This is a genomic window from Brevundimonas sp. NIBR10, from assembly GCF_027912515.1.
Lineage (GTDB): Bacteria > Pseudomonadota > Alphaproteobacteria > Caulobacterales > Caulobacteraceae > Brevundimonas.
Genome location: NZ_CP115464.1, coordinates 3,530,961 through 3,641,368, shown reverse-complemented (window position 1 = coordinate 3,641,368; position 110,408 = coordinate 3,530,961). Strand labels below are relative to the sequence as shown.

At 67.3% G+C, this 110,408-nt stretch carries 114 protein-coding genes and 2 tRNA genes (2 of these 116 cut by a window edge); 58 read left to right on the top strand and 58 right to left on the bottom strand.

Annotated features, from left to right (window positions below):
- Positions 1-1,260, bottom strand: the 5' portion of a protein-coding gene (locus O5K39_RS17780) for a serine hydrolase (protein ID WP_271144933.1). Its footprint begins 240 nt before the window's first position; the window shows 1,260 of its 1,500 coding nt (coding positions 1-1,260); it begins with the start codon at positions 1,258-1,260; its stop codon lies off the left edge, out of view.
- A 316-nt stretch (positions 1,261-1,576) separates the two neighbouring features.
- Here O5K39_RS17780 and phaP point away from each other — a divergent pair, with 316 nt between their 5' ends.
- The 7 genes from phaP to O5K39_RS17745 all read left to right on the top strand — a co-directional run bounded on the left by phaP (position 1,577) and on the right by O5K39_RS17745 (position 8,513).
- Entirely contained in the window at positions 1,577-2,068 is a 492-nt protein-coding gene (gene phaP / locus O5K39_RS17775; RefSeq protein ID WP_271144932.1) for a TIGR01841 family phasin, read from the top strand.
- 163 nt (positions 2,069-2,231) lie between these two features.
- The gene (gene clpS / locus O5K39_RS17770) at positions 2,232-2,564 is read left to right on the top strand and encodes an ATP-dependent Clp protease adapter ClpS (RefSeq protein WP_271144931.1); all 333 of its coding nucleotides are present in this window, start codon (positions 2,232-2,234) and stop codon (positions 2,562-2,564) included.
- A gap of 13 nt (positions 2,565-2,577) precedes the next feature.
- The gene (gene clpA, locus O5K39_RS17765) at positions 2,578-4,893 is read left to right on the top strand and encodes an ATP-dependent Clp protease ATP-binding subunit ClpA (RefSeq protein ID WP_271144930.1); all 2,316 of its coding nucleotides are present in this window, start codon (positions 2,578-2,580) and stop codon (positions 4,891-4,893) included.
- 1,326 nt (positions 4,894-6,219) lie between these two features.
- Positions 6,220-7,107: a MotA/TolQ/ExbB proton channel family protein gene (locus O5K39_RS17760; RefSeq protein ID WP_271144929.1), complete on the top strand. Its 888-nt coding sequence runs from the start codon at positions 6,220-6,222 to the stop codon at positions 7,105-7,107.
- A gap of 5 nt (positions 7,108-7,112) precedes the next feature.
- Positions 7,113-7,547, top strand: a complete 435-nt coding sequence (locus tag O5K39_RS17755) for a biopolymer transporter ExbD (protein WP_271144928.1) — start codon at positions 7,113-7,115, stop codon at positions 7,545-7,547.
- Between the two features lie 15 nt (positions 7,548-7,562).
- A complete protein-coding gene (locus tag O5K39_RS17750; protein ID WP_271144927.1) occupies positions 7,563-8,279 on the top strand; it encodes an energy transducer TonB in 717 nt (238 codons plus the stop codon).
- Positions 8,280-8,436: 157 nt separating this feature from the next.
- Positions 8,437-8,513, top strand: a tRNA-His gene (locus O5K39_RS17745).
- A gap of 83 nt (positions 8,514-8,596) precedes the next feature.
- On the opposite strand, the gene O5K39_RS17740 is transcribed toward O5K39_RS17745, so the two are convergent.
- The 3 genes from O5K39_RS17740 to O5K39_RS17730 form a co-directional block, all read right to left on the bottom strand.
- Positions 8,597-8,851, bottom strand: a complete 255-nt coding sequence (locus O5K39_RS17740) for a hypothetical protein (protein ID WP_271144926.1) — start codon at positions 8,849-8,851, stop codon at positions 8,597-8,599.
- 50 nt (positions 8,852-8,901) lie between these two features.
- A complete protein-coding gene (locus tag O5K39_RS17735) occupies positions 8,902-9,516 on the bottom strand; it encodes a hypothetical protein (protein WP_271144925.1) in 615 nt (204 codons plus the stop codon).
- A 98-nt stretch (positions 9,517-9,614) separates the two neighbouring features.
- Positions 9,615-9,962 (bottom strand): hypothetical protein, encoded by a 348-nt coding sequence (locus O5K39_RS17730; protein ID WP_271144924.1) that lies wholly within the window; start codon positions 9,960-9,962, stop codon positions 9,615-9,617.
- 528 nt (positions 9,963-10,490) lie between these two features.
- Here O5K39_RS17730 and O5K39_RS17725 point away from each other — a divergent pair.
- Positions 10,491-10,832: a hypothetical protein gene (locus O5K39_RS17725; protein ID WP_271144923.1), complete on the top strand. Its 342-nt coding sequence runs from the start codon at positions 10,491-10,493 to the stop codon at positions 10,830-10,832.
- 238 nt (positions 10,833-11,070) lie between these two features.
- Here O5K39_RS17725 and O5K39_RS17720 read toward each other — a convergent pair whose 3' ends face one another.
- Positions 11,071-11,943: a hypothetical protein gene (locus O5K39_RS17720; RefSeq protein ID WP_271144922.1), complete on the bottom strand. Its 873-nt coding sequence runs from the start codon at positions 11,941-11,943 to the stop codon at positions 11,071-11,073.
- A 109-nt stretch (positions 11,944-12,052) separates the two neighbouring features.
- Positions 12,053-12,319 (bottom strand): hypothetical protein, encoded by a 267-nt coding sequence (locus tag O5K39_RS17715; RefSeq protein WP_271144921.1) that lies wholly within the window; start codon positions 12,317-12,319, stop codon positions 12,053-12,055.
- Positions 12,320-12,459: 140 nt separating this feature from the next.
- On the opposite strand from O5K39_RS17715, the gene O5K39_RS17710 reads away from it, so the two are divergent.
- The 3 genes from O5K39_RS17710 (at position 12,460) to O5K39_RS17700 (ending at position 16,342) form a co-directional block, all read left to right on the top strand.
- The gene (locus O5K39_RS17710; protein WP_271144920.1) at positions 12,460-12,948 is read left to right on the top strand and encodes a hypothetical protein; all 489 of its coding nucleotides are present in this window, start codon (positions 12,460-12,462) and stop codon (positions 12,946-12,948) included.
- A 53-nt stretch (positions 12,949-13,001) separates the two neighbouring features.
- Positions 13,002-15,554 carry a glycosyl hydrolase 108 family protein gene (locus O5K39_RS17705; protein ID WP_271144919.1) on the top strand — a complete coding sequence of 851 codons (2,553 nt, stop codon included), beginning with the start codon at positions 13,002-13,004 and terminating at the stop codon, positions 15,552-15,554.
- A 149-nt stretch (positions 15,555-15,703) separates the two neighbouring features.
- Positions 15,704-16,342: a hypothetical protein gene (locus tag O5K39_RS17700; RefSeq protein WP_271144918.1), complete on the top strand. Its 639-nt coding sequence runs from the start codon at positions 15,704-15,706 to the stop codon at positions 16,340-16,342.
- A gap of 832 nt (positions 16,343-17,174) precedes the next feature.
- Here O5K39_RS17700 and O5K39_RS17695 read toward each other — a convergent pair.
- Both O5K39_RS17695 and O5K39_RS17690 read right to left on the bottom strand, forming a co-directional pair.
- On the bottom strand, positions 17,175-18,518 hold the full coding sequence (locus O5K39_RS17695) for a site-specific integrase (RefSeq protein WP_271144917.1): 1,344 nt from the start codon (positions 18,516-18,518) through the stop codon (positions 17,175-17,177).
- 348 nt (positions 18,519-18,866) lie between these two features.
- On the bottom strand, positions 18,867-21,068 hold the full coding sequence (locus O5K39_RS17690; RefSeq protein WP_271144916.1) for a DEAD/DEAH box helicase: 2,202 nt from the start codon (positions 21,066-21,068) through the stop codon (positions 18,867-18,869).
- Positions 21,069-21,286: 218 nt separating this feature from the next.
- On the opposite strand from O5K39_RS17690, the gene O5K39_RS17685 reads away from it, so the two are divergent.
- On the top strand, positions 21,287-23,698 hold the full coding sequence (locus O5K39_RS17685) for a pre-peptidase C-terminal domain-containing protein (protein ID WP_271144915.1): 2,412 nt from the start codon (positions 21,287-21,289) through the stop codon (positions 23,696-23,698).
- Between the two features lie 86 nt (positions 23,699-23,784).
- Here the strand turns inward: O5K39_RS17685 and O5K39_RS17680 are convergent, their stop codons facing one another.
- The 7 genes from O5K39_RS17680 to O5K39_RS17650 all read right to left on the bottom strand — a co-directional run bounded on the left by O5K39_RS17680 (position 23,785) and on the right by O5K39_RS17650 (position 31,103).
- Positions 23,785-25,101 (bottom strand): hypothetical protein, encoded by a 1,317-nt coding sequence (locus tag O5K39_RS17680; RefSeq protein ID WP_271144914.1) that lies wholly within the window; start codon positions 25,099-25,101, stop codon positions 23,785-23,787.
- Positions 25,102-25,404: 303 nt separating this feature from the next.
- A complete protein-coding gene (locus tag O5K39_RS17675) occupies positions 25,405-25,602 on the bottom strand; it encodes a hypothetical protein (protein WP_271144913.1) in 198 nt (65 codons plus the stop codon).
- A complete protein-coding gene (locus tag O5K39_RS17670; RefSeq protein WP_271144912.1) occupies positions 25,602-26,573 on the bottom strand; it encodes an NAD-dependent epimerase/dehydratase family protein in 972 nt (323 codons plus the stop codon). Before O5K39_RS17670 ends, O5K39_RS17675 begins: the two co-directional genes overlap by 1 nt.
- Before the next feature lie 7 nt (positions 26,574-26,580).
- The gene (locus O5K39_RS17665; RefSeq protein WP_271144911.1) at positions 26,581-27,885 is read right to left on the bottom strand and encodes a UDP-glucose/GDP-mannose dehydrogenase family protein; all 1,305 of its coding nucleotides are present in this window, start codon (positions 27,883-27,885) and stop codon (positions 26,581-26,583) included.
- Between the two features lie 98 nt (positions 27,886-27,983).
- Positions 27,984-28,058: transfer RNA gene (locus O5K39_RS17660), tRNA-Val, on the bottom strand.
- A gap of 61 nt (positions 28,059-28,119) precedes the next feature.
- Complete coding sequence (gene alr, locus O5K39_RS17655) at positions 28,120-29,172, bottom strand: alanine racemase (RefSeq protein ID WP_271144910.1); 1,053 nt, start codon at positions 29,170-29,172, stop codon at positions 28,120-28,122.
- Between the two features lie 119 nt (positions 29,173-29,291).
- Positions 29,292-31,103, bottom strand: a complete 1,812-nt coding sequence (locus O5K39_RS17650; protein WP_271144909.1) for a tetratricopeptide repeat protein — start codon at positions 31,101-31,103, stop codon at positions 29,292-29,294.
- A gap of 136 nt (positions 31,104-31,239) precedes the next feature.
- Here O5K39_RS17650 and flbT point away from each other — a divergent pair, with 136 nt between their 5' ends.
- The 4 genes from flbT to O5K39_RS17630 all read left to right on the top strand — a co-directional run bounded on the left by flbT (position 31,240) and on the right by O5K39_RS17630 (position 33,728).
- Positions 31,240-31,662 (top strand): flagellar biosynthesis repressor FlbT, encoded by a 423-nt coding sequence (flbT, locus tag O5K39_RS17645; protein WP_271144908.1) that lies wholly within the window; start codon positions 31,240-31,242, stop codon positions 31,660-31,662.
- Positions 31,663-31,675: 13 nt separating this feature from the next.
- Positions 31,676-31,993, top strand: a complete 318-nt coding sequence (flaF, locus tag O5K39_RS17640) for a flagellar biosynthesis regulator FlaF (RefSeq protein ID WP_271144907.1) — start codon at positions 31,676-31,678, stop codon at positions 31,991-31,993.
- Positions 31,994-32,306: 313 nt separating this feature from the next.
- Positions 32,307-33,134, top strand: a complete 828-nt coding sequence (locus tag O5K39_RS17635) for a flagellin (RefSeq protein ID WP_271144906.1) — start codon at positions 32,307-32,309, stop codon at positions 33,132-33,134.
- Between the two features lie 195 nt (positions 33,135-33,329).
- On the top strand, positions 33,330-33,728 hold the full coding sequence (locus O5K39_RS17630; protein ID WP_271144905.1) for a hypothetical protein: 399 nt from the start codon (positions 33,330-33,332) through the stop codon (positions 33,726-33,728).
- A 218-nt stretch (positions 33,729-33,946) separates the two neighbouring features.
- Here O5K39_RS17630 and O5K39_RS17625 read toward each other — a convergent pair whose 3' ends face one another.
- The 4 genes from O5K39_RS17625 to O5K39_RS17610 all read right to left on the bottom strand — a co-directional run bounded on the left by O5K39_RS17625 (position 33,947) and on the right by O5K39_RS17610 (position 39,382).
- The gene (locus O5K39_RS17625) at positions 33,947-34,915 is read right to left on the bottom strand and encodes a hypothetical protein (RefSeq protein WP_271144904.1); all 969 of its coding nucleotides are present in this window, start codon (positions 34,913-34,915) and stop codon (positions 33,947-33,949) included.
- 807 nt (positions 34,916-35,722) lie between these two features.
- The gene (locus O5K39_RS17620; RefSeq protein ID WP_271144903.1) at positions 35,723-36,508 is read right to left on the bottom strand and encodes a hypothetical protein; all 786 of its coding nucleotides are present in this window, start codon (positions 36,506-36,508) and stop codon (positions 35,723-35,725) included.
- Positions 36,509-36,590: 82 nt separating this feature from the next.
- Positions 36,591-37,160, bottom strand: coding sequence for a GNAT family N-acetyltransferase (locus O5K39_RS17615; RefSeq protein ID WP_271144902.1), 570 nt, complete (start codon positions 37,158-37,160; stop codon positions 36,591-36,593).
- Positions 37,157-39,382, bottom strand: a complete 2,226-nt coding sequence (locus tag O5K39_RS17610; RefSeq protein ID WP_271144901.1) for a S9 family peptidase — start codon at positions 39,380-39,382, stop codon at positions 37,157-37,159. The genes O5K39_RS17615 and O5K39_RS17610 overlap by 4 nt, the downstream gene beginning before the upstream one ends.
- Before the next feature lie 243 nt (positions 39,383-39,625).
- Between O5K39_RS17610 and ykgO the strand changes: the two genes are divergently transcribed.
- The 4 genes from ykgO to O5K39_RS17590 all read left to right on the top strand — a co-directional run bounded on the left by ykgO (position 39,626) and on the right by O5K39_RS17590 (position 41,967).
- A complete protein-coding gene (gene ykgO / locus O5K39_RS17605) occupies positions 39,626-39,751 on the top strand; it encodes a type B 50S ribosomal protein L36 (protein ID WP_008263184.1) in 126 nt (41 codons plus the stop codon).
- 137 nt (positions 39,752-39,888) lie between these two features.
- Entirely contained in the window at positions 39,889-40,164 is a 276-nt protein-coding gene (locus O5K39_RS17600) for a DUF2312 domain-containing protein (RefSeq protein WP_271144900.1), read from the top strand.
- 224 nt (positions 40,165-40,388) lie between these two features.
- On the top strand, positions 40,389-40,661 hold the full coding sequence (locus O5K39_RS17595; RefSeq protein WP_271147186.1) for a hypothetical protein: 273 nt from the start codon (positions 40,389-40,391) through the stop codon (positions 40,659-40,661).
- 952 nt (positions 40,662-41,613) lie between these two features.
- Positions 41,614-41,967, top strand: coding sequence for a DUF2200 domain-containing protein (locus tag O5K39_RS17590; protein ID WP_271144899.1), 354 nt, complete (start codon positions 41,614-41,616; stop codon positions 41,965-41,967).
- 224 nt (positions 41,968-42,191) lie between these two features.
- Here O5K39_RS17590 and O5K39_RS17585 read toward each other — a convergent pair whose 3' ends face one another.
- The 3 genes from O5K39_RS17585 to O5K39_RS17575 all read right to left on the bottom strand — a co-directional run bounded on the left by O5K39_RS17585 (position 42,192) and on the right by O5K39_RS17575 (position 48,522).
- Positions 42,192-44,972 (bottom strand): TonB-dependent receptor, encoded by a 2,781-nt coding sequence (locus tag O5K39_RS17585; protein ID WP_271144898.1) that lies wholly within the window; start codon positions 44,970-44,972, stop codon positions 42,192-42,194.
- Positions 44,973-45,153: 181 nt separating this feature from the next.
- Positions 45,154-46,602, bottom strand: coding sequence for a sigma-54 dependent transcriptional regulator (locus O5K39_RS17580; protein ID WP_271144897.1), 1,449 nt, complete (start codon positions 46,600-46,602; stop codon positions 45,154-45,156).
- A gap of 120 nt (positions 46,603-46,722) precedes the next feature.
- Positions 46,723-48,522: a DUF4153 domain-containing protein gene (locus tag O5K39_RS17575; RefSeq protein ID WP_271144896.1), complete on the bottom strand. Its 1,800-nt coding sequence runs from the start codon at positions 48,520-48,522 to the stop codon at positions 46,723-46,725.
- A 192-nt stretch (positions 48,523-48,714) separates the two neighbouring features.
- On the opposite strand from O5K39_RS17575, the gene O5K39_RS17570 reads away from it, so the two are divergent.
- Positions 48,715-50,793, top strand: coding sequence for a catalase (locus tag O5K39_RS17570; protein ID WP_271144895.1), 2,079 nt, complete (start codon positions 48,715-48,717; stop codon positions 50,791-50,793).
- A gap of 54 nt (positions 50,794-50,847) precedes the next feature.
- Here O5K39_RS17570 and O5K39_RS17565 read toward each other — a convergent pair whose 3' ends face one another.
- Positions 50,848-51,318, bottom strand: coding sequence for a DUF1203 domain-containing protein (locus O5K39_RS17565; RefSeq protein WP_271144894.1), 471 nt, complete (start codon positions 51,316-51,318; stop codon positions 50,848-50,850).
- 129 nt (positions 51,319-51,447) lie between these two features.
- Here O5K39_RS17565 and O5K39_RS17560 point away from each other — a divergent pair, with 129 nt between their 5' ends.
- The 10 genes from O5K39_RS17560 (at position 51,448) to O5K39_RS17515 (ending at position 60,023) form a co-directional block, all read left to right on the top strand.
- Complete coding sequence (locus tag O5K39_RS17560; RefSeq protein ID WP_271144893.1) at positions 51,448-53,259, top strand: M3 family oligoendopeptidase; 1,812 nt, start codon at positions 51,448-51,450, stop codon at positions 53,257-53,259.
- Between the two features lie 57 nt (positions 53,260-53,316).
- Complete coding sequence (locus tag O5K39_RS17555) at positions 53,317-54,678, top strand: serine hydrolase (RefSeq protein ID WP_271144892.1); 1,362 nt, start codon at positions 53,317-53,319, stop codon at positions 54,676-54,678.
- An 81-nt stretch (positions 54,679-54,759) separates the two neighbouring features.
- Positions 54,760-55,026 (top strand): aa3-type cytochrome c oxidase subunit IV, encoded by a 267-nt coding sequence (locus O5K39_RS17550; protein ID WP_271144891.1) that lies wholly within the window; start codon positions 54,760-54,762, stop codon positions 55,024-55,026.
- Between the two features lie 137 nt (positions 55,027-55,163).
- Entirely contained in the window at positions 55,164-56,297 is a 1,134-nt protein-coding gene (locus tag O5K39_RS17545) for a Re/Si-specific NAD(P)(+) transhydrogenase subunit alpha (RefSeq protein WP_271144890.1), read from the top strand.
- Positions 56,294-56,536 (top strand): hypothetical protein, encoded by a 243-nt coding sequence (locus O5K39_RS17540; protein ID WP_271144889.1) that lies wholly within the window; start codon positions 56,294-56,296, stop codon positions 56,534-56,536. The genes O5K39_RS17545 and O5K39_RS17540 overlap by 4 nt, the downstream gene beginning before the upstream one ends.
- Before the next feature lie 2 nt (positions 56,537-56,538).
- The gene (locus O5K39_RS17535) at positions 56,539-56,877 is read left to right on the top strand and encodes an NAD(P) transhydrogenase subunit alpha (RefSeq protein WP_271144888.1); all 339 of its coding nucleotides are present in this window, start codon (positions 56,539-56,541) and stop codon (positions 56,875-56,877) included.
- Positions 56,874-57,179: a hypothetical protein gene (locus O5K39_RS17530; RefSeq protein WP_271144887.1), complete on the top strand. Its 306-nt coding sequence runs from the start codon at positions 56,874-56,876 to the stop codon at positions 57,177-57,179. Before O5K39_RS17535 ends, O5K39_RS17530 begins: the two co-directional genes overlap by 4 nt.
- Positions 57,179-57,472 (top strand): hypothetical protein, encoded by a 294-nt coding sequence (locus O5K39_RS17525; protein ID WP_271144886.1) that lies wholly within the window; start codon positions 57,179-57,181, stop codon positions 57,470-57,472. The genes O5K39_RS17530 and O5K39_RS17525 overlap by 1 nt, the downstream gene beginning before the upstream one ends.
- A 49-nt stretch (positions 57,473-57,521) precedes the next feature.
- Positions 57,522-58,940: an NAD(P)(+) transhydrogenase (Re/Si-specific) subunit beta gene (locus O5K39_RS17520; protein ID WP_271144885.1), complete on the top strand. Its 1,419-nt coding sequence runs from the start codon at positions 57,522-57,524 to the stop codon at positions 58,938-58,940.
- A 27-nt stretch (positions 58,941-58,967) separates the two neighbouring features.
- Positions 58,968-60,023 carry an alpha/beta hydrolase gene (locus O5K39_RS17515; protein WP_271144884.1) on the top strand — a complete coding sequence of 352 codons (1,056 nt, stop codon included), beginning with the start codon at positions 58,968-58,970 and terminating at the stop codon, positions 60,021-60,023.
- A 28-nt stretch (positions 60,024-60,051) separates the two neighbouring features.
- Here O5K39_RS17515 and O5K39_RS17510 read toward each other — a convergent pair whose 3' ends face one another.
- The 11 genes from O5K39_RS17510 to rpsU all read right to left on the bottom strand — a co-directional run bounded on the left by O5K39_RS17510 (position 60,052) and on the right by rpsU (position 68,097).
- Entirely contained in the window at positions 60,052-60,543 is a 492-nt protein-coding gene (locus O5K39_RS17510; protein WP_271144883.1) for a hypothetical protein, read from the bottom strand.
- A 50-nt stretch (positions 60,544-60,593) separates the two neighbouring features.
- A complete protein-coding gene (locus tag O5K39_RS17505; RefSeq protein WP_271144882.1) occupies positions 60,594-61,325 on the bottom strand; it encodes an RluA family pseudouridine synthase in 732 nt (243 codons plus the stop codon).
- A 10-nt stretch (positions 61,326-61,335) separates the two neighbouring features.
- A complete protein-coding gene (locus O5K39_RS17500; protein ID WP_271144881.1) occupies positions 61,336-61,773 on the bottom strand; it encodes a hypothetical protein in 438 nt (145 codons plus the stop codon).
- Positions 61,774-61,800: 27 nt separating this feature from the next.
- Complete coding sequence (locus O5K39_RS17495; RefSeq protein ID WP_271144880.1) at positions 61,801-62,241, bottom strand: hypothetical protein; 441 nt, start codon at positions 62,239-62,241, stop codon at positions 61,801-61,803.
- A gap of 77 nt (positions 62,242-62,318) precedes the next feature.
- Entirely contained in the window at positions 62,319-62,579 is a 261-nt protein-coding gene (locus tag O5K39_RS17490) for a hypothetical protein (protein WP_271144879.1), read from the bottom strand.
- Between the two features lie 59 nt (positions 62,580-62,638).
- A complete protein-coding gene (locus O5K39_RS17485) occupies positions 62,639-63,031 on the bottom strand; it encodes a VOC family protein (RefSeq protein ID WP_271144878.1) in 393 nt (130 codons plus the stop codon).
- A complete protein-coding gene (locus O5K39_RS17480; RefSeq protein WP_271144877.1) occupies positions 63,028-64,338 on the bottom strand; it encodes a replication-associated recombination protein A in 1,311 nt (436 codons plus the stop codon). The genes O5K39_RS17485 and O5K39_RS17480 overlap by 4 nt, the downstream gene beginning before the upstream one ends.
- A 52-nt stretch (positions 64,339-64,390) precedes the next feature.
- Complete coding sequence (locus tag O5K39_RS17475) at positions 64,391-65,782, bottom strand: Do family serine endopeptidase (protein WP_271144876.1); 1,392 nt, start codon at positions 65,780-65,782, stop codon at positions 64,391-64,393.
- A gap of 123 nt (positions 65,783-65,905) precedes the next feature.
- Complete coding sequence (locus O5K39_RS17470) at positions 65,906-66,328, bottom strand: cupin domain-containing protein (protein WP_271144875.1); 423 nt, start codon at positions 66,326-66,328, stop codon at positions 65,906-65,908.
- Positions 66,329-66,387: 59 nt separating this feature from the next.
- Positions 66,388-67,566: a hypothetical protein gene (locus O5K39_RS17465; protein ID WP_271144874.1), complete on the bottom strand. Its 1,179-nt coding sequence runs from the start codon at positions 67,564-67,566 to the stop codon at positions 66,388-66,390.
- Between the two features lie 264 nt (positions 67,567-67,830).
- Positions 67,831-68,097, bottom strand: a complete 267-nt coding sequence (gene rpsU / locus O5K39_RS17460; protein WP_201104539.1) for a 30S ribosomal protein S21 — start codon at positions 68,095-68,097, stop codon at positions 67,831-67,833.
- Positions 68,098-68,309: 212 nt separating this feature from the next.
- On the opposite strand from rpsU, the gene O5K39_RS17455 reads away from it, so the two are divergent.
- The gene (locus tag O5K39_RS17455; protein ID WP_271144873.1) at positions 68,310-68,975 is read left to right on the top strand and encodes a COQ9 family protein; all 666 of its coding nucleotides are present in this window, start codon (positions 68,310-68,312) and stop codon (positions 68,973-68,975) included.
- A 4-nt stretch (positions 68,976-68,979) separates the two neighbouring features.
- Here the strand turns inward: O5K39_RS17455 and O5K39_RS17450 are convergent, their stop codons facing one another.
- From O5K39_RS17450 to purE, 3 genes are read right to left on the bottom strand one after another with little or no spacing between them, the layout of a single operon-like run.
- Positions 68,980-69,207, bottom strand: coding sequence for a hypothetical protein (locus O5K39_RS17450; RefSeq protein WP_271144872.1), 228 nt, complete (start codon positions 69,205-69,207; stop codon positions 68,980-68,982).
- A 44-nt stretch (positions 69,208-69,251) separates the two neighbouring features.
- Positions 69,252-70,340, bottom strand: coding sequence for a 5-(carboxyamino)imidazole ribonucleotide synthase (locus O5K39_RS17445; protein WP_271144871.1), 1,089 nt, complete (start codon positions 70,338-70,340; stop codon positions 69,252-69,254).
- The gene (gene purE, locus O5K39_RS17440) at positions 70,341-70,832 is read right to left on the bottom strand and encodes a 5-(carboxyamino)imidazole ribonucleotide mutase (RefSeq protein WP_271144870.1); all 492 of its coding nucleotides are present in this window, start codon (positions 70,830-70,832) and stop codon (positions 70,341-70,343) included.
- Positions 70,833-70,960: 128 nt separating this feature from the next.
- Between purE and O5K39_RS17435 the strand changes: the two genes are divergently transcribed.
- The 5 genes from O5K39_RS17435 to O5K39_RS17415 all read left to right on the top strand — a co-directional run bounded on the left by O5K39_RS17435 (position 70,961) and on the right by O5K39_RS17415 (position 75,840).
- Positions 70,961-71,524: a GGDEF domain-containing protein gene (locus O5K39_RS17435; protein WP_271144869.1), complete on the top strand. Its 564-nt coding sequence runs from the start codon at positions 70,961-70,963 to the stop codon at positions 71,522-71,524.
- A 278-nt stretch (positions 71,525-71,802) separates the two neighbouring features.
- Complete coding sequence (locus O5K39_RS17430) at positions 71,803-73,206, top strand: cystathionine beta-synthase (protein ID WP_271144868.1); 1,404 nt, start codon at positions 71,803-71,805, stop codon at positions 73,204-73,206.
- Between the two features lie 4 nt (positions 73,207-73,210).
- Positions 73,211-73,945: a dienelactone hydrolase family protein gene (locus O5K39_RS17425; protein WP_271144867.1), complete on the top strand. Its 735-nt coding sequence runs from the start codon at positions 73,211-73,213 to the stop codon at positions 73,943-73,945.
- Positions 73,942-74,652 carry a dienelactone hydrolase family protein gene (locus O5K39_RS17420; RefSeq protein WP_271144866.1) on the top strand — a complete coding sequence of 237 codons (711 nt, stop codon included), beginning with the start codon at positions 73,942-73,944 and terminating at the stop codon, positions 74,650-74,652. Before O5K39_RS17425 ends, O5K39_RS17420 begins: the two co-directional genes overlap by 4 nt.
- A gap of 12 nt (positions 74,653-74,664) precedes the next feature.
- Positions 74,665-75,840 carry a cystathionine gamma-synthase gene (locus O5K39_RS17415; protein WP_271144865.1) on the top strand — a complete coding sequence of 392 codons (1,176 nt, stop codon included), beginning with the start codon at positions 74,665-74,667 and terminating at the stop codon, positions 75,838-75,840.
- Here O5K39_RS17415 and O5K39_RS17410 read toward each other — a convergent pair.
- The 4 genes from O5K39_RS17410 to O5K39_RS17395 all read right to left on the bottom strand — a co-directional run bounded on the left by O5K39_RS17410 (position 75,837) and on the right by O5K39_RS17395 (position 78,965).
- Positions 75,837-76,535: a hypothetical protein gene (locus O5K39_RS17410; protein WP_271144864.1), complete on the bottom strand. Its 699-nt coding sequence runs from the start codon at positions 76,533-76,535 to the stop codon at positions 75,837-75,839. The genes O5K39_RS17415 and O5K39_RS17410 overlap by 4 nt on opposite strands.
- Before the next feature lie 108 nt (positions 76,536-76,643).
- Complete coding sequence (locus O5K39_RS17405) at positions 76,644-77,237, bottom strand: fasciclin domain-containing protein (protein ID WP_271144863.1); 594 nt, start codon at positions 77,235-77,237, stop codon at positions 76,644-76,646.
- A 106-nt stretch (positions 77,238-77,343) separates the two neighbouring features.
- Entirely contained in the window at positions 77,344-78,021 is a 678-nt protein-coding gene (locus O5K39_RS17400; protein WP_271144862.1) for a TorF family putative porin, read from the bottom strand.
- Positions 78,022-78,032: 11 nt separating this feature from the next.
- A complete protein-coding gene (locus O5K39_RS17395; RefSeq protein WP_271144861.1) occupies positions 78,033-78,965 on the bottom strand; it encodes a nitronate monooxygenase in 933 nt (310 codons plus the stop codon).
- Positions 78,966-79,118: 153 nt separating this feature from the next.
- On the opposite strand from O5K39_RS17395, the gene O5K39_RS17390 reads away from it, so the two are divergent.
- From O5K39_RS17390 to O5K39_RS17375, 4 genes are read left to right on the top strand one after another with little or no spacing between them, the layout of a single operon-like run.
- Positions 79,119-79,817: a DUF805 domain-containing protein gene (locus O5K39_RS17390; RefSeq protein WP_271144860.1), complete on the top strand. Its 699-nt coding sequence runs from the start codon at positions 79,119-79,121 to the stop codon at positions 79,815-79,817.
- A 46-nt stretch (positions 79,818-79,863) separates the two neighbouring features.
- Entirely contained in the window at positions 79,864-80,325 is a 462-nt protein-coding gene (gene queF / locus O5K39_RS17385; RefSeq protein ID WP_271144859.1) for a preQ(1) synthase, read from the top strand.
- The gene (locus O5K39_RS17380) at positions 80,322-81,173 is read left to right on the top strand and encodes a DUF817 domain-containing protein (protein WP_271144858.1); all 852 of its coding nucleotides are present in this window, start codon (positions 80,322-80,324) and stop codon (positions 81,171-81,173) included. Before queF ends, O5K39_RS17380 begins: the two co-directional genes overlap by 4 nt.
- On the top strand, positions 81,170-81,910 hold the full coding sequence (locus O5K39_RS17375) for a class I SAM-dependent methyltransferase (RefSeq protein ID WP_271144857.1): 741 nt from the start codon (positions 81,170-81,172) through the stop codon (positions 81,908-81,910). Before O5K39_RS17380 ends, O5K39_RS17375 begins: the two co-directional genes overlap by 4 nt.
- Positions 81,911-81,912: 2 nt before the next feature.
- Here O5K39_RS17375 and O5K39_RS17370 read toward each other — a convergent pair whose 3' ends face one another.
- Together O5K39_RS17370 and O5K39_RS17365 are read right to left on the bottom strand one after the other, a co-directional pair.
- Positions 81,913-82,293, bottom strand: coding sequence for a VOC family protein (locus tag O5K39_RS17370; protein WP_271144856.1), 381 nt, complete (start codon positions 82,291-82,293; stop codon positions 81,913-81,915).
- Between the two features lie 41 nt (positions 82,294-82,334).
- Entirely contained in the window at positions 82,335-82,937 is a 603-nt protein-coding gene (locus tag O5K39_RS17365; RefSeq protein ID WP_348637117.1) for a nitroreductase, read from the bottom strand.
- Between the two features lie 110 nt (positions 82,938-83,047).
- Between O5K39_RS17365 and O5K39_RS17360 the strand changes: the two genes are divergently transcribed.
- The 3 genes from O5K39_RS17360 to O5K39_RS17350 all read left to right on the top strand — a co-directional run bounded on the left by O5K39_RS17360 (position 83,048) and on the right by O5K39_RS17350 (position 84,980).
- Positions 83,048-83,638, top strand: coding sequence for an NUDIX hydrolase (locus O5K39_RS17360; protein WP_271144854.1), 591 nt, complete (start codon positions 83,048-83,050; stop codon positions 83,636-83,638).
- Positions 83,639-83,660: 22 nt separating this feature from the next.
- Positions 83,661-84,497 carry a serine O-acetyltransferase gene (gene cysE, locus O5K39_RS17355; protein WP_271144853.1) on the top strand — a complete coding sequence of 279 codons (837 nt, stop codon included), beginning with the start codon at positions 83,661-83,663 and terminating at the stop codon, positions 84,495-84,497.
- Positions 84,498-84,767: 270 nt separating this feature from the next.
- Positions 84,768-84,980, top strand: a complete 213-nt coding sequence (locus tag O5K39_RS17350) for a DUF3126 family protein (RefSeq protein WP_271144852.1) — start codon at positions 84,768-84,770, stop codon at positions 84,978-84,980.
- Positions 84,981-85,066: 86 nt separating this feature from the next.
- Here the strand turns inward: O5K39_RS17350 and O5K39_RS17345 are convergent, their stop codons facing one another.
- Complete coding sequence (locus O5K39_RS17345) at positions 85,067-85,735, bottom strand: hypothetical protein (protein ID WP_271144851.1); 669 nt, start codon at positions 85,733-85,735, stop codon at positions 85,067-85,069.
- Between the two features lie 175 nt (positions 85,736-85,910).
- Here O5K39_RS17345 and O5K39_RS17340 point away from each other — a divergent pair, with 175 nt between their 5' ends.
- From O5K39_RS17340 to O5K39_RS17330, 3 genes are all read left to right on the top strand, one after another.
- Positions 85,911-86,780 (top strand): 50S ribosomal protein L11 methyltransferase, encoded by an 870-nt coding sequence (locus O5K39_RS17340; RefSeq protein ID WP_271144850.1) that lies wholly within the window; start codon positions 85,911-85,913, stop codon positions 86,778-86,780.
- Between the two features lie 64 nt (positions 86,781-86,844).
- Positions 86,845-87,324 carry a hypothetical protein gene (locus O5K39_RS17335; protein ID WP_271144849.1) on the top strand — a complete coding sequence of 160 codons (480 nt, stop codon included), beginning with the start codon at positions 86,845-86,847 and terminating at the stop codon, positions 87,322-87,324.
- 56 nt (positions 87,325-87,380) lie between these two features.
- Positions 87,381-87,779 (top strand): DUF1489 domain-containing protein, encoded by a 399-nt coding sequence (locus O5K39_RS17330; RefSeq protein ID WP_271144848.1) that lies wholly within the window; start codon positions 87,381-87,383, stop codon positions 87,777-87,779.
- A 3-nt stretch (positions 87,780-87,782) separates the two neighbouring features.
- On the opposite strand, the gene purQ is transcribed toward O5K39_RS17330, so the two are convergent.
- On the bottom strand, positions 87,783-88,445 hold the full coding sequence (purQ, locus tag O5K39_RS17325; protein WP_271144847.1) for a phosphoribosylformylglycinamidine synthase subunit PurQ: 663 nt from the start codon (positions 88,443-88,445) through the stop codon (positions 87,783-87,785).
- Between the two features lie 59 nt (positions 88,446-88,504).
- A complete protein-coding gene (locus O5K39_RS17320) occupies positions 88,505-90,313 on the bottom strand; it encodes a methyl-accepting chemotaxis protein (protein ID WP_271144846.1) in 1,809 nt (602 codons plus the stop codon).
- Positions 90,314-90,537: 224 nt separating this feature from the next.
- Between O5K39_RS17320 and O5K39_RS17315 the strand changes: the two genes are divergently transcribed.
- Complete coding sequence (locus tag O5K39_RS17315; protein WP_271144845.1) at positions 90,538-91,692, top strand: carbohydrate porin; 1,155 nt, start codon at positions 90,538-90,540, stop codon at positions 91,690-91,692.
- A 4-nt stretch (positions 91,693-91,696) separates the two neighbouring features.
- On the opposite strand, the gene O5K39_RS17310 is transcribed toward O5K39_RS17315, so the two are convergent.
- From O5K39_RS17310 to purC, 3 genes are read right to left on the bottom strand one after another with little or no spacing between them, the layout of a single operon-like run.
- Positions 91,697-92,161: a YbhB/YbcL family Raf kinase inhibitor-like protein gene (locus O5K39_RS17310; RefSeq protein WP_271144844.1), complete on the bottom strand. Its 465-nt coding sequence runs from the start codon at positions 92,159-92,161 to the stop codon at positions 91,697-91,699.
- Between the two features lie 51 nt (positions 92,162-92,212).
- Complete coding sequence (gene purS, locus O5K39_RS17305) at positions 92,213-92,449, bottom strand: phosphoribosylformylglycinamidine synthase subunit PurS (RefSeq protein ID WP_271144843.1); 237 nt, start codon at positions 92,447-92,449, stop codon at positions 92,213-92,215.
- Positions 92,449-93,207 carry a phosphoribosylaminoimidazolesuccinocarboxamide synthase gene (gene purC / locus O5K39_RS17300; RefSeq protein WP_271144842.1) on the bottom strand — a complete coding sequence of 253 codons (759 nt, stop codon included), beginning with the start codon at positions 93,205-93,207 and terminating at the stop codon, positions 92,449-92,451. The genes purS and purC overlap by 1 nt, the downstream gene beginning before the upstream one ends.
- 313 nt (positions 93,208-93,520) lie before the next feature.
- Between purC and O5K39_RS17295 the strand changes: the two genes are divergently transcribed.
- Positions 93,521-93,844 (top strand): DUF1476 domain-containing protein, encoded by a 324-nt coding sequence (locus tag O5K39_RS17295; RefSeq protein WP_271144841.1) that lies wholly within the window; start codon positions 93,521-93,523, stop codon positions 93,842-93,844.
- A gap of 52 nt (positions 93,845-93,896) precedes the next feature.
- Here O5K39_RS17295 and O5K39_RS17290 read toward each other — a convergent pair whose 3' ends face one another.
- The 7 genes from O5K39_RS17290 to O5K39_RS17260 form a co-directional block, all read right to left on the bottom strand.
- A complete protein-coding gene (locus tag O5K39_RS17290; RefSeq protein WP_271144840.1) occupies positions 93,897-94,466 on the bottom strand; it encodes a fasciclin domain-containing protein in 570 nt (189 codons plus the stop codon).
- 252 nt (positions 94,467-94,718) lie between these two features.
- The gene (locus tag O5K39_RS17285) at positions 94,719-95,342 is read right to left on the bottom strand and encodes a fasciclin domain-containing protein (RefSeq protein ID WP_271144839.1); all 624 of its coding nucleotides are present in this window, start codon (positions 95,340-95,342) and stop codon (positions 94,719-94,721) included.
- A 113-nt stretch (positions 95,343-95,455) separates the two neighbouring features.
- The gene (purU, locus tag O5K39_RS17280) at positions 95,456-96,313 is read right to left on the bottom strand and encodes a formyltetrahydrofolate deformylase (RefSeq protein WP_271144838.1); all 858 of its coding nucleotides are present in this window, start codon (positions 96,311-96,313) and stop codon (positions 95,456-95,458) included.
- 15 nt (positions 96,314-96,328) lie between these two features.
- Complete coding sequence (locus O5K39_RS17275; RefSeq protein WP_271144837.1) at positions 96,329-96,832, bottom strand: DNA-deoxyinosine glycosylase; 504 nt, start codon at positions 96,830-96,832, stop codon at positions 96,329-96,331.
- Positions 96,829-98,130 carry an adenylosuccinate lyase gene (gene purB, locus O5K39_RS17270; protein WP_271144836.1) on the bottom strand — a complete coding sequence of 434 codons (1,302 nt, stop codon included), beginning with the start codon at positions 98,128-98,130 and terminating at the stop codon, positions 96,829-96,831. The genes O5K39_RS17275 and purB overlap by 4 nt, the downstream gene beginning before the upstream one ends.
- A gap of 44 nt (positions 98,131-98,174) precedes the next feature.
- Positions 98,175-98,549: a helix-turn-helix domain-containing protein gene (locus O5K39_RS17265; protein ID WP_271144835.1), complete on the bottom strand. Its 375-nt coding sequence runs from the start codon at positions 98,547-98,549 to the stop codon at positions 98,175-98,177.
- Entirely contained in the window at positions 98,539-98,862 is a 324-nt protein-coding gene (locus O5K39_RS17260; protein ID WP_271144834.1) for a type II toxin-antitoxin system HigB family toxin, read from the bottom strand. Before O5K39_RS17260 ends, O5K39_RS17265 begins: the two co-directional genes overlap by 11 nt.
- A 50-nt stretch (positions 98,863-98,912) precedes the next feature.
- On the opposite strand from O5K39_RS17260, the gene O5K39_RS17255 reads away from it, so the two are divergent.
- Complete coding sequence (locus O5K39_RS17255; RefSeq protein ID WP_271144833.1) at positions 98,913-99,563, top strand: glutathione S-transferase; 651 nt, start codon at positions 98,913-98,915, stop codon at positions 99,561-99,563.
- 69 nt (positions 99,564-99,632) lie between these two features.
- Complete coding sequence (locus O5K39_RS17250) at positions 99,633-99,755, top strand: hypothetical protein (RefSeq protein WP_271144832.1); 123 nt, start codon at positions 99,633-99,635, stop codon at positions 99,753-99,755.
- Between the two features lie 4 nt (positions 99,756-99,759).
- Here the strand turns inward: O5K39_RS17250 and O5K39_RS17245 are convergent, their stop codons facing one another.
- Both O5K39_RS17245 and O5K39_RS17240 read right to left on the bottom strand, forming a co-directional pair.
- On the bottom strand, positions 99,760-101,508 hold the full coding sequence (locus tag O5K39_RS17245; RefSeq protein ID WP_271144831.1) for a lytic transglycosylase domain-containing protein: 1,749 nt from the start codon (positions 101,506-101,508) through the stop codon (positions 99,760-99,762).
- 142 nt (positions 101,509-101,650) lie between these two features.
- Positions 101,651-102,457: a uracil-DNA glycosylase gene (locus O5K39_RS17240; RefSeq protein WP_271144830.1), complete on the bottom strand. Its 807-nt coding sequence runs from the start codon at positions 102,455-102,457 to the stop codon at positions 101,651-101,653.
- A gap of 94 nt (positions 102,458-102,551) precedes the next feature.
- Here O5K39_RS17240 and O5K39_RS17235 point away from each other — a divergent pair, with 94 nt between their 5' ends.
- From O5K39_RS17235 to glyS, 7 genes are all read left to right on the top strand, one after another.
- Entirely contained in the window at positions 102,552-104,309 is a 1,758-nt protein-coding gene (locus tag O5K39_RS17235; protein ID WP_271144829.1) for an electron transfer flavoprotein-ubiquinone oxidoreductase, read from the top strand.
- Between the two features lie 11 nt (positions 104,310-104,320).
- Complete coding sequence (locus O5K39_RS17230) at positions 104,321-104,962, top strand: dihydrofolate reductase family protein (protein ID WP_271144828.1); 642 nt, start codon at positions 104,321-104,323, stop codon at positions 104,960-104,962.
- Between the two features lie 60 nt (positions 104,963-105,022).
- Positions 105,023-106,933, top strand: a complete 1,911-nt coding sequence (locus tag O5K39_RS17225; protein WP_271144827.1) for a tetratricopeptide repeat protein — start codon at positions 105,023-105,025, stop codon at positions 106,931-106,933.
- Between the two features lie 8 nt (positions 106,934-106,941).
- Positions 106,942-107,814 carry a 4-(cytidine 5'-diphospho)-2-C-methyl-D-erythritol kinase gene (locus O5K39_RS17220; protein ID WP_271144826.1) on the top strand — a complete coding sequence of 291 codons (873 nt, stop codon included), beginning with the start codon at positions 106,942-106,944 and terminating at the stop codon, positions 107,812-107,814.
- Positions 107,815-108,025: 211 nt separating this feature from the next.
- The gene (locus O5K39_RS17215) at positions 108,026-109,033 is read left to right on the top strand and encodes a fasciclin domain-containing protein (RefSeq protein ID WP_271144825.1); all 1,008 of its coding nucleotides are present in this window, start codon (positions 108,026-108,028) and stop codon (positions 109,031-109,033) included.
- 154 nt (positions 109,034-109,187) lie between these two features.
- Positions 109,188-110,087: a glycine--tRNA ligase subunit alpha gene (locus tag O5K39_RS17210; protein WP_271144824.1), complete on the top strand. Its 900-nt coding sequence runs from the start codon at positions 109,188-109,190 to the stop codon at positions 110,085-110,087.
- Positions 110,087-110,408: the beginning of a glycine--tRNA ligase subunit beta gene (glyS, locus tag O5K39_RS17205; protein WP_271144823.1), read on the top strand. Its footprint extends 1,910 nt past the window's final position; the window shows 322 of its 2,232 coding nt (coding positions 1-322); its start codon is at positions 110,087-110,089; its stop codon lies off the right edge, out of view. The genes O5K39_RS17210 and glyS overlap by 1 nt, the downstream gene beginning before the upstream one ends.

The following is a 110,408-nucleotide window of genomic DNA, read 5'->3' as shown; positions in this document are numbered from 1 at the left end:
AGGCGCAGGGGCCGGGCGGGCAGGGGCGGGGCGCGCGGCCGGCGGCGGCGCGCTGCGGGTCGTCGCCGTCGTCGCCCCGTTCAGGGACGCGGTCAGGTTGGCCGGTGGGCGGCTGTCGGGGCGCGCCACGGGTGGCGAGGCGACCGGGGCCGGGGTGCTGACCACCGACGCATAGGAGCGGGTCCCCGGCGGCAAGGCCTGTCCGGGCGTGCCTGCCACATGGATCGGGGACTGCACGGGGGTCTGGGGCCGATACGGCTGGGTCCCGTAGGGCATACCCCCGGCGGCCGGCCCGCGCTCCCCCTCCATCGCGGCATAGGCCACCGGCCCGCCGCCCGGCGTCGAATCCGGGCTGCCGACACCGAAACCGCGCTGCTCGAAGAAGGTCTGGGCGACCTGGATGTTCTCGCCCCGGGCCCGGCGGCTCTCGACCTCGAAACCGGTGTTCATCAGCTCGGCGACATGGTCGTTGCGCGTCGCGGCCGATCGCCCGCCCAGCACGATGGTGATGATCCGACGCCCGTCGCGTACCGCCGAGGCCGCCAGATTGTAGCCCGAGGCGTTGGTGAAGCCGGTCTTGATCCCGTCATAGCCGTTGCCGCCCAGCAGCAGGCCGTTGGTGTTACGGTATTCCCGCCCCTGGTAGTTCCAGTCGTGCAGGCCGAAATAGCTGTAATACTGAGGATAATCCCGCATCAGCGCCCGCGACAGGATGGCCAGGTCCCGCGCCGAGGTGATCTGGCGGCTGTCGGGCAGTCCGTTGGGGTTGACGTAGCGCGTCTGGGTCATGCCCAGGGCCTGGGCCTTCAGCGTGGCCATGGCCGCGAACCGGGCCTGGGACCCGCCGACATGCTCGGCCAGGACCATGGCCATGTCGTTGGCCGATCGCACGGTGGTCGCCCGCATGGCGTCGTCCAGCCGGATCGTCTGTCCCGCCGCGAGCCCCAGCTTGGACGGCGGCTGGGATGCGGCCAGGGGTGATACGGTCACGATGTCGTCGGGGCTGACCTTGCCCGCCTCGATGGCCTCGAACACCAGATACAGGGTCATCATCTTGGTGACCGACGCCGGATAGCGTGCGTCGTCGGCGCGGCGCGCGAACAGCACCTCACCGGTCGTCGCATCGACCACGATGGCGGCATAGCGGGCGTTGTCCGACGACTGCGCCACGACCGGCGACAGGAAGGGCACCCCAAGCGCCACGGCCAGGCTGATCGCCAGCAGAACCGCGCCGATACGACGAATATACCCTGTCATCATCAACCCGCAGGCCTCGCGATTGGGACCGGCCGCCATGGACGGAAGGACACTGGTGTGGTGCGGCCCCCCGGCGCGACGTCTTTCGCATCTAGCATGAAAGCGTCGAGTTTCGCGGTGGTTAACACAGTCTCAACGCAGATTTGAACGGCGCATCTCTCATGCCGCTGTCATGCGAAGGTCTCGAAAATGTTGCACTGCACAAAATCCCTTGACGGGCGTTCGCACTTGCACCATATGGAGGCCGTCGCACCGATCCCCCGGTCGCGAGAAAATCACGCGGGCCACCCCGCTTCACCGACTTCAGGAGATTTTGCTCATGGCCGACGCCGCAGAAACCATCAAGCCCACCGTCGAAACCGTCACCAAGGCCGTCAAGGCCCAGGGCGAGCAGTTCAAGGCCCAGTCCGAAAAGGTCCAGGCGGCCGGTACGCAAGCCCTCAAGGAAGGCCTCGAAAAGTCCACCGCCGCCTTCGGTGAACTGAGCGCCCAGTCCAAGCAGAACCTCGAAGCCCTGACCGCTTCGGCCACCGCCGCCCAGAAGGGCGCCGAGGCCCTGTCCGCCCAGGCCCTGTCCTACGGCAAGACCAGCTGGGAAACCGGCGTCGCCGCCGCCCAGACGATCGCCAAGGCCCGTTCGGTCCAGGAGCTGATCGAGCTGCAGACCTCCTACACCAAGTCGGCGATGGAGACCTACATGGCCGAAATGACCAAGATGACGGAAACCCTGACCGCCTCGGTCAAGGACAGCTTCCAGCCCATCAACGCCCGCGTCACCGCCTCGGTCGAAAAGTTCCAGGCCGCCCGCTAGGCGACCTGCACTCTCAGTAGCGTAGCAAGGGGCCCGGTGCGAAAGCGCCGGGCCCTTTTGTCATTGATCCGGTCCGATCACGAAACGCGTGACTGGACGCGACTACAAATCCGACGGATGTTTCCTATCTAGCGTTTCGACTCCCCGAAATGATGGACCACGAATGCCTACCAAACGGCCAGGTGAAGGACAGGGGCAGGGCTTCGGCTCCGCTACCGTCACCGAAACGAAGCCGAAGCTTCAGAAGCCCTCGCTGTATCGGGTGCTCATCCTGAACGACGACTACACGCCCATGGAATTCGTCGTCTATGTGCTGGAGCGGTTCTTCCAGAAGAGCCGCGAGGACGCGACCCGCATCATGCTGCATGTGCATCAGCATGGCGTCGGGGTGTGCGGCGTCTTCACCTACGAAGTGGCCGAAACCAAGGTCGCCCAGGTGGTCGAGACGGCGCGCCGTCACCAGCACCCTCTGCAATGCACTATGGAAAAAGACTGAGAGGATCTCCCCAATGCCCTCGTTCTCACGTCCTCTCGAAGAGACCCTGCACCGCGCGGTTTCCTACGCCAACGAACGCCGCCACGAATATGCGACGCTCGAGCACCTGCTGCTGGCCCTGATCGACGACCCGGACGCCACCGGCGTGATGAAGGCCTGCAACGTCGATCTGACGGCGCTCAAGACCGCCCTGACCCTGTATGTCGACACCGACCTGGCCGCCCTGGCCACCTCCGACGGCGAGGATGCCAAGCCCACCGCCGGCTTCCAGCGCGTGATCCAGCGCGCGGTGATCCACGTCCAGTCCTCGGGCCGCGAGGAAGTGACCGGCGCCAATGTCCTGGTCGCCATCTTCAGCGAGCGCGAAAGCCACGCGGCGTACTTCCTGCAGGAGCAGGACATGACCCGCTATGACGCGGTCAACTTCATCGCCCACGGCATCGCCAAGAAGGCCGGTGCCGGCGAGGTCAAACCCGCCAAGGGCTCGGCCCAGTCGCCGGAAGAGGCCGAGGACGCCGCCGCCGTCAAACAGGGCGGCGAAGCGCTCGAAGCCTACTGCGTCGACCTCAACGAGAAGTCCAAGAAGGGCAAGATCGATCCCCTGATCGGCCGTAACGCCGAGGTCGAGCGCGCCATCCAGATCCTGTGCCGCCGGACCAAGAACAACCCCCTGCTGGTCGGCGAGCCCGGCGTCGGCAAGACCGCCATCGCCGAAGGTCTGGCCCGCAAGATCGTCAACCACGAGGTCCCGGCCGTGCTGGAAGGCGCGACCATCTACAGCCTCGACATGGGGGCGCTGCTGGCCGGCACCCGTTATCGCGGCGACTTCGAGGAGCGGCTGAAGCAGGTCGTCAAGGAGCTCGAGAACCACGAGAACGCCATCCTGTTCATCGACGAGATTCACACGGTGATCGGCGCGGGCGCCACCTCGGGCGGGGCGATGGACGCGTCCAACCTGCTGAAGCCTGCCCTGGCGTCGGGTTCCCTGCGGTGCATGGGTTCGACCACCTACAAGGAGTACCGCCAGCATTTCGAGAAGGACCGCGCCCTGGTCCGCCGTTTCCAGAAGATCGACGTCAACGAGCCCACGGTCGAGGACACGGTCAAGATCCTGCGCGGGCTGAAGTCCTCGTACGAAAGCCACCACAAGCTGCGCTACACCGAAGCGGCGATCCGTTCGGCGGTCGAGCTGTCGGCCCGCTACATGACCGACCGCAAATTGCCGGACAAGGCGATCGACGTGATCGACGAGGCGGGGGCCAGCCAGATGCTGCTGCCCGAATCGAAGCGCAAGAAGGTCATCGGCCAGAAGGAGGTCGAGGCCGTCATCGCCAAGATGGCCCGCATCCCGCCCAAATCGGTCTCCAAATCCGACACCGAGGGCCTGCGCGAGCTCGAGAAGGACCTGAACCGCGCCGTCTTCGGTCAGGACGCGGCGATCGAACAGGTCGCCTCGGCCATGAAGCTGGCCCGCGCCGGCCTGCGCGATCCGCAAAAGCCCATCGGCTCCTTCCTGTTCGCCGGCCCGACCGGCGTGGGCAAGACCGAGGTGGCCAAGCAACTCGCGTCCACCCTGGGCATCGAGATGCTGCGCTTCGACATGAGCGAATACATGGAGCGTCACACCGTCAGCCGCCTGATCGGTGCCCCTCCGGGCTATGTCGGTCATGACCAGGGCGGCCTGCTGACCGACGCCGTGGATCAGCACCCGCACGCCGTCGTCCTGCTGGACGAGATCGAGAAGGCTCACCCGGACGTCTACAACATCCTGCTTCAGGTGATGGACAACGGCATGCTGACCGACGCCATCGGCAAGAAGGTCGATTTCCGCAACGTCGTCCTGATCATGACGACCAATGCCGGTGCCGCCGACAACGCTCGGGCCTCGATCGGCTTCGGTCGCGGCAAGGTCGAGGGCGAGGACGAAAAGGCCATCCAGCGCCTGTTCGCGCCCGAGTTCAGGAACCGCCTGGACGCCGTGGTCTCGTTCAAGGCGCTCCAGCCGGAAGTCATTCGTCAGGTCGTGACCAAGTTCATTCTGCAGCTGGAGGCCCAGCTGGCGGACCGCAACATCACCATCGAACTGACCGACGACGCGGCCGACTGGCTGGCCAAGAACGGCTTCGACGAACTGTACGGCGCGCGCCCCCTGGGCCGGGTCATCCAGGAGAACATCAAGAAGCCTCTGGCCGACGACATCCTGTTCGGACGCCTGACCCGCGGCGGTCACGTCAAGGTCGCCCTCGTAGACGGCAAGATCGCCTTCGACATCACCCCCACGGCCGGCGCCCCCGCCAAGGAAACCGCCGACGAAGACGCGGCCGTCTGAATCCACTCACCGCCCCTCCGCCGATCAGGAGAGGGCGACGGGGAGGTGGCGCGGCCCTCCTTCAGGGCCGTGACGGAGGGGGCGACGATGTTTGTCCCGTGGGGATTCTCGAAGCGATCGACGTGCGTCCGGCAGCCTCCATTCGCGGCATCGCGTCTCCCCCTCCGTCAGCTCGCAAAGGCTCGCTGCCACCTCCCCATCGCTTCGCGACGGGGAGGAGACGGCTTGTCCGACGCCTCCAGGTTTCAAACTTCAGCCCACCAATCCTTTGCCTCGCAACGGATTGGAGATTTCTCACCCCCTTGAACGCGCCCAGGGTCAAAAGCCCTCTATGATGCTTTCCGTCCCGTCGCGGGGAAGGGCGCAAGGCCTTGCGATCTTGTTGCGGCGGGGGTGTGTGGAGCGGGATCGGTGTCGGTCGCGTCACGGTCGTAAGCGCCCGTGTCAGGCCGAGGCTGAACAAGGGGTCTGGCGCAGATAGTCGGATCGTTCAGGGGACGATGCTGCAAGGGCATCACCTTCCCGCCGGGGGCGCGGTAGCGGCAAGGGGTTAACAGCCCCGCTGGTTCGGGTGACCGAGCCGTACAGCTCCTGGAAAACCACGCACGCGGAGCGTCTGTCTTTCGCCGAAACGGTATTTTCTATTCTTTTCCGGGCGGAGGCCCGGACGCTCCGCCGGCCCTTCCCATCGCTTCAGCGCATCGGCGCGTGAGGGCGAAGAGGTGTGTGTAGAGAGTGACTGGTGACTGGTGACTGGTGACTGCTGGATTTGGCAGCGCGCGGGCTGACCTCGATGGGCGTGGCGTCGAGGATGCGACAACCACCAACCACCAACCACCAACCACCAACCACCAACCACCAGCCACCCGGACACCACCTCCGCGAATCCTCAGACAATCACACTGTCCCTCGCTGTCATTTTGCTGCACTGCAAACGGTAGAATGTTGCGTCGCAGCACGAAATCGATGTGATTCATGCATCATCGTTTCGCCGTTTTTGCCCGTTCCATATGGATTTGCAGGCTCGTTTCGCTCTGCGGGCGAAAAGCACCATTGCGCCCTTGACGCTCTGATAACCGTTCGCCAAAGACGCTTGACCACGTTCGTATTAACGCGAGGTCGGAAACGATCACGGACCCGTCCCGGCGGTGCCGACCAGACTATGGTTCCCCTCGGGGCAACCAGATGCGATACAAGGCGTTCCGCCTGCGGCCTTTTGGCTCGCCAGACGGGGCAAAAACCGAATTTCATGGGGGGGCGGTCGCATGTCGCGGCCGGTCTCCAAGGTCAAATAGCTTCAGACCACAAAGCAGGAACTGGCGACAAATGCTGGATAGCAAGAAGACCAACATCCTCCTCGCCCTGGCCGGCGCCGCCGTCCTGATGGCGAGCAGCCCCGCGCTTGCGCAGGACCCCGCGGCCACGGCCGCTCCGGCCGCCGCCGCTCCCGCAGCGACGACCCCGGCCCCGGCAGCGGCCCCCGCGGCCGCTCCTGCCGCCGAAGCCGAAGACGGTGGCCACAGCGCCGCCGGTCTGACCCCGATCGACATGTTCATGATCGCGACCCCGGTCGTTAAGGCCGTCATGATCGGCCTGCTCCTGGCCTCGATCTTCTCCTGGACCCTGCTGATCATCAAGCTGCTCGAGTTCGGCAGCCTGAACCGCAAGACCGACCGCTTCCTCGAAGAGTTCCGTCAGACCCGTACCCTCGCGGACATGCGTCGCGTGGCCACTGACGAAGCCTACGACGGCAACCCGCTGGCCGACATGGCCGCTGCCGCCACCGAGGAAATCGAACTGTCGCGTCAGTCGGGCCTCTCGGTCGCCGGCGACAACAAGCATGACGCCCTGGCTCGCGCCCAGCACGCCGTTTCGGCGGTTCAGGCCGGCCTCGCCGCTCGCCTGTCCGGTGGACAGCAGTTCTTGGCTTCGACCGGCTCCATCGGCCCGTTCGTGGGTCTGTTCGGTACCGTGTACGGCATCATGAACTCCTTCATCGGTATCGTTCAGTCGAACACGACCAACCTGGCCTCCGTCGCCCCCGGTATCGCCGAGGCGCTGCTCGCCACCGGTATCGGCCTGTTCGCCGCTATCCCTGCCGTCGTGATGTACAACTACTTCAACACCCGCATCTCGGCCTATGGCACCCGTTCGGACGGCTTCGCCGCTGAACTGCTGAACGCCGTCTCGCGTCAGCTCGACAAGGGAGCCTAAGACGGATGGCCGCCAAACTCGGAGGTTCGGGCGGCGGTAAGTATCACGTCGAGCAGAACGCAGAAATCAACGTCACGCCTTTCGTTGATATCATGCTCGTCCTGCTGATCATCTTCATGGTGGCGTCTGCGGTCGCCACCCCGGGGGTGGAAGTGAAACTTCCGATCGCTCTTGCGCCGCCTTCCGAAAACCCGCCCAAGCCCGTGTTCATCTCGATCACGACGGACGGCCGGGTCTACATCGGAGACGGCGAGTCGAGCTACGACACTCTCGGTTCGGACCTGACGGCCCAGATCGGACGTCGGGACCCGACCAAGGAACGGATCTATATCCGCGGCGACCAGGATACGCGTTATGGCGACTTCATGCAGGCGATGAACTCCCTGCAGGATGCCGGCTTCTACAGCGTCGCCCTCGTCGGCGAAGATAAACCAGCGTAGGGAACGGGAGATCACATGACAGATACACCCGTTGAGTATCACCGCAGTCGGTACGACGCGCCTCGCAAGAAGGTGTCGCCGGTTACCTGGCTCATCGCCCTGGCGGTGGTGTTGGTCCTCTTTGTCGCGCTCGTGATCTGGGTCCAGAAGACCAAGTTCGAGATGCAACAGGTGGCGTTCGAGGACGACGCTGTGGACGTGGACATTGTTGCTCCGCCTCCGCCGCCTCCTCCCCCTCCGCCGCCGCCGCCTCCGCCGGACACCCCGCCGCCGCCCAAGCTGCAGGTCCGTCCTCCGGTCGTGGTGCCCAACGCGCCTCCGCCGCCGATCACACTGCCGATCGAGCCGACGAAGAAGGAAGACCGGGTCGAGTATACGGGTCCGCCCGTCATCGTCCCCGGACCTCCGCCTCCGCCTGCGCCTCCGGCTCCGCCTCGCCCGTCGGTCATCACCAACGTGGCCTGGTCGCGGCCTCCGCGTCCGACCGCCGACGACTTCCCGGCTCGCGCCATGGATCGTGGCGTCAGCGGCTCGGCGACCGTCTCGTGCACCGCCCAGGCCAACGGCCGTCCGGCGAACTGCCGGGTGGTTTCGGAAACGCCAGCGGGCATGGGCTTCGGCCAGGCCGCCGTGCGTATCGTCCAGCGGGGCCAGCTTTCGCCCCGCACCGTGGACGGCGCGGCGACCAATGCGACCTTCACCGTCCGGGTGCCTTTCAACCTGGGCGACTGATCGCCGCCTGACCTGATACGACAAACGCCCCGAAGCTCACGCTTCGGGGCGTTTTCGCGTTCAGGCCTCGCGCCCTGCAATGGGTGCTTGATCCCTCGGGACAGCGCCGCTAAAGACCACCCCTCGCGCGAGGCCAGTCGGCCCACGCGAACGATGCGCCGCCTTAGCTCAGTTGGTTAGAGCGCCGGTTTGTGGAACCGGAGGTCCTCAGTTCAAGCCTGAGAGGCGGTACCATTGATTTCAATGGGTTGGCTCTCACGCTGGCGGCACGCAGAAGCGCTGGGGCACACCCGGGGCACAATTCTCTCAAATCGCCCTCATTCGAGCAGCTTCGCAAGCCGTTCGGCTTCGATCGATTGAGCCTGTGCCGAGCGCGCCCGTTCCTTTAGATGCCCCGCCAGTACCGGGCCGAGGGACTCGTTCACGGGGTAATCGAGTCCTTCGCGTGCGGCCTTGGCGATGCGACGTACGCGCCGCACATCCATCTCGATCAGGTCGGCCAGTGATTGTTTCCACTCAAGGCCAAAAAGGGCTTCGCCTGCCTGGGCAAAAAGAGCTGCATTGATCGTCATGGTCGTCTCCGGTGGTTACGGCCCGCCGGGATGACGGGCCGCTTGGCTGCTTATGGGGCGGGGGCGTCTGCGGTGGGGATGACGTCGCCGAGGAAGAAGTCGGACGCGATCCACTCCACGATCTGTTCGAACATGGTCGCTTCCACGCTGGCATCGCCTGGCTCCATGTGCGCCAGCCCAGCGCGCCCCTTCACGATCGCGGCAGTGCGGGAGTTGCAGGGCGCGTCCATGATCCGGTCGATGATCTTATGGCGGCGCGCCAAGAACGGCTCAGCGGCGGTGTCGCCGTCGGGGCCAGCGGCACGAGAGGCGGTTTCGGCGACCTGCTCAAGTGCGCTGGCCTCTGCGGCCCACGCGGTCAGATCTTCGTCCGTGGTTTCCGCCCACTCGCGTCCCTCGGGCAGGTATGCCGACCGACCCTCATCGGCGCCGAAGATCAGATAAGGGCCGTGCGGCACACCGAAGTATACGCGGGAGCCGCCCGCCGGCCGGGCCGGCGGATCGAGCTGGATGCCGCAGAACTCGGCGATAGACATTCCAGCGCGATAGGCCTGAGCGAAGGCGGCCCGCAAGTGTGGGTCCTGCCCAATGCCGCCGAGGCCATCAAGGGCGGCATGCCATTCCGGAGCGGCGGCAGAGGGGAACGTGATCAAGGTGGTGGTCATAGGGTTTCTCCCTGTGTGGCACCCCGGCTCGATTGCCAGGGCGTGGGCATGACAGCCCGGTAGGCGCTCCGACCATGGCCAGAGCGCCAGCCGGGATGTCAGGCGGCCAGACGCCAGCCGGCACCACGGGCGGCCTTCAACGCCGTGCGAACATCGCCGGGAACGTATCGGCCGGAGGTCAGGTCGCGGGCCATGTCGCGCAGCACGGCCATGCCCTCCTGACTACGAACCGGGCGGGACAGGATGACCTTGCGAAGAGCAGCCTTGCGCGCGCTGGCTTCAAAGTAGATGGCGTCAGCGACGACCACGCGAGGGTGACGGAAGCCCGCCTCGGCCTCGCCATGCTGGCTCTCGATGCGCACCATGCGATCCCAGGCTTTGCGCTCGGCGATCGTCGCGGCCTCATAGGCGGCCCACAGGTCTGCAATGGGGGTGGATTCGTTCATCGTCTCGGTTCCTACCAAGGTCGCCCTCGGCACCTGCCAAGGACTGGAGCGACACGGCTCTGGCCATGTCAGGTGTCCTGTGTAGAGGACAGTTGGCGCGGTGTCAACGGGTGCATGGAATGGCCCTCGCATTGCCCGCATGGTTATGGTCGAGACGCGTAGGGCAGGGGCACTGACCAGCGCGGATCATGGCGGGGCGTTCGCGTTGTGCGAGCTGCCCCGCCTCATCCCCTCGCCGAGCAAGGCCGACCGAAGCGCCTGAGCCTGACGCCGGGGCCCGTTCGCTGCGCACACCGTCGGCTGACGCGACGACCTCCGACCGCCACCCAATAGGGAGACGCGGCGCACCATGGCCAAGGCGGTCATGGGGGAAAAATCGGCGCGCGGCTTCCCATACCGGGGTCACCACGCCGACCATGCAGGGGGTCCCCCGATGTCCCCATTTTTTTCAGATCCCAGAATCCGTTTTCCTCGGGCGGGTAGTGCGGTCGCCACCGATGGTGCATCGTCCGGGAAAGGGGGCGCACCATGCTGATCATGATCTCAATGCTGGCCGCGATGCAGACCGCGCCGACGCCCGCCCAAGCCAATGACCTCGATACCCGTGTGCGGGCCGTCCGGTCCTGCATGGATGCCGCGAGCCTTCGACTGGAGCCGAGTGGCGAAGCGGCACCGGTGATCGCCGACGCGGCTATGATGGCCTGCGACAACGAACGCGAGGAGGTCGAAGTTCTCGTCCGCTCTTTGGCGGCGACGCCTGAAGGCGGGGAGACGATGGCCCGCGAGGTTATGACTACGCTTGATGGGGAAATGCGCCGGCGAGCTCTCCTACAGGTGGTGGAGCTTCGCGCATCACGTCGAGTTCCTTAAGGCTATCGGCGCGGCCTGCATTTGAATCAGTGGGCGCGACCGCCTTTGTCGAGACCCCAATTGTTTTCCGGCCGCTTAAGCGTAGGGTGCGGCCATGCGACGGATGTGGCGCCAGGCTGAGAAAATGTCGGTGGCGATCGCGGCGGTCGCGGCCATTCTCACTCTGCTTGGTGTCGAAGTTCTTTCTCGGACCCACCCCGTGTTGGCGTACGCGCTGGGCGCAGCAGGCGCGGTTGGGCTAGTCCTCGTCGTCGTCTTCACCAAAGGGCAGAAGCGCTGAGGCGTCGAACCGGTGGCCCCATACGCGGGTAATTGCTCTCGCTTTGGGTTGCCATAGACCCTCGGCGAAAACTTCGGTGACCTCGACATCCACGTCCAGGATCACACCGGCAACCATAGGAATAGGCTCCGTTCCGTCTAGCAGCCGGCCGACAAATGCGTGGTCCTTCATCATGAAGCTAAACTCGCCGGATGGCGTCTGAAAGCGCCAGAGCCTCCGAGTTCTTGGAACGAGCACGGGCTTGATCAAGACCGCCTCAATCCTCTCCGGCCTGGTTCGCTCGCGGCGATCATCATTCTCGACGGCCATATAACCGCCACGGACCAGAAATGCGCCTCGCTCAATGACCGACGATGGCTGCTGCTCGGGCCGGGGCGAGACCCCCACTCCTTTGATGACGGGATCGGTCTGGAGAGCCCGGTAGACCTGTTCAGCAGGCTTCTTTCCGGCCCCGCGCGCTACGGCTGATGCAACCCGCTCACGTTCCTCGGCAGCAACCGCCTGGGCCGGTGGACTGTCGCCGAAAATCGAGTCCAAGAATTTCTCATAGAAATAATCAACGGTCTCGAGCCCGAAGTGGGTCGCCGCTCCTGCAAGAATGCCGATCAGTGCAGCCTTGAACTTGGGGTCGATTTGGATGCGCGCGTTCAGGCCAAAGCTGCCCTCATCAGCGTCCAACACCTCCACTCGGATCGTCAGATCGGGATAGAGAACCCGAGCGACATCCTTGATGGTTCTGGCCCAAGCTATCGAGGCTTCCGCCACGACTTCCAGATCCCCGTGCTGTCCTTCCGGAATGTCCAGGTAGAGCGTGATCGGTGCTGATGCCAAAAGAACCTCCCCAGGTGCGGCTCCAGCTAGCCAGCAACCCGTGCGGGAGTCGAGTCGTCCTTAACCTGTATCAGAACGATGAAAGCCCGTGCGTCGCCGGTCACTAGCTTCAATACCACTGCTTTGACGGTGCCGGCTCAGCCACCTGCCGCACAAACACATACCCCAGCCGGGTCTTGTTCCGCTGCTCCATCTCGAACCACGCCACTTCGCCCTCGAACTCGGGCACCTGGCCGATCTCAGCGAAGCGGGTGCGGCGGGCCAGCCCGTCGATCGTGAAGCACAGCAATCGGGCGTCGCCGGTGTGATCGGGCAAGGTCATCATGCGGCGGACGCAACAGATGCGCGTCAGCCTGGGCGCTGGCGTGCGGGCCATGGCGATAGTCCAGATTGTGCGCCAGTGACCCTGCGGTCGGTGTAGGCGGCGGCAGTAACCGGACGCAACCGGCGGGCCTGACGATCCTGTGGACGGGCGGGGTGCATTCAAGCGGGCCTTGATCGGCATGACGATGCCCCATGCCCCTACCTCTCCTTGCCATCGCTGCTGCAACCGGATCCGTCCTCCAGGGCATCGGCACGATCGCGGGCGGTTTGCAGTCAGCCAAGGCGGCGAAGGCTTCCGAGCTGGGCGCCAAGGTCGAGCGCGACATGGCCATGTTGCGCCGGACCCAGATCGGCGAAGAGTCCCGAGTCCAGTTGGCCACGATGCTGGGCAATCTGGCGGTCACGCAGTCGGCGCGCGGCGTATCCAACGACTCCCAGACGTCACGGCTGATCGAGCGGCGGACGATGGCGGACGCCTACCGGGCAGAGGCGATCGCGGGGCTCGGCGAGCTCAACCGCGCCGGAAGCGCCAGCATGGCGGCCAAGGGTTTCCGGACGCAGGCGAAGTGGGCGATCCCCTTGTCGGTGGTGAACGCCGCAGGATCATTCGCGCAGGCCGCATCCTACGGCTCGGCGATGAAGCGCCCCGGTCCACCCGCTGATCTGAACGGGCTCTACTGATGGCTGGCCAAGGCACAGGACTTCCCACGCTTCCGTCGGGTGGCATCACGGCGATGCCCGACACGTCCGGCTATGGGGCCGCCGAACGGGCGAACGCCGAAGGGCTGGCCCAGGCCGTCGACGGCATCGGCCGGCTCCAGAGGAATACGCTGGCGCCTCTCTTGAAGGATCAGGCCAAGAAGGACGCGACCGCTGACGTGCTGGCCGGTCGCTTCGCCGAACGCGCCCAGGTGACCGAATACGACGCGGCCTATCAGGACGTGATGATCAGCGGCACCGCGGCTCGCTATGCGTCGGAAGACGACCGCGCCCTCGACGACCTCGTGGCGGCCAATCCCTACGACCCCGACGCCTTCGCCGCATCGGCGCGGGCGTACCGGGCTGAGCAGATCAAGACGACCCCGGCCGCTGTGGTCATGGAGCGGGCGGCCAACTTCGACCGGCGCCATGACACGCTCTTTCAGAACCTTCGCCTGGCGCGCTTGCGCTCGGATGCCGAGGAGTCGGGCCGGAGCATCGTCGGCCGTAAGGACGAGCTGGTGGCGCGGATTACCCGCAATGCCGAGGATGCCGGATCGTATGGCGACGCGGATCCAGCATTCGCCGGTGACGTCAGCGAACTGGCGCAGCTTTGGTCCCAGATCGCGGAGAACCCGGTGCTGGGCGTCGCACCAGACCAGGCGGCGCGACTCCAACAGCAGGACGTCAGCAAGTTTCAAGCGTCGGCCTTCGCAGGCCATATCCGCCGGGTCATTCGCGAACAGGGCCCCGACGCTGCGCTCGCCGAAATCCAGAGCGCGCTACCGCCGGCCGGCACCATCGCTGGGGACCAGACCGCGAGCCCATCCGGCGCCGAGGCGATCACCGCAGCCTTGTCACCAGAGGCGCGCGAGCTGGCCCGCGAGCGGGGCATGGCCGTCTACAGCGAAGAAGTCGGGCTGATTCAGCAGCGGGCGAACATCGCGTCGTCTGCCCGGACGCAGGCCAGCCAGCAAACCGAAAGCCTGATCGAGGCGATGCGCTACGGCGGCGACGTGAAGCCGGAAGACCTGCGCGCCGCTGCGGAGGCCTCGGGCGACCCCGGACTGATCGCGCGGGCTCGGTGGGCGATCGAGGTCGGCGTGACGCCGCCGGAGGGTTTCGGCGGCGGTGGTAGCGGCGGCTCCTTCAATGGAGACGGTTCGGCGGCGGGTGGATTCCAGGCGTCGGTCGATTTCGTCATTGATCAGATCGAGGGCGGTGAGGCCTACGTCGCCGACGACAACGGGCGCGGGCCGACGCGCTTCGGCATCAATGCCAGCGCGAACCCAGACCTCGACATCGCCAACCTGACCCGTGGCGCTGCGGTCAACCGCTACAAGAGGAATTACTGGGACGCGATCGGGGCCGACCAACTGCCACCCGCCCTTGCCTTGGTGGCCTTCGACGCTGCTGTGAATCACGGCCCGGCCGATGCGCGCCGATGGATCGCCGAAAGCGGTGGCGACGTCGGGCAGTATCTCGCCTTGCGGGAGGCTGACTATCGAGCCCTTGCCGCGTCGAACCCCGCTCAGGCGCGCAATCTGAACGGCTGGCTGAACCGGCTTCAGACCGTCCGGCAGCGAGCGGCCCGCATCCAGAGCTTCCAGAACACCCAAGGTGGATTCGCGACCGACCCGCTGGCCTTCGCCCTCGGCAACAGCACGCGGCCGGCTCTGGCGCAGGTGACGCCGGTCCCGGTCGAGGCGGTGTTCAACCCGCAACAGCAGGGCGTGTGGGGTCAGGTGATGCAGGGCCGGAGGGCGACCGGCGACACGCTGGCCCGGCAGTATCAGGTGCCGCGCCGAATGCTCACCGACGGCGAGGTGGCGGCCTACAAGGATCGCTTCGAGTCCGATCCGGCCTCCGTCATCACGTTTGCCCAGCAGGCGACAGCGGCCCTCGGCGGTCAGGGTGCCCGCGACCTGTTGGCGGAGATCGGCCAGGGCGGCGCGGCACCGGTCCTGATCCACATCGCAGACATCGGCCGTCCCGGCGGTGACGTCCGGTTCGCACGGCAGGCGGCGCTCGGGCTGTCGCTCAAGGCCGCCGGTCAGGCGCTCGACACGGATAAGCGAGACGATGTGAATGCGGAGGTGACGCGTTGGCGTTCCCTACTGGCCGCGACGCCAGCCCTGCTCTCGGCCGTCCAGAACTCGGCGCAGGCTGCCGCACTGGCTGACGATACGTCCGGCGTGGTCCGGCCGCCCGAATACTACGTCCAGGCCGCCCTCGGTCGCACGACCTGGGGCCGGAATACCTACGGCGGCGCGGCAGAGGTCAACGGTGCCAGCGTCGTCGTTCCGCGCTGGATGAACGGCGAGCGGTTCGACGACGTGCTTGAGACTCTTGCCGGAACGTGGACGGCTGGTGGACACGGCCCCGTCTTCGGAAATGGCGAGCCGATGCCTGCCCGCACCTTGGCCCGCCTGCGTCCCGTGTTGCAGCCGAACGGCAACTATCAGCTCGTCGATCGGCGCGGCGCCACAGCGACCCGGCGCAACGGCCAGCCGTTCGAACTCAACCTGAACGCCGCCCGCATGACCATCGAAAGCCGTCTCGGCCGCGACGTGGTTCGGCCGGACTGATGGCGATGCAGCAGACAGGCGGCCCATTCGCTGCCGGTGACATCGCACGGCCCCAGGCCGCGCCGGTACAGACCCGCCCGATCGAGGCCCCGCGTCCTTTCTGGGACCAGGTGGAGCGTCGTGCGCAGGGCCCGTCACCGGAGGCCCGGATGGCTGCCCAAGAGGCGCGCACCCAAGGGGCGCTGTGGGATCGTCACCGCCAGGTCGAAGCGCTGCTTGGCCGTCCCGTGCCGCCATCGATCATGATGACCGGCCAGGCCAACGCTGACGGCTTCGGCGGCCTGTCTGATCGGGACTATGAGGCGCGGCTCGACGCGATGCGGCTGGAGTTTCCCGACCAGCTGGCTGGACTGGAGTCGCGCAACGAGATCATGGCCCGCCTTTCGGGTCAGCCGGCCGTCGCCTTCTATGAGACGAACCGGGGCCCCGCGCAGGTGTCGACGAGGCAGGACGGCTCCCTGTGGCTGGAGACCAACGACGGCTTTAGCGGGCCGCTGAGCCGCTTCCCTGGAGCCCGGCCTGTGCGCCGCTCTGGCGGTCCCGCTGCCCAGCCCGCTGATCCGACGTATGCCGGGCCTCGCACCCGCAGCCTTGGGGAGCGCTTCACTTCGACAGTCGAGGACATGGCCCGAACCAATCCGGTCATGGCGCTCGGCCGCCTGGCCGTCGGTGGCGGTTACGACGAGTTCGAGGACCCTGAGACAGGCGAGACTCTCCGGTATGCGACCTTCGGCCAGCAGGCCCGCGATCAAGAGCGCGAGCGTCGAGACGCCTACCCGGCCAGGTGACAGCTGCACGCGCTGGGGAAACTCGCCGCGCTTCGACATCCGCCAAAGCGTCACGCGGGACAGGCTGGTAAGCTGTTCGACCTCTCGAGGCCGGCGATACGTCTGCGTCATGTTGAAACCCGGTGATGATTGTTCAGCGCCGTTCACGCTGCACACCGGCTCGTCACGGAAAAAGCCCGTACGGTTTTCGTGACTGGTCTTTTTTAAGAGGCGGCGGGAGGAATGGGATCGTCCCATGCCGAGCCGGTGTCACTGTCCGAGGTTATGCCATCCGCCGGGGGCGGAACGTGCCAGAGGCCACGCCGTCTCGCTGTCGCGATCAGGTTTTCGATCCGTTCAACGCTGCATGGCTTCATGCCGAGTAGGCCGGCGCGGAACTGAGACTCCCAAGCATCGCGGTACGCGACGATCGCTGCCTTTCTGGTCGGGGGCGGCAACGACCGGGCTGCGGCTGTCGTGCACAGACGGTCATGCACTCTGGTGATAGCCCAATTCAAAGAGCCGAGACCTTCGTCATTCCATACACGGGGCCGACCGCCGGCTGATGGCGTCCAAGAGGGCGGATCAACGGCGACCGCGGATCCTGTTGGAGTTGCTGGTGTCTCGATCCGGAGGCCCGGCACATGGACGCTAAGCATGGCCGCGATCCGCGCTGCGTGCGCGTTGGTCACTCGCTTTATCCCCAGAGCGCGCCCGAGCTCTCTGGCTCGATCGAGCTGTTCGGCGCGGGCGGCGGCCAGATCGAAAGGCGTCACCAACGAAATGCCGCCGGACGACGACCGGCGCCAAGAGGCGACGATTGGCGTGTCAGCCCACAGGGGCAGTCCGGTGGTCACGAGACCGCCCGAAGCTCTGTGACATTGCCGGGCCTTGCGCGTTCGCCGACGATCTCCAGAAGCAGGTTCGCCCAGGCCGTCAAAGCGCGACGCTTCTCGGCGAGATAGGTGTTGGAGTCGTAGACGGTCGACGAGACGACAGCGCCGCCCCCGGCGTCCTGATGGCCTAGAACCTTCGATCGAATGAATGGCGTGACCCCGATGCGCTCGGAGGTCAGGTTGGTGCTGACCGTTCGCCGGATGTCGTGGAAGGTGGCGCCTTCGATCTTGAGCGCCTCGGTGAACTTCCGGAGAGCGCGCGTCAGGCTGTTCGGGAGGATGGCGCGATCCTCGTGCAGCCGGGTGGGAAACACATAGACAGCCGGCACCGTCACGTCGGTGTTGGCAATCTCAAGAGCGCGACGGATCAGGGGCAGGGCATCGTCGGGCAAGGCCACCATGTGAGCCCGGCCGCCCTTCATGCGCTCACCTGGGATCAGCCAGGTCTTGGCGGACAGATCGAGTTCGGCCACAGCCATGCCCGCGATCTCATTGCGCCGCTGGCCCAACATCATGGCCAGCTTGATCGCGATCCTGACAGCCTCGCCGACCCGTACCGGATCGCCTGTCGCATCCACCACCTCTGACGGATCGGACAGCACGGCCCACAGGGCGGCAAGCTCGTCGTCGCGGTAGATGCGCACGCGCGGCTTTTCCTCGGCCAGCAGCGGGAATCCGGTAGCCGGGTTCACCGCGACCAGATCCTCAGCGATGGCGAACGCGAACACCTGGCGGGTGACCGCATGGGCCCTGTTGGTCTGGGCTGTGATGCCCTTCTTGGTCATCTTGCGAAGGCAGGCCTTCACGTCCTGTCGCGTGATCTCGGCATAGCCCAGCTTGCCCAGTGTCGGCCGGACATGCCGCAACAGGATCGCCTTCTCGTCGTCGAGCGTACGCTGGCGCTTCGTCTTGTTCATAGGGCGCCAGTCGCCTGACGCGCATTGCCGTTCGTAGAGGTCTGCCAGGTCGTTGAAGGTCCGCAGGGGAGCAGCGTCGTCGGCGCGGGTGCGACGCCGTTCGCCAGCCGGGTCCTCGCCCTTGTCGATACGCACCTGCACATCACGAGCGCGGCGGCGAGCTTCCTGCACGCCTATGTCGCCCCGGCCGATGGTGAACCGCGGCTGGCGGCCTTTGAACCGGTAGCGATAGACCCAGGTCTGTGTGCCGTTCGCGCTGGTCCGGAGACACAGGCCCTTCACCTTGTCGTCCCATGCCTCACGGCGATCGGATGGGCTCGCTTTGGCCTTCACCTTTTCGGCGACGGCTTCCTTATGAGTGAGCGCGGGTTTCGCGACGGACATGGTTCACCTTGGGGCACAGGATGAAAGTGGCGGGGGCACATTGGGGGCACAGATCGTCGCAACACTATGAAACGACATGAACCGCATGAACAGCGCAATACGGCTCAAGACGGCGTTTGCTGCACCGCCTGAAATCTCAGGTTCGAGGTGAAAAGGCAGGGACGCCGGTTTGTGGAACCGGAGGTCCTCAGTTCAAGCCTGAGAGGCGGTACCATCCCGGGTCGGCACATGCCGCCCATCACGGCCCCCGCCGCATACTTCCGCCCTCCCACCAGACAACAAAAACGCGCCGCTGCCTGAGCAGCGACGCGTCTTCCGACCAAGCGGTTCCGGCGAGCCGGCGTCCGGCTACTTCTTGCCCTTGAACGGCTTGGCTCCGGCAGGCTTGCCCGTCGGCTTGCCCCGTGCGTCCTTCGCCCCCCAGGGCCTATCTCCACCCTTCGGCTTGCCCTTCCAGGCCGGCTCACCACCGGGCGCGGGATGAGCATCCGACGCCGGTGCCCAGGCGGCCTTCGGCGAGGCGGCTGCGTCCTTCTTGACCCATGGCTTCTTGGCCGGAGCCCCCGTATCGACCTTGCCGGCCCAGGGGGTCCGCTCGGCCGCTTCCGGCTTGTCCCGCTTGACCCACGGCTTCTTGTCGCCCGTTGGAGCGCTGTCCTCACGCTTGACCCAAGGCTTCTTCTCACCCGTTGGAGCGCTGTCCTCACGCTTGACCCACGGCTTCTTGTCGCCCGTTGGAGCGCCGTCCTCACGCTTGACCCAAGGCTTCTTCTCACCCGTTGGAGCGCCGTCTTCGCGCTTCACCCAGGGCTTCTTCTCGCCCTTGTCGGCCCACGGCTTGCGGGCCGGGCGGTCGCCGGCGTCGCCGACCGGGGTCTTGTCCCATCGGCTGGCGGGCTTTTCCTTCGGGCCCGGCGCCACGGCGTTGGCGACGGTGACGCCGTCTTCGGTCGAGGCCGCGACGGCGGCGCGGAACTTGGCCTCGGCGGCCTTGGTGATCTCGAACTTGGTCTCGCGGTCAAAGATCTTGATCGAGCCGATGTCGCCCTTGGTCACGTGACCGATGCGGCAGATCGTCGGCAGAAGCCATTTCGGATCGGCGTTCTTGTCGCGGCCGATATTGACCCGGAACCAGACCATCTCGCCGCCCCGGGCGAAGTCCGTCAGGGGCCCGTCGCGCTGGCCACGATCGTTGACGCCGCTGACCTGGGCCCGCTTCATCCGCTCGTCGTCATAGACGTCTTCCGGGGCGGGCAACTTCTGGCGATACAGCCGGATCAGCGAGGCAGCGACCTGCTCGGGCGTGGTCCGCTCCAGCAGCAGCCTGCCCAGTTCCAGAGCCTCGGCGTCATCGACAGGCGCGGTCAGAGCGGGATCGGCGAGCAGCCGCTCGCGGTCCTTCTCCAGGATCATCTCGGCGCTCGGCGGCCCCGACCACTCGGCGACGATCGAGGCCGATTGCAGCATCAACTCGACCTTGCGGCGGCGCGTATAGCTGACCAGCAGGACCGAGACGCCCTTCTTGCCGGCCCGCCCCGTCCGACCCGAACGGTGCAGCAGGCCAGCCTTGTTGACCGGAATCTCGGCATGGATCACCAGCCCCAGATCGGGCAGGTCCAGACCCCGTGCCGCGACGTCGGTGGCGACGCAGACCCGCGCATGGCCGTCACGCAGGGCCTGCAAGGCCTCGGACCGCGCACTCTGGGTCAATTCACCCGACAGGCCCACGACCGAGAAGCCGCGTTCACGCAAGGACGAGGTCAGATGCTTGACCCGCTCACGGGTGTTGGCGAACACCAGGGCACCGGGGGCCTCGAAATAGCGCAGCACATTGACGACCCCGAGCTCTATCTCGTTCGGCGCGATGCGGATGGCCTTGTACTCGATGTCGGCGTGGGACTTGTTTCCGGCGACCGTGTCGATCCGCAGGGCATCGCGCTGATAGGTCTTGGCCAGCTGGACGATGTCGCGGGCCAGGGTGGCGGAGAACAGCAGGGTCCGGCGCTCGGGCGGCGCGGCGTCCAGGATGAAGGTCAGGTCTTCCTGGAAACCCATGTCCAGCATCTCGTCAGCCTCGTCGAGGACGACGGCCTTGGCTTCCGACAGGTCGAGCGCACCGCGTTCCAGATGGTCACGCAGACGCCCCGGCGTGCCGACGACGATGTGGGCCCCGCGTTCCAGCGCCCGCCGCTCGGTCTTGGGGTCCATGCCGCCGACGCAGGACACGATCCGGGCGCCGGTCTGGGCATAGAGCCATTGCAGTTCGGACGAGACCTGCTGGGCCAGTTCGCGGGTCGGGGCGATGACCAGGGCGACCGGATTTCCGAAGTCGGTGAACTTTTCGGCGTCGCCCAACAGGGTCGTGGCCAGGGCCAGGCCGAAGGCGACCGTCTTGCCGGAACCGGTCTGGGCCGAGACCAGCAGGTCACGACCGGATCCGTCGTCGTTCGGGGCGGCATCCAGCACGGCGGCCTGGACGGGGGTCGGCTCGGCATAGCCGCGATCGGAAAGGGCGCGGTCGAGCGCGGGATGACTGGCGGGGAAGGGCATGATTGTCTCGTAGGGCGCTTTGGGCGCGAAGGCGAGATACGCGCGGTCGCGATGTCTCGTGAAGGGGCGGCCATCTGCGCCCATATCAAGGCCGAATGGTGGTGACAGCGGCGTTTGTCGCGCGGCGTTCGGCGAAGATGTCAGGTCCCGTTCATCGACGCTGATGACAAGTTGGCCCAACGGCGTCATCACTGCACGGCGTTACTCGGGGGAGTCTCATGTCGAAATCACTGCTTATGGCCACGGTCGCACTCGCGCTCGTCGGCGGCACCGCCCATGCCCAGCAACGGTTGCAGCCCGGCGCGCCGGCCTATGGCGACCTGCGTCAGGGTGACGAGCAGCTGGATTCGGGCGAGTTCGTCGACACCTGGACCTTTCAGGGCCGGGCCGGGGACCGGGTGTCGCTGTCGATGTCCTCGGGCGATTTCGACCCCTATCTGCTGATCAACGGTCCGGGCGATTTCTCGGACGAGAACGACGACGGCCAGGACGGCGATACCTCGGCGGCGCTGGACTTGCGGCTTCCCGCCGACGGAACCTACCGGGTCATGGCGACCAGCTACGAGCCGGGCGAGAGCGGGCGATACACCCTCGATTTCCAAGGGGGTGGAGGGTTCGGCGGCGGGCGAGGTCCGGGTGTCGGCGTGGGCGGCAGCATCGCCGACCGGATCGGGGCCAGCGCGCGGCGGGGCCAGAACAACGTCCTGCAGCCCGGTGCGACGGTGCGCGAGGCGCTGGAACGCAGCGACTCGCGGCTCAGCACGGGCGAGTATGCCGACGGCTGGCGGTTCCGCGCCCGTCGGGGCCAGACCTATACCTTGACCCTCCAGTCCGGGGACTTCGACGCCTATCTGGTGGCGCGGGGGCCGGGCGGGCTGAGCGAGGACAACGACGACGATCCCGGCAGCCGGGGTTCCACCGACAGCGCCATCACCTTCACCGCCGCCGCGGACGGAGAGGTCCAGGTCTCGGCCACCACCTTCGAGGCCGGCGAAACCGGCTCCTACAGCCTGACGCTGGAAGAGGGCGGTCAGGTCTATGCCGAGGAGCGCGGCAGCAATGGCCGCTACGGTCGGGGCCCACAGCCTGACAGATCGCAACCAGGCTCCTCCGGTGCGCCGATCCGGGTCGGGGAAACCCGCGACGGCCGGCTGGGCCAGGGGGCTCGCACCCTGTCCAGCGGCGAATACGTCAACACCTTCACCCTTCGCGGACGGCGTGGCCAGGAGCTGGACCTGCGGCTGTCGTCGGGCGAGTTCGATCCCTATCTGCAGATCAACGGCCCTGGCGGCTTCTCGGCCTTCAACGACGACGATGCGGATGCGCAGGACAGCCGCGAAAGCCGTCTGATCGTGACCCTGCCCGCCGACGGAACCTATGAGATCGCGGCGACCAGCTATGAGGCCGGAGAGAGCGGTCGTTATCAGCTGTCGGTCGGCGACGGCTCGTCCTATCGTCCACAACCGATGCCCAATGCTCCGCGTGGCCAGGGACCGGGTGATGGCGGATCGCTACGCATCGGCGACACGGTCGGTGGGGCGCTCCAGGCCGGCGACGACACGCTCGACAGCGGCGAATACGTGGACACCTTCACCTTCCAGGGTCGGCGGGGTCAGCGGGTGGCGGCCGAGCTGACCTCTTCGGCCTTCGACGCCTACATCATGCTGACCACCCCTTCGGGCAATCAGATCGAGAACGACGACGGCGACGACGGCACCAACAGCCGCCTCGACACGGCCCTGGCCGAGGACGGCGAATACACCGTCGCCGTCACGTCTTACGAAGCCGGCGAGACCGGGTCGTACCGGTTCAGCGTCATGCCCAGCCAGGGTTCGCCGCGCCAGGCCTCGGTGCCCGGCGGGCCGCGCGTCTATGCCATCATGGTCGGGGTGTCAGAATACGGCGATGTGCAGTCGGACCTGCCCTATACCGACGACGATGCCCTTAAGCTGGCCGAGACCCTGCGGCGCGAGGGCGTGCTCAACCCTGCCAGCGTCACCCTGACCAATGCCCAGGCCACGGTGGCAAGCGTCGAGAGCGCCTTCCGCCGTGTGGCCCAGCAGGCCGGACCGGACGACATGTTCATGTTCTTCTTCTCCGGCCACGGCTCCCAGACCGACGGCGAGGTCTCACAGGTCAGCGCCATCGAGCCCGACGGCCGTTCCGAGGGTATCGTGCTCAGCGACGGCGAGATCTCGGACCGCGAGATGGCGCGGCTGTTCGGCACCCTGCGGACGCGGCTGTCATTGCTGGTCCTGGACAGCTGTTTCTCAGGCGGGTTTGCCAGAAACGTCGTGGACCGGCCCGGCGTCATGGGCCTGTTCAGTTCCGAGGAAGACCTGACCAGCGCCGTCGCCGACAAGTTCGAGGCGGGCGGCTATCTGGCCCACTTCCTGCGCGCCGGCCTGTCGGGCGAGGCGGACGGTGACGGCGACACCATGGTCACCGCCGGCGAACTGGCCACCTACCTGCGCCGCGAGTTCACGACCGAGGTCGCCGGCGTCGAGGCCGAAACGTCCGAGGGTCAGCGCAACTACCAGAACCTGGTCATCGACCGCGGCGGGGTGCAGATCGATGATGTGGTCATCCGCCTGGCCGACAACGGTCGGATGGGGGCGGGCAGCCACTGACCACCCTTGGACGCAGAAGGGCCGGCGAGCACCGCAATGCTCGCCGGCCCTTGTCTTTCAGCCCCCGCTGAAAGACGTCCCAGCCCCTACTGGAACTGTGTCTCGCCGGTTGTCGGACCATAACCTGTAGCCGGGGCGTAATCCTTCAGATCGCGCTCGGGCGGGAGATGAGCCTCCGTGGCATAGGAGCCTTCGGCATAGGGTTCCGCCGCCGGGGAGGATGAATAGACGGCGTCGCAGCAGTCGTCTTCCGGGTGATCCTGGGCCGGGGTGTAGTGGATTTCCGGCGGGGCCACGGTGACCTCGGACGGACGGACCCGGACGTTCGGGGCTTCCAGATAGATCTGGGCCGGCGCGACATTGACCGGCGGGGCGTCGACCCAGACGGGCGGGCCCTGGATGTAGACCACCTGCGGCGGCACGTTCACGGGGGGCGAGGCTACACGGACGCCTTGCGAGCGCAGGGTGACGGGCGCTGGGGCCGGGACATGGCCGTAGAAGGGCTGGCTGTAGACCGGCGCATTGCATTCGCCGCAACCGTAGGAAGGCGGCGGGGGAGGCGGAGCCACCGGGCCGCAGACGTTGCCGCCGCCGCCATGCGGGATCCGGCTGCCGTAGCGACCACCGTAGCCGCCCCCATAACCGCCGCCGTATCCGGGGCCGCAGACGGGAACGGGCGTCGGAACGGGCGCAGGTGCCGTACAGCACGGGCCGACCGGGGCCGGGGCGCAGCAGGGGCCGGCCGGAACCGGAACGGGCGCACCGCAGGTTCCCTGACCACCATAGTAGGCGGCGTAGGAGCCCTGCTGGGACACGAGACGACGGCCGAAGCCCGAAACGGAATAGCCGAAGGGCGCGCTGGGGCCAGCCGTGGCGACACAGCCGTAGTCCTGGGAGATCACGACCCCGCCACCGCCGTCGCCATAGCCGGGACCGGCGGGATAGAAGCCGTCGCCGCCACCGGCATACCCACCGCCACCGCCGCCGATGCTGTACTGGCCGTAGCCCGAATAGCCGCGGGCGTTCAGGACCGAGCGCCCGTAGCTGGCGTTGCTGTTGGAGTTCGAGTTCGCGTTGGAGTTCGCGTTCACATTGACGTTGACGTTGTTGTTGAAGTTGCCGTTGACGTTGCCGCCCCGGTTCCAGCCGCCGTGACCGCCACCGCCGTAGCCGCCACCGCCGTGACCGCCACCGCCACCGCCATAACCTCCGCCACCGTGACCGCCGCCGCCGCCGGTGTAGCCACCGCCGCCGCCACCACCGCAGCTGGAGCCGCAGCCCCCACCGCCGCCGCTGCCGCCGCCGCCATGGCCGCCGCCGTTGCCGCCTGCACCCGCTCCAGCCCAGGCCGAACCTGCGGAGGCGAGGGTTACGGCGGCTGCGATGATGATGATCCGGTTCACTGCGCTCACTCCAATGTCGATGAACGACCTAGAGCAAGAGGTGCGCCGCACGGTGGGTTTGCGCCCGGGACGGGGATAGTAACCATGTTGCTTCACCTCAAAGGCGAGCGCGAGGTCTTCCAGAAGGGTTGCGAATGCTCATCGGAACTGTGGCGCTTGAGTGCAAGCGAGTGCCCCTGACAGGCGAAGCTTAACCGCACTCATTCCCTTGGTGGCGGTTGGGGGGATGCGGCTGAAAGCCAGTGCTGGCGGGATTTGACATCGCGAGATCCGGCCTGGCGTTGATCGCCGTAAAGCGGGCGATCACTGCACGACGGCCGTGCCCGGTGGGCCATCTCCCCGACGGGCGTGCTTTACCCGCCACCGGTTGAACTCTGTCGCCGTCCCGGCAGGCAAGTGCCTGTCCACCGATTCCGGGACGGAACGGTCGAGCTTCAGTTCAAACGGGGTGTGCCAGCACGGGTCGAGCGCCTGTTCCAGATCGGGACGGTCGGCCGGCATCAGGCCATTCCGCGCCAGTCGCGCCACCAGTCCACGAACCGACTCAGCCCCTCGGCGAGGGCCACCTTGGGCGCATAGCCGGTCAGGGCGTTGAGCTTGGTGATGTCGGCATAGGTCGAGGTGACGTCGCCCGGCTGCATCGGCCGCATGATCTTGACGGCCTCGCGCCCCAGGGCGGCCTCCAGCGTCCGGATCATGTCCATCAGACCGACGGGACTGGAATCGCCGATGTTGTAGACTTCGTGGGCACCCGGGCTCGGTGGCCGGTCCAGCACCCCGATCACCCCATCGACGATGTCGTCGACATAGGTGAAGTCCCGCGCCATCCGGCCCTCGCCATAGACCTCGATCGGTTCGCCCCGCATGATCTTCTCGGTGAAGCCGAAGTAGGCCATGTCCGGTCGGCCCACGGGTCCATAGACGGTGAAGAACCGCAGGCCGGACTGCGGAAAGCCATACAGGGCTGCGTAGCTCTGGCTCAGCAGCTCGCAGGACCGCTTGGTCGCGGCATACAGCGACACCGGCGAGACGGTCGGATCGTCTTCCCGGAATCCCTGTCCGGTCAGCGGCCTGTCGCCATAGACCGAACTGGACGAGGCATAGACGAGATGCTCGATATCGCCGTGGCGGCAGGCCTCCAGGATCGACAGATGGCCGGCCAGGTTGGACCGCTGATAGGCGAAGGGGTGGTCGATCGAATAGCGGACCCCGGCCTGGGCGGCCAGGTGGACGACCCTCTCGGAGCCCGTGTCGCGGACCAGGTCGCGCATGGCCTCGGGCTCGGCGATGTCGGCGCGCACCATCCGGAACGCGGGATGGGCCGCCAGACGGGCTGCTCGCAGGTCCTTCAGGGCCGGATCGTAATAGGCGTTGAAGTCATCGACGCCGATCACCGTCTCGCCACGTTGCAACAGCCGCTCGGCGACGTGCATCCCGACGAAGCCGGCCGCCCCGGTGACGATGACGGTCATGGTGCCCCTATCCCCGGCCGATGCTGGTGTAGGCGAAACCGCGCGCCCGCATTTCGGCGGGGCGGTAGACGTTCCTCAGATCGACCATGACGGGGGCGCGGGCCAGAAGCTTGATCCGGTCCAGGTCCAGGGCCCGGAACTGGTCCCATTCGGTCAGGATGACGACCGCGTCGGCATCGACGATCGCGCTGTAGGCGTCGTCGCGGTAGTCGATATCGGGCAGCAGCTTCCTCGCCTCGTCCATGCTTTCGGGATCATAGGCCTGGACCTTGACCCCGGCGGCGATCAGGGCGGGGACGATGTCCAGGCTGGGGGCGTCGCGCATGTCGTCGGTGTTGGGTTTGAAGGCCAGGCCCAGGATGCCGACGGTCTTGCCCTTCGGCGCTCCGCCCAAGGCTGCGATGACACGGTCGGCCATGGCCTTCTTGCGTGCGTCGTTGACCTCGACCGTGGTCTCGACCAGCCGGACCGGCGCGCCGTACTGCTGGGCCGTGCGGACCAGAGCGACGGTGTCCTTGGGAAAGCACGAGCCGCCGTAGCCCGGCCCGGCGTTGAGGAATTTCGACCCGATCCTGCCATCCAGCCCGATGCCCTTGGCGACCTGCTGCACATCGGCCCCGACCTTTTCGCACAGGTCGGCGATCTCATTGATGAAGGTGATCTTCAGCGCCAGGAAGGCGTTGCCGGCGTATTTGATCAGCTCGGACGTCCGCCGCGAGGTGTAGATCACCGGGAAGTCGTTGAGGCTGAGCGGGCGATAGATCTCTGCCATCACCTTGCGGGCGCGTTCATCGTCGGTGCCGATGACGACGCGGTCGGGACGTTTGAAGTCCTCGATGGCGGCGCCTTCGCGCAGGAACTCGGGGTTGGAGACGACGGCGAAGTCGGCGTCGGGGTTCACCCGGTTGATGATGGCCTCGACCTCGTCGCCGGTGCCGACCGGCACGGTCGATTTGTTGACGATGACGGTGAAGCCTTCGATCAGGCCCGCGATCTCCTCGGCCGCGGCATAGACATAGGACAGGTCGGCATGGCCATCGCCGCGCCGGGTGGGGGTGCCCACGGCGATGAAGACCACGTCGGCGTTCCGGATCGCCTCTGCGCCGTCGAGCGTGAAATCGAGACGGCCCGCACGGACGTTCTCGGCCACCAGGCTTTCCAGCCCCGGCTCAAAGATCGGAATCTGGCCGTTCTCCAGCCGCTCGATCTTGCCGGAGTCCTTGTCGACGCAGACGACCGTATGGCCGAAGTCGGCGAAACAGGCGCCCGAAACCAGTCCGACATAGCCCGTGCCGATGATCGCGACCTTCATCGAAGGAAACCCCGTCTGCGCCGTCCGCTGAGAGACGTGCGCTCAAATCCTGCTGTGCGCCCGATGGCGGTCGGAGAAGGAACTCTAGGACAGGGGAATGGTGGATGCGACAGGGATTGAACCTGTGACCCCCTCGGTGTGAACGAGGTGCTCTCCCGCTGAGCTACGCATCCGGCCGTTTCAGGAGGCGGGGACATAGCCCGGCACGACGAAGGGCGCAAGCGTCGGGCGCGCTCAGCCGATATAGACCCGGGGGACGCGGGGCAGGATCGAGGTGAGGAGTTCGTAGGAGATGGTGCCGGCGGCGTTGGCGGCGTCGTCCAGCATGCGGTTGGGGCCGAACAGTTCGACCGCGTCACCCAGGGCGGCGTCGGTGTCGGTGATGTCGACGGCGATCACATCCATCGAGACCCGGCCCAGCAGGGGCAGGAGGGCACCGTTCAGCCAGACCTGGCCTGAAACACTCCCGGGGCCCCGGCTGTAGCTGCGCAACAGGCCGTCGGCATAGCCGGTGGCGCAGGTGGCGACGCGGGTCGGGCGGGTGGCGATGAAGCCGCGCGAATAGCCCACGCTCTCGCCCACAGGCACGTCGCGGACCTGGAGGATGTCGGCGGTCAGGGTGGCGACGGGGGCGATGCGTGGGTCGGGTCGGCCTTCCGGGCCACCGCCGTACAGGCTGATGCCGGGCCGCACGGCGTCGAAGGCGAAGTCGGGGCCCAGGAAACAGCCGCTGGAGTTGGCGAAGGACCGGATCGCGCCGGGATAGCGGTCGCAGACCCCGGCATAGGCATCGCGCTGTCGCCGGTTCATCGGCTCGGCCGGATCGTCCGCGCAGGCGAGGTGGCTCATGACCAGTTCGACGCCCTCGAAGGGTTCGGGCGCATCCTCGGGCCGGAAGCCCAGCCGGTTCATGCCCGTGTCGATCTGGACCGCGCAGGCGCCGCCGCCCGACGCCAGCCAGGCCGCCTGCTGGGCGGGCTGGTTGATGACGGGCCGCAGGTTGGCCGCGCGCAGGTCGGGGATGGAATCGCCCGGGCACCCGTCGAGGATATAGATGGTCGGCTCAGGCCCCAGGGCGGCGCGCAGCAGGACGCCTTCCGACACTCGCGCCACGAAGAAGGTGCGCGCGCCTTCCTTCATCAGTCGCCCGGCGCAACGGCCGGCGCCGAGGCCATAGCCGTCGGCCTTCACCACCGGATGGGCCGGCGATCCGCTGATCGCCGACAGGGTGTGGAAATTGCGGGCGAGCGCGTTCAGGTCGACGGTGAGGCGGGCGGGGGCTGTCATAAGGGATGAGGTGCGAGGGATGAGGGATGAGGTGTGTGGAATAGGGGGCGACGACCGCTTTGGCGATAGGGACGTCCGTGATGCCCGACCCCTTATCCCTCATCCCTCAAACCTCGTCCCTATCTCCCCACTTCCTCCACCAATGCCGCCCGGATCGCCTCGATCGCGCGGGGCCAGCCGTCGAACCCGCCCGTGGCGAAGGTGCGGACGCGTGGATAGAAGGGGTAACGGTCGGTGGCCAGCAGGTGCCAGTCGTCGGGCGCATGGATCAGCCAGGTGCGCGCCCCCGTCGCCGCCGCCATGTTGGTGCCCGCGATGCCCGGGCCGATGACGAGGTCCAGCGCCGAGGACAGGGCGATGACGTCGTCCAGGTCGTTCTTCAGGTCGATCGGCGGGGTCCAGATCTTCGCGCCCGCAGCCTCTGCGGCCGCCAGATCCTCCGAGACGTCGCCGCATTGCAGGTTGACCATGACGCAGCCCGGTGTCGTCAGGATCGGCGCCCAGAGATCAAACGCTGAGAAATAGCGGGCACGCACCCCGGTCAGGATCGAGCTCTTCCAGTGCAGGCCGACCTTGAAGCCGGGGCCCAGCTTTTCGATCTCGGCCGTCCAGTGGGCGACCTTGTCCGGATCGGGTTTCAGATAGCCGTCGCGGTCGGGGAAGTCCGACACAGAATGGCGGAACACGGCGCACAGGCTGGCCATGGGCACCCAGACGTCGGCCTTGCCTTCCGCCTCGCCCACCTCCTCCATGAAGGGGACATAGCGGGTCAGGCGGCCGTCGAGGCGGACCGCCTTGTGCGTGCCCACCATGGCGGTCGGGAAGCTGCGCTGGAAGGTCGCGACCAGTCGGCCCTCGACGGCGATGAAGACCTTGCCGTCCGGGCCCACGGCGTCGATGACGTCGGGAATACAGCCGCCGAAGACCATCTCGTCGGCGATGCCCTGTTCGCCGATGATCAGGACGCGCTTGCCCTTGAGGTCCTGGGTTTTCGGATCCCAGCGCGGGGCGTCGACGACGAAATGCACGGCCTCGGGCATCTCGGGATCCAGCCGGACCTCATAGGCCTCGAAGCCCTCCTGAAGCCGACCCATACCCATCAGGGTCATGGCGCGGGCCATGTTCATCATCGCCGCCTCATAGGGGGTCTCGGCGCCGGGCAGGGCGGCGTCCAGGTCCTCCAGCGCCCCCTGGGCGTCGCCCAGAGGCTGGCGGGCATTGGCGCGGTTGTAGCGGGCCTTGGCGAAGGCGGGGTCGAGCCGCAGCGCCTCCTCGAAGAAGGTCAGTGACGGTTCCATCCGGCCCTGGTCGGTCAGTATGGTGCCGAGCGTGTTCCACAAGGTGGGGTCGGCCGGCTCGATCGCGATCAGGTCGCGCAGGACGTCGATCGCCTCGTCATAGCGCTTCTGGTCCCGCAGGACGCAGGCCAGGTTGTTGGTGCCCTCGATATGTCCCGGCTCGGCGGCCAGGAATTTGAGGATCAGTTTCTCGGCGATCTCGAGATGGCCCAGCCGCTGGGCCAGCCGGCCCAGGTCGTGGGCGATGTTGACGTCCTCGGGCGTGATCTTCAGCGCCTGTTCGTAGGCGGTCAGGGCGTGGGCCAGATGGCCGGCCTTCTCGCGACAGATGGCCAGGACGTGCCAGGCCGCGCCGTGGCGTTCATCGAACTGCAGCACCTGGAGCGCCCGCCGCGCCCCGCCCGCATAGTCGCCGACGCGGATGGCCGACAGAGCCGCCTTCAGCGTCTCGATCGCCTTCTTCTGGGCCTTGATCGAGGTTCGGTCGCCGGCCAGGGCGCGGGACAGGCGGCTGATCGCGGCGGGAGAGGCGGCGTCGCCGACCACCCCGGTGGCCTGGGGCATCAGGGCGTGGACGTCTTCTGCGTCGGGTGTGGGGGCTTCGGCGGACAGGAACTGGGCGAGTGCGGACATGGATCGAGAGCTCGTCGTCGGGATAGCGCAGCTTGGTCGAGGTGTTCACAAGGGATGGTTAACCACGAGCGTTTAATCGGTGTTTGCGGGCCTTCGACTACGACACGTAGGCGAGCCTGATGGAGACCTCGCGCAGATGCCCCTGAAGCTGTCGCTCAAGCCCGGCGAGAAATTCGTCCTGAACGGCGCTGTCGTCCAAAACGGCGATCGGCGCGGTGTGCTGATCCTTCAGAACAAGGCCAGCGTCCTGCGCGAGAAGGACATCATGCAGCTGGAGGAGGTCACCACCCCGGCCAAACGGGTCTATTTCCCCGTGATGATGATGTACCTGGACGAGACTCAGGCCTCCAAGGTCTATGACGAGTTCATCCAGCGGCTGTCGGAGTTCATGGGGGCGATCTCGAACCCGGTGGTGATGGCCGACTGCGTCGCCGCGTCCAAGCACGTGATGGCGCGCGAATACTACAAGGCCCTGATGGCCGCACGAAAATTGGTCGACTACGAAGAGCAAAGGCTGGGGCATGCTTCAGGCGTACAAACAGGCGGCGACGCGGACTGAATCTCCGCGTGAGATGGAGTACCGTCTGTTCGGCCAGGTGACGCGCGCGCTGATGCACGCCGCGAGCGTCGATGCGTCCGACATCGCGACCCGGATCGACGCCCTGGACTGGAACCGGCGGCTCTGGTCGACGCTGGCGACCGACTGTTCGGACCCCGGCAACGCCATGACGATGTCGCTGCGGGCCCAGATCATCTCGCTGTCGCTGTTCGTGAACAAACACTCGTCGGCCATCATGCGCGATGGCGAAACCTTCGACGTCCTGATCGACCTGAACCGCGCGATCATGCAGGGTCTGGCGACGGATCCGACGGCGGCGCAGGCGGCGTGATGGTGGGGATTGGTGGCTAGTGACGGGTGGCTAAGGGTTGGCGCGTCGCTGCCTCCCGCGAGCCGGTTACGCCCCGCTGTTTCCAGCCACCACTAATCAACGACCGCGAACCACCCAGCGCGCGCCAATCCTTCCGACTTCGTAGGCGAATTCTGCCTAGCGCACCCGAGTGCGCGAAAAAACCCCAATCCTTTCAATCTGATCGAGGCGGCCTGAACAGGCCCGGTCCTTGCGTGAGCTTGCCAGAACCAAGAACCGGTTCGACGGCCAGAAGGCCGTTGCATCTCCCGACCAGAATGGAAGGACACACACCATGGCCAACTCGGTCAACACCAACAGCGGCGCGATGGTCGCGCTGCAGAACCTGAACGCTACCAACGCCCAGCTGTCGACGACCCAGAGCCGGATCAACACGGGTCTGAAAGTCTCCTCAGCCAAGGACAACGGGGCCGTCTGGGCTATCGCCCAGGGCCAACGCGCCGAGATCAAGGCGTTGGGAGCAGTGAAAACGGCGCTCGATCGCGGAACCTCCGCGGTGGATGTGTCGCTGGCAGCGGGCGAGTCGGTCTCTGACCTCTTGCTCCAACTGAAGGAGAAGGCACTGTCCGCGACCGACAGGTCGCTGACGACCGCAGCGAGGAGCGCCCTCAACGAGGACTTCAAGGCCATCCGCGACCAGATCACCACGGTCACCAACAACGCCGATTTCAATGGGATCAATCTCATCAAGACCGGCGCGACGGCGTTCCAGGCTCTGGCCAACACGGCTGGTGGGACCATGACGATCGGCGCGGAAGTGCTGGCCCTCGGGTCCACGAATGTCACCGTGGCGGCGACTACGTCCATCGGCACCTCGACCCTGGCCACCACGGCCCTGGGTCTGGTGAACGCCTCCATCGACCGGGTTTCGGCCGCTCTCGGGCGTCTGGGCACCAAGTCGAAGGCTCTGGAAACCCATACGACGTTCGTCGGGAAACTGTCGGACGCGCTGGAATCCGGAGTGGGCAATCTGGTGGATGCGGACCTGGCGAAGGAAAGCGCCAAGCTCCAGTCGCTGCAGACCAAGCAGCAGCTGGGCGTGCAGGCACTGGGCATCGCCAATCAGACTCCTCAGATCATCCTGTCACTGTTCCGCGGCTAAAGCGTTCAGGTCATCGCCGGGGAGTGGAAACACTCTCCGGCGTTCCTTTTTCATACGAGGGAAGGGCGCTAACGCTCGACCCGGATCAGGTCGGGGGCTCGCTGCTTGAGCGCAAGGCTGATCCGGGTCGACCGTTAACAGCTAGGTAGGCAAATCAACGAACGCTGATCGTTTTCGCCCATGGGAGATTCGACCTTGCTGTCCGCTCTTGCCCTCGTTCTGTCCGTGATCGCCGCAGGGCCGGATTATGCTCCGGCGCGCTATGAGCTCGACCTGTCGATCATCCGCGGCGGCGAACCGGCGGTGCTGGCCAAGACCGTGATCGTCGAGGAAGGCACGGCGAACGTCACAATCAGCGACGCCAGCGGGATGTTCGAGATGAATGCCAGCCTCAACCCGGTTCAGGGCGACGCCAACGCCGATGCCCTGTCGCTCTATGTCACCATCAACGACCGGGACGCCCAGCCCCAGGAGCCGAAACTGCTCATCAAGCGCGGCCAGACCGCCCGGGTCGTCATCGGCGACGAAGGGCCGGATGGACAGATGTTCGAGGGTCTGACGCTGACGCTGACACCGATCCAGACGGGTGATTGACGCGCGCTGAAATGCGTCCCACCTTCGACGTCCCTGTTCAACAGTCGAAAGGAGGTGATCCAGTGTCTCATAGTTTCATCCGCATGGCGGACGGCCAGAGCCTGGCCTCCGTCGGGGCGGCCACCTCCTGAGGGTCTGAGAAGACGCTCAAGAGACCGCCTGGCGGTCAGACTATGGAAGGGCCGCTCCAGCGATGGGGCGGCCCTTCTCTGTTGGGGTCAGTCGATCTTCAGCCGCAGGAAGATCATCGCCCCGTCGGGGTCGCCGCCGTAGGCTGCCTCCAGACCGGCCGGGACGCGGTTGATCGCATACAGGCCGCCGACGCCGAACCGGACGTGTTCGGCGATACGCCAGTCGTGGATCGCCCCGACCGAGGCCTTGGCGACGGTGAAGACATCGCCATGACCGCCGTGATGACCGGGCAGGAGTTCGTCGGTCTCGGTGCGTTCGGCGCGGGCGAAGATCGTCCAGCGGTCGTTCGGATGGATCGCACTTTCCAGCAGCCAGGCGTCCTTGGTCTCGCCGTGGTCGGGGGTCTTGCGACCCCAGGCCAGGGTCGAGGACCACCAGCCGTCGATGCCGAACCGCCGGGTGTGGATGGCGCTGCCCGAGGTCTTGGTCTCGTCCTCGCCAGGGTCGAGCTGTTCGGGCTCGGTGACGTCGGCCCAGGAGGCCTGCAGCGACCATTCGGGGGTCGGGTTCCACGACGCCCGCACTGACCAGCTGTCGAACGACGGGCTTTCGATGTCGTAGCGGTCCTGATCCGGCTCGCGGCCCCGGAAGGACGAGGCCTCCAGCTTGAAGGCCTCGCTGACCCAGCCGACCGTGGCCACGCCGAACACGATATGGGTCGAATCCAGCCAGTGGTGGGTGATGGGCGCCTCCGGGCTATCCATCGCGCTCATCCGGTGCATGAAGGCGGGAGGACCGAAGGCGGGTTCGCCGGGCAGGCCGACATAGGCGAACAGGCTGTCGCGCGGACCGATCGGCCGCGCATAGCTGGCCGACAGCTCCATGACGAGCTCATGCGGGTGCTGGCGATCGACCAGGGGATCGACGCCGTTCGCCGTCTCGCCCGCCGCCAGCAGCAGGGGATAGCCCTCCTTGCCCATCAGCGGATCGGGGCTGAGCATCCCGCGCAGGTTCAGGACGCCGTCGTCCGAGAAGTCGCGGCGGGCGGCGGCCATCAGCATGCCCGAGACGAAAAGTTGTCATCGCCGCGCGGGCCGATGGCGGTCCCAGGTAGGTTGTGCAGGGCGTGTGGGTCATGATCGACAGTCGCGGCGGTCCGAGTGGACGCCGCCGGTGAGTTGGACGCATCCGGCGGACTGCCAGACAGGTGCCCGAGGCGTCGCCGGCTTCATGGGAGGGGCCGAGGGTGTGGTCATGGGCATGGCAATGGTCCATGCAGTCCATGTCGTGGCCGTATGGTCCGTGCCGGTTGACGGGGGGCCGGGGTGACGATGGCCGGGGGGCATCCGGTGACCCGCGTGGGGGTCGGCGGCGTGGGGGCTGGCTGGGAAGGCACGGGCCGGGTTGGCGGTTGGTTGAGTGGTTTGCGCCAGGGCCCGGTGCGGCCAGGGCAAACCAGGGGATGAGCCGGCGAAACGCGCCGACGCGGAAGGGACAGCCATCAGGGGCTCCTTGAAGGTCTTGAACGGCGCGGACAGGCATCCGCCGCGACGGGGACGATCAGGAGGCGAGGCGAGGGGGCCGTGTTCCGGTGCCGGCGACCGGCCGATCGGCAGGGTCAGTCGCGCGGGCAGGATCGGTCGAGGTTGGTGGTCGACGGTGTGGTCGGGGCCGACGGCACGGTGGGAAGCTACGCAGGCGATGCAAGCGGCCATGACCAGCCGGCTTGGCCGAGGGCGGGGCGACTTGCAGGGGGCGTCGTGGTGGCGTGTGTCGCCATTCGCTGCAGGGCGCTGCCGTCTGACGGCGTTCGCCCAGGCCCCGCTCCTGCACCCAGGGTCAGAAGGGCGGAAGACGGCCGATCAGCAAGGATGAGGGTACAGGGCTGCGCACCGGCTCTGTCTTTGCGTCGTGGCTTGCGGACGCAAAACGCGCCGTTGGTCGCGCTCAAGGACGGGATCGCGGTGGTAGTCGAGGCCGATCAGCTGGTCGATGACGGTCAGGTCCTCGGCCGTGGTCCAGGCGAAGCAGGTCTTGTTGACGTAATAGGGCTTGGCCGACAGGACGAAGAGCCAGGTCTTGGACAGGCCGAAGACGGTGGCCGTGGCGGGTTCTGTGGCCGTATCAGCGCCGACGTCGCTCTCCGCAGGGGGCGCTGTGACGGTCTCGGTCCAGGTGAAGCGATCGACGATCTGTTTGACCACCGCGCCGTTCGTCTGGCGCTCGCCGATCGCGGTCAGCAGGGGGTGGCCTTCCTTGAGGCGCTGCATCTCGATGTCGGCAAGGGTCCTGGCCAGGTCGTTGGCGGCGGACTGGGTCAGGGCGCGTTCGACGCGGCGGACGGTGAAGACGCAGGAGCTCGGCCGGGGCTGGGCCAGGGTCCAGGCGTCGCCGTAGGTGAAGCGGATCACTCCATGCGGATCGTCGTCCACCGACAGGGCCAGTAGGCTGTACTGATCGCTCTCGTCGACGCTGGCCACGCCGTCGTCGATGACAAGGCCGTTCTGACCCGCCCGCACGACGCCGCCGGTCTCGGGGAAGGTCACGCCGGGCGCGACGAACATCGGCCGGCTCTGGCCCAGGGCGGAACCGGCGGCAGCGACCGTGGCGGCCAGGATCAGGGATGCAATCAGAACGCGACGGGACATGGCCCGGCCTTGGCAGACCCCGGTGTCATCTCGCAAGCGACTTCCCGAACGGCGCGTCACGGTAACCTTTACAGCCCCATCGTCAGGCGAGTGGGAGGCCCGGCGCGGACGGGTCGGGATCGGAGACCGCCCCGTGGCCCAGCGCGCGCTGCATGAACAGCACGTCCAGCCAGCGGTCGAACTTCCAGCCCACCCCCTCGATGGCCCCCATGTGTCGGAAGCCGCAGGCGGTGTGCAGCCGGATCGAGGCCTCGTTGGCGCTGTCGCCGATGACGCCCAGCATCTGGCGCACGCCGAGCGCTTCGCAGTCGTCGATCAGCCGGTTCAGCAGCGCCTTGCCGACGCCGCGTCCGTGGGCCGAGGTGGAGACATAGATCGAGTCCTCGACCGTGTAGCGATAGGCGGCGCGGACGCGGAACGGCCCGGCATAGGCATAGCCGACGATGACGCCGTCGATCTCGGCCACCAGCCAGGGCAGGCCGAGCGCCAGAACCGCCGCGCGGCGCGCCGCCATCTCGGACTGCGGCGGGGCGACGGTCTCGAAGGTGCCGGTGCCGGTCAGGACGTTCTGGGCATAGATGGCCGTGATGGCCTCAAGATCGGCTTCGGTCGAGGGCCGGACGTGGACGGGGGAGGAAGCGGTCGGGCTCACGTCGCCTCCCACCCCTTGTCGACGGCCCAGATCGCGAAGGCATAGTCGTGGGCGACCTCCTTCAGATAGTCGAACCGGCCGGACGAGGAGAAATGCCCCGCCTCCATATTGATCTTGAGCAGGATCGGCTTGCCCGAGGTGGTCGCGGGGCGGAGTTTGGCCACCCACTTCTCCGGCTCCCAATAGGTGACGCGCGGGTCCGACAGGCCGCCGGTCGCCAGCACCGCCGGATAGGCCATGGGCGCGACCTGATCGTAGGGGCTGTAACTCATCATATAGTCGTAGTCTTCGGCGCTCTCGATCGGATTGCCCCACTCGGGCCATTCGGGCGGCGTCAGCGGAAGCGAGGTGTCGCTCATGGTGTTGATCACGTCGACGAAGGGCACCCCACCGATCACCCCGGCCCACAGGTCGGGCCGCATGTTGGTGACGGCGCCGACCAGCATCCCGCCGGCGGACCGGCCCTCGGCGACGATCTTGCCGGCCGTGGCGTACTTGTTGGCGATCAGGTGTTCGGCCGAGGCGATGAAGTCGGTGAAGGTGTTCTTCTTGGTGTGGCGGCGCGCGGTCAGGAACCAGTTCCAGCCCTTGTCCGACCCGCCCCGGATATGGGCGATGGCATAGATCCAGCCCCGATCCACCAGCGACAGCCGGTTGGTCGAGAAGGAGGCCGGGATCGGATTGCCGTAGGAGCCGTAGCCGTACAGCAGCAGCGGGGCCGAGCCGTCCACCGGCGTCGACTTGCGGCGCAGGACGGTGACGGGCACCAGCTGGCCGTCCGAGGCGGGGGCGTTCAGCCGCTCGACGACATAGTCGGCGGGGTCGTGACCACTGGGGACCTCCTGTACCTTGCGCAGGCTCCGCTCGCGGGTCTTCAGGTCGTAGTCATAGGTCGAGGTTGGGGTTGACGGCGAGTTGTAGCCATAGCGTATCACGGTGGTGTCGAACTCGGAGGCGCCCGCCAGCGACAGGGCATAGGCGGGTTCGTCCACGGCGATCTCGTGCTCGGCACCGGCGCGGTCGCGGATGACGATCTTCGTATTGGCGTCGGCGCGTTCCTGGCGGCCGATGAAGTCCTTGACCAGGGCGACGCCCTCGATGAACCGGCCCGGCGTGTGGGGGACGAGGTCGTTCCAGTTCGCCGCGCCGGGCGCATCGGTCGGGGCCTCGACGATCTTGAAGTCGATGGCGTCGTCGGCGTTGGTGCGAATCACCCAGCGGTCGCCCCAGTGGTCGGCGTCGAACAGGCGGGCGGTCTGGCGCGGTTCCAGCACGACCGGGGTCGCGGTGGGGGTGGCGGCCGGGATGATGCGGGCCTCCGAGGTCTCCTGGTTGGCGATGGTGATCAGGATGAAGGCCTCGTCGGAGGTGACGCCGACGCTCTGGAACATGCCGTCGTCGGCTTCTTCATAGACCAGGGTGGTTTCGCCGCCGCGCGCGGGGCGGCGGAAGATCTTGTCCGGGCGGCCGTTATCGTCGCGGTTGGTCCAGAAGATCCACCGGCTGTCGGGCGAGAAGGTGAAGTTCTCGGTCGCGCTCTCGATCGGGTCGGGCAGGACGGCACCGGTGGCCAGGTCCTTGACGTAGATCTTGAACACCTCCGACCCCTGCGCGTCCTCGGCATAGGCGAACAGGGCGTGGTCGGGGCTGTGGGCCGTCGTCGAGACCTCGGAATAGGCCTTGCCCTCGGCCAGGGCGTTGCAGTCCAGCAGCAGTTGCGGCGTCGGGGCGACGATGAAGTTCTTGGTCACGGGCTTGCCGTCGACCATCCACGTCCCCTGGCGTTCGACGCGCATGTAGCGGGGGTGCTGCTCGCCGGTGCGGTATTCGGTGAAATACTCCCAGGGGCCGTCGGCTGAGGGGACCGACGAATCGGCCTCCTTGATGCGGCCCTTCATCTCCTCGAACATCGCGTCTTGGAGGGCCTGCGTCGGGGCCAGCATGGCGGCGCGATAGGCATTCTCGGCCGTCAAATGTTCCTTGACGTCGGCCTTGATCAGCGACGGGTCGCGCAGCACGGCCTGCCAGTTGTCGTCCTTCATCCACTGATAGTCGTCGGTCCGGGTCCGGCCCAGCTGGGTGATGGTGACGGGGACCTTGCGGGCGACGGGAGGAACGGGCGGCGTACTGGGCATCGAGGCTCCGGGTTGGGCGAGAGAGGGTCCGGCCTGGGCGACCACGACGCCGGCGGCGGCCGAGGCGATCAGTTCACGACGATTCATGGGGGCGGACCTTTGACTCGGGGACTTGCCGGACCATGGCGAGGGGGAGGAAAGGGGTCAATGCGGTGAAGCTCCCGATGGCGGGGACGTGAACTGCCGCTGCGTCAAATCCCGGTCTCGGGACGATCGCAATCGGGCCCGCCGTCCCGGTTGACCTTTCGGGACTCGTTCTCTATACGCACCGCTCCGCCGCAGGCTCGACTTGCGGCTCTTTTATTTTGATTTGACCCCAGGAACCCGACCATGAAGGTCCGCAGCTCGCTCAAGTCGCTCAAGACCCGCCACCGCGACTGCAAGGTCGTGCGTCGCAAGGGCGTCGTCTTCGTGATAAACAAGACCGACCCGCGCTTCAAGGCGAAGCAGGGCTGATTGGGTCGCGCGCCTGCGGGCGCGCTTCCAACGATCCACAGGCTGCGGACATTGTCCGTGGCCTTTTTCGTATGTGCGGTTGAGCGGCCTGCTCTGGCATGGTTAGCGTCCGGCTCGTTTTTTCAGGAGACTTTCCCATGGCCGATGACGCCTCTTTCGACGCCTCGCCGGACGTCCTGAACTCCGCCGCCCAGGGCCGTCTGCGCACCATCATCGAGCGCATCGAGCGTCTCGAAGAGGACAAGGCGGCGATCATGGCCGACATGAAGGAGGTCTTCCTGGAGGCCAAGGGCGAGGGCTATGACGTCAAGATCCTGCGGAAGGTCATCCGTATCCGCAAACAGGACAAGGCCAAGCGCCAGGAAGAGGATGCGATCCTGGACCTGTACCTGTCGGCGCTCGGCGAGATCTGACCCTGAAGCGGACGCCGTTCGATCGGGGTCCGAGGCCTGGGGGCGACGCGCCGTCGCCCCGCAAGAGCCTGCAACGCAAGACCGGTTTCAAGACCGTCGCATCGGGGCCCGCGCAAGCGGGATTGACCCGGTCCGGCGGTCTTTCCGCATCTGGGCCCAAGGCGAAGGTAGGCGCTCGCCTCAGCCCGTTCGAGGCCGAGCGCAAGGCCAATCAACGGGCGGCGCTGAACGCCCTGAAACGCGCCCGACGCGCGGCGGACAAGGCGGGAGTGTCCCTGTCCGAGTGGGAGGGCGAGTTCCTCGATTCCGTATCCGAACGCGTCAAGACCCACGGCCGCGCCTTCGGCGACCCCGAACTCGGCGCCCCCGGCCAGGCCCTGTCGTCGATGCAGGGACGCAAGTTGAAGGAGATCGCGGCCAAGGCGAAGGGGGAGACGCCCGCGCGGGGCCGGCGCGGCGGGAAGATGCCGAAAGCAGACGCATCGAAGGACGACTAAGGGGGTTAGGCGATTCTTCGAGACGGATGATCCGACAACGCGGGCCAGCCCCATGTAGGTGACCACGGCTCGAAGTATCCCAAGTTTCGCCATCGACCATCTGCCAAGTTGATCTCAGCTAATTCCCATTCCGGTTCCAACCACCCGCGCGGTACAGCGAACAATCGCTTCGCCCCGACATCTGCAACGAACCCGAACCCACCCTTCATCGCATGAGCAAAGTCCCCAACAAGCGGCCTATTGGACGGCCAATCGCCACGCTCTGCCCATCGCCAATCCAGATTGTCCCGCCAATGACCTTCCATCGACTGGCGGATTTCAGCGTGCTTGAACAAAGCCGCCAAACTGAAGGTTGAGACCCACCAAAGTCCGGGAATGTCCTTTGTCATGGGAAGGCATGATGATACGCCACGCTAACGTCCGCAACGGGTCGAAAGCGGTCAAAGGCTTTGGGCCATTAAGCGGACATATCGACGGCAGAAGGTTCAGTTGAAGCCATTCCAGCCCACTACGAGAGACACTGGAATGCCCAGCAGGCCGAAGATGTAGCTGCAATGAAGAGCACGCAGCATCCAGCGGAGTGGGATGTCTTCAACATCGCGGCCCCTTATGACCATCAACGGCCAAATCCACGTTCCAACCTTCCAATGTTGAAGTGGACCTAGTGGTCGGTCATGTGACCTCAAGAAAATGACCCGTACGACCAACAAGATATTGGCGGCCACAGCCACTGCCATTGCGGACCACGCGCTCAAAAACAGGATCGTGGGGAACGACATCGCAGAAGTTGTGGGCCTCCCGGGCCAGTTTGCAAGCCGAACTCACTAGTGTCCGCTAAGGGTCGCGAGCCGCCATACGACCTGCTCCGCACTCCCCCCCCCGTCGGCACCATCTTGCCGTGAAGGCCCGATCTCCGTCAGGATGGGCGACCTCGAACACGCGGCCGGCGACCATGACCCCCAGACACCGCATCTTCACCACCAGCTTCGCCAGCGTCTATCCGCACTATGTCGCCAAGGCGGAGCGGAAGGGGCGGACGAGGGCGGAGGTGGACGAGGTCATCCTGTGGATGACCGGGCTCGATCCGGCGGGGCTGGAGGCGCATCTGGCGGCCAAGACGGATTTCGAGACCTTCTTTGCCCAGGCACCGGCGCTGAACCCGGCGCGGGAACTGATCACGGGGACGGTGTGCGGGGTTCGGGTGGAACAGGTCGAGGATCCGCTGATGCGGGAGATCCGGTATCTGGACAAGCTGATCGACGAACTGGCCAAGGGGCGGCCGATGGCGAAGATATTGCGGGGGTAGGGGCCAGGGCCGCCTCCCCACAAGCCGTCATCCTCGGGCTTGTCCCGAGGATCCAGAAACGCCGACGTTCGCGAAGACCCAAGGTGCTGGCTTCTCGCGTCCGAAGCGCCGCCAGATGGCACCAGCGTGAGTCTGGATCCTCGAGACAAGCCCGAGGATGACGAAAACACAAAAGTTCATTCTGTCAGATCGACGAACCGACATGGCCGAACTGAGTACGGACCCTAGAACAGCACCTTGCGCAGGTTGATGCGGATCACCCGGCCCTGGGGATCCAGGAAGTCGGGCTGGTAGTTGAGGGGCAGTTCGCCGGACGCGCTGCGGACACCCAAGCGGGTGTCGAACAGGTTGTCGACGCCCAGGCTGATGCGCGTGCCCTTGAGCCAGGGATATTTGGCGAGCAGACCGGGACGCTGGTTGGCGTCGAGGAAGACGTTCACCCCGACCGTGGCCTGGGACGAGAAGGTCAGGTCAGAGCCGGTCAGGCCGCCGTCGACCCGGGTGCCGTCGCGCCAGTTGGCGTTGACGAACATGCCCATGCCGTTGCGGAACGCACCGCCCTGGACCTGGACCTCGGAGCGGGGCGTACCGCCGCGCCCGCCGGTGGCGCCGCCGTCCAGCTGGTCGATCACGGCCAGGCCGTCGCGGATCAGGATCTCGTCCTGGATCCGGTAGGTATAGTAGACCGACAGGTTGAAGATGCCCTGGCCGGGCTGGAAGGACGGGCCACGACCGCCGCCGCCGGGGCCACCGCCGCCGCCGGGGCCGCCCATGCGAATCTGGGTTCCGCCGCCGCCGCCGGCAGGACGACCGCCGCCGCCGGGACGACCGCCGCCGCCCATGACCGCGCCCATCACGGCCATCGGACTGCCGGCCGCAGGTTCGCTGGGCGTGCCGAAGGGGCGCGAGAAGTTGAAGCCGGTGCGGACGTCCTGACGCTCGGTCTTGGTGTAGTTCAGCGGGCGGGCATCGACCGACAGCAGGGTGCCGGCGGCGTCACGCGTGAACCGCGACGGCAGGGCCGCCTCCAGGTCCGGGGTGATGGTCGGGAAGCCCGTGATCGCGTCGTCGGTCAGGGCATAGGTGTAGGTGCTCTGGAACGACAGGTTCATCGACTGGAACGGCGTCAGGTTGAAGCCCGCGCGCAGCACCTGGCGATTGTCGGAGGTCAGGTTCGGATTGCCGCCGGTGATATAGGTGACGTTGACCGTCTGATTGGTGCGGAAATCATAGACCGGGGTGTTGACCGTCGCGAGGACCGGATCGTTCAACTGGTTGATCGTCGGCGGGCCCTGTTCGTTGGAATAGTTCACATTGAACGAGACGAAGGTCTTGGGCGCCCAGTTGACCCCGGCCCCCAGGGTCCGCAGGCCGCCGAAGTCGGAGTATTCGTCATAGCCGCCGTTCAGGCTGACCGACAGGTCGCCGAAGGCCGGCAGGAACTCGCGCCGGGTGCTGGTCAGGGGCATCGACAGGTTGAACGAGCCATAGGCGCGCTGGCGATCCAGGTCGGTTTCCGACGCCACGCCCGAGCGCAGGCTTTCGGATTCGAGCCTGCGGGTGTCTAGGCCGAACTTGAAGGTTGACTGCAGATTGCCCGCCGGGCCGTCCCACAGCCGGCCGGTCAGGACGCCTTCGGTATTGGCACCCGAGGCGACCGAACGCGAGGTGTCGGTCAGGGGGCTCAGCAGGGCCAGGGGCAGGTCGGCGAACGGATTGAAGGCCGGGTTCCGCTGGTTGATCGCCAGTTGCAGGGCCGAGGCGTCATAGCCGCGCCCGACCGTCGATTCGGTCTCCACATAGTCCATGCTGCCCGACAGGGAGTAGCGCCAGTCGCCCAGATAGCCGTCGATCAGCAGGGCCGCGTTGCCGGTCAGAATGTCGGTGTTGCGCAGCAGGGCGCTGGGATCATCGACGAACCGGTACAGTCGGGTGTCGTTGGCGAAGGGGGTGAAGGGACTGCCGCCCGGCAGGGTCAGGGCGATGCCGGCCAGGCCGCCGAAGCCCTCGGTCGAGGTGTCGTCCAGGCTGCCGCTGAGGGTGGCCTTGGTCGTGGTGTTCAGGTCGCGCGACAGGGAGGCGCGAACCGTGGACTGGTCGCGTCGCGGCAGCAGGGTGCGATAGTCGGACAGGTCGCCCGTGCGCGGCGCATTGGCCCCCGCCGCGATCTGGGCCGCCGTCGGGGTCGTGCCGCCCGCAGGCACGGCGGCGACGATGGCGGCGATGGAGGGCGAGATGGCCGTGCCGTAGGGGCTGCCGCTCAGATTGCCGATCAGGTCGAAGGGCTGTGAGCCCGGGGTGCGGGTGATGTCGCGTTCGGACTCGAACAGGGCCGTATCGTGCTGGCGCACGACGTCGACATTCCAGCGATCGGCGGCCTGGACGTTGAAGAAATTGCCCGCGACCTCGCTGGCGAGGCGACCACCCTGGCTGGGGCCGCCGGTCCGCAGATTGACCGACGCCTGACGGAAGGCGGCCTTGATGACGATGTTGACCACGCGCCGGTCGGCCGCGAAGCCATAGGTCAGGGCGACCTGTTCGGGCAGGATCTCGGTGCGCTCGATCGCCTCGATCGGAATGCCCTGGATCTCCTGGAAGCCGGAGGTGCGACGCCCGTTCAGCAGGATGATCGGACCCTGGTCGCTGCGACCGCTGGACGACCGGGTCAGGGGTTCGAGGTTGGTCAGCAGCTCGGCAATGTTGGACGCGCCATAGGCCTTGATCTGGTTTGCATCCAGGACGACGTCGGGCGCGATGTCACCCTGGACGCTGCCGCGCGGCTTGGCCGCCGCCACGCTGTCGAGCTCTCCGAGGTCGACGGCGTCTTCGGGCACCTCTTCGACCGGCGCGGCCTCGGGCTCGGCCGGAGCCTCGACGACGGGCTCCTGGACCGGAGCGGCCTGGCTGGGGGCGGGCTGTGCGGGTGCCGTCTGGGTCGTGGGGGCGGGCGCGGTCTGGAGCGAGCCGGAGGCGAGGGCGTACAGGATAGCGGTGGCTATCGTCATGAAATCTGGATCCGGCAGGTGAACAGGGAGGCGTGCGACGCGCCGGGCGGAAAGCCCGTGCATCGCCAAGGCCCCTACAACGCAGGCGTTCGCGTCACCCGTCGGTCCGAAAGGTTACAAATCGGAAATATTACAGCAATCGTGCAGGTTGTTGCCGTGATGCGACAGTCGGTGAGCGGCCTCAGCCGGCTTCCTTCATCAGCCCTTCCAGCCCCTGTTCGCGGACCTTGCGGTACAGGGTCGAGCGGCCGATGCCGAGGCGGCGCGCGATCTCCGACATATGGCCGGCATAGACCTCGATCGCGTGCTGGATCAGGTCGCGCTCGATGTCCTCCAGCGTCCGCAGATGCCCCCGGTCGTCGAGGATGCGGATCGGCTGGTCGGGCAGGGGGGGCAGGTCCACACCGGCGGGTGCGGCGGCCCGGGCCTCGTCCGCCTGACCCGGCGTCGGCGCCGCGACCCCCGAGATCGAGGGGAAGTCGTGCGGTTGCAGATAGGGGGCGTCGGCCAGGACCAGGGCGCGATAGACGCTGTTTTCCAGCTGGCGGACATTGCCGGGCCAGTCGAAGGCGGTCAGCAGGGCGAGCGTCTCGGCCGAGGCCCCGACGACCCGCTTGCCTTCCTCGACATTGAAGCGGGCGATGAAATGCTCGACCAGGGCCGGGATGTCCTCGCGACGTTCGCGCAGGGACGGCGCCTCGATCGGGAAGACGTTCAGGCGGTAGTACAGGTCCTCGCGGAAATGGCCGTCCTTGACCTGTTGCGCCGGGTCGCGATTGGTCGCCGAGACGATGCGGACATCGACCTTGACCGAGCGCTTGGAGCCCACCGGATCGACCTCGCCCTCCTGAAGCGCGCGCAGCAGCTTGACCTGCATGTCCAGCGGCAGTTCGCCGATCTCGTCGAGGAACAGCGTGCCGCCGGTCGCTTCCTGGAACTTGCCCAGATGCTTGTCGTGGGCCCCGGTGAAGGCCCCCTTCTCGTGGCCGAACAGGATGGATTCGATCAGATTGGCGGGAAGCGCCCCGCAGTTGACCGCCACGAAGGGCTTGCCCGAACGGTCGCTGGCGCCGTGCAGGGCGCGGGCGATGACCTCCTTGCCGACGCCGCTTTCGCCGGTGATCAGCACGGGGATGTTGGATTTGGCGGCGCGGGCACCGAACGCCTTGACCAGCCGCATCGGCGGGCTGTCGCCGACCAGGTCGTCGAACGAGGTGCGGCCCCCGACGTGTTTCTTCAGCCGCCCGACCTCTTTCGTCAGCTGGGTCAGTTGCAGAGCGTTTCGGATGCCGACCAGGATGCGTTCCGGGCTGGCGGGCTTGATGAAGAAGTCCTGGGCCCCGGCCTGCATGGCCTTGACCACCTGTTCGATGCCGCCGTTCGCCGTCAGGACGATGACGGGGGTGGTGACGCCGGCCGTGCGGATCTCGGCCAGGCATTCCAGCCCGCTCATCCCCGGCATGACCATGTCCAGCAGAATGACGTCGGCGCCCCCGCCCCTGGTCAGGCGATCGATGGCCTCGCCGCCGTTCTCGGCGTGGACGACGGCGTAACCCTCGCGGTCCAGCACGGCCTGGACTAGGCGGCGCTGGGTCGGATCGTCGTCGACCACCAGAACGGTCTTGGCCATGGAGCACCTCTGTCATCACCGGGGTCGCCTGCGTCTTGATCAAGCGCGACTGACCCGTTTCGGGACGGTTATGCCCCGGATGCGGTGAAGATCGGGTTGTGGGGCGTGGTGTGCGGGGGGTTAACGGGGGCGGTTGGTGTTTGGGGCGGCATCGCACAGATTGCCTGGCTGCAACGCCCACGTTCCGAGCTTCGACACGTCGAGGACGGGCCATGGCGAGGGGCGCGGGGTCAAGTGTTCGTAACGAAGAGCGTCCCGAGCATCGCCACCACCACAGGCGGCGGTATAGCTCCCCCGATCGAGCCATTGACCACCCGCATCACGCTCGAAAAGCACGATTGCGAACTGGTGAGCAACCAGAACGTCGTCTTGACCGTCATTGTTCAGATCGATGAGACGGGCCACGCATCCGCCTTGACGCCGCGTGCAGTTTCTCATGGCCTCCGATGGGGGACCGGAGCGGCCGAAAGGTGACGCCGTCCCTTGCGGAAGCATCTCGATTACAAGATCGGACGCGAGTCTTTCATCGTCCGAAATGCCTGCGGTTTGAATATCAATCCGTGCGCTCGCCGCGCGGCGCGCGACTTCAGGATTGGTCGAGCGTTTGAGCGTTTCCAACGCCTTCTCCCCCGCCTTGCCGCTGCCATTCGCCAGGAACGCATAGTCGAACTTGTCCGCCGCCACCTTCCCGCTCTCCAGCCGCTTGACCTGATCGGCGACCGACAGCCGGGCCGGGTCGGCGAGCGGACTGAACAGGGCGAGGATGACCGCGACGGTCAGGACGGCGACGGCGATGTTGGTGGGTTCCAGCGCCTTCATCCAGGGCGAGCCCCGGCGGGCGAAGGGGATCAGGGCGGCGGCGGCGTATCCGGCGGCATAGGCGGCTCCGACCAGCGCGCAGGCGATCGCGATGATCCTGTCGGGCGTCAGGCCATGCTGGCCGATACGCAAGGACAGCCCCCAGACCGCGATGAAGATCAGGGGCGTCAGCAGGACCGAGGCGACCCGCACCGCGACCCGCAGCACCACAGGCGGCAGGTTGTCGGGTCTGCCATCCTGATACGCCGTGTTGATGAGGATGATCAGGGCCCCGGCCGCCGACAGCACCAGCGCCGTCGCGCTGCCCGTCTCCCACAGGCCGTCCAGACCGGTGAAAGGCAGCGCCGCCAGGAAGCCCGCCACCAGTACTGTCAGCACAAGCAGCAGCCACGACAGCAGCATGAGGGCCACCGTTCTGACGCCCCGGATCAGCCCGTCGCGGACATCGGTCAGATGCACGGCCGTCGCGAAGACCAGGCCGGTGAGGGGCAGGGCGAACCAGGGCTCGTCGATCAGGTCGCCCAGAAACTTCAGCCCGATGACATTGAACAGAGCCGAGCCCAGGAACAGCAGCAGCCAGAAGGCCCCGGTGAAGCCGATCGACAGCACCATCTGCACCCCGGCCATCCAGGCGGTGTCGAAATAGACATGGAAGGGCGCGATCCAGCGCCGCTCGCGATCGGCGGGCACGATCAGATGATGGACGATGAACAGGGCCACCGCGCTGAACGGCAGGATCACGAACGAGCCGAAGGCGTCGTTGATCCTCGAGGCCCGGGCCACGTCATGCATGGCCAGCAGTGCCAGCGCCACGGCCGCGACGACGCCCCAGATCATCAGCGTCCTGATCCGCAAACGCCCGACTCCCGCCAGCACCACGATGGGCAGATAGGCCGCGATCAGCACCAGGGCCGCGAACAGCATCGGCACGGTCGCCGGCCAGACGGACTGACCCCCGTAGCCTTGGTCCGCCCGGTACAGGGCCCAGAGCGCGAGGCCCTGGCTCAGGCCGATGACCAGCCGGGCGATGGCGACGTTCCGGCCGGCCTCGTCGTGGCCCAGCCCTGCGCGTCCCGATGTCGTGGAAGTCTCGCCGCTCATGATGTCGCTCCGCCCTTGAGCCATCATGGGCGCAAATCATCGGTGGGGGAAAGGCCGTGGATCGCATCGTCCGGGCACCCGAACGTCGGGTGCTGGACGTTCAGAAACCGGTGATCGCGATAGTTGCGGTCAAGCTGAGACCCGGCGGCGATCGGTGCGTTCGGACGGCACCTCACCCGTCAGGACGCTTTCATGCCCAAGACCACGACCCCCACCACCCTCGGCAATGCCGGGGAGACCCATCAGACCGCAGGCACACCCGAAACCCGCCTGACCACCAACCACGGCGTCCCCGTTAGCGACAACCAGAACACCTTGTCGGCCGGTCCGCGCGGGCCGCACCTGCTGGAAGACTTCGTCCTGCGCGAGAAGATCCAGCATTTCGACCATGAGCGGATCCCCGAACGGATCGTCCACGCGCGCGGCTCGGCCGCCCACGGGGTGTTCGAACTGACCGAAAGCCTGGCCGACTACACCACCGCCAGGATCCTGACCGAGGTCGGCAAACAGACCGAACTGTTCACCCGCTTCTCGACCGTCGCCGGCGGCGCGGGGTCGGTCGACACGCCCCGCGACGTGCGCGGCTTTGCGGTCAAGATGTACACGACCGAAGGCAACTGGGACCTGGTCGGCAACAACATCCCGGTCTTCTTCATCCAGGACGCGATCAAATTCCCCGATCTGATCCATGCGGTGAAGATGGAGGCCGACCGGGGCTATCCGCAGGCCGCCTCGGCGCATGACACCTTCTGGGACTTCATCGGCCTGATGCCCGAGAGCACCCACATGATCATGTGGGCCATGAGCGACCGGACCATTCCTCGCTCCCTGCGGATGATCGAGGGCTTCGGCGTCCACACCTTCCGACTGATCAATGCGGCGGGCGAGGCGACCCTGGTCAAGTTCCACTGGCGGCCGCGCCTGGGCACCCAGTCGATCTGCTGGGATGAGGCGGTCAAGATCGCCGGTGCCGACCCGGATTTCCACCGCCGCGACCTGTTCGAGGCGATCGACGCGGGGGACTTCCCCGAGTGGGACCTGGCGGTTCAACTGCTGACGCAGGAAGAAGCCGACGCCCTGCCGTTCGACGTGCTGGACTCGACCAAGCTGATCCCGGAGGAGCTGCATCCTCTTCGCGTCATCGGCAAGATGACGCTGAACCGGAACCCGGACAATTTCTTCGCCGAGACCGAGCAGGTCGCCTTCCTGCCCACCAACATCCCGCCGGGCATCGACTTCTCGGAAGATCCGCTGCTGCAGGGCCGGCTGTTCTCCTATCAGGACACCCAGCTGTCGCGTCTGGGCACCGTCAACTTCCACCAGCTGCCGATCAATCAGGCCAAGGGCTGCCCGTTCCAGAACATGCAGCGCGACGGCCAGATGCAGATGCAGGTTCCCAAGGGCCGCGCCAACTATGAACCCAACAGCCTGTCCCAGGCGGGCGAGGACGGCGGCCCGCGCGAAGATCCCAAGGGCGGCTTCCGCTCGTTCGAACAGCCGGTCGAGGGGACCAAGGTCCGCATCCGCGCCGAGACCTTCGCCGATCACTATTCCCAGGCGCGGCTGTTCTTCCTCAGCCAGACCGAGCCGGAACAGGCCCATTTGGCCAGCGCCCTGGTGTTCGAACTGTCCAAGGTGACGATGGATCACGTGCGCGACCGGGTTCTGGGCAATCTCCAGAACGTCGATGCGACCTTGGCCCAGCGCGTCGCCGACGGCCTGAACGTCAAACTGCCTGCCGCCAATCCGGCCGCCAGCGAACCCTTCGACATGGACGCGTCGCCCGCCCTGAGGATTGTCGGCAAGTATCCCGACACGCTGAAGGGCCGTGCGGTAGGCATCCTGGTCACCGACGGCGCCGACGGTGCGGTCATCGATGCGGTCAAGGCGGCGGCGGAAGGCGCGGGCGCGACGGTCAAGATCGTGGCTCCAAAGATCGGCGGCGTGAAGCTGAAGGGTGGGAAGCTGCTGAAGGCCGATGGTCAGCTGGCCGGCACGCCCTCGGTGGTCTTCGACGCCGTCGCCCTGGTCCTGTCGGAAGCCGGATGTGGCGAACTGACCAAGGAGGGCGCGGCCATCGACTTCGTCGCCCATGCCTTCGGTCATCTGAAGGCGATCGGCTTCACCGCCGAGGCGAAGGCCCTGCTGGACAAGGCCAATGTCGAGCCGGATGACGGCGTTGTCGACCTGGCCGCCGGCGCGGACGCCTGGCTGACCCCGGCCGCCACGCGCCAGTGGGACCGCGAACCCAAGGTGCGCATGCTGGCGTAAACGAGCCCGCCGCCGGGTCCCGGATGGTCTCGGCGGCGGCCCGAAAGGCCTCGTTCAGTCTCGAATGGCCCGCGCGAGGTAGCAGCCGCGCGGAGCGAAGTGGACGTGGACCTGATGCGTCTTCGGATGGGTGAACCAGTGACGCAGTCGGTCGTCCAGATCGGCTCCGGGGATCGCCTCGCCCTCGATCATCAGGTTGGCGGCGTCATAAATCCGGATCGACAGCGGTCGGCGGCGGATCATCTCGGGCACGGTGTCGGCCTCGGGCTGGGTCTCTGTTGCCACCTCGCGCACGAAGATCGGGCCTGAAGCGCGATAGGGGGAGGTCGGATCGGCCAGATGGGCGTGGTTGACCAGGATCAGCCGGTCACCCGGTTCGGCATCCTGAAGGCTGACCCGGCACGGCGCGCGACCGCCCAGATCATCGGTCCAGCGACGCGCGCCGACTTCTGCCAGCTCGGCGTCGGACAGGGTGAACAGGGGCGCGAACGGGGCGAATGGAAGGGGTTCGATCTGATAGGTCACGGCGGGCTCCAACAGGTTTGAGGCCTGAGCATCGGCGGTCAATGCGCTGGTGTCTGGCGGCATTCGGACGGCGCGTTTGATGGGGCGGCTCCCTTGCGCCGGGCGATCGGCGACATCACAACACAGGCCATGAACGCGCCCTTCAAAGCCCCGCCCCACCCCGCCGATCCCGCCGCGCCGCCGCTGTGGGACCTGTCCGACCTCTATGCGTCGCGGCAGGACGCCCGCATTGCGGCCGACCTTGAGGCCGGTCGGGCGGCGGTCGCGGAACTGAACGGCTTACAGGGGCGACTGATCGCGGCCCGCGCCGACGCGAAGGCGCTCGGGGGACTGCTGGACCGGGCCATCGGCCTGTATGAGCGGACGACGGATGCCCTGGGCGGCCTCGGGGCCTACGCCTTCCTCGCCGCCTCGACGGCGCGGGACGATGCGGCGGCGAACGGGTTCGAGGCCGACATCCGCGAGAAGCTGACGGCCATATCGACCCCGACCGTCTGGCTGACGCTCGAGATCAATGCCTTGGAGGAGGCCGAAATCGAGGCGGCGCTGGTGGCTGATGCGGGTGCCTCGCGCTGGCGACCGTGGTTGCGGCGGGTACGGGCGATGAAGCCGCACGAACTGTCGGCCGAACTCGAAACCTATCTGGCCGAACACGCGCCGGTCTCGGCCCAGTGGGGGCGACTGTTCGACGAGACCCTGGCGGCCCTGCGTGCGCCGGTCGGCAAGGAAAGCCTGACGCTCGCCGAGGCCCTGAACCGACTGTCGGACCCCAAGGCGGCGAAACGCAAGGCGGCGGCCGAGGGCTTGAGCGAGGCACTGGCCGCGCGGTCATCGACCCTGGCCCTGGTGATGAACACCGTCGCGGCCGATCAAGCGCTGGAGGCCAAATGGCGCGGGTTCAAGCGTCCCGCGGACAGCCGCCACCTGGGCAACGAGGTCCATGGCGAATCCGTCGATGCGATGGCCGAGGCCGTCGCCGCCGCCTATCCGAAACTGTCGCACCGCTACTATGCGCTCAAGGCCCGGGCCATGGGCAAGGCGACGCTGGACCAGTGGGACCGCAACGCCCCGCTGGTGACGTCCAAGCCCCGCACCTATGACTGGCTGCAGGGCAAGGCCCTGGTGCTGGATAGCTTCGCCGACCTGGGCCCCGAGTTCGCCGATCGGGCCAACCGGTTCTTCGACAATCCCTGGATCGACGGTCAGGCGCGGGCGGGCAAACAGTCGGGGGCCTATGCGCATCCGGTGACCGCCAACCGCCACCCCTATGTCTTCCTGAACTGGATGGGCGAGCGGCGCGACGTCCTGACCCTGGCCCACGAACTGGGCCACGGCATCCACCAGACTCTGGCCGCCGATCGCGGCACCCTGCTGGCCGACACCCCCCTGACCCTGGCCGAGACAGCGTCCATCTTCGCCGAGGGCCTGACCTTCGATCGGCTGCTGGCGACGGCCCCGAAGGCCGAGCAGCGCGGCCTGCTGGCCGGGCGGATCGAGGACGGGTTGAACACCGTGGTGCGCCAGATCGCCTTCCACCGTTTCGAGACCCGTTTCCACGACGAGCGCGCGTCCGGCGAGGTCTCGGCCGACCGCATTGGCCAGATCTGGCTGGAGGAGATGGGGGCGTCGCTCGGTCCGGCCGTGACGCTGAATCCCGGCTACGAGCACTGGTGGAGCTATGTCAGCCACTTCGTCCACTCGCCCTTCTACGTTTATGCCTATGCGTTCGGCGACCTGCTGGTGGCGGCGCTCATGGAGACGCGACGCAAGGACCCCGAAGCTTTCACCCCTCTGTACCGTGATCTGCTCGCCGGTGGCGGGACCAGGACCTACGTCGAAGCCCTCGCCCCCTTCGGCCTCAACCCGCGTGACCCCGCTTTCTGGTCCATCGGCTGCGGCCGGCTGGAGCGGCTGGTCGATCAGTTCGAGGCGCTGGTCTGAGCTGAAGGGTAGTCGGTGGCGATTGACGACCCGGTCCGCTCGCTCGACTGTGGGGACATGAAACAGTCGCTTATGCTCGCCACCGCTTTCGCGGGTCTGGCGATTCTCGCCGCTCCGGCCTTCGCCCAGACACCGCCGCCCGCCCCGCCGACCGCCAGTCACCGTGCGCTCGCGGCCGGCTACAAGGCCCTGACCCTGTGCAGCGCGATGTTCACGGCGCGTGAGGCGCGGGCGAACCGGACGCAGGCCAGCGTCGCGGCGCATGAGTTCGTCGGCATCTATCCCGAGCTTCAGCCGCTGATCGCCGACCTGCCGGTCGAGACCTTCGAGACAGAGATCGCCGTGGCCTGGGACGAGGTCGCCCCGCCGCGTGTGGCGCAGTTCACGCCCGGCCGGGGATGTATGATCATGCCCACGGGTTTCGTCGGCGGGATGCGGGAGATCAAGCCTGTCCCCCGGCGGGCCTCGGCACCGCCCCTGCCGACCGGTACGGCGACGGGCGATGCAGCAGCGCTGGAAGCGGTTGTCGGTCAGGCCTTCGCCGGAGATTTCGGCACGGGCGCGGTGACGACCGGGGTGGTGATCCTGCAGGACGGCAGGATCGTCGCCGAACGCTATGCGCCCGACTTCGGTCCTGACATCCCGCAGCGCACATGGTCGGTGGCCAAGAGCCTGGCCGGGACCGTGATCGGGGCGGCGGTGCAGCGTGGCGAGGTCGATCCCGATGCCCCCGCCGCCATCGCCAACTGGCAGGCGACCGAGGATCCACGCCGCGCCATCACCCTGGACGCCCTGATGCGGATGAGCTCGGGTCTGACCAGCGATACGGCGGGCAACCGCACCGACGCCCTGTATTTCGGTGGGACGGCGGTGGACGAACAGGCTTCGGGCTGGCCGCTGATCGCGCCGGTCGGGACGCGGTTCCGGTATGCGAACAACGACAGCCTGCTGGCGGTCATGGCGATCGCCCCGACGTTCGAGGCCCATCCGCCGCACGCCCTGTTCGACCGGTTGGGCATGACCCACACCTGGGCCGAGACCGACTGGCGGGGCAACTACATGATGTCGAGCCAGGTCTGGACCACGGCGCGCGACCTGGCCCGGTTCGGGCAACTGTACATCCAGGACGGCGTCTGGGACGGCGAGCGGGTGCTTCCCGAGGGGTGGCGAGCGCGGGTGACGACCCCGTCGGGACCGCAGCCGCCGACCGGCACCTTCGGTTATGGGGCGACCTTCTGGCTGATGAACAGGGAGGAGGGGGTGCCCGCCGACGCCTTTTCGGCCAACGGCAACCGCGGCCAGTATGTCGTCATCGTGCCCAGCCGAAATGTCGTCATCGTCCGACGCGGCGAGGATCCTGCGGGTCAGGGTTTCAACGTCGCCGCCTTCACCCGCGACGTTCTGGCGGCCTTGAACTGAGCCTGACGCGCAACCGCCTCTTGAGCGAGCCGCCCCGGCGGCTATAAGACCCCATCTTCAGAATCCCCGGACGATCTCCCCATGGCCGACCCGCACCACGCCACCGACGCCGCCGACCATGACGCCGAGGCCTATCAGCGCGGCACGATGGCGATCGAGGAGCAGAAGGCGACCTGGAATCTGGTCCAGGCCCTGTTCAGCTGGGGTTCGGTGGCGCTTGCCGCGATCCTGGCCTTCCTGGTGATCTGGTTCCAGCCGGGCGGCAGCTTCGTCGGCGGCCTGATCGCGGGCGTGGTGATCTTCGCCGCCGGCTTCGTCTTCCTTAAGTCGGGCTCCAAGGGCCACTAAGGCCACTTTCGGCAAGGAATTGCCGCTGGGCTTGGTTATCGCGCCCACGTTTTGTCGCCAGACAGCGTTTTCTGCCTTTGACCGGCCTTTCCGTTCCAGCCTAAACCTCTCCCAAGAAACGATCTGGGAGAGTCGTATTGGGCGTCGCCATCGCCGTGACCCGCGAACGCCGTGAAGGCGAAACGCGCTGTGCCGTCACCCCGGAAACGGTGAAGAAATTCGTCGCCCTGGGCGCGACCGTCACGGTCGAGGCCGGGACCGGAGCCGGCTCGTCCTTCCCCGATGCCGACTATGTCGCGGCGGGCGCGGTGGTGCATCCGGACACCCGTGCGGTGCTCGAGGGTGCCGACATCGTTCTCAAGGTGCGCGGCCCGACGGCGCAGGAGACCAGCGCGCTGAAGCCGGGTGCCATCGTGGTCGCCCTGCTGGACGCCTACCGCGAGAAGGAAACCGTGGCGGCCATGGCGGCGGCCAACATCACCGCCTTCGCCATGGAGTTCGTGCCCCGGATCACCCGGGCCCAGGTCATGGACGCCCTGTCGTCCCAGGCCAACCTGGCCGGATACCGCGCGGTGATCGAGGCTGCGGCGGCTTACGGCCGGGGCTTTCCGATGATGATGACGGCCGCGGGCACGGTGGCCCCGGCCAAGGTCTTCGTCATGGGCGTGGGCGTCGCGGGGCTTCAGGCCATCGCCACGGCGCGGCGTCTGGGCGCCGTCGTCACCGCCACCGACGTGCGGCCCGCGACCAAGGAACAGGTCGAGAGCCTCGGTGCCAAATTCCTCGCCGTCGAGGACGAGGAGTTCAGGAACGCCCAGACGGCCGGCGGTTACGCCAAGCCGATGTCGCCCGAATATCAGGCCAAACAGGCGGTCCTCACCGGCGAACACATCAAGAAGCAGGACATCGTCATCACCACGGCCCTGATCCCCGGCCGCGCGGCGCCGGTGCTGGTCACCGCCGATCAGGTGGCGACGATGAAGCCGGGCTCGGTCCTGATCGACCTGGCCGTCGAGGCCGGCGGCAATATCGAGGGCGCAAAGTCGGGCGAGGTCGTCGTCACCCCCAACGGTGCCTCCATCGTCGGCATCGCCAACCTGCCCGGTCGGATCGCGTCGGATGCATCGAGTTTGTACGCCAAGAACCTGGTGGCGTTCGTCGGGCTTCTGCTCAAGGAGGGCGCGCTGGCGCTGGACCTCGAGGACGAGATCCTCAAGGCGGCCGTGGTCACACATGGCGGAGCCGTGGTTCATGAAGGGGTGCGGGGGTGATCGGCCGCCTTCATCCTTGGATACGTGGTGTTATCGCGCTTTTAGGCGGACTGACTTTCCTGTTCAGTTGCGGCGTCGGTCTCTGGATTTTCTTGACCGAAATTGTGGGAAAGTTTGGCGGAGACGTCTTTCACAACGGCGCTAACGACGCCGTGGCTATGATGATCGTCGGAATGTTCGGCGGTGCGGCCTACCTGTTGGCGAACATCGACCGAAAACTCGAAAAGCGAGAAGGCTGAACATGGAACACGTTGATCCCACCGTCTTCCGCCTGGCGATCTTCGTCCTGGCGATCTTCGTCGGCTACTATGTCGTCTGGTCGGTGACTCCGGCCCTGCACACGCCGCTGATGGCCGTGACCAATGCGATCTCAAGCGTCATCGTCGTCGGCGGTCTGATCGCGGCGGCGGCCGTGTCGGGCGAGGCGACCGGGGCCGACGCCTGGATCGCGAAGGGTGCCGGCGTCGCGGCTGTGACCCTGGCCAGCGTCAACATCTTCGGGGGCTTCATGGTCACGCGTCGCATGCTGGCCATGTACAAGAAGAAGGAACGCCCCAAGCCCGTCGAGGCCAAGGCATGACCTTCGATGCGCTGCTGAGCGGGGCGGCGGTGGTCGCGGCGATCGCGGCGCTGCTGACCTATGGCTGGCTGCTGGTGCGGCGGTTTCAGATGATCAGGCTGCTGACGGGTCTGGGCCTGTTCCTGACCGGCCTGGCCCTGTTCCAGGCCCCCCGGATGCTGACCCTGTCGGACGGCGACGCCCTGATCCGGCTGGCCGTCACGGCCCTGATCGTGGCCGTCGTCGCCCAGATCGCCTCCAGCCTGCGCACCCGGCCCCAATGGAACGGTGCCGAGCGGCGCACCGTTGTGGCGCATCCCTGATGGACCTGACGCCCGCAGCCCTGGCCCGACTGGCCTCGTGGATCGCCACGGGGCTGGGCGTCGGCCTGTGGGCGTGGAGCTGGATCAAGGAAACCAATCCGATCCAGAAACAGCGGTTCATGGACTGCGGCGTCGTGCTGGTCTTTGCGGCCACCCTGGTGCGGGTGGTGGTGCAGGAGCGGGAGATGACCCCGATCGACTGGGCCCTGGTCCTGCTGTCCCCCCTGTTCATCGCCGCCGCCCTGTGGCGCCTGGCGCGCACGGCCTGTCCGGGGGACGTCGAACGCCGATGACCGATCAAGATTTCAAGACACGACTGACGAAAGACTTCGGGGGAACGCCGTGAACGCATCTCTGGCCGCGCTGGCCTATCTGGTTTCCGGCGTGCTGTTCATCCTGTCGCTGCGGGGGCTGTCGAGCCCCGAGACCAGCCGTCAGGGCAATATCTTCGGCATGGTCGGGATGGGGCTGGCGGTCGCCGTGACCCTGCTGACCCTGTGGGGCTCGGGCGCGCTGGATCTGATGACGGCGGCCCTGATCGTCGGCGGCGTGGTCGTGGGCGGCGGCGGCGGAGCCCTGATCGCGGGCAAGGTCAAGATGACCGACATGCCGCAACTGGTCGCGGCGTTTCATAGTCTTGTCGGCATGGCGGCCTGTCTGGTCGCCATCGGCGCGGTCTATGCGCCCGAGGCCTTCGGCATCTCGGACGGCGAGGGCGGCATCAAGATGGTCTCGATCATCGAGCTGAGCCTGGGCGTCGCCATCGGGGCGATCACCTTCACCGGTTCGGTCATCGCCTTCGCCAAGCTGAACGGCAACATGAGCGGCGCGCCGATCATCTTGCCGGCGCGGCACCTGATCAATATCGGCCTGGCGCTGGGGTTGATCTTCCTGATCGGGCTGATGATCGGCTCCGGCGGTCAGGCGACCTGGGCCTTCTGGGGCATCTTCGCCATCGCCCTGGTGCTGGGCGCGACGCTGATCATTCCGATCGGCGGGGCGGACATGCCCGTCGTGGTGTCGATGCTGAACTCCTATTCCGGCTGGGCGGCGGCGGCCCTGGGCTTCACGCTGGAGAACATCGCCCTGATCATCACCGGGGCCCTGGTCGGATCGTCGGGCGCGATCCTGTCCTACATCATGTGCAAGGGCATGAACCGCAGCTTCATCTCGGTCATCCTGGGCGGCTTCGGCGGCGGCGACGCGGCGGCGGGCGGCGAGGCGCGGGTCGAGACGCGCCCGGTCAAGCAGGGCAGTGCCGACGACGCCGCCTTCATCATGAAGAACGCCTCAAAGGTCATCATCGTACCCGGCTACGGCATGGCCGTGGCCCAGGCCCAGCACGCACTGCGCGAAATGGCCGACAAGCTGAAGGAGGAGGGCGTCGAGGTGAAATACGCCATCCACCCGGTCGCCGGCCGGATGCCGGGCCACATGAACGTCCTGCTGGCCGAGGCCAACGTCCCCTATGACGAGGTGTTCGAGCTGGAGGACATCAACGCCGAGTTCGCATCGTGCGACGTCGCCTTCGTCATCGGCGCCAACGACGTGACCAACCCGGCCGCCAAGACCGATCCCACGTCTGCCATCTACGGCATGCCGATCCTCGACGTCGAAAAGGCCGGCACCGTCCTGTTCATCAAGCGCGGCATGGCGGCGGGCTATGCGGGAGTCGAGAACGAGCTCTTCTTCCGCGACAACACGATGATGCTGTTCGCCGACGCCAAGAAGATGGTCGAGGGAATCGTGAAGGGGCTGTGAGGCCGTCGCGCGCTTGGGAGAGCTGAGATGACCGCGCCGCGACGGCCCATCGCGCTGCTGCTTCTTGCGATCTGCCTGGCGGGCACCTCTTGTCGGCAGGCTGATCCGGTCATCCCGCGGGACCAAGGCGGGCGGATCAGTCAGGCCGACCCTGCAACTGCCTCCTTCGCCCGGGTCGAGGTACCCAAGGTGGAACGGCAAGGCGTGTGGCAGCCTGCTGCGGACGGGACCCAGATTCCGCTCTGGCCAAGTAGCGTCTCGCTAGCCAGGCCCGACACCGGCGACCGGCCCGAGGCGACGGGCAACGGCTCGCCGACCGTCGGCGGGCGGGTGTGGCACTGGGCCAGCTACGTCACCCGGCCGACCATGACGATCTATCGGCCGAAGGGGCGCAATACGGGCGCGGCGATGCTGGTCCTGCCCGGTGGCGGCTTCCACGCGGTGGCGACCGACCTGGAAGGGACCGAAATCTGCGACTGGCTCGTCGAGCAGGGCATGACCTGCGTCATGGTGAAGTACCGGACGCCTCAGGTGTGGCCGAGGGAGAACGGCCGACAGCGGCGGCCGGATGTGCTGCTGGGTCTCGAGGACGCCCAGCGCGCGATGGGACTTCTGCGCGAGCAGGCGGCCGCGTACGGCGTCGATCCGCGCAAGATCGGCGTCATCGGCTTTTCCGCCGGCGCCTATCTGGTGACGGCCATGAGCAACACCGAGGTGCGCACCTATGCCCCGACGGATGCAGCGGACCGACAATCGCCGAGGCCCGACTTCGCGATCGTCGCCTATACCGCCCGTGTGCTGGACGACAGTCTGGGGCGCAACAGTCTCGACCTCGCACCCTGGGTAAAGATCAGCCCGAACGCGCCGCCGACGCTTATCCTGCACGCGATGGACGATCCCGTGGACGACGTACGTCAGGCTATGGCGTATGCGCTGGCGTTGAACGACGCAGGCGTGCCGGTCGATATGCGCCTCTATGCGAAGGGCGGCCATGCCTTTGGCCTGCGCCCGACCGCGCATCCGGTCACCCGCGAATGGCCGGGACAGGTCGAGCAATGGTTAAGGTCTCTGGGAGCCCTGTGACCCGGACGCTATGGCAAAAGCCGGTGCCTCAGCGCCCCGCCAGGTTCCGTTCCACCTCGTCCGCGTCATAGACCTCGGCGCGATCCGGCTTTGGCCCCCGACCCAGCCGTACTTCAAGCACGGTCGAGGTGGGGGAGGGGCCGGAGATGTTCAGGCCGACGCCGACGCCCGTGCCTGACGCCCGCCAGCCGCCATAGTTGGACGATCCATAGCCGACGGACACGCTGGGCCGGATGCCACCGGCGCTGTCGGGGCGGCCGTCGATGTAGCGCTGGGTGACCTCGAACCAGTCGTAGCCGTGTTGTGACGTCAGCTGGGCGGCGCGGAGCAGGGCGCGGTCGGCGACGGGGCCGGGCGCGCCGACACCGGAATAGGTGACGCGGTATCGGTCGCTCTCGATCCGCTGCTCCGAAAAGCCTTGTCCGCCCGGTCCCATCTGTGGGCCATAGGGGGCCAGGCTGGCGCAGGCGGTCAGGGCGGAGGCGGACAGGGCGACGGCGAGAATGGACAGGCGCTTCATGGCGAGACTCCGTGTCCAAACCAAACAATCGGCCACCCGCAGCGGTTCCCTCAGTCGTCCAGGCCCATTGCCGCCTCCAGTGCCCGGAAGTCCTCAGGCGGGCGCGCACTGACCACCTTTCGCCCTCCGTCCGGGTGCGGAAAGTCCAGCGAGGCGGCGTGCAGCATGAGCCGCCCTGCACCCCGCCCCGCCGCCGTCAGGGCCCCGCCGTATTTGACGTCTCCGACCAGGGGCCGGCCGATCGAGGCCATGTGGACCCGCAGCTGGTGCATCCGGCCCGTCAGGGGCTCCAGTTCGACCAGTGCACCGTCCGGGCTCTCGGAAAGGGTCCGGTACCGACTGGTGGAGGCCTGGGCACCGGGCTCGTCGGCCGAGGCGACGCGCATGGAGCTTTCGCGGCCGACCTCGATACGCAGCAGAGGCGTCTCGATCTTTCCGGCGCGGGGCTCGGGTGCCGCCGAGACCAGGGCCAGATAGGTCTTGGTCAGTTTGCGCGCCTGGATCGCCTTGCCGAGATAGCCCGCCGCCGGCTTGGTCTTCGCCGCCAGGATGACGCCCGAGGTGTCGCGGTCCAGCCGGTGGACCAGCTCGGGCCGCTTGCCGTTCGACCGGGCGAAGGCCCAAATCAGGTCGTCCAGGGTGTGGACGTGCCGGACCCCGCCCTGGCTGGTCAGTCCAGAGGGCTTGTCGAAGGCGATCAGTTGCGCGTCCTCGAAGATCACCCACGACCGGATGGCGGCGATCTCTTCGGGGGTCAGCTCGGGCGGCGGTCGGGTTCTCACCCGGCCCCGGTTAGCGCAGCACGCCCCGCTTGCCCATGGTCCAGGCGTACCAGAGGAAGAAGACGCATCCGGCCAGGATCACGACCTGCATGATCCACGTTCCCTCCGGCATCACACTGCCGCCGTCCGACAGCAGATAGGTATAGACCAGGCTCATCACATAGGCCGCCAGAGACGCCCCAAACACCGGCACTGCCCATTTGCGCCGCACCAGCAACAGGATGCAGCCCAGCAGTCCGCCCCAAACCCCGATCGCCCAGACCGCGGTCACCCAGGCCGGCATGGCGTTGAAATAGGTGATCTGGGGATCGGTCATGCCGAACGCCCTGAGGTGTTCCTCGCCCTTCAGTTCGGTCATCGTGTAGTCCCAGCATCCGAAGGCGTTCCAGGCGATGCCCAGCACCCCCACGACCCATAGATGCCATGGCGTCTTCGGTCCGGTTGTCATGGTCCCCTCCTCGTTCTGAAAACCGCGCTAGCGCAGCAGGCCCCGCTTGCCCATTGACCAGGCATACCAGAGCAACAAGGCCGCGATCACCACGATGACCCAGGGCATATAGGTCATGACCGCCATGGCGGGCGGCAGGTCCGGCATCGGGTGCATTAGGCCGTACAGGGCGCTGGCAACTGCCCCCACGACCGAGATCGCGAAGGCCGGCACGGCCAGCCGGTTGCGCAGCAGCAGCAGGATGGAACCGATCACCGCCCCCCAGACCCCCAGGGTCCACGGCGCATACATCCACGCCGGCATGGCGTTGTAGTAGTCGATCATCGGCTGGGTCATGCCGGACTCGCGCCAGTAGGCCTCGCCCCGCGTCACGCTCATGATGAAGTCGAACCCGCCATAGGCGTTCCACAACAGCGACACGCCGCCCACGACCCACAGATGCCAAGGCGTCTTCGTTCCCACAGCCATCGTTCCCCTCCCCAGGATTTCGATTGAACCGCCAAGCTAGGCCGCAATCTACAGTCCGGCAAATGAACGGCGATCAGTTAGCGGGCGTAGACCAGCCGGCAGTCGCCCTCGATCACGGTGTAGCGACCCGTCGCGGCGTCCACGAAGGAGGTCCTGTCGTCGCGATGGCTGACCTTGCCGGTCGAGCGCCCCTGGTAGGTCTGGGTGCCGTAGGTCCAGCAGGTGACGTCGGCGGGTTTGTCGCTGAAGGTCGCATCGTTGCGCGCCCGACCGCTGTCGGTGCAGCCGGCCAGGGCGGCCGAGAGTCCCAGTGTTGCCAGGATGATCTTGGTGTTCATTCGTCCCTCCGATGTGGCCGGACCACTATTGCCTGCGTCTGCCATGAAGGCGACCCGTTTCATCCGGGGTCGGCAACCTTCCACGGCGGATCGATCCGGTTCTGGCCCGCGAAATACAGGCAAAGCCGGTTGCCGTCCGGATCGCGCAGCCAGGCCTCGCGCCACAGCCACCTCTGATCCACCGGCCCGCTGTCGAACACCATTCCCGCCGCCTTCAGCGCCGTGACCCGCGCGTCCAGATCGGCGCATTCGAAATAGATCCCCGTCCCGTTCGGCGTCACGGCATCGGCCAGATGGATCGAGAACGTCGCCGCGCTCTGACCCGCCCCGGCCGGACAGACGAACCTGGCATAGTGCGGGCTCGACACAATCAGGGTCAGTCCTAACCGCTGGTAGAAGTCCCGCGACCGGGCGATATCGGTGACCTCGACCGTGACCTGATTGAGGTTCATTCGCCGGCGTCCTCCATCGCCGCACGCATCGCCGTCCAGCGTTCCAGCCGCGCCTTGACCTTCTCCTCGTGACCCTCGCCCTTGGGCTTGTAGAAGGTGCGGCGTTCCATCTCGTCGGGGAAGAAGTTCGCGCCCGAGAAGCCTTCCGGGGTGTCGGGATCGTACTGGTAACCCTTGCCGTAGCCGAGCGACTTCATCAGCTTGGTCGGGGCGTTGCGGATGTGCGCGGGGGGCATCAGGGAGCCGGTCTCGGCCGCCGCCTTCTTCGCCGCCTTGAAGGCTTCGTAGACGCCGACCGACTTGGGCGCAGTGGCCAGATGCACCACCGCCTGGGCGAGGGCCAGTTCGCCTTCGGGGCTGCCGAGGAAGTCGTAGGTGTCCTTGGCGGCGTTGGCGACCAGGATGGACAGGGGGTCCGCCTCGCCGATGTCCTCGACCGCCATCCGCACGATCCGGCGCGCCAGATACAGGGGGTCCTCGCCGCCATTCAGCATCCGCGCCAGCCAGTACAGGGCCGCGTCGGGGTCCGAGCCGCGCACCGACTTATGCAGGGCGGAGATGAGGTTGTAGTGTTCCTCGCGCGACTTGTCGTAGGCGGGGGCCCGCTTCTGCAAGGTGCCGGCCAGCCCCTGGACATCCAGCATGACGTCGTCGGGCAGGGCGAACAGCACCTCGGTCATGGTCAGCAGATATCGCCCGTCCCCGTCGGCCAGGGCCAGCAGGGCGTGGCGCGCCTCGGCCGTCAGGGGCAGGGGCTTGCCCTCATGGGTCTCCGCCCGGATCAACAGTTGATCCAGTGCCGCATCGTCCAGCCTATTCAACACATAGACCTGCGACCGCGACAGCAGTGCCCCGTTCAGTTCGAACGACGGGTTCTCGGTCGTGGCCCCGACCAGCGTCACCACCCCCTCCTCGACGAAGGGCAGGAAGCCGTCCTGCTGGGCCCGGTTGAAGCGGTGGATTTCGTCGACGAACAGCAACGTCGATTGCCCCGCCGCCCGTCGCATTCGCGCCGCCTCGAACGCCTTCTTCAGGTCCGCGACGCCGGAGAATACCGCCGAGATCTGCTGGAACTCATATCCCGCCGCCTTGGCCAGCAGGCGCGCGATCGTGGTCTTGCCCGTGCCCGGCGGACCCCACAGGATCATCGAGCCCAGCCGCCCGGCCTCGACCATCCGCCGGATCGGCCCGCCCTCGCCCAGCAGGTGATCCTGACCCACCACCTCGTCGAGCGTTCGGGGCCTCAGCCGGTCGGCCAGCGGGGCGTCGGGGGGCAGTATGCCGGAGGCTTCAAACAGATCGGTCATGAACGCTCAGAGATAGGCGTTCGCGACCGGCATTTCACCTTGCGAATGGAGCCTAGCTGACCCGGCCTGTCATGATGCGGCCCTGACGCTGGATCACGACTTCCGAACCGCGCGCGGCCTGGGTGACGGCGGCCAGGTCGCGGGCGGGCCGTCCGTCGACTCTCAGCACCACGTCGCCGCGCTGGAAGCCGTTGCCGGAGGCGTAGGTGCCGCGCGGGGCACTGACGATGATGACCCCTTGCGCGAACGGATCGCCGCCCAGCCGGTCGGCGAGCGCGGGCGTCAGGACGGCGGCCTCGGCACCGGCGAACGAGCCCCGACGGATGGTTTCGGGCACCACCTTGGTATCGCCGGGCAGGGGTTGGACCCGGGCATTGACCGTCACCGGCCGTCCGTCGCGCAGCAGGGAGATGGCGACCGTGTCGTTGGGGCTGTGGGTGCCGATGCGGAAGTTCAGGCCGCCTTGGTCGTTGACCTCCTGGCCCGCGACGGCGGTGATGACGTCGCCGTCCTGGATGCCCGCGCGGGCTCCCGGCCCACCGGCATAGAGTTCCGTGACGATCAGACCCTGGGGTCGGTCCAGACCCAGGCTGCGGGCGATGTCTGCGGTGACGCTGTCGCCCTTCACCCCCAGCCACGGCCGGACCACGCTGGAGGCGCCGCCGAGGGCCGAGTCCACCACCCGCCGCACCATCGACGCCGGCACCGCGAATCCGACCCCGGCCGAAGAGCCCGAGCGAGAGAAGATTGCCGTGTTGATGCCGATCACGTCGCCGTCCATGTCGACCAGGGGCCCGCCCGAGTTGCCCGGATTGATCGCCGCGTCGGTCTGGATGAAGGAGCCGGAATCGCTGATCCCGGTCTCGGTGCGGTTCAGGGCCGAGATGATGCCGTTGGTCACGGTCTGGCCCACCCCGAACGGATTGCCGATGGCCAGCACCAGGTCGCCGACCTCCTGCTCTTCCTGGTCGTCGATGGCCAGGACGGGCAGGGCACCGGTCACGTCCTCGAGCTGAAGCACGGCGATGTCGGAGCGTTCGTCGGCCAGGATGACGCGGGCCGCGAACTCGCGCCGGTCGTTCAGCACGACGCGGATCGCCTGGGCATTCTCGATGACGTGGTTGTTGGTGACCACAATCCCGTCGGAGCGGACAATGACGCCCGACCCCGCCGATTCCGCCACCCGCTGTTGGGGCATGCCGCCGCCGAAGAACTGGAAATAGGGGTCGCGCACCGTCTGGACCGTCCGCGCCGAGATGTTGACCACCGCCGGCGCCGCCTCGCGCACCACAGGGGCGAAGCTGGACTTCATCTCCATGGCGCTGCCCGGAACCTGGCGGCTGTTGGGCTCGGCGAACACGCCCTCCTGGGCCTTGGAACTGTTGGCGTTGCCGCAGGCGGCGAGCGTCAGGGCGGCGGCGAGAACGAGGCTGGAGGATTTCATGCGATCTCGGGTCATGGGCGTCAGTCGGGATTGAAACGGCGGTGGCCCGCAGGCCGGACAGGCATATCTGTCCCCTATTTCGTCGGGATCAAGGCGTCGGAACCTGATCCGCCCCGGCCGCCATCACCCCGGCGGCGACCATTCCGGTGGCGCGAGGTCAAAGCCCGCGAAATCGAACCCCGGCGCGACGGTACAGCCGCACAAGGTCCATTCGCCGGTCGTCCGCGCCGCCTGCCACGCCCCCGTCGGCACCACGCCCTGCGGCCTCTGTCCCGCGTTCACGTCAGGCCCCAGGATCACGGTCCGCCGCCCGCCCTCGTCCGCGATCTCCAGCTCCAGCGGCGCGCCCAGATAGAAATGCCAGAGCTCGGCCGCGTCCACGCAATGCCAGTGCGACCGCTCGCCCTCGCCGAGCAGGAAATAGATCGCCGTCCCGACCGAACGCCCGTCCACCTCGCGCGGGTCGCGAAACGTCTCGCGATAATGCCCGCCCTCGGGATGGGGCTTGAGGTCGAGCAGGGCGATGATCTCGGGGGCGGTGAGCATGGGAATCAGCCTCGGCGTTCAGCCCACTCTACCTGCTCGATACCCTGCTTGCCGAAAAGCTACCGCCCCCGCGTCAGCGCCCGGTATTCGACCAGCCGTTCCTTGTCGCGGCGGACCTGGTCGCCGACGGTGTTGTCGACGTCCAGCGAGGCGTAGCGGACCCAGCCCTCGACGCCCAGCTTGTCCTTCACGGCCGCCATCGGTGTCTGCCAGCGATAGAAGGACAGCCAGGACACGGCCAGGGTCAGGACCGCGCCCAGACCCTGTAGCGCCCGGTATCCGATCTCGTCGGTGCCCGGCACGGGCCAGAAGCCCAGCACCAGCAGGCCGACGATCATGACCAGCACGGTCGAGAACCCGCCGAACCAGCCCATCCAGTACCGTTCGCGCCGGGTGCGCCACAGCTCCATCTGGGTGAATTTTTCCAGGTACTCCATCCGCGCCCCGATCCACATGGTCAGCCGGGTCAGGAACAGGGCGCGCTGGCCCCAGCCCTTGCCGTCCTGGGCGAACTGGGTCTCGGCCTGGTCGGCCATGGCGCGGGCGTTGGTGAACAGGTTCTGGAGCTCGCGCGTCCGCTGGACCACCTCGCGCGACAGTTCGTACGAATCGTTCTCCAGCCGGAACCGGTACTGGATGAACAGGATGCTTGAGATGCCGAAGAACAGTCCAACCACGATCAGCATGGCCAGGGCGGCCAGACCCAGCCCACCGGCCTGCGATCCCGTCCACTGCTCGAAGAAGGTCGGCCCCAGGATGGCCAGCAGGACGAATCCCAGGATCGACAGCCCCTGGGTCAACCGCTTGACCGCCACATGGACCCGCAGGGCGTTGAACACCCGGCGGCCATAGCCATAGATTCGGCCGCGCATATCGGCCTCGACCGGGAAACGCTCTTCGATCTGGCGGCGGAACAGGACGTGGAAGCGGTCCGGCTTGTTCTCGTTTTCCCAGAAGGGAAAGATGTCGAGCGGCTGGTTGAAATACTCGTCGATGTTGCGCGAGATCACTTTGATGGCGACGGGGTCGAGGGTGAAATAGTCGCTTTCCTGAATGGGTCTCAGGATGCCGTCATCCGACACCGACGGGCGCGGCGTGGGCGCGGGCGTGGCCGGCGGTGGTGTGCGCTGGTGGGGGATGTCGAGCGGCGCCTCCTGAACACCGGTCCCCTGATAGGCGGCGGACTGCGACGCCGGGATCGGCTGCACTCCGGTCGGCAGTTCGCTGGACCCCGTCATGGGGTGTTGCGGCGAATGCGAAGGATCGTCGTGCGACATGGCGGCGGTCAGCCCTTGAAGTTCAGCCCCAGCCTAGCAGAACGACCCCTGGGGCCGGGCGACGTTCCCTTGAGGCGCGAAGCCGCGCCACCGTTCAGGTATCGCCGTTAACCGTAAGCGGGGGCAAGTGACGTTTCGTTCAGGCGGCCGGTCCGATAGCCGGCCAGCAAAAAGGCCGCCCGTTGCGGGGCGGCCTTTTCAAATCCAGGGTCGCGAAACCCGTGCTTAGGAGCGGTTGCCACCACCGGCGGCACCGGGACCCGGCACGCGGGGCTTCGGAGGCGGCAGCAGGCCTTCGCGCTGCATGCGCTTGCGGGCCAGCTTGCGGGCGCGACGAACGGCCTCGGCCTTCTGGCGGGCGCGCTTCTCCGAGGGCTTCTCGTAATGCACGTGGCGCTTCATTTCACGGAAGCTGCCTTCGCGTTGCATCTTCTTCTTGAGGGCTTTCAGCGCTTGATCGACGTTATTATCGCGAACGAAAATCTGTACCAGGTTGAACTCTCCTTTGGCCGCCCGCCGCGTCCTGTGAGGGAGACGGGCAGACAAATAAAATCTCACCTCGCGGGCGACAGCCCGGCGAGCGAAGGCGGGCCAATACACCAGTGGTCGCGCGGTGTCCATATCGAGAGCGGCCAAACTGCGCGTGATGTCGCAAGGCGGCCGCCGGGCTCGCAACGCCCGGCCGGTGGGCGTATTCTACAGCCATGACCACGGCCGCCCACATCCCGAACGAGGCCCCCCAGGGCGACTGGGCCGACCGGATGGAGCAGTCCGTGCTGGACGCCGCCCTGCCGCTGGCCCCCCGCCTGGGCTGGAACGGCCGGCTGGTCCGGGCCGCGTGCAAGGCCAATGGCCTGTCGGAGGGGGATCAGGACCTACTAATGCCCAACGGCGCGCGCGACCTGGCGGCCCTGCTGTGGCGACGCCATGACGCGGCGGCGATGCAGGCCCTGGCCGAGGTCGATCCGGCGACGCTGAAGATCCGCGAGCGAATCGCCCGTGCCGTCTCGGCCCGCCTGGAAGCCGCTGCGGCGGACGGCGAGGCGGAAAAGCGTGCCGCCGGCTTCATGGCCCTGCCGACCAACGCCGATCTGGCGCTGAGCCTGACGTGGGACACCGCGGACGGCCTGTGGCGCTGGGCCGGGGACACGGCGACGGACTGGAACCACTATTCCAAGCGGGTGATCCTGTCGGGCATCCTGGTCCCGGCCATGACGATGCGTCTGTTCGACGGCCGCGAGCGCGCCGAGGCCTTTGTCGCCGCGCGGATCGAGAACGTCATGACCTTCGAGAAGTGGAAGGCCGGCAAGGATTTCGAGGCTCCGCTGCGCCGGGTGACGGATGTGCTGAGCCGGTTGCGGTACCGCTGAGGACCTAAGGTCTCGCAGCCTCGGCGGCGGCAGCCGCATCAGCCCGGTTGTCTCTGAGGGCTGCATCCTTGCCGATCTGATAGCCGATGGCGGAAAAGCCGATCGCGACAGCGCCCACGGCGGATATTGCCACGCCCAGTTTGGCCCCGGGGCGGCTTCTGAATTTGGGCGTCGACAGCAAGACGGCGATGGCGACCAGCAGCAGAACAGGAGCAAGAAACGACAGCGTCATGCCCGCATCATGACAGGCTTTGCTGTATGCTCAAGCTTCGGCCGTCATGCCAAAGGGCCGACCCTGTTCACATGCGCCATCTTCCGGCCAGGCCGCGCCTCGGCCTTGCCGTACAGATGCAGGCGCGCGTTCGGCTCGGCGGCCAGCCCCGCCCACTGATCGACCTCGTCGCCCAGCAGATTGGTCATCTCGACGCGGGCGTGGGCCTCGGTGGGGCCGAGCGGCCAGCCGGCGATGGCGCGGATATGCTGCTCGAACTGGTCGCAGATGCAGCCGTCCTGGGTCCAGTGGCCGGTGTTATGGACGCGCGGGGCGATCTCGTTGACCAGCAACCGGCCCTCGCCGAGGTCGAACAGCTCGATCCCCATCACGCCGACATAGTCGAGGCCGTCGAGGATGTCCGTGGCGATCTCACGCGCGCGGGCGTCGGTCACCGTGTCGACGGCGGCGGGCGCCGTGGTGACACGCAGCACCCCACCCGAATGCTCGTTCTCGCCCAGGGGATAGACCGCGACCGATCCATCGTGGCCGCGTGCGGCGATGATCGACAGTTCACGGGTGAAGGCGGCGCGGGCTTCCAGGATGGCGGGGCGGCCGCCGATGGCGGCGAAGGCCTCGGCGGCCTCGTCGGCCGAGGCGACCCAGGCCTGGCCCTTGCCGTCATAGCCGTCGCGGCGGGTCTTGAGCAGGGCAGGCGTGCCGAGCGTCTCAAGCCCCGCGATCAGGTCGTCCAGCGTATCCACGGCCACGAAATCGACGGTGGCGGCGCCGACGGCATTGAGGAAGGTCTTCTCGTCCACCCGGTCCTGGGCCACGGCCAGGGCGGTCGGGCCGGGCGCCACCAGGGCACCGCCCTCGGCCAGTTGCTCGATCGAGGCGGAGGGCACGTTCTCGAACTCGAACGTCACCACGTCGCAGGCGCGGCCCATGATGGTGAGCGCCGCCGGATCGTCATAGGCCGCGACGAACTGGCCGCGCGACACGCGAGCCGCCGGGCAGTTTTCCTCGGGGTCCAGGATCAGGACGTCGAACCCCAGGCGCGACGCCGCCTGGGACAGCATCCGGCCGAGCTGGCCACCGCCGATGATGCCGATGGTCGACCCGGGGGGCAGGGGCAGGGCGAGCTCGGCCAATCAGTCCTCGACCGTCTCGGCGACCGCGTCGGTCTGGGTGGTGCGGTAGGCGGCGAGTCGCTCGGCCAGCGCATCGTCCGACAGGGCGAGGATCTGCGCTGCCAGGATGCCCGCGTTCTTGGCCCCGGCCTCGCCGATGGCCAGGGTGGCGACGGGGACGCCGCCTGGCATCTGGACGATCGACAGCAGCGAATCCATGCCCTTCAGCGCCTTTGATTCCACCGGCACGCCCAGCACGGGCAGGTCGGTCATGGACGCAGCCATGCCGGGCAGATGAGCGGCACCCCCGGCCCCGGCGATGACGACCTTGAACCCGGCGGCCTTGGCACACGTCGCGAAGTCATAGAGACGCTTTGGCGTGCGGTGGGCCGATACGACCCTGGCTTCCCAGGCCACGCCCAAGGTGTCCAGCGAATCGGCCGCGTGTTTCATCGTCGGCCAGTCGGACCGACTGCCCATGATGATGGCCACCGGCGGGGTCGAAATCGCCATAACGCTCAGGTTCTCGCGCGCGTGAAGGCGGCCGGTTACAGCACCCGCGTTGCGCCCGCAACCGAGGGCTCTAGGATAGTTGGACGCGTACTCGGGTGAGTCGCGAATTCTGCGGAGTTTCGCCGACCGTGACCGATACGGCCGCTGCCGATCTGAAGGCCGAAATCGAGCGCCTGCGTGCCGAGGTCGAGGTCCTGCGCGCCCGCGCCGAGGCGGCCGAGGCGGCGGCGGATCACGACGTCCTGACCCCGGCCCTGAACCGGCGCGGCTTCGTCGCCGCCATGCAGCAGACCATGGCCTATTGCATCCGCTACGACGCCCCGGCGGTGCTGCTGTATCTCGACCTCGACGGCTTCAAGGGGGTCAACGACCGGCTGGGCCACGCGGCGGGGGATGCTGCCCTGATCCATGTCGCCGAACTCCTGATGGAGAATGTCCGGGCCTCGGACGCCGTCGGCCGGCTGGGCGGGGATGAGTTCGGCCTGTTGATGCTGAATGCCGGGATCGAGGAGGGTCGCGAGAAGGCCAAACGGCTGGCGCAGACCCTGGACACCGAGGGCTTCGACTGGAACGGAGAAAAGGCGGAACTGGGCGGCTCCTTCGGCGTCCGCGCCTGGGCCAATCAGGACGATCCCGAAATCTGGCTCGCCGAGGCCGACGCCGCGATGTGGGTCCGGAAGCGGTCACGTTAGCTGTGTTCTTCCCCCGTCCTTTACGGGGGAAGTGGCCCGTCGCTTGCGCAGCAAGCCAGGGTCGATGGGGGAAGTCTTCTTTCTTCGCCGTGCAGAACAAAAACCCCCATCGACCCTGGTCTCGCTTCGCTCGACGCCGGGCCACTTCCCCCGCTGCGCGGGAGAAGAATGCCAATCCACTCGCCGATGCCACCCGCCACGGCATGATCGTGCGCGATTTGACCTTCGCTGACGGGGCGACCAGCTTGACCGTCGTTCCCCAAGGAGTTTCCCGCCCCATGTCGATCGTCGACGCCCCCACCTTGAGCAAGCCGACCGCCTCGACCCTGTCGCTGATCGGCAAGACCCCGATGATCGAGGTGACCCGCATCGACACCGGCAAATGCCGCCTGTTCCTCAAGCTTGAGGCCCAGAACCCCGGCGGCTCGATCAAGGACCGGATCGCCGTCGAGATGATCGAGGCGGCCGAACGCGAGGGCTGGCTCAAGCCCGGCGGCACGATCGTGGAGGCGACGGCGGGCAACACCGGTCTTGCCCTGACCCTGGTGGGCCAGAACAAGGGCTACAAGGTCCTGCTGGTCATTCCCGACAAGATGTCTAAGGAAAAGATCCAGCACCTGCGGGCCATGGGCGCCGACGTGCGACTGACCCGTTCGGACGTCCCGCACGGACACCCCGACTACTACACCGACATGGCCGAGCGGCTGGCCCAGCAGATTCCGGGCGGCTATTTCGTCAACCAGTTCGCGAATGATGCCAACGCCCTGGCCCATGTGAAGACCACCGGTCCCGAGATTTGGAAACAGATGGACCATGAACTCGACGCCTTCGTCGCGGGGATCGGCTCGGGCGGGACCATCACGGGCATCGGCCGGTTCCTGAAGAGCGTGGGATCGAAGGCCGAGATCATCCTGGCTGACCCGGTCGGCTCGACCCTGGCCGGCATCGTCAACGAGGGCGTTCCTGGGCCTGAGGGCAGTTACACCGTCGAGGGGATCGGCCAGAATTTCGTGCCGGACACCGCCGACATGAGCCTGATCGACCGCGCCTATTCGATCCCCGACGCCGAGGCGATCGCCACGGTGCGCGAACTGTTGCTCAAGGAAGGCATCCTGGCGGGCTCGTCATCGGGCACATTGATCGCGGCGGCCCTGCGCTGGTGCCGCGAACAGACCGAGCCAAAGAAATGCGTGACCTTCGTCTGCGACACCGGGGCGAAATATCTGTCCAAGGTCTACAATGACGCCTGGCTGGCCGATCAGGGGCTCGGCGACGACCCGATCCAGGGCAATCTGGCCGACCTGATCGGGCGCAAATACGAGAACGGCGAGGTCGTGGTCTGTGGTCCCGACGACAGCCTCGATTCGGCCTTCAAGCGGATGCGGTCCAACGACGTGTCGCAACTGCCGGTGATCCAGGACGGCCGGCTGGTCGGCATTCTGGACGAAAGCGATCTGGTCCACGTCATGAATACCGACGAGATCACCCGCGCCGAACGCTTCAAGAAGCCGGTGTCGTCGGCCATGACCCGCGATCTGGACACGGTCCAGGTGGGCGAGTCCCTCGACGCCCTGATCCCCCTGTTCGACCGGGACCGGGTGGCGATCGTGCTGGACGGCGAGAAATTCGTCGGCCTGATCGCGCGGGTCGACCTGATCAACCACCTGAGCCTGAACCGGTAATCGATTGAGGATCAATCGCCGACAGGGACTGATGGGAGCGGCGGCGCTGACGGCGGTCGGTGGCGTGGCGCGGGCCCAGTCCGGCGAGCGGGTCGCGGCCGGGAGCTATCCCAGCGGTGGCGAGGACATCACCGTGGTGCAGTTCAGCCCGCCGTCGGAGGGTCTGCCCATGGCGGGGGCGGGAATCCTGCTGCTGCACGGCGGCGGCGGGGCGGCGCTGGAGATCCGGCGCTGGTACGAGCATGCGGTGCGGCTGGCGGCACGGGGTTACACGGTCGCCTTCCCGGCCTGGTTCGGCGCCGATACCGAGGGACGGCGTCAGGGGCGCGGCGGGTTCCAGCGTCAGGCGGCACTGGACGGATTCAACTGGCTGGCCGCCCAGCCCGGCGTCGATGCAAGCCGGATCGGGATCATGGGGTTCTCGCGCGGTGCCTATATGGCCGGGGAACTCGGCTTCTCGGACGCCCCGGCGCGGGCCGTGGTCGCGATCGCCGGCGGGGGGCGGCGCGAGGTCGCGGAAATCCTCAGGAAGCCACCGACCCTCCTGATCACGGCCGACGGCGATCCGCTGGTCGGGCTGGGCGCGGTCCGCAACTGGGAACGCACCCTGCGTCGCGCAGGCGTCGACACCGAACTGGTCGTGCTGGATGCCGATCATCATGTCCCCGAGCCGGCGGAGTGGCGGGCCATCTTCGACACCGCCCACCGATTTCTGCGCGACGAACTGGCCGCGTCATGAGGCGGCGCGATCTGGTCGCCGGCGGGATCATGCTGATGGCGGCTCCGGCCGCGGCCCGGACCGCGCCCGACGGCGTCATCACCGAACGTGTCACCTATGTCAGCAACGGCCGGACGATCCGCGCCGTGGCCTTCCGACCAGCCGTGCCGAACGGCCGGGGCGTCGTCTATCTCCATGGCTCAGGCGGGATGGGGATCGACCAGCTGGCCTTCGCCCGACGGTTCGCGGAGCGGGGCTATCTGTCGCTGGCCCCGACCTATCTGGACGCCGCGGACGACGACATCGTGCGGCGCGAACCGGTGATGGAGGCCTGGCGCGACTGTGCCCGCGACGGGGTCGAATGGCTGATCAGCCAGGGCGTGGATCGCGGCCGGACAGGCATTGTCGGCTATTCCCTCGGCTCGTTCATCGCCGTGGACGGCGCGCTGGGCGACAGTCGCGCGGCGGCGGCCGTGGCTGTCTGCGGCGGCTGGGACGTCTATATTCCTCGCCACCCCGCCCGACGAATCCCCGTACTCATCGTCCGCTCCGAAAGGGACCGGGTGGTCTCGCCGGCCTCGACCCAGCGCTGGCGGCGGTTCCTGATGGACGAAGAGATCCCGGTGCGCGTTCAGGTCACACGCGGCGCCGGCCACCTGATGAACGCTACCCAGTGGACCGAGGTCTCGGACCGCTGCCTCGACTTCTTTGACCAGACCCTCGCCTGACAGGATCCCACCATGGCCAGCCTCAAGAACAGCCAGGGCTTTTCGACCCGTGCCATTCACGCCGGACAGCGGCCGGACCCGACCACGGGCGCGGTCATGACCCCGATCTACGCCACCTCGACCTACGCTCAGGAAAGTCCGGGGGTGAACAAGGGTTATGAGTACGCCCGGGGCAAGAACCCGACGCGCGAGGCGTTCGAGGGCTGTATCGCCGATCTGGAAGGCGGGGTTCAGGCGTTCGGCTTTGCCTCCGGCATGGCTGCGACGTCGACGGCGCTGGAGTTGCTGGACGCAGGGAGCCACATCGTCACCGGCGATGACCTGTACGGTGGCTCGTGGCGGCTGTTCGAGCGGGTGCGGCGGCGCTCGATGGGGCTGGATTTCGCCTATGTCGATCTGTCGGACCTCGCGGCGGTCGAGGCGGCGATCACCGACAAGACAAAGATGCTCTGGGTCGAAACCCCGACCAACCCCCTGATGAAGATTGCCGACATCGCGGCCCTGTCGAAGATCGCAAAGACCCACGGCCTGCTGCTGGTCGTCGACAACACCTTCGCCACGCCCTTCTGCCAGCAGCCGCTGAGCCTGGGCGCCGACGTCGTCATGCATTCGGCGACCAAATACCTGAACGGCCATTCCGACATCATCGGCGGGGTGCTGGTCGCCCGGGACGCCGAGGTCGCGGCCCAGCTGAAGTTCCTGCAGAACTCGGTCGGCGGCGTCATGGGGCCGTTCGACGCCTTCCTGGCCAACCGGGGGCTGAAGACGCTCGGCCTGCGGATGAAGGCCCACTGTTCCAACGCCATGGCCGTCGCCAACTGGCTGGAGGACCGCGCGGCCAAGGGCGCCGGCATCGCCCGCGTCATCTATCCCGGCCTGATCACCCATCCCCAGCATGAACTCGCCGCTTCCCAGATGTCGGGTTTCGGCGGAATGGTGTCGGTGGTGCTGGACGGCGATCTGGACCGCACCAAACGCGTTCTGGAAAGCGTCCGCGTCTTCACCCTGGCCGAGTCGCTCGGCGGTGTCGAAAGCCTGGTCAATCACCCCGCCATCATGACCCACGCCAGCGTCCCCAGGGAACTGCGCGAGGCCGGCGGCGTCACCGACACCCTGATCCGCCTGTCGGTCGGTGTGGAAGACGTCGAGGACCTGATTGCGGATCTGGATCAGGCGCTGGCGGCCTAGAAGCTCCAGGTCAAGGCCAGCACCGCCTGGCCGTCGCCGCTTTCGCCCAGGGCCGCCGCGTTGTCGGTGTCGTACCAGTGCAGGTCGGCTGAGACCGCAGAGGTCAGGGCGTAGGTGATCCCGGCCTGCCACCAGCCATAGTCGGGCGCGCCGACCTGATCCTGAAATCCGACCACTGCGTCGGCCGACAGTTTCGGGGTGATGGCCCAGGCCAGCGAGGTCTGGCCCCAGACGGCGTCCTCGGCCGCGCCTTCGTAATCGGGCGACCCGCCGACCAAGGCGACGACCGTGGCGGGGCCGAAAGACCGCGTCGCCTGGGCCGAGACCTGCCAGTTGTCGACGTCGCCCGACCCGCCGAAATAGCTGATGCGCGAGGCCGCGATCTGCCAGGCCCATCCGGCCCATGTGGGTTGAAGTCCGACCGAGACGTCGACCTCGTAATCGCTGTCGGCCACGGCGGCCGTGTTGGCGGCGACGCTGGCGTAGAAGAGGCCACGGCTCCACTGAGCCGTGCCGACCCCCTCGACGTCATCCTGGCCCCGGACTGTGCCGCGCCGGACGTAGTCGGTGGTCACGCCCAGCGTGAAAGCCCAGGTGGGCGTGGGTGGGTTTGCGGACGTCGTCCCCTGCGCCAGCACCGGCGCGGCCGACATCCAGGCCGCCCCCGCGATGGTCAGGCCCCATCTCCAGACCATATCCTGTCCCTCCGGCCGCTGCGTGGACAAGCTTTACCATAAGCGACTGCAGGCGGGACAGGGAAGGCCGGGGCCCGATCCGAAGATCAGGCCCCGAACCCGTCAGGATCAGTTGGGCATCGACACCGTGTCGGTGACGTGGATCACGCCGTTGGATTGGAACACGTCGGCCTGGGTCACCGTCGCGACGCCGCCCTTCTCGTCGGTCAGCATGACGGACGAGCCTTGCAGGGAGGCGGTCAGGATGCCGCCCTCGACGGTGGTCAGTTCGGCCTTGCCGCCGCCCGCGTTGATCATGCCGATCAGCTGTTCGGCGGACACCCGACCGGCGACGACGTGATAGGTCAGGATCTTGGTCAGGGTCGCCTTGTTGGCGGGCTCGACCAGGGTTTCGACGGTGCCGGCGGGCAGTTTGGCGAAGGCGGCGTCGGTCGGGGCGAAGACGGTGAACGGACCGGGGCCCGACAGGGTCTCGACCAGGCCGGCGGCCTTGACGGCTGCGACCAGGGTCGTGTGGATCGGCGAGTTGACGGCGTTCTCGACGATGGTCTTGTTCGGATACATGGCCGCGCCGCCGACGGTAACGGCGGCCTGGGCGTGGCCGGAATGGTCCATCGACTGGGCGAGGACGGGGGCGGCGCCGATCAGGGCGGCGGAGGCGAGGGCGGCGATGGCGACGCCGCGAAGCGATACTTTGGTCATGGGACGACATCCTGAAAGACGGCCGCTGTCTGCGGTCGAGATCAAGGACGTGGGCTGGAGCGTCACAGATGCAGGACGCGGCATCTGGCCGCGCGCAGGAACCAAATCAGAAGGCGACGCTGAGCGACGCCACCAGCGCGCCGTCGTACTGTTCGCCCGCATCGCCGGCATCGGTGTCGTGCCAGCGCAGATCGGCTTCCAGGCCGTCGCGGACTTCCCAGGTCACACCCGCATTCCAGCCAGTATAGTCGACGGCATTGTCCTGTTCACGACGGCCCAGGGCGGCCGAGCCGGTCAGACGATCAGTGAACGCCCAGGCGAGGTTTGCCTCGACCCAGGTCCACGCCTTGACCGAGCCGGCACCGTCCGGCGAATGCTGAAGCCGCAGACCGGCCTCGGCGGGGCCGACCGCACGGCTGACGTCGGCGGTGAACTCCCAGGCGTCGTCATCGACGCCGGTGTCGGACCCGACCCGCCATTTGTGTGTGACGTCCAGATTGACCGCGAACCCCATGACCTCGGGCGACCATCCCGCGAAAGCCTCGAGTTCGAGGTCTGACCCGCCGCTTTTGATCGTCTCGAACCCGCCCCCGGCGTAGAAGGATCCGAAGGCCCGCGTGGCATCGCCCATCAGGGCGGGGTCGCCGCCGCTCTTGGACGCGTCCTTGGACCGGTTGTCGGTCGCAGCGGTGAAATCGAAGGCCCAGCCGTCGTCCTGGGCCAGGACGGGGGTGGCGGTCAGGGTGCCGAGGGCGGCGAGCGGGATGCAGAAGTGGCGGATCATCCGCCCACGGTCTAACCGACGATGGCCTTTCTGGCGAATTGATCCGTGGCCTGCGCATATTCGTCGCGCAGGCGGCGCACCAGTTCGGCGGTCGGCAGGACGTCGTGGATCGTGCCTGCGCCCTGGCCGGCGGACCAGACGGTCTTCCACGCCCGGGCCTCCTCGCCCATGTCCAGCTTGTGTTCGGGCAGGTGTTTCGGATCGATGCCGTTGGCCTCCAGCGACTTGGTCATGAAGTTGGCCGGGATGCCGGACACCGCCGGGGTGTGGACGATGTCGGTGGCACCCGAATCGATGATCATGGCCTTGTAGGCGTCCTGGGCCTCCGACTCGGTCGTGTTGATGAACCGGGTGCCCAGATAGGCGAAGTCGGCTCCCATCATCAGGGCCCCCGCCACGTCCTGACCCGTCGACAGACAGCCCGACAGGATGATCGTGCCCTCGAAGAACTGGCGCACTTCGTTGACCAGGGCGAAGGGGTTGATGATCCCCGCATGGCCGCCCGCGCCGTTGGCCACCAGGATCAGACCGTCGACGCCCGCCTTGGCGGCATTCTTCGCGTGGCGGACGTTGGCGATGTCGTGAAAGACGACCCCGCCGTAACCATGGACCGCATCGACCAGATCCTTGACCGCGCCCAGCGAGGTGATGACCAGCGGCACCTGATGCTCGACCGTCACGGCCAGATCGGCCATCAGCCGGTCGTTCGATCCATGGACGATGTGGTTGACCCCGAACGCTGCCGCATCCGGATGCAGCCGCGACTTGATCTCGACCAGCCAGTCCCGATAGCCCTCGGTGGTGCGCTGGTTCAGCGACGGGAAGGTGCCGATGACGCCGGCGTTGCACGCCTCGACCACCAGGTCGGGCCCGGACACCAGGAACATCGGCGCCGAGATCACCGGCAGCTTCAGACCCTTTTGCAGGGAAGCGGGAATGGCCACAGCGTCGTCCTCCGTTGTCTTTGGCTACGCTTACAGCAGGCGACGTCGGGGAAGGCAAATCCTGGATGAAGGCCTTGTCCGGCTTGTCGCCGCGACGCCCATGCCCTTATGGTCGCGCTCGGCCATCCAGGCCCCTTCGACAGGAGAGACGGCGTGCGCGGCGAGATTCTGACCTATGACGACGGTCCCGGCGCCGGCCTGATCAGCGGCGACGACGGCCTGCGTTACACCTTCGCCCGCGCCGATCTTCAGCAGTTGACCCCCGTGCGGGCCGGCATGAAGGTCGATTTCGTCGCCGAGGGCGGCGCGGCGACCCAGGTCATCGTCCTGGCGCAACAGCCGGCCGGGTTTTCCTCCACCGCCTATACGCCGGGCGTGGCCGGCTCGGGCCTGTCGGCCTTCGACTGGCGGACCCTGTTCCTCGACGCCAACGGACGTATCGGCCAGAAGGACTACTGGATCGGGATCATCATCCTGTTCGTGGCGGGCCTGTTGCTTAGCTGGGTGCCGCTGATCGGCACGGTGATTTCGCTGGCCAGCATCTATTTCGGGGTCTGCGTGTCATCCAAGCGGCTGCACGACATGGGCAAGTCGGGCTGGCTGGCGGCCATTCCCTACGGCGTCACGGCGGCGGCCGTCGTCCTCGGTGCCATGGCCTTCGTCGGCACCTTCGTCGGGATGCACGGCTATCACGAGGACTATCGCGCCTTGGCCGGAATCGGCGGCGCGTTCGGTCTGATGGGCCTGGCGCTGCTGATCAATCTGGCCTTCATGATCTGGCTTGGCGTGACGCCGGGCCAGCCGGGCGACAACGCCTATGGGCCGCCGCCCCGCACCCTGGCCAACTTCTGACGCACGGGTCTTTGCGTCGGGCGGCCGGGACGCCTAAATCCCGGCCATGACCACCGACACCTCCGGCCTCTCCCAGCTCGGCGCCCAGACCGCCCAGCCGACCAGTCCCGAAACCGCCGTCCTGGAGCGGGTGCCGAACCCGCATCCGGACGCCCTGTATCTGGCGCGGTTCACTGTGCCCGAGTTCACCAGCCTGTGCCCCGTCACGGGCCAGCCGGATTTCGCCCACATCGTCATCGACTATGCGCCGGGCGACTGGCTGGTCGAGTCCAAGAGCCTGAAGCTCTACATGACCGCCTTCCGCAACCACGGCGCCTTTCACGAGGACTGCACCGTGGCCATCGGGCTGAAGCTGGCCGAGTTGCTCAAGCCCAGATGGCTGCGCATCGGCGGTTACTGGTACCCGCGCGGCGGCATCCCCATCGATGTCTTCTGGCAGACCGGTACCCCGCCCGAGGGTCTGTGGCTCCCCGACCAGGGCGTGCCGACCTATCGCGGGCGGGGGTGACACAACGCCTCCCTCTCGAAGCCTGGGGCCGCGATCTCCTCGCGCGACTCCAGGCCTGGTCCGACCGCGCTGCATGGTCGCGCTACGGTTTCGAGTTCCTGATGTTCGGGCTGAAGCAGGGGTGGGCCTGTCTGTTCGGCGGCTTGATGCTGGTCCTGCTGTTGGGGACGCATCTGTTGTGGCCCGACAGGGCATCCGTCGCCCGCTATGATTTCCTCGTGGTCGCGGCGCTGGCGATCCAGGCGGCGATGCTCCTGCTCAAGCTGGAAAGCTGGGAGGAGGCGCGGGTGATCTTCGTCTTCCACGTGGTCGGCACCGTCATGGAGCTGTTCAAGACCGCGCACGGGTCGTGGATCTATCCCGAACCGTCCCTGCTCAGGATCGGCGATGTGCCGCTGTTTTCGGGCTTCATGTATGCGGCGGTGGGGTCGTACATCGCGCGGATCCAGCGCATCTTCGGCATCCGGTTCCGCCACTATCCGCCGCTGTGGACCACCTGGCTGCTGGCGGCCGCGATATACGTCAACTTCTTTTCCCATCACTGGCTGTCGGACGTGCGGCTGGGGCTGTTCGTGGCGACGGCGGTGCTGTTCGGACGGGGCTGGTTCTATTTCACGCCGGACCGGACGCGGCGGTCGATGCCGTTTCTGCTGGGGTTCCTGCTGGTCGCGGTCTTCATCTGGTTCGCAGAGAACCTGGGCACACTGGCCCGGGCCTGGGTCTATCCGGGTCAGGAGGACGGCTGGCATCCGGTCGGTCTGGCCAAGCTGGGCAGCTGGTTCCTGCTGATGATGATTTCGGTGGTTCTGGTGTCGCTGGTCCACCGCCCCCAGGAGGAACCGCGATGACCGAAGACCCTCAGGACGACGGCTGGGAACAGTCCGCCGCCGCCTGGATCGCCCACCTCGGCGACGACGGCGATTTCGGCCGGCAGTCGGTGCTGGACGGACCGATGATGGCGCGCGTCCGGGCGGGCGGTTTTCGGCGCGCCCTGGACGTCGGCTGTGGCGAGGGACGGTTCTGCCGGATGCTGGCCGCCGAGGGCATCGCGGTCACCGGCATCGACCCGGCCCCCAGCCTGATCGACCGGGCGCGGGCGCTCGATCCGTCGGGCGACTATCGTGTCGAAGGTGCAGAGAGCCTGGGCTTCGAGGACGGCGCGTTCGATCTGGTGGTCGCCTACCTGTCCCTGATCGACATCCCCGACGCGGCGGCGGCGATCGCCGCGATGACGCGGGTGCTGGCCCCCGGCGGCGTCCTGCTGATCGGCAACCTGGCGGCCTACAACTCCGCTGGAGACGTCGCGGAGATGGGCTGGCAGACCCTGGCCGACGGTCGCCGCGCCCACGCCATGGACCAGTATCTGGAGGAACGCTCGGCCTGGATCGAATGGCGGGGGATCCGGATCCGGAACTGGCACCGGCCACTGTCGACCTATATGCGACTGCTTCTGGAACAGGGCCTGACCCTGACCCATTTCGACGAGCCCCGCGCCATCGGCGGCGATCCCGCCCGCGTCGCCCACTACAACCGCGCGCCCTGGTTCCTGATGATGGAGTGGCGAAAGCCGGGGTTAGGCGGCTGACCTCAGCACTGGGTCAGGCTGAGCATGTTTCCGTCGGGATCGGGGAAGAAGGCCACGCGCGCCTTGCCGTCGGGTGAGGTCCAGACGCCCGTCTCGTCCTGGCCCATGCCCGGATAGATCGTCATGACGACCCCCTTGGCCGTCAGGTCGGCGACGGTGGAGGCGATGTCGGGCACCTGCCAGCCCAGCACCGGGTGCGGGGCCCCCACGTGGTCCGGCACATGGGTAATGCGCAGGTCCGCCCCGTTCAGGTCGAACACCGCCGCGAACCCGTCGTCCATCTTGAACGTCAGGCCAAGGATGTCGCGATAGAAGGCGTCGGAGACCGTCCGGTCGCGGGTCAAGACAAAGGCGATTGCCGTCGCAGACGGGGGCAGGGCCATGACCGATCCTCCAGCGGACGTTTCGCCCAGCCTAGCAGGGATCAGGGCTGATATCGAGTGAGGGCGGCGATGTCCGGCCGTTCGCGCTCCAGCGGCGCTTCCGCTGCCGTGCCGATGTGGATGAAGCCCGCGATCCGCTCGCCCTCCGCCACGCGGAACAGGGCCGCCCCTTCCGCGTCATAGCTGTACCAGTCGGTGATCCAGCAGGACGAGAATCCGTACGCCGACGCCGCGTGTTCGAGGTTCATGCAGACGGCCCCCGCGCTGAGTTCCTGTTCCCACACCGGCTTCGGGCCGGGGCGCGCGGTCGAGACCACCAGGATCGACACGGGCGCGGCGGTCAGCTTGGCCAGCACGGCCAGGGCCTTGCCGGGCAGGCCCTTGGCGACCGCCAGGGCTGCTAGCTGTTCGGCGATCTCCGCGCGGCTTTCCGGCCCCATGACCACGAACCGCCAGGGGGTCATCTTGCCGTGGTCAGGGCTGCGGGCCCCCAGGGTCAGGATGTCCTTGATCGCATCGCGGTCGGGTCCAGGCACCGTCAGGGCCTGGGCCGGCGCCGAACGCCGGACGGCCAGCCGCGCGCGCAGTTCGGCCGAGGGCGTCGGCAGGGGAAGGGGCGCGCCCAGGGGAACGGCATCGGTCATGGTCATCGCCTCGTCTGTTGTTCTGTCGTCGTCTGGGCCATAGATCGCGGGTGACCGATAGCGCCCCCAAAGATATATCTCAAGCCATCATCCCAAGCTGGGCCGAGGGCATGCCGACGCCGGTCCCCTGGCAGGATCTGGGGCATGAGGTCGTCCACGACACCCCCTGGATGCAGGTCACCGAGCACAAGGCCGTCGCTCCCACCGGACGCGATGCCCGCTACGGCGTGGTGCGGTTCCGCAATGTCGCGACGGGCATCCTGCCGGTTCACGCGGACGGCACCGTCACCCTGGTCGGGCAGGCGCGGTTCGCGCACGCCAACTATTCCTGGGAAATGCCGGAAGGCGGTGCGCCCTTCGATGAGGATCCGCTCGAAGGCGCCATGCGCGAACTGGCGGAAGAGGCCGGGCTGAAGGCCGCGTCCTGGAAACTGGCGCTGCGGATCGAGGTGTCCAACTCGATCACCGATGAGATCGGCCTGACCTGGATCGCCTGGGATCTGACGCCGGTTCCGCTGGACCCCGATCCCACCGAGGTGCTGACCGTGGTGCGGGTGCCGTTCATGACCCTGCTGCACGAGATCGAGCGCGGGGCGATCCCGGATTCGTTTACGGTAGCGACAGCGTATCGGGCGTACCATATGGCCAAGGAGGGCCTTCTGCCGGGCTGGCTGGCGCATGCCATGCTGACGCGCAGCTAGGTTCGGGAACAGGAGCGGCGGCATGTCCACACCCCCAAGGCTTGAGGTCGTCGCCGATCAGGAAGCCCCGTCGATCTGGTCGCAACTGCGCGCCTCGGCCGAGGAGGCGACGCGCAGCGAGCCGCATCTGGGCTCGATGATGAATGCGACCATCCTGTCGCATTTCGACCTGGCCAACGCCCTCAGCTTCCAGATCGCGCGCAAGATCGGCGACGCCGAACTGGCCCAGATGAGTGTGCGCGAGGTCTGCGCCTTCGCCTTCTGGTCGGACCCTTCGATCGTGGCGGCGGCAGAGGCCGATCTTCAGGCGGTCGCCGAGCGCGATCCGGCGATCCGCTCGCTGTTGCAGCCCTTCCTCTATTTCAAGGGATTCCAGGCGCTTCAGGCGTCGCGCGTCGCCCACTGGCTGTGGACCCAAGGGCGCGAGACCCTGGCCTTTCATTTTCAGAGCCGCATCTCCGAACTGTTCCAGATCGACATTCATCCGGGTGCGAAACTGGGCAAGGGCCTGTTCTTCGACCACGGCACGGGCATCGTCATCGGCGAGACGGCGGTGGTCGGCGACGAGGTGTCGATGCTGCACGGCGTCACCCTGGGCGGCACGGGTGCCCAGCGCGGCGATCGTCACCCCAAGATCGGACGCGGCGTCCTGCTGGGTGCCGGCGCCAAGGTGCTCGGCAATATCGAGGTCGGTGATTTCGCCAAGGTGGCCTCGGGTTCCGTCGTCCTGAAACCCGTGCCGTCGGGCTGCACCGTCGCCGGCGTCCCCGCTCGCCTGGTCAACTGCCCCACCGGCGACGCCCCGGCCCGCACGATGGATCATACGCTCGCCGATGTGGTCTATGACTTCGTGATCTAATTCTCCTCCCCGTGCGAAGCATGGGGAGGTGGCGCGGCGCCTCTTGCGCCGTGACGGAGGGGGCGACGCGGTCTGAACGAGGCGTCACTTTCCGCCCCCGGATCAGGTGTCAGAAGTCCTCATCGCCAGCACCGTGTCACCCCCTCCGTCTCCTCCCGAAGAGGTCGGATCCACCTCCCCATGCTGCGCACGGGGAGGAGATGGGTTTCCAACGTCGCCGCCCTTCTCTAGGGTCCGCCGCCAAATCCCCTGAGACGAAACGAGGCCCCGATGAACGCCACCGACATGAAGCGCATCGAGACGCATCTGAAGAAGACCTTCAACACCGGCGGCATCGCCGTGAAGCCCCGGCCCAAGGTAACCGATTCGGCCGAGGTCTATGTCGGCGACGAATTCATCGGCGTGGTCTTCGACGACGAGGACGAGGACGGCAGCTTCATGTTCGAGATGGCCATCCTGGCCGAGGATCTCGCCGCCGACTGATCTACCGCGTCCTTCGCCGGACACGAAAAAGGCCGGACGGGGCAACCCGTCCGGCCTTTCGCATTTTTCAGCGGCGTGTGAGGCGATCAGCGCTTGCCGAAGATGGCGTCGGCGACCTTGTCGAGCCAGCTCTTGGGCTTGGCCGGGGCTTCGGCGGGCTTGGGCGCGGCGGCCGGGGCAGCAGCGGCGGGGGCGGGCGTCGCAGCGGCAGCCGGCTTGGCCGCAGCCTTGGGCGTTTCGACCGGCTTGGGTGCGGGAGCCGGTGCGACGGCGGGCGTCACGGCGGCTGCGGTGGCAGCCTTGGCGGCGCGAGCGCCCGGCTTCGGACCCGGCTTGGCCTTGACCGTCGCGGTCTTGGTGGTGGGCTTGGCCGGGGCCTTGGTCGCCTTGGGCGCAGACTTCGCGGCGGAAGGCGCAGTCTTCGTCGCCGTCTTCACGGCCTTGGGCGCAGCCGGGGTCGGGGTGGGCGCGGTCGGGGCGGGGGTGGGCGTCGTTGTAGCGGCAGCCTTGGCCGCCTTGGCACCGGGTTTCGGGCCGGGCTTGGCGCGGACCTTGGGCGCGACGGCCGGAGCGGTCGTGGTCGTCACCGCTGCAGCCGTCTTGGCGGCCTTGGCGCCGGGTTTGGGGCCCGGCTTGGCGCGGGTGGCCGGTGCGCTGACCGGCTTGGCGGCGGCCTTCGGAGCGGGTTTGGGCGCAGCAGCCTTGACCGGCTTGGGGGCCTTGGCAGCGGCGGGTTTTGCCGTCTCGGCCGTCACGGCGCTCGACTTTGCCGCCGGTTTGGGCTTGGAAGCGGCCTTCGCCGGTTTCGGCGACGTTGAACTCGACGCAGACGGTGACTTAGCCATGGAATGCCCGACCCCTCGGTTAGAACGGACCCGCCATGGCGTGTCCTGTGTGCTTTCGATTCGCCACCATACCGGCGTTTGAGAAATGTCCCAAACCGCACTCCAGATTATCGCCCGTGGCCCCCGTGCCGCCGCTGAAGCCGCCGCTGAGGCCATCGACGCCGACGTCATGCTGGAGGGGGCCACCTATTCCATCCTCGAGGAAGACGAGGACAAGGGCATCTGGCGCATCGACGCCTTCCCGACCACGGCGGACGAGGCCGAGGCCTTGCAGGCGCGCCTGGCGGAACACCCCGAGGTGACCGTCCATGTCGAGGTTCTGGCCGACGCCGACTGGCTGGCGATGTCGCTGTCGGGCCTGCCGCCGGTCAAGGCCGGGCGGTTCTTCGTCTACGGCGCCCACGACCAGGGCCAGGTTCCGCTCAGCGCCGTGGCGCTGAAGATCGACGCGGGCGCCGCCTTCGGCACCGGCCACCACGGCACCACCGTCGGCTGCCTCGTCGCCTATGATGAACTGCTGAAGCGCGAGACCTTCGACAAGGTGCTCGACGTCGGCTGCGGCACGGGCGTCCTGGCCATCGCGGCGGCGAAGACGGGGTCCAAGGTCGCCGTCGGCACCGACATCGACGGCCCCTCGGTGCGCATCGCCAACGAGAACGCCAAACTGAATCAGGCCAGGGCCTCGTTTGTCCACGCCTCGGGCCTGAACGATCGCCGGGTGCGCCAGCACGGCCCCTATGATCTGGTGTTCGCCAACATCCTGGCCCCGCCGCTGGTCGCCCTGTCCCAGGACATCAAGCTGGCACTGCGGATCGGCGGCGTCGCCATCCTGTCGGGCTTGCTGCGGACGCAGGAACGGCGCGTGACCGCCGCCTATCTGTCCAAGGGGTTCCGGCTGGAACGCCGCATCCATCGCGACGCCTGGAGCGCCCTGGTCCTGCGCCGGATGGGCTGACCAGAGGCGGGGAGGAACCTCGGGCAAGCGGGACCGTTCCCATGCCTCAATGGAGGGACACCCCGTGAGCCAGTACGACCCCAATCTCGACCCGACCCGCGCACCCAACACGCCGCGCTCCGAACCGATCTACAGCGAGACCATCGTCGTTCGCCGCGAATCCACCACCGGCTGGTGGATCGCGGGCGGCCTGGCCGTGCTGGTCGTGATCGCCGCCTTCTGGATCCTGGCCACCCGCGATGCCGCGCCGAGCGCCGACGCCGAGGCCCAGGCCCGTATCGCCGAGGCCCAGGCCGCACAGGCGGTCGCCGACGCCCAGGCCACCTCCAGCGCCGCCGCCATCCAGGGCCAGATCGCCGGCGGTCAGCAAAGCCTCGACATCGCCCGCGCCGACGCCGCCCGCGCCCAGGCCGACGCCATCCGCGCCGCCAGCGAGGCTCGCGCCGCCGAGGCCCGTTCTATGACGCCGCCCGCGCCCGTGATCATCTCGCCGGCTCCCTCATCCGGACCCGCCGTCGTCACCAGCACCTCGCCCCAGCCCTGATCGTCGCGTTTGAACACCCTTGGCCCCGCGTGGGTCAGGGGTGCTAGAGGCGGGCCATGCCTCTGCACATGATCAAGCTCTGCGTCGGTGTGGCCCACGTCGAGACCCTGGAACGCCGCGCCGCCAAGGGTCAGTGGCTGACGGTCAACACCCGGATGACGCCCAAGCGCGCCGACGAGATCGAGGACGGCGGCTCGATCTACTGGGTCATGAAGGGGTCTGTCGTCTGCCGGATGCCGATCCTCGACATATCGACCACCGGCGAGGGCAAGGCGAAGATGTGCCTCATCCGCCTGTCGCCCGAGGTGATCCGCACGGCCCCTCAGGCCCGGCGACCCTTTCAGGGCTGGCGCTATCTGGAGCCCAAGGATGCGCCCGCCGACCTGTCGTCGATGGACCCCGGCGACCTGCCCGACGACCTGGCCACGCAGTTGCGCGAGCTCGGTGCCTGGTAGGCCTTACGCCGCCGCCATGATCGAGCGGAACAGGGTGGCCCCGTCGGCCGAACCCAGCTCAGCCTCGAAGGCCCGGTCCGGGTGGGGCATCATCCCCAGCACATTGCCGCGCGCATTCTGGATGCCGGCGATATTGGCGACCGAGCCGTTCGGATTGTCGACGTAGCGGAACACCACTTGGCCCTCGCCCTCGAGCCGGGCCAGGGTCTCGGCGTCGGCGAAATAGTTTCCGTCGCCGTTGCCTTGCGTCATCACCACCTCGCGCTGGCCCTGATAGCCGGCGGTGAAGCGGGTCTGGCCGTTGGTGACCTCCAGCGCGATCGGCTTGCAGACGTATTTGAGGCCCGCGTTCCTCAGCAAGGCGCCTGGCAGCATCCCGGCCTCGCACAGGATCTGGAACCCGTTGCAGATGCCCAGCACCGCGACCCCGTCGTCAGCGGCCTTCTTCACCGCCGCCATGATCGGCGACTGGGCCGCCATGGCCCCGCAGCGCAGATAGTCGCCGTACGAAAACCCGCCCGGCAGGACGATCAGGTCCAGGTCGTCGGGCAGGTCGGTGTCCTGGTGCCAGACCATCTCGACCCGCTCGCCGGTGGAGCGTTCGACCGCGACCTTGCAGTCGCGATCACAGTTGGACCCGGGGAAGACGATGACGGCTGCGCTCATGGGCCGGGCGTCTAGCAGGATTCCTGCGGGGTGTCAGCGCACCTGGACGAGAAGGTCGCTCAGGCCGCCGCGCGCATCGGCGAAGCCTGACGGCCGCCCTCGGCCCGTGTCGACAGATGGAAGCGGCCGATCGACTGGCTGAGAACCTCCGTTTCCTGGGACAGGGCGTGGCTGGCGGCGGTGGTCTCCTCGACCATGGCGGCGTTCTGCTGGGTGACCTGGTCCATATGGCTGACGGCGGTGTTGATCTCGCGCAGGGCCGTGGCCTGTTCCTGGCTGGCCGCAGCCATCTCGGAGATCAGTTTGCCGACGTGGACGACGCGGCCGGCGATCTTGTCGAGGTTCGCGCCGGTCTGACGCACCAGATCGACACCCACCGAAACCTGACGGCCGGAGTTCGAGATCAGGGTGTTGATCTCCTTGGCCGCGTCGGCCGAGCGCTGGGCCAGGGCCCGCACCTCGGACGCGACGACCGCAAAGCCTCGACCGGCGTCGCCGGCGCGCGCGGCCTCGACGCCCGCATTCAGGGCCAGCAGGTTGGTCTGGAAGGCGATCTCGTCGATCACGCTGAGGATCTGGCCCATCTCCTTGGAGGAGGCATGGATCGCGTCCATGGCATCGACGGCCTGGCCGACCACACGGCCGCTGGCCTCGGCGTCGTTATGCGCCTCGCCCACGACGTCGGAGGCCTGGCGGGCCCCCTCGGCCGAGCGGTTCACGGTCGCGGTGATCTGTTCCAGGGCCGCGGCCGTCTGTTCCAGGCTGGCAGCCTGCTGCTCGGTGCGGCGTGACAGGTCGTCGGTGGCCTGGGTCATCTCACGGGCACCGCTGCGGATCGCCGAGGCGTTGCCGTCAACAGACGTCAGCGTGTCTTCGAGCTGGACCAGGGCGGCGTTGAAATCGGACTTCAGCTTCTCATAGCCTTCGGGGAAGCGGCCCTCGATGCGGTGGGTCAGGTCGCCGCGCATCAGATGATCCAGACCCTCGGCCATGGCGGCCACGACCTGGCTCTGCTGTTCGGCGACGGCCAGCTGGGCTTGTTCGGCCTGGCTGCGCCGGACCGCCTGGGCCTCGGCCTCGGCGCGGGCGCGCTCGACGATCAGGGCCTGCAGGTCCACGACCGAACGGCCCACGGCCCCCAGCTCGTCCTTCCGTTCCGCGCTGGTCAGGTCGACGTCGGTTCGACCCCGCGCCAGGGCCGCCATCTCGTCGTTCAGCACACCGATCGGGGCCACGACCGTCCGCATGGCCTGGCGGTTCAGGACCAGGCTCAGACCGATCCCCAGCAGAAGGGTCAGGCCGATCAGGATTTCCCCGCCGAGGACCAGAAAGTCGGCGCGCGCCTTTGTGGCGAGCAGGGTCGCCTCGATCGCCTCCGAGGCGGCACCGTTGCGATCTTCCAGCTCGGTGAAACTGGCGCTGAAGGCGGGCAGGGCGGCGTTGGCGGCGACCGGGTCGGTGGCGGCGAGCGCAACGAGCGCCTCGGCTGCGGTAATATAGTTCTCCAGCGGCTGCTCGACCGCCGTCAGCACTTCGATGGTTCCGGGGTCTGTAGCGATCGCCTTGTTGTCCGCGATCATGGCCCGGAAATGGGCGGCATGCTCCTGCATCTCCGACCGTACCCCTGCGATCTCGGCGAACCGACCTTGTTCGGCCGCGAGCAGGGCCGCCAGCACGTCGCTGTTCAGGGCGTCATGCATCATGTCGCCCTCGAGGTGGTTGCGCATGATCTGCGACGTCTTCGTCGAGTCTGCCAGAGACACGCTCAGCATTACTGCGACCACAAGGCCGACGCCCGAGCTCAGGCCGCAAAGGGCCAGAATGGCGTAGCCCGCGATTTTCACCTTGGAGCGGATCGTTGAGAGCATGGGCACCTCCGTATCTCACCTCTGTGTACCGTGAGAATCCTAACGACCGTCACTGTGTACGTTAGGTAAAGGTACGTATTCAGAAACGGGCGTTTTCTTGAACTGTTTCGCGGATGTTCAGGAAGCGTGGCGGCCGGTCTTGTCGGTGCGTGCCACGTCCAGAATGGATCGCCGACCCTATGAAGTCTCTATTTCGGGTAACTGCATCGGTTGCAGTAATGATCATGTCGTCATCGACGGCGGCTTTCGCCGCAAGCCAGGACGACGTTCCAGAGGCCGGGTCCGAGGGACCGGTCTGGCAGCTTCAATCCGCCTACACCGCCGACGTCATCGGGGTTGTAGACGGCATCGACACTCCGGCCGGACGCTTCCTGGACAATTTCGACGCTTCGCTGGACGGCGATCTGGAGCGCCAGTTCGGCTGGCGTGGGGCCCGCGTCCACTTCAGCCTCCTCGCCAACGGGGGCGGTGAGCCGAACGCGATCGCCGGCACGCTTCAGGGCTATGACAATATCGAAGTCGGCTCCCAGGGCGTGCGCCTGTACGAAGCCTGGATCGAGCAGGATCTGGCCGAAGGCCGCGCTTCGATCCTGGCGGGCCTCTATGACGTCAACAGCGAGTTCTATGTCACCGAGGCCTCCGATCTGCTGATGGCCCCTCCGTTCGGGATCGGGTCGGAGCTGGCGGCCACGGGGCCGAACGGTCCGGCGATCTTCCCCTCGACCTCCCTGGCGGCGCGGATTCGCATCGGATCGACGGACGGTTTCCATGTTCAGGCCGCCGCGGTGAATGCCCGGGCAGGGACGATCGGTGACGACGGCGGTGTCGACACCACGATGGACGACGGCATCCTCTACCTCGCCGAGGCGGGCTGGGCGGGTCCGTTGCGGATCGCGGTCGGGGCCTGGCGCTATGGCGAGGGCCAGGAGGATATCCGCGACACCCTGCCGGGCGGAGATCCTGCCCTCAGCGACGCCCAGGGTGCCTATCTGGTCGCGGAAGGCACCGTGTTCGAGGCCGAGGACGCTCCGACGGTTCGCGCCTTCCTGCGGCTGGGCGTGTCGGACGGCGACACCACCGACTTCAAGGGCGGATGGCAGACCGGCCTGCGTGTCGATTCCGTCTTCGACAGCCGTCCCGACAGCGCCTTCTCGATCGGCTTTCACCAGGGCCTGCTGTCCGACAAGTCCAAGGCCAACGCCCGGGACGCCGGCACGACGTTCGGCAACGCCGAGGGCGGCATCGAACTGACCTACGCCGACACCCTGGGGCCGTTCACCATCCAGCCGGACCTGCAGTGGATCTACAATCCCGGCGGTGACAAGGACCGCGATCCGATCCTGACCGCCGGCCTGCGCCTCATCTTCACGCTCAGATAGGCCTTCAGCCCTTGTTCTCGTAGGTCGCGGTGATCGTGGCCCTGGCCAGCGTATGGAAGAACAGGTTGAAGCCGAACACGGCCCCGGAGTTGTCGGGCGTGACGTCGAGCGTCTCCACGTCCACGGCGAAGACCGTGAAGATGTAGCGATGCGGCCCATGTCCCGGAGGCGGGGCGGCCCCGCCGAACCCGGCCGGGCCATAGTCGGTGCGGCCCTCGACCGCGCCGGACGGCACCGGTCCGCCGGTAGGGATTTCGCTGACGTCGGCCGGGATGTTCGCCACCGTCCAGTGCCAGAAGCCCGACCCCGTCGGCGCGTCGGGATCATAGCAGGTGATGGCGTACGACTTCGTCCCCTCGGGCGCACCCGACCAGGCCAGATGCGGCGAGGTGTTCCCAAGCGCCTGCACCTGAGCGTCAGGCAGGACGCCGCCGTCGGTGATGTCGTTGGAGGTCAGGGTGAATGTCATGCGTCGCTCCGTGGGTTCGGCGTATGAAATGGCTATCGCCGCCGGCGGTTGCTAGGCGACCTCGATCCGGTAGCTTTCGATCACCGTATTGGCCAGCAACTGCTCGCACATCTTCTTGGCCTCGGCCTGCGGGTCCTCGACGCCGTCGAGATCGAACTCGATCAGCTTGCCGACGCGGGCATTGGCCACGCCGGCCCATCCGAGCCCCTTCAGCGCGCCTTCGACGGCCTTGCCCTGGACGTCGAGGACGCCGGGCTTGAGAAAGACGTGAACCTTGACCTTGGCCATCAGTGTAGCCCCCCCTGAATTACCGTCGGCATATCCTTCATGATGCCCAGGCGGCGGGCCACCTCGGTATAGCTCTCGATGACATTGCCCAGGTCGCGACGGAACCGGTCCTTGTCCATCTTCTCGCCGGTGTTGGAATCCCACAGGCGGCAGGAATCGGGGCTGATCTCGTCGGCCAGGATCACGCGGCTGAAGTCGTTTTCCCACACCCGGCCGAACTCGATCTTGAAGTCCACCAGGGTGATGCCGACCGCGCCGAACATCCCGCACAGATAGTCGTTGACCCGCTGGGTCGTGGCCAGGATGTCGTCCAGCTCGGGACCCGTGGCCCAGTTGAAGGCGGTGATATGCTCTTCGGTCACCATCGGATCGTTGAGCTCGTCCTTCTTGTAATAGAATTCGATGATCGAGCGGGGCAGGGGCGTGCCCTCTTCCTGGCCCAGACGCGTGGCCAGCGAACCGGCGACGACGTTGCGGCAGACGACCTCCAGAGGGATGATCTCGACCTCGCGGATCAGCTGTTCGCGCAGGTTCAGCCGCTTGATGAAGTGGTTGGTGATGCCGATGCCGTTCAGGCGGCTCATCACGAACTCGCTTATGCGGTTGTTGATGACGCCCTTGCCCTCGAGCTGGGCCTTCTTCTCGCCGTTGAAGGCGGTGGCGTCGTCCTTGAAATACTGGATCAGGGTGCCCGGCTCGGGCCCTTCGTAGAGGATCTTGGCCTTGCCTTCGTAGATCTTCTTGCGCTTGGTATTCATGTCGATGTCTGGCCGGGTCCCGGAGTTGGGACGGTGTGCGCCACCCCGGAAACGAAAATCGCGCAGCCTGCGCAGGGCCTTGGGGCCAGGTCAGGGCGGCGCGATAAGGAATCGACGGGCGCAGTAAAGAACGTGGCTGTCCCTTAGCGGAACTGGCCCCGCGATACAAACGAACGGTGCCTTGCAGCGGGCCGGGGTGTGGCGATCCGCGCGTTTCTGCGAACCGTTGTCAGTTGCCTTGCGCGCGCGTGCGGCTATAGACCAGCCGTGCGAGACCCAGGCTTTGGTCCGCGGCAGGAGCGTTCGACGACCCATGACGACCTTCGACGATCGGGAAAAGGGCTTCGAGTCCAAATTCGCCCTCGATCAGGACCAGGAATTCAAGGCCATGGCCCGCCGCAACAAGCTGCTGGGCCTTTGGGCTGCCGAGAAGATGGGTCTGAGCCCCGACTCCGCCGAAGACTATGCCAAGGCCGTTGTCCGCGCCGATTTCGAGCAACCCGGCGAGGAAGACGTGTTCCGCAAGATCGCCGGCGACTTCAAGGGCTCGGGCATGACCGTCTCCGAGGGCGAAATCCGCTCCAAGATGGACGAACTCGCCTCCGTCGCCCGCGACGAGGTTCGCGCCGGGGAATAGTCCGGACAAGAAGGGGCCGTCCCGGACGGCCCCAACTGACCCGTCCGCTGATTCAGTGCGGCGTCATCACGCCGTCGATGACGTGGATCACGCCGTTCGACGCATTCACATCCGTCGCGGTGATCCAGAAGCTCTCTCCGGCCGCGTCGTGCAGCCGCAACCGACCACGCCCTGCGTCCACCGCCGTCAGGCGGCCGCCCTCGACCGTCGTCAGGTTCGCAGAACCCCCACCCACACGCACAGCCGTGGCCAGATCGGCCGCGCTGATCCGACCTGCGACGACGTGATAGGTCAGGATCCGTTGCAGGGCGGCGCGGCGGGCGGGCTGTACCAGGCTCTGGACCGCACCCTGGGGCAGGGTCTCGAATGCTGCGTTCGTCGGCGCGAAGACGGTGAAGGGGCCTGTCCCTGAAAGCGTATCGACCAGCCGCGCCGCCTGGACGGCGCTGACCAGAGTCGAGAAGTCGGGATTGGCGGCGGCGACCGCCACCAGGGTCATGGCCTGGGCATGACGCGCCGGGCGAGCGGCCTGACGCTCATGCGCGCTGACGGGCAGAGCCGAAACTGAGAGGGCGCAGATGGACAACACACAGGCAGATGGGGCGGCGAGGCGGCGAAACATCGATCTTCTCCTGAAAGACCGCCTCGACCACCGGGCGGTTCAGGATCAGCTACTGTTCGCTCGGTATACCGGATGCGACGGAAAAGATTAAGAAATATCCATATTCGTTGAGCGCGGCCAGGCACGAAAAAGGGCCGCACTCGGGGGAAAGTGCGGCCCTTGCTTCGGGGGCTCGGGGGAAAGCCTCACCCGAAAACTTGCGTCTTGCGCCTCATTGAAATGCGGCACGACGCATTTGGTTCACCGAAAAAATCAGTCCGGCATCACGACGGTGTCGATGACGTGCACGACGCCGTTCGACTGCATGACATCGGCCTGGGTGACACGCGAAGTGCCGCCCTTCTGATCGGTCAGGGTGACCGAGCCGTCGGCGTTGACGTTGGCCGTCAGGGTGTCGCCCTCGACCGTGGTCAGCTCGACCTTGCCACCGTTGGCCTGGGCCTGGGTCGTCAGATCGGCGGCGGTCAGGCGACCCGGAACCACGTGATAGGTCAGGATCTCGGTCAGGTCGGCCTTGCCGGCGGGGGCCATCAGGGCGGTGCGGGTCGCGACGGGCACCTTCTCGAAGGCGGCGTTGTCGGGGGCGAACACCGTGAACGGGCCGGTGCCGCCCAGGGTCTCGGCCAGACCGGCGGCCTGGACCGCGCTGACCAGGGTGGTCAGGTTGGGGGCCTTGGCGGCGTTGGTGACGATGGTGTCGGTCGGGCTCATGGCCACGCCACCGACCATGGATCCACCGGCGGGAGCGGCCGGGGCCATCGGGGTTTCGGTCGCCGTGGCGTCGGCCGGGGCGGGTGTCTCGGCAGGGCTGTTGCAGGCGGCGAGGGCGATCACGCCCATCGAGGCGACCGTCATGGCAAGAATGCGGGATTTCATCGGCGTCTTCTCCTGTTCGGCCGCTGCTGTCGGCGGCGCTGGTGGAGAGACGGATCAACGCCGCTAAGGATGCATCCCCGATCACGATTTCGGGTGCGACGCGTGATCGCAGGTCAGTCCGCGAACACCACGGTCTTGCCGCCACCGGAGTCGAGACCGTGCATCAGGACGCGATCCTCGAGGTGATAGCGGACGGCGCGGGCCAGGACCCGGCGTTCGATGTCGCGACCCTTACGGACCAGGTCCTCGGGTGTGTCCCGATGGCTGATGCGCTCGACGTCCTGGTCGATGATGGGCCCTTCGTCGAGGTCCGCCGTGACATAGTGGGCGGTGGCACCGATCACCTTCACACCCCGGGCATGGGCCTGATGATAGGGTTTGGCACCCTTGAAGCCGGGCAGGAAGGAGTGGTGGATATTGATGCACCGGCCGACCAGGGTCCGCGCCAGGTCGTCGGACAGGATCTGCATATAGCGCGCCAGAACGACCAGTTCGGTGTCCGTGTCGGCGATCAGCCTGGCCAGCATCGCCTCCTGGACCGGCTTGTCGGCCGCACCGATCGGCAGGTGGTGGAACGGCAGGTCGCCCAGGTCCACATGGCCGATCATCTCGCGGGGGTGGTTCGACACCACGGCCGTCACCGTCATCGGCAGTTCGCCGATCCGCCAGCGGTACAGAAGGTCGGCCAGGCAGTGATCGAATTTCGAGGTCAGGATCATCACCCGGCGCGGCTCGGCTCCGCGCAGGGTCCAGTCCATCTCGAAACGTGCCGCCAGAGGCGCGATGGCGTCCCTGATGGCAGCCTCCTCGTCGCCGGGCGCGGGCTCGAAGACCACCCGCATGAAGAAGGTCTGCGACGCCGGATCGCCGAACTGCTGGGCGTCGGAGATGTTGCAGTCGCGTTCAAACAGGAAGGCGGAGACGGCCGCGACGATGCCGTGGCGGTCGGGGCAGGACAGGGTCAGGATCATTGGGGCAGGGGGCCTTCAGGCGTCGTCGGAGAGGTAGGTCTTCAGTATTGCCCAGCTTTGCGCCTTTTCCGACAGGGACCGTGTCGCATGGGCCGGGCTGGATGACGGCAGGTCGATCAGCGTGAGATTCCGGTCGATGCCGTTCAGCCTGCGCCGCCCCATCTTCGCCGCCGTCGCCCCGTTGAAGGCCACGGCCTGCAACCCGGGCAGGCTGTCGATCAGCCCGACCAGGTCCGCCGCTTCCGGCGACCTGATCGCCGCATCCAGACTCCCCGTCCGCTCGGCCGAGGCGATGACGTCCCACAGCCCGACGCCCGCGCCTTTCAGCGCATCCAGCCGATCGAGATAGGCCAGGGCGGCCAGATCACGCCCGATCACCCCGCCGATCAGCCGCCAGAAGGCATTCTGCGGATGCGCGTAGTACTGCGCCGCCTTCAACGACGCATCGCCGGGCAGGCTCCCGAGGATCAGCAGGCGTGCACGGTCATCGACGACGGGAGGGAAGGCGCGCTTGGTCAAGCGTCTCTGAACACCCGCCTGAACACCGTATCCACGTGCTTGGTGTGGTACCCCAGATCGAACAGGGCCTCCAGATCGGCGTCGGCGACGATGACTTCGGGGTCTTCCTTGAGGAAGTCGAGGAAGTTACCTTCGCCGCGCCACACCTTCATCGCGTTCCGCTGAACCGCCGCATAGGAGTCCTCGCGCGACTGGCCCAGCTGGGTCAGGGCCAGCAGGACGCGCTGCGAGTGGACCAGGCCACCCAGCTTGTCGAGGTTCTTCTGCATGTTCTCCGGGTAGACCAGCAGCCGCTCGATCACCCCCGCCAGCCGGTTCAGGGCGAAGTCCAGATGCACCGTCGCATCCGGCCCGATGCCGCGCTCGACCGAGGAATGGCTGATGTCCCGCTCATGCCACAGGGCGACGTTCTCCATCGCCGGCACGACAGACGACCGCACCAGCCGCGCCAGGCCGGTCAGGTTCTCGGTCAGGATGGGGTTGCGCTTGTGCGGCATGGCCGACGAGCCCTTCTGGCCCTTGTCGAAGAACTCCTCGGCCTCCAGCACCTCGGTGCGCTGCAGGTGGCGGATCTCGGTCGCCAGACGCTCGATCGACGACGCCACCACGCCCAGCGCCGCGAAAAACGCCGCGTGCCGGTCGCGCGGGATCACCTGGGTCGAGACCGGCTCGACGGCCAGCCCCATCTTCTCGGCGACATATTCCTCGACCGCCGGGTCGACGTTGGCGAAGGTGCCCACGGCGCCCGAGATGGCGCAGGTGGCGATTTCTTCCTTCGCCGTCAGCAGCCGCCGCCGCGCCCGCTGGAACTCGGCGTGATAGCCGGCCAGCTTCAGCCCGAAGGTCACCGGCTCGGCATGGATGCCGTGGCTGCGGCCTACCGTCGGCGTGAACTTGTGTTCCTTCGCCCGCGCCTCCAGCGCCGTCAGCACCCGATCAACGCCCGCGACCAACAGGTCCGCCGAGCGTGCCAGCTGTACCGCGAAACAGGTGTCCAGCACGTCCGATGACGTCATCCCCTGGTGCAGGAACCGCGCCTCCTCGCCGACCGTCTCCGACACATGGGTCAGGAAGGCGATGACGTCATGCTTGGTGGTCCGCTCGATCTCGTCGATGCGGTCGGCATCCCATGCGGCATCCTTCCCCTTGGCCCAGATCGCCTCGGCCGCCTCGACCGGAATAACGCCCAGCTCGGCCATTTTCGTTGCGGCATGGGCCTCGATCTCGAACCAGATCCGGTACTTGGTCTCGTTGGACCAGATGGCGACGGCTTCGGGGCGGGAATAGCGCGTGATCATGGGCCGTGCGTGTCGGTCGCGGGTGGCCTTGAGTCAAGCCAAGATCAGGCGGCGCGACGCATGGGGCGGATCAGAATCTCTGCCGGAATCCCTAGCTGCTCATGCAGCCGGCGGATCATGCCGATCGACAGGCTGCGTTTGCCGTTCAGCACCTCGGCGATCCGCGTCCGGGTGCCGATCACCCCTTCCAGGTCTTTCCGGGTCAGCCCCTGCTGCTCCATGCGGAAGCGGATCGCCTCGACGGGGTCGGGCGGGTCCATGGGCTCATGGACAGTCTCCCAGGCGTCGATCAGCGTCACCAGAACATCGAGGCGGTCGCCCTCGGCCGTCCCGTCGGCCGCACCCCACAAGGACGCAACTTCATCCATCGCGGCTTGATGGTCAGCCTCGGTGCGGATCGGTTTCAGGTCAGTCGCCATGGTCGATGCCCTTTGCGTCGATGTCGTCATAGTCCCGGTGCGTCCCGACCCACTTGATCCAGACGATTGCCTTCTCGAAGTCCACAGCGACGATCAGCCGATAGTCATTGCCCTTGATGTTGAACACGATCCGGTCGGCACTCACGATGCTGGCGGTCGCATAGAGCCGTTTCACGTCCGACGTGGTCTTCCAGTCCGCACGGCTCACTTCCGCGAACCAGGCGTCGAGAGCGGATTTCAGTCCCGAGTGGTCCTTGCGACCCTCGCGGGACGCCGCGAACTCGCGCAAGGTGCGTCGGGAAATGATCCGCATGGATCGACCATAGCATGAGCCCAAAATGGGCACAACATCGGAGCCCTGCCATGGAACTCATCATCGGACCGCGCCGGTTCTCGACCTGGTCGCTCAGGCCCTGGTTGGTGCTCAAGCGGTGCGACGCGGACTTCACCGTCCGCGAGCTCGACTTCAACACCCCCGAAGGCCACGCCGAGATGCTGGCCGCATCGCCGTCCGGCCTCGTGCCGGTGCTGAGGGTCGAGGGAGAGACCATCTGGGATTCGATGGCGATCTCGGTCTGGGCGGCCGAACGCTATCCGCAGGCGAGGCTCTGGCCCGCCGACGCCCACGCCCGCTGGCTGGCCCGCTCGGCGGCCTGCGAGATGCACGGCGGGTTCGGGGCCCTGCGCACCCACTGCACCATGAACCCCGATCACCTGATGGTCGGCGACACCCGCTCGCCGCCGCCCGAGAATGAGGCCGTCGCCGCCGACCTGCGGCGGCTGGTCGAACTTTGGAGCGGAATGCGGGCCCGGTTCGGCGCGGGCGGAGAATATCTGTTCGGCGACTGGTCGGTGCCCGACGCCTTCTTCACCCCGGTGGCCACTCGCATCCGCCATTACCAGATCGATCTCGGGGCCTATGGCGACACCGACGGCGTCGCCCAGGCCTATGCCGACACCCTGCTGGCCCAGCCCGACTTTCTGGAATGGGAGCGGACGTCGCTGGCCGGTTAACCGTCACCGCTCATCGGCCGTTCATGTCACGGCGTTATCTTGAGGCATCAGACGAGGGGGAGGGCCGGCATGGAACGTGACACACAGACGATCGCCGCCGCCCCTGCGCGCCGCCTCTTGATCCTGAACGTCGGTCTGGCGCTTCTGATCGGCTGCTGCCTGTGCGCGTCTCTGATCGCCAGCGTCTTCTGAGAGGTCAGAGACCGCCGGCCGTGGTCGGCGACGCCGCCATCTCGACCGGCTGAGCCACGATCGGCTGAGGCGGAGGCGCGACATAATCGAGGCTGATCGGCACCAGACCGGCCCCCGACGCCACCGCATCCAGGGTGTTCAGCGGCCCGCCGAACATCCGCTGATAGATCCAGTAGGCGGCGACGACCTTCTCCACATAGTCCCGCGCCTGGGGCACATCGATCGTCTCGATCAGCAGCAGGGGATCGGGATTGGGCCCCAGCTTCCTCAGCGCCGACAGCATCGGCCCCGGCCCGGCATTGTAGGAGGCCACCGCCCGCAACAGGTCGCCTTGGAACTCGGGCCGCGCCAGCATCCGGTTGATGTAGGTCTGGCCCAGCCGCATGTTCACGGCCGGATCGAGCAGACGGTTCGGACTGGTCACGAACCCCCGGTCGCCCGTCATCTCGGCCGCCGTCCCCGGCATCACCTGCATCAGGCCGTAAGCCCCGACCGGCGACCGGGCCGAGGCGTTGAAATCGGTCTCCTTGCGGGCCAGGGCATAGACCAGCGCCTTCTCGATGGTGAAACCACCCTCGGGGGCCAGCTCAGGCGTCGCGAAGCGGCTGGCGTCGATGGTGCGGACCGAGGTGTCGTCGCTCATGACGCGCGGCCCCAGGGTCCGGGCCAAGGTCAGCCACATCCCGCGCGCGGTCTCGCCGACGGCGGAGCGCAGGCCGGTGGTCAGGGCCTCGCGTGCGTCGGAGCGACGGCCGACCTCGAGGAAGGCCACAGTGCGCCGCGCCTGGGCGTCCGACTGGATGAAGCTGTTCAGGGCGCGGGAGTCGCCGCCGGCTTCGCTGAACGACGCCTGCTGGAACCCGCCACCCTGATAGGGGGCGGGCGAATAGGGGCGCGGACCCTGGTTCTGGACCGGGGGCTCCTCACCCAACTGACGCAGGGCGACCTGGCCATAGAAGGTGGCGGGCCACTGCGCGGCCAGGCGCAGGAACTCGGTCACGCGGTTCTGGCGGCCGGACTGACCGGCGGCCTTGGCGGCCCAGACCCCGGCCCCGGCGCGAACCCAGGGGTCCTCGGTCGGATCGGCGGCGACACGCTCGAACGCCTGGAACGAGCGGGCATAGTCGCCCATCCGATAGGCCGCGAGCCCCGCCACCCACCAGTCGCCGATCTGGACCCCGGTGACATAGGCGCCGTTCAGGTCGTCGTGGTTCAGCATGACCCGCGCCGCCTTGGCGGGGTCGTTCTCGGTATTTGCACCACCGGAGACCCCGATGGCCTCGGCGACGCTGGACCAGGTCCGGCCGCTGACGCCCGCCGGACGCCGGGGTTCCGCGGCACCATCCGGCAGGCGACGAAGCGCCAGGGCATAGACCCGCTGTGCCACCGGCAGGTCGGCATAGTCGTCGAGCCAGGCGGCCAACTCGTCATAGGTGGCGACATGGTCGGGGTGGAACAGCCGCTCGAACTCGACCTGCCCCAGCAGGACGCGGTCATTGGCCTGACGCGCCGACATGCGGGCCAGCTCCAGGTCGCCACGACGCAGGGCGTCGAACGCAGTGGTGTAGCTCAGGCGGTCGGCGTTGCTCAGGGCCTTGGGCTGCCCGTCGTCGACCACGGCTTCGTCTACGGCCGCCTCGGCGGGCACGGCCGAATCGTCAGCCTTCGCACCCGTCGCCACCGCCCCGAAGGCGAAGGCGGCCAGGACTACGGCCAGCGTCGGCGAGAACGTCGCGCGGCGGAAATCATACATAGGCGGCGGCCCCCTCGTGCAACGCGTCTCCCGTCTCGATTCAGGATCAGCGCGTCGGTCTGCGATCGGTCGTCAATCGCTAACTATGCCGCAACACGGCATCGGTCTCAATCACGTGTACGTCAGGGCGCGAACGACAGGGTTAATCCGTGTGCGGCGTGATGTCGCGATCGGACTCGTCGAGCCGTGCCGCAACCGCCAGAACATCAGCCCACGCCTGCTTCTTGGCCTGTCCCTGCTTGAGCAGAAACACGGGGTTCAGCGTCACCCGCACGGGTGCCGATACATTGCCTTCGCCCAGCCGCCACTCGCGCCAGTCGCCGCGCAGCGCCATCACCGTCTCGGTCGACTTCAACACGGACCGGGCCGGGGCCGCGCCGAGCAGCAGAACCGCGCGCGGCTTCAGCAGATCCAGCGCCCGCTCGACGAAGGGCAGGCAGGCCGCCTGTTCCTCCGGCGCGGCGGGTCGGTCACCCGGCGGTCGCCAGAAGACGGCGTTCATCCGGTAGGCCCGGTCCTTCAGCCCTGCCGCCCCCAGCATGGCGTCCAGCAGCCGACCCGCCTTGCCCGCGAAGATGTCGCCGCTGTCGTCCTCTTCCAGACCCGGTGCGGCGCCGATGACCAGCAGATCCGCGTCCGCCGGGCCCCCGCCGACCACGGCTCGTCGTGCCCCCTGCTGCTTCAGCCCGCACCCGTCGAAACCGGCGGCCGCCGCCATCAGGGCCTCCAGCGTCGTCGCGGCCTGGGCGACATGGCGCGCCTCGGCGACGCAATCCGCTGCATTGGGGGCGGCGGCGACCGAGGCCGTGGCCTTCAGCACGGCCTTGCGCGGGGCGGGCAGTTCGACGTGGGTCCGGTCCACCGCCGCATCGAGGTAGCAGGCCTCGACGCCCGCATCCCGCCAGAAGGCGAGCAGGCTCTCGGTGGCTGCGACATCGATCGTCTGCATATTATCCCTACTCGCGAGTAGAGATCGGGCTTGACCTCCCTCGCGTCACGTTCTGATAAGCGTATAACCACTCGAAGGAAACGGGATCAGGATCATGGCCGAGGACACACGCGAGGGCGGCGCCACCAGTGCGCGTCAGGAAGCCATCCTCGACAACCTGCCGCCGCTGGAGGCGCTTCAAGGCGTCGAGCGCGAGGTCATGGAATATGACGTGGTCATCGTCGGCGGTGGTCCCGCCGGCCTGTCCGCCGCCATCCGCCTGAAACAGCGCGCGGAGGCAGCCGGCACCGAGATCAACGTCGCAGTCCTGGAAAAGGCGGCCGAGGTCGGCGGCCATATCCTGTCGGGTGCCGTGATCGATCCCAAGGCGCTGAGCGAGCTGTTCCCCGACTGGAAGGACCGCGGCTGCCCGCTCGAGACGCCCGTTACCGAGGACCGGTTCATGGTGCTGGGCCCGGCAGGTCAGGTCAGCCTGCCGATGGCGATGCTGCCGCCGATGATGCACAACGACGGCTGCTACATCGCCTCGCTCGGCAACGTCACGCGCTGGCTGGGTGAACAGGCGGAGGCGCTCGGCGTCGAGGTCTATCCCGGCATGGCCGCCAGCCACGTCGTCTGGGAAGGGGAGACGGGTCGGGTCAAGGGCGTCGTCGCCGGCGTCTTCGGCATCGACAAGCACGGCGCCCCGACCGGCGACTTCCAGCCCGGCATCGAACTGCACGGCAAATACGTCTTCATCGCCGAGGGCGTGCGCGGGTCGCTGGCCAAGACCATCATCGCCCGCCACCAGCTGGCCAAGGACAGCCAGCCCCAGAAATTCGGCATCGGCCTGAAGGAACTGTGGCAGGTCCCGCCCGAGAAGCACCGTCCTGGCCTCGCCCAACACACGACCGGCTGGCCGCTGGACGAGTTCACCGGCGGGGGCAGCTTCCTCTACCACTTCGGCGACAACTACGTGGCCATCGGCTACGTCGTGCACCTGAACTACAAGGATCCGTTCCTGTCGCCGTTCGACGAGTTCCAGCGGTTCAAGCACCACCCCGCCATCGCCGACCACCTGGAGGGCGGGACCCGCATCTCCTACGGTGCTCGCGCCATCACCGAGGGTGGCTTCCAGTCGGTGCCGAAACTGGCCTTCCCGGGCGGTGCCCTGATCGGATGCTCGGCCGGCTTCGTGAACGTGCCCCGGATCAAGGGCAGCCACAACGCCATGAAGACCGGCATGCTGGCCGCCGACGCCGCCTACGACGCCGTCATGGCCGGCCGCGAGGGCGACGTGCTGGTCGAGTACCAGGCGGCCTATGAGAACAGCTGGGTCTACAAGGAGCTGCGCGGTGTCCGGAACGCCAAACCCTATCTGACGAAGTTCGGCACCACCCTGGGCGGGGCGTTCGGGGTGGCCGAGATGTGGTTCACCTCCCTGACCGGCATCCCCGTCCCGTGGACGATGAAGCACGGCAAGACCGACGCCGCCTCGACCGAAAAGGCCTCCAAGCACAAGCCGCGCGTCTATCCCAAGCCCGACGGCAAGCTGTCGTTCGACAAGCTGTCCAGCGTCTTCATCTCCAACACCAACCATGCCGAGGAACAGCCGGCCCACCTGAAGCTGATCGATCCGTCGGTGCCGATCCGCGTCAACCTGCCCGACTACGGCGAACCCGCGCGCCTCTATTGCCCGGCCGGGGTCTATGAGGTCGTCTATGCCGACGAGGTGGCGAAGACCGATCCGAAATTCGTCATCAACGCCCAGAACTGCGTCCACTGTAAAACCTGCGACATCAAGGATCCGTCGCAGAACATCGTCTGGACCACCCCCGAAGGCGGCGGCGGCCCCAACTATCCGAACATGTAGGAGCGGTGGTCATGGCCAGGGTGCGTGTCGCGGGATTCGCCGTCTCCATCGACGGCTTCGGCGCCGGACCGGACCAGTCGCGGGAGAACCCGCTCGGCCTGCGGGGCCCGGAACTGCACAACTGGTTCTACCCGACCCGCAGCTTCCAGACGATGATCGGCAAGGAGGGCGGCACCGAAGGCGTCGATGACCGCTTCGGCCGCGCCTCCATGGCGGGGTTCGGCGCCTTCATCCTGGGCCGCAACATGTTCGGCCCCGTTCGAGGTGACTGGCCCGATGACGTGTGGAAGGGCTGGTGGGGCGACAACCCGCCCTATCACGCCCCCACCTACATCCTGACCCACTACCCTCGCCCGCCCATCGAGATGGAAGGCGGCACCATCTTCCACTTCGTCACCGACGGCATCGAATCCGCCCTGACCCAGGCAAAGGCTGCCGCCGGCGACCTCGACGTCAAGATCGGCGGCGGCGTCTCGACGGTGCGCCAGTACCTGCTGGCGGGCGCCATCGACGAACTGCACCTGGTGATCTCGCCCGTGCTTCTGGGCCAAGGCGAGTCACTTTTCGCGGGGATCGACCTGCCGGGGCTGGGCTATCGTGTGACGGAATCGGTCTCGACCGAACTGGCCACCCACGTGGTGCTGACGCGCTGAGCGTCGAGGGATAGCACCGAGGCCCTTGCGGCCGGCCGCTAAAGTGGCGACGTTCGCACCATGACCTTCCGAAGCCTCCGCCTGTCCCTGCTGTCGTTCGCGGCCATCGGCGCTCTGACCACCCCCGCCTTCGCCCAGGACGCCGCCCCGGCTGAACGTCCCCCGTCGCCGTCGATCACGCCGCTGGGCACCATCCCGCCGCTGCCGACCGAGCCCGAGGCCGACGCGCCGGAGGACGAGGCCCCCGACGCCTCCGCCCCCCTGCCGCCGCCCGCCGCCCCCGCCGTCACCCCCATCCCCGCCGTCTGGGCCCCCGCGCCGCGCGACCGTGAGGGGCGCACCGCCTATGGCCTGTATCTGGCCGGGCGCTATCTGGCCGGCCGGTCGGCCGAGGATCAGGCGGGCGCGAACGTCCAGGGCGCGGCCTATCTGTCCGAGGTCCTGGCCCTGACGCCGGAACAGCCCCTGATCCGCGAACAGGCCTTCACCGCCGCCCTGTTGTCCGGCGACCTCGATGACGCCGCCGTCGCGGCGCCCAGCGGCCCCGGCGTCCCGGCCGTGCTGGGCGAGGCCGGGCGGCTGGTCGCGGCGGTGCAGGGCTTCGTCCACGGCAATGCCCGGGCCGCCATCGCCTCGATCAAGGCCTCGCCGATCCGCCCGCCCCATGCGGTCGCGGCGCTGCTGGTCCAGCCGTGGATCGCCGCCTCGGCCGGGGACTGGGACCTGGCCCTGCTGTCGCCGTCGCCGGGCGCGACAGATTCTCTCAGCCAGCTGATGTTGTTCCAGCGCGCCCAGTTGCTGGAACGCCGCCGCCGCAACGACGAGGCCGACACGGCCTACAAATCCGTCGCGACGGCCCCCGGCGCCCAGCCCGCCATCGTCATCGGCTATGGCGAGTTTCTGGAGCGCCGCCGCCGTCGCGACGAAGCGGTCGCCGTCTATGACGCCGCCCTGGCCATGCAGCCGACCAACCCGACCCTGATCGCCGCCCGCGCCCGCGCCGAGAGCGGCGGCCGCGCGCCCCGTCTGCCCACGGACCGTCAGGGCGTGGTGCGCGGCCTGCTGCTGGCCTCGGCCTATGCGTCCCAGGGCGGGGCCAATGAGTTCGCCGCCGTCTACACCCGGCTGGCCCTGAACGTGGAGCCCGACGACGGTGTCCGGCTTCAGCTGGCCCGCTACCTGACCCTGGCCGGTCTCGACGCCGCCGCCCGCAACGTCCTGGCCGAGGTCGCCCCCTCCAGCCGCGCCGAGTACGCCGTCGCCCGCGTCCTGATGGGCCAGAGCTTCGGCAAGGACGAGCGGCCCGACGACGCCCTCGTCGAGTTCCAGAAGGCCTATGCCGCCGCTCCCGAAAGCCCCGAGGTCGCCTTCGCCCTGGCCGCGCAGCTGGTCGAGCTCAAGCGTAACGACGAGGCCCTGGCCCTGTTGATCGGCCCCGTCCTGGGCGGCGCGAACCCCGCCGGTGAGGTGCGCTTCCTGCGCGGCGCGGCGCTGGAAGGTGCCGGTCGCGTCGCCGAGGCCGAGGCCGAGCTTCAGGCCGCCCTGGCCGATCAGCCGGACCAGCCCGCCTTCCTCAACTATCTCGGCTATCTCTGGGTCGACAACGGCACCCGGGTGGAGGAGGGGGCCGCCCTGATCGCCCGCGCCCACGCCGCCGACCCCGAGGACGGCAATATCCAGGACTCGCTCGGCTGGGCCCAGTTCCGTCAGGGCCAGTTCGAGACCGCCGTCGCCACGCTCGAAGAAGCCGTGTCGAAAGAACCCGCCAACGCCGAGATCAATGACCATCTCGGCGACGCCTACTGGCGGGTGGGCCGCCGTCGCGAGGCGGGCTGGCAATGGAACCGCGTCCTGACTCTGGACCCGGACGCCGAGCGCCGCGCCGAGGTCGAAACCAAGATCGCCGACGGCCTGCCAGATCCGTTGTCCGGCCCGACCTCCGGGCCCGCGACCGGGGGCGGCGACCTCTGACGTCGGCGGTGATCTCCGCGCTCGCTCCCGCCAAGGTCAACCTGTGCCTGCATGTCGGGCCGGTCCGGGCGGACGGCTATCACCCCCTGGCCAGCCTCGTCGCCTTCGCCGACGTCGGCGACGTCGTCACGGTCGAGCCCGCCGACCGGCTGTCCCTGACCGTCAACGGCCCGTTCGGCGCAGGCCTGGACGGGGAGGGGGACAACCTGATCCTGCGCGCGCTCCGGGCCCTAGGCCAGGCCACCGGCAGCGGAGAGCCGCCGCTGAAGGTCACCCTCGACAAGCGGTTGCCGATCGCGGCCGGTATGGGCGGAGGCTCCTCCGACGCCGGCGCGGCCCTGCGTCTGGCGCGGACGGCGCTCGATCTCGACATCGACGACGCCGCTCTCGAAACCGTCGCAGCCGTTATCGGCGCGGACGGCCCCATGTGTCTGCGGGCCCGCACCGCCTGGGCGGAGGGCATCGGCGGCGACCTCAGCGACGCCGTCTGGATGCCACCGCTGCACGCCGTCCTGGTCAATCCGGGCGTCGCCTGTTCGACCGGTGCGGTCTATCGCGCCTATGACGTACGGCCCGTCGGCGCGCCCGATCGCCCGGCCGATCCCGCCGACGTCAGCCCTACCGGCGTGATCCGCTGGCTGGCGGCACAGCGCAACGATCTGGAGGCTCCGGCCCTGACCGTCGCCCCCGCTGTCGCCGAAGCCCTCGCCGACCTCGCGGCCTGCCCTTGGGTCGGGCTGGTGCGGATGTCGGGTTCGGGGGCCACGGTCTTTGCCCTGTTCGACACAGCACGGGACGCCGACGAGGCCACGCGCGCGCTACAGGCCCGACATGCGGGCTGGTGGGTCGCGCGCACCGTCCTGGGCGATCAACGGCCGTAAGCCGCCGTTTGAGGCCCTTTGCGGGCAGTCTTGTGACCGTCGTCACAGTATAGCTTCTGAATAGCACCGCTAACGGTAGAGCTTGTTCAGAATATCGCTGTGTCATGGAACTGCCGTCGCGCTTCCGAGTTTTGTCCTCCGAGTAACGTCGAGTAACCGTCCGTGAGCATCAGGCTCGCGGCCCCCCACGATTACAAGAAGGATACCCACCATGCTTCGCACTCGCCTGCTGACCGCTACCGCCGCCGTCGCCCTGTTCGCCGCCCCGGCCGCCTTTGCCCAGAGCGCGACGACCCCCGCTCCGGAAACCCCGGCTGAGATGCCCGCGACGTCGCCATCGACTGCCCCGGCCGCGACCCAGACCACGCCGGCTCCCGCCGCGAGCCAGACGGCCTCGGCCGAGACGCCCGCCACCGCCGGCAACATCATCGACACCCTGAAGGCCAAGGGCGAGTTCTCGACCCTGCTGACCGCGCTGGACAATGCCCAGCTGACCGAGACCCTGCGGACCCAGCCGGCCATCTCTATCTTCGCCCCGACCGACGCGGCCTTCGCTGAACTGCCAGAGGCCGACCGCACGCGCCTGATGGACCCGGCCAACGCCCAGGAGCTACGCCAGCTGCTGTTGTATCACGTGGTCGTCGCCGACGTGTCCTCCAGCCAGATCGAAGGCACCAAGGGTGGCGTCGAAACCGCCGCCCGCACCCAGGTCCAGCTGGACGGCACCGGCGATGCGATCAAGGTCGATGACGCCACCGTGACCACGGCCGACATCGACGCCTCCAACGGCGCCATCTTCGCCATCGACAAGGTGCTGAGTCCCGGTGCCTCCCAGGTCGCCTCGGGTGATGCGGAAGAAGACGCCGCCGCCCCGGCCGAGGAAGCGCCCGCCGCCACCCCGCCCGTGACGCCGCCTGCCGCGACCACCATGGACGAGGACACCACCGAGGCCGCGCCCCCGGCCGAGGAAGCCGAAATGACCCCGCCCGCCGATGAAGCCACGCCGCCGGTCGCCACCCCGCCGGCCTCGGCTCCGTCCACGATGGCACCGTCGAACATGGCTCCGTCGTCGATGACGCCGTCGACCACGACGCCCCCCGCCCCGACCCCGCCGGTTGAGGGTGACCCGGACAGCGACGACACGGCTCCGACCCCGTCGCCGACTCCCGCTCCCAAGCCCGCCCCGGCCCCGGCTCCGGTCCCCACGCCGCAAGGCTAAGGATTGCAGTTGGCCCCTGCAGGGTCGCCTGACAGCTTCGCCCCGGTCGCCCACGCGGCCGGGGCGTTTCTTTGCGCTATTGCCGGGTTTCGTTTTTCGACCGCGCGCTCTAGGGTCCGCCGCCATCCGCCAGCCCTGAAAAAGCCCGCCCGCCTTGCCCCACACCCCGACCGAACCGCTCTCGTTCCAGGACCTGATCCTGACCCTCCAGCGATACTGGGGCGACAAGGGCTGCGCCCTGCTACAGCCGTATGACGTCGAGGTCGGTGCCGGCACCCTGCATCCGGCGACCGTGCTGCGCGCGCTCGGCAAGAAGCCGTGGAAGGCCGCCTACGTCCAACCCAGCCGCCGCCCGGGCGACGGCCGCTATGGCGAGAACCCCAACCGCCTCCAGCACTACTACCAGTTCCAGGTCATCCTGAAGCCCAACCCCGACGACCTCCAGGACCTGTATCTGGGGTCGCTCCGCGCCATCGGCATCGACCCGAAACTGCACGACATCCGCTTCGTCGAGGACGACTGGGAAAACCCCACCGTCGGTGCCTGGGGCCTGGGCTGGGAGGTTTGGTGCGACGGCATGGAGGTGACGCAGTTCACCTATTTCCAGGGCGTCGGCGGCATCGAGGTCGACGTCGTCTCGGGCGAGCTGACCTACGGGCTGGAGCGTCTGGCCATGTACGTTCAGGGCGTCGACAACGTCTATGATCTGAAGTTCAACAAGGACGGCCTGACCTACGGCGAGGTCTTCCTCGAGAACGAGCGTCAGCAGTCGGAAGCCAATTTCCACGGTTACGACGTCGAGGGGCTGAAACGCCGCTTCGAGGACATGGAGGCCGAAAGCCGTCGCCTGCTCGCCATGACCGGCCCGCAAGGCCAGCAACTGGTTCTGCCCGCCTACGATCAGGTCCTGAAGGCATCCCACCTGTTCAACCTGATGGACGCCCGCGGCGCCATCGCCGTCGCCGAACGCCAGAGCTACATCGGCCGCATTCGGGACCTGTGTAAGGCGTGTGCGGTCGCCTACGTCGAGCGTGAAAAGGCGGAGGCCGCCTGATGTCCCAACTCCTCCTCGAACTGTTCTCCGAAGAAATCCCCGCCCGGATGCAGCCGGGCGCCGCGCGCGATCTGGAGCGGATGGCGACCGAACGGCTGAAGGCCGCCGGCCTGACCTGGGATGCCCTGACCACCTTCGCCGGGCCACGTCGCCTGACCCTGGTGATCGAGGGCCTGCCGACCGCCACGCCCGACCGCGCCGAAGAGATCAAGGGCCCCCGCGCCAATGCGCCGGAACAGGCGCTCGAAGGCTTCCTGCGCAAGACCGGACTGACCCGCGATCAGCTGACCGAGCGCGACGGCGTCCTGTTCGCCGTGATCA

Bases quoted from the DNA above. Each gene is read 5' to 3' on its own strand.
- O5K39_RS17450 (WP_271144872.1), bottom strand. From the start codon at position 69,207: ATGACGCTGTCGTTTCTTGCTCCTGTTCTGCTGCTGGTCGCCATCGCC.
- O5K39_RS17620 (WP_271144903.1), bottom strand. From the start codon at position 36,508: ATGTCCCGTCGCGTTCTGATTGCATCCCTGATCCTGGCCGCCACGGTC.
- purB (WP_271144836.1), bottom strand. From the start codon at position 98,130: ATGATCACGCGCTATTCCCGCCCCGAAGCCGTCGCCATCTGGTCCAAC.
- cysE (WP_271144853.1), top strand. From the start codon at position 83,661: ATGTCCACACCCCCAAGGCTTGAGGTCGTCGCCGATCAGGAAGCCCCG.
- purC (WP_271144842.1), bottom strand. From the start codon at position 93,207: ATGAATACCAAGCGCAAGAAGATCTACGAAGGCAAGGCCAAGATCCTC.
- O5K39_RS17455 (WP_271144873.1), top strand. From the start codon at position 68,310: ATGACCACGGCCGCCCACATCCCGAACGAGGCCCCCCAGGGCGACTGG.
- O5K39_RS17365 (WP_348637117.1), bottom strand. From the start codon at position 82,937: ATGACCGATGCCGTTCCCCTGGGCGCGCCCCTTCCCCTGCCGACGCCC.
- O5K39_RS17360 (WP_271144854.1), top strand. From the start codon at position 83,048: ATGCCGACGCCGGTCCCCTGGCAGGATCTGGGGCATGAGGTCGTCCAC.
- O5K39_RS17475 (WP_271144876.1), bottom strand. From the start codon at position 65,782: ATGAAATCCTCCAGCCTCGTTCTCGCCGCCGCCCTGACGCTCGCCGCC.
- O5K39_RS17740 (WP_271144926.1), bottom strand. From the start codon at position 8,851: ATGACGATCAATGCAGCTCTTTTTGCCCAGGCAGGCGAAGCCCTTTTT.
- O5K39_RS17260 (WP_271144834.1), bottom strand. From the start codon at position 98,862: ATGCGGATCATTTCCCGACGCACCTTGCGCGAGTTCGCGGCGTCCCGC.
- O5K39_RS17250 (WP_271144832.1), top strand. From the start codon at position 99,633: ATGGAACGTGACACACAGACGATCGCCGCCGCCCCTGCGCGCCGCCTC.
- O5K39_RS17235 (WP_271144829.1), top strand. From the start codon at position 102,552: ATGGCCGAGGACACACGCGAGGGCGGCGCCACCAGTGCGCGTCAGGAA.
- O5K39_RS17405 (WP_271144863.1), bottom strand. From the start codon at position 77,237: ATGACCAAAGTATCGCTTCGCGGCGTCGCCATCGCCGCCCTCGCCTCC.
- O5K39_RS17735 (WP_271144925.1), bottom strand. From the start codon at position 9,516: ATGACCACCACCTTGATCACGTTCCCCTCTGCCGCCGCTCCGGAATGG.
- O5K39_RS17240 (WP_271144830.1), bottom strand. From the start codon at position 102,457: ATGCAGACGATCGATGTCGCAGCCACCGAGAGCCTGCTCGCCTTCTGG.
- O5K39_RS17340 (WP_271144850.1), top strand. From the start codon at position 85,911: ATGTCCCAAACCGCACTCCAGATTATCGCCCGTGGCCCCCGTGCCGCC.
- O5K39_RS17295 (WP_271144841.1), top strand. From the start codon at position 93,521: ATGACGACCTTCGACGATCGGGAAAAGGGCTTCGAGTCCAAATTCGCC.
- O5K39_RS17330 (WP_271144848.1), top strand. From the start codon at position 87,381: ATGCCTCTGCACATGATCAAGCTCTGCGTCGGTGTGGCCCACGTCGAG.
- O5K39_RS17675 (WP_271144913.1), bottom strand. From the start codon at position 25,602: ATGCCGGCCGACCGTCCCGATCTGGAACAGGCGCTCGACCCGTGCTGG.
- O5K39_RS17525 (WP_271144886.1), top strand. From the start codon at position 57,179: ATGGACCTGACGCCCGCAGCCCTGGCCCGACTGGCCTCGTGGATCGCC.
- O5K39_RS17290 (WP_271144840.1), bottom strand. From the start codon at position 94,466: ATGTTTCGCCGCCTCGCCGCCCCATCTGCCTGTGTGTTGTCCATCTGC.
- O5K39_RS17555 (WP_271144892.1), top strand. From the start codon at position 53,317: ATGAAACAGTCGCTTATGCTCGCCACCGCTTTCGCGGGTCTGGCGATT.
- O5K39_RS17370 (WP_271144856.1), bottom strand. From the start codon at position 82,293: ATGGCCCTGCCCCCGTCTGCGACGGCAATCGCCTTTGTCTTGACCCGC.
- O5K39_RS17230 (WP_271144828.1), top strand. From the start codon at position 104,321: ATGGCCAGGGTGCGTGTCGCGGGATTCGCCGTCTCCATCGACGGCTTC.
- purE (WP_271144870.1), bottom strand. From the start codon at position 70,832: ATGGCGATTTCGACCCCGCCGGTGGCCATCATCATGGGCAGTCGGTCC.
- O5K39_RS17470 (WP_271144875.1), bottom strand. From the start codon at position 66,328: ATGCTCACCGCCCCCGAGATCATCGCCCTGCTCGACCTCAAGCCCCAT.
- O5K39_RS17665 (WP_271144911.1), bottom strand. From the start codon at position 27,885: ATGAAGGTCGCGATCATCGGCACGGGCTATGTCGGACTGGTTTCGGGC.
- O5K39_RS17465 (WP_271144874.1), bottom strand. From the start codon at position 67,566: ATGACGGGGTCCAGCGAACTGCCGACCGGAGTGCAGCCGATCCCGGCG.
- O5K39_RS17535 (WP_271144888.1), top strand. From the start codon at position 56,539: ATGGAACACGTTGATCCCACCGTCTTCCGCCTGGCGATCTTCGTCCTG.
- O5K39_RS17585 (WP_271144898.1), bottom strand. From the start codon at position 44,972: ATGACGATAGCCACCGCTATCCTGTACGCCCTCGCCTCCGGCTCGCTC.
- O5K39_RS17635 (WP_271144906.1), top strand. From the start codon at position 32,307: ATGGCCAACTCGGTCAACACCAACAGCGGCGCGATGGTCGCGCTGCAG.
- purS (WP_271144843.1), bottom strand. From the start codon at position 92,449: ATGGCCAAGGTCAAGGTTCACGTCTTTCTCAAGCCCGGCGTCCTCGAC.
- O5K39_RS17690 (WP_271144916.1), bottom strand. From the start codon at position 21,068: ATGCCCTTCCCCGCCAGTCATCCCGCGCTCGACCGCGCCCTTTCCGAT.
- O5K39_RS17310 (WP_271144844.1), bottom strand. From the start codon at position 92,161: ATGACATTCACCCTGACCTCCAACGACATCACCGACGGCGGCGTCCTG.
- O5K39_RS17730 (WP_271144924.1), bottom strand. From the start codon at position 9,962: ATGAACGAATCCACCCCCATTGCAGACCTGTGGGCCGCCTATGAGGCC.
- ykgO (WP_008263184.1), top strand. From the start codon at position 39,626: ATGAAGGTCCGCAGCTCGCTCAAGTCGCTCAAGACCCGCCACCGCGAC.
- O5K39_RS17705 (WP_271144919.1), top strand. From the start codon at position 13,002: ATGCCCGACACGTCCGGCTATGGGGCCGCCGAACGGGCGAACGCCGAA.
- O5K39_RS17495 (WP_271144880.1), bottom strand. From the start codon at position 62,241: ATGGCTGTGGGAACGAAGACGCCTTGGCATCTGTGGGTCGTGGGCGGC.
- clpA (WP_271144930.1), top strand. From the start codon at position 2,578: ATGCCCTCGTTCTCACGTCCTCTCGAAGAGACCCTGCACCGCGCGGTT.
- O5K39_RS17560 (WP_271144893.1), top strand. From the start codon at position 51,448: ATGAACGCGCCCTTCAAAGCCCCGCCCCACCCCGCCGATCCCGCCGCG.
- O5K39_RS17315 (WP_271144845.1), top strand. From the start codon at position 90,538: ATGTCGTCATCGACGGCGGCTTTCGCCGCAAGCCAGGACGACGTTCCA.
- O5K39_RS17695 (WP_271144917.1), bottom strand. From the start codon at position 18,518: ATGTCCGTCGCGAAACCCGCGCTCACTCATAAGGAAGCCGTCGCCGAA.
- O5K39_RS17480 (WP_271144877.1), bottom strand. From the start codon at position 64,338: ATGACCGATCTGTTTGAAGCCTCCGGCATACTGCCCCCCGACGCCCCG.
- O5K39_RS17515 (WP_271144884.1), top strand. From the start codon at position 58,968: ATGACCGCGCCGCGACGGCCCATCGCGCTGCTGCTTCTTGCGATCTGC.
- O5K39_RS17685 (WP_271144915.1), top strand. From the start codon at position 21,287: ATGTCGAAATCACTGCTTATGGCCACGGTCGCACTCGCGCTCGTCGGC.
- O5K39_RS17715 (WP_271144921.1), bottom strand. From the start codon at position 12,319: ATGGCCCGCACGCCAGCGCCCAGGCTGACGCGCATCTGTTGCGTCCGC.
- O5K39_RS17490 (WP_271144879.1), bottom strand. From the start codon at position 62,579: ATGAACACCAAGATCATCCTGGCAACACTGGGACTCTCGGCCGCCCTG.
- O5K39_RS17710 (WP_271144920.1), top strand. From the start codon at position 12,460: ATGCCCCTACCTCTCCTTGCCATCGCTGCTGCAACCGGATCCGTCCTC.
- O5K39_RS17510 (WP_271144883.1), bottom strand. From the start codon at position 60,543: ATGAAGCGCCTGTCCATTCTCGCCGTCGCCCTGTCCGCCTCCGCCCTG.
- O5K39_RS17580 (WP_271144897.1), bottom strand. From the start codon at position 46,602: ATGGCCAAGACCGTTCTGGTGGTCGACGACGATCCGACCCAGCGCCGC.
- O5K39_RS17650 (WP_271144909.1), bottom strand. From the start codon at position 31,103: ATGTCCGCACTCGCCCAGTTCCTGTCCGCCGAAGCCCCCACACCCGAC.
- O5K39_RS17320 (WP_271144846.1), bottom strand. From the start codon at position 90,313: ATGCTCTCAACGATCCGCTCCAAGGTGAAAATCGCGGGCTACGCCATT.
- O5K39_RS17430 (WP_271144868.1), top strand. From the start codon at position 71,803: ATGTCGATCGTCGACGCCCCCACCTTGAGCAAGCCGACCGCCTCGACC.
- O5K39_RS17725 (WP_271144923.1), top strand. From the start codon at position 10,491: ATGCTGATCATGATCTCAATGCTGGCCGCGATGCAGACCGCGCCGACG.
- O5K39_RS17625 (WP_271144904.1), bottom strand. From the start codon at position 34,915: ATGGCCGCCGCCCGCCGCGACTTCTCGGACGACGGCGTCCTGAACCTG.
- O5K39_RS17530 (WP_271144887.1), top strand. From the start codon at position 56,874: ATGACCTTCGATGCGCTGCTGAGCGGGGCGGCGGTGGTCGCGGCGATC.
- queF (WP_271144859.1), top strand. From the start codon at position 79,864: ATGACCACCGACACCTCCGGCCTCTCCCAGCTCGGCGCCCAGACCGCC.
- O5K39_RS17285 (WP_271144839.1), bottom strand. From the start codon at position 95,342: ATGAAATCCCGCATTCTTGCCATGACGGTCGCCTCGATGGGCGTGATC.
- O5K39_RS17245 (WP_271144831.1), bottom strand. From the start codon at position 101,508: ATGTATGATTTCCGCCGCGCGACGTTCTCGCCGACGCTGGCCGTAGTC.
- purQ (WP_271144847.1), bottom strand. From the start codon at position 88,445: ATGAGCGCAGCCGTCATCGTCTTCCCCGGGTCCAACTGTGATCGCGAC.
- O5K39_RS17420 (WP_271144866.1), top strand. From the start codon at position 73,942: ATGAGGCGGCGCGATCTGGTCGCCGGCGGGATCATGCTGATGGCGGCT.
- O5K39_RS17410 (WP_271144864.1), bottom strand. From the start codon at position 76,535: ATGGTCTGGAGATGGGGCCTGACCATCGCGGGGGCGGCCTGGATGTCG.
- O5K39_RS17215 (WP_271144825.1), top strand. From the start codon at position 108,026: ATGCTTCGCACTCGCCTGCTGACCGCTACCGCCGCCGTCGCCCTGTTC.
- O5K39_RS17590 (WP_271144899.1), top strand. From the start codon at position 41,614: ATGACCCCCAGACACCGCATCTTCACCACCAGCTTCGCCAGCGTCTAT.
- O5K39_RS17375 (WP_271144857.1), top strand. From the start codon at position 81,170: ATGACCGAAGACCCTCAGGACGACGGCTGGGAACAGTCCGCCGCCGCC.
- O5K39_RS17550 (WP_271144891.1), top strand. From the start codon at position 54,760: ATGGCCGACCCGCACCACGCCACCGACGCCGCCGACCATGACGCCGAG.
- O5K39_RS17570 (WP_271144895.1), top strand. From the start codon at position 48,715: ATGCCCAAGACCACGACCCCCACCACCCTCGGCAATGCCGGGGAGACC.
- O5K39_RS17255 (WP_271144833.1), top strand. From the start codon at position 98,913: ATGGAACTCATCATCGGACCGCGCCGGTTCTCGACCTGGTCGCTCAGG.
- flbT (WP_271144908.1), top strand. From the start codon at position 31,240: ATGCCCCTGAAGCTGTCGCTCAAGCCCGGCGAGAAATTCGTCCTGAAC.
- O5K39_RS17670 (WP_271144912.1), bottom strand. From the start codon at position 26,573: ATGACCGTCATCGTCACCGGGGCGGCCGGCTTCGTCGGGATGCACGTC.
- O5K39_RS17750 (WP_271144927.1), top strand. From the start codon at position 7,563: ATGACAGATACACCCGTTGAGTATCACCGCAGTCGGTACGACGCGCCT.
- O5K39_RS17600 (WP_271144900.1), top strand. From the start codon at position 39,889: ATGGCCGATGACGCCTCTTTCGACGCCTCGCCGGACGTCCTGAACTCC.
- O5K39_RS17400 (WP_271144862.1), bottom strand. From the start codon at position 78,021: ATGATCCGCCACTTCTGCATCCCGCTCGCCGCCCTCGGCACCCTGACC.
- O5K39_RS17610 (WP_271144901.1), bottom strand. From the start codon at position 39,382: ATGAATCGTCGTGAACTGATCGCCTCGGCCGCCGCCGGCGTCGTGGTC.
- flaF (WP_271144907.1), top strand. From the start codon at position 31,676: ATGGAGTACCGTCTGTTCGGCCAGGTGACGCGCGCGCTGATGCACGCC.
- clpS (WP_271144931.1), top strand. From the start codon at position 2,232: ATGCCTACCAAACGGCCAGGTGAAGGACAGGGGCAGGGCTTCGGCTCC.
- O5K39_RS17700 (WP_271144918.1), top strand. From the start codon at position 15,704: ATGGCTGCCCAAGAGGCGCGCACCCAAGGGGCGCTGTGGGATCGTCAC.
- phaP (WP_271144932.1), top strand. From the start codon at position 1,577: ATGGCCGACGCCGCAGAAACCATCAAGCCCACCGTCGAAACCGTCACC.
- alr (WP_271144910.1), bottom strand. From the start codon at position 29,172: ATGACAGCCCCCGCCCGCCTCACCGTCGACCTGAACGCGCTCGCCCGC.
- O5K39_RS17265 (WP_271144835.1), bottom strand. From the start codon at position 98,549: ATGGCGACTGACCTGAAACCGATCCGCACCGAGGCTGACCATCAAGCC.
- O5K39_RS17500 (WP_271144881.1), bottom strand. From the start codon at position 61,773: ATGACAACCGGACCGAAGACGCCATGGCATCTATGGGTCGTGGGGGTG.
- purU (WP_271144838.1), bottom strand. From the start codon at position 96,313: ATGATCCTGACCCTGTCCTGCCCCGACCGCCACGGCATCGTCGCGGCC.
- O5K39_RS17760 (WP_271144929.1), top strand. From the start codon at position 6,220: ATGCTGGATAGCAAGAAGACCAACATCCTCCTCGCCCTGGCCGGCGCC.
- O5K39_RS17225 (WP_271144827.1), top strand. From the start codon at position 105,023: ATGACCTTCCGAAGCCTCCGCCTGTCCCTGCTGTCGTTCGCGGCCATC.
- O5K39_RS17350 (WP_271144852.1), top strand. From the start codon at position 84,768: ATGAACGCCACCGACATGAAGCGCATCGAGACGCATCTGAAGAAGACC.
- O5K39_RS17755 (WP_271144928.1), top strand. From the start codon at position 7,113: ATGGCCGCCAAACTCGGAGGTTCGGGCGGCGGTAAGTATCACGTCGAG.
- O5K39_RS17485 (WP_271144878.1), bottom strand. From the start codon at position 63,031: ATGAACCTCAATCAGGTCACGGTCGAGGTCACCGATATCGCCCGGTCG.
- O5K39_RS17415 (WP_271144865.1), top strand. From the start codon at position 74,665: ATGGCCAGCCTCAAGAACAGCCAGGGCTTTTCGACCCGTGCCATTCAC.
- O5K39_RS17575 (WP_271144896.1), bottom strand. From the start codon at position 48,522: ATGAGCGGCGAGACTTCCACGACATCGGGACGCGCAGGGCTGGGCCAC.